97 protein-coding genes and 2 pseudogenes (1 of these 99 only partly in view) are annotated in these 113,726 nt (G+C 70.6%); 36 read left to right on the top strand and 63 right to left on the bottom strand.

The genetic code is table 11. From position 1 onward, the window contains the following. Nucleotides 1-25 precede the first annotated feature (25 nt). Nucleotides 26-613, top strand: a complete 588-nt coding sequence (locus tag Pmi06nite_RS11750; RefSeq protein ID WP_203952952.1) for a hypothetical protein — start codon at nt 26-28, stop codon at nt 611-613. A gap of 355 nt (nt 614-968) precedes the next feature. Here the strand turns inward: Pmi06nite_RS11750 and Pmi06nite_RS11755 are convergent, their stop codons facing one another. The 3 genes from Pmi06nite_RS11755 to Pmi06nite_RS11765 form a co-directional block, all read right to left on the bottom strand. Next, on the bottom strand, nt 969-4,301 hold the full coding sequence (locus Pmi06nite_RS11755; protein WP_203952953.1) for an ATP-binding protein: 3,333 nt from the start codon (nt 4,299-4,301) through the stop codon (nt 969-971). A gap of 178 nt (nt 4,302-4,479) precedes the next feature. Then, nucleotides 4,480-5,553 carry a lysylphosphatidylglycerol synthase transmembrane domain-containing protein gene (locus Pmi06nite_RS11760; RefSeq protein ID WP_203952954.1) on the bottom strand — a complete coding sequence of 358 codons (1,074 nt, stop codon included), beginning with the start codon at nt 5,551-5,553 and terminating at the stop codon, nt 4,480-4,482. 85 nt (nt 5,554-5,638) lie between these two features. After that, nucleotides 5,639-6,436, bottom strand: a complete 798-nt coding sequence (locus Pmi06nite_RS11765) for a PIG-L deacetylase family protein (protein ID WP_239113839.1) — start codon at nt 6,434-6,436, stop codon at nt 5,639-5,641. A gap of 150 nt (nt 6,437-6,586) precedes the next feature. On the opposite strand from Pmi06nite_RS11765, the gene Pmi06nite_RS11770 reads away from it, so the two are divergent. After that, nucleotides 6,587-7,720, top strand: a complete 1,134-nt coding sequence (locus Pmi06nite_RS11770) for a glycosyltransferase family 4 protein (protein ID WP_203952955.1) — start codon at nt 6,587-6,589, stop codon at nt 7,718-7,720. Nucleotides 7,721-7,964: 244 nt separating this feature from the next. Here Pmi06nite_RS11770 and Pmi06nite_RS11775 read toward each other — a convergent pair whose 3' ends face one another. The 8 genes from Pmi06nite_RS11775 to cysS form a co-directional block, all read right to left on the bottom strand. Further along, a complete protein-coding gene (locus Pmi06nite_RS11775; protein ID WP_203952956.1) occupies nt 7,965-8,801 on the bottom strand; it encodes a transglutaminase family protein in 837 nt (278 codons plus the stop codon). Further along, on the bottom strand, nt 8,786-9,760 hold the full coding sequence (locus Pmi06nite_RS11780) for an alpha-E domain-containing protein (protein WP_239113840.1): 975 nt from the start codon (nt 9,758-9,760) through the stop codon (nt 8,786-8,788). The genes Pmi06nite_RS11775 and Pmi06nite_RS11780 overlap by 16 nt, the downstream gene beginning before the upstream one ends. A 13-nt stretch (nt 9,761-9,773) precedes the next feature. Next, complete coding sequence (locus Pmi06nite_RS11785) at nt 9,774-11,291, bottom strand: circularly permuted type 2 ATP-grasp protein (RefSeq protein ID WP_239113841.1); 1,518 nt, start codon at nt 11,289-11,291, stop codon at nt 9,774-9,776. Between the two features lie 104 nt (nt 11,292-11,395). Then, nucleotides 11,396-11,968: a hypothetical protein gene (locus Pmi06nite_RS11790; RefSeq protein ID WP_203952957.1), complete on the bottom strand. Its 573-nt coding sequence runs from the start codon at nt 11,966-11,968 to the stop codon at nt 11,396-11,398. 152 nt (nt 11,969-12,120) lie between these two features. Further along, nucleotides 12,121-12,681, bottom strand: coding sequence for a hypothetical protein (locus tag Pmi06nite_RS11795; RefSeq protein ID WP_203952958.1), 561 nt, complete (start codon nt 12,679-12,681; stop codon nt 12,121-12,123). A gap of 10 nt (nt 12,682-12,691) precedes the next feature. Then, entirely contained in the window at nt 12,692-14,236 is a 1,545-nt protein-coding gene (locus Pmi06nite_RS11800; RefSeq protein WP_203952959.1) for a hypothetical protein, read from the bottom strand. Nucleotides 14,237-14,509: 273 nt separating this feature from the next. After that, complete coding sequence (locus Pmi06nite_RS11805) at nt 14,510-15,436, bottom strand: nucleoside hydrolase (RefSeq protein WP_203952960.1); 927 nt, start codon at nt 15,434-15,436, stop codon at nt 14,510-14,512. Nucleotides 15,437-15,479: 43 nt separating this feature from the next. Beyond that, nucleotides 15,480-16,832, bottom strand: a complete 1,353-nt coding sequence (gene cysS, locus Pmi06nite_RS11810) for a cysteine--tRNA ligase (RefSeq protein ID WP_275409564.1) — start codon at nt 16,830-16,832, stop codon at nt 15,480-15,482. A gap of 135 nt (nt 16,833-16,967) precedes the next feature. Here cysS and Pmi06nite_RS11815 point away from each other — a divergent pair, with 135 nt between their 5' ends. Further along, on the top strand, nt 16,968-17,684 hold the full coding sequence (locus Pmi06nite_RS11815) for a DUF427 domain-containing protein (RefSeq protein WP_203952962.1): 717 nt from the start codon (nt 16,968-16,970) through the stop codon (nt 17,682-17,684). Nucleotides 17,685-17,716: 32 nt separating this feature from the next. On the opposite strand, the gene Pmi06nite_RS11820 is transcribed toward Pmi06nite_RS11815, so the two are convergent. Further along, nucleotides 17,717-18,001: a hypothetical protein gene (locus tag Pmi06nite_RS11820; protein WP_203952963.1), complete on the bottom strand. Its 285-nt coding sequence runs from the start codon at nt 17,999-18,001 to the stop codon at nt 17,717-17,719. Between the two features lie 240 nt (nt 18,002-18,241). Here Pmi06nite_RS11820 and Pmi06nite_RS11825 point away from each other — a divergent pair, with 240 nt between their 5' ends. The 5 genes and pseudogenes from Pmi06nite_RS11825 to Pmi06nite_RS42965 all read left to right on the top strand — a co-directional run. Continuing rightward, the gene (locus tag Pmi06nite_RS11825) at nt 18,242-19,684 is read left to right on the top strand and encodes an NsdA family TPR-like regulatory protein (RefSeq protein WP_203952964.1); all 1,443 of its coding nucleotides are present in this window, start codon (nt 18,242-18,244) and stop codon (nt 19,682-19,684) included. 7 nt (nt 19,685-19,691) lie between these two features. Next, nucleotides 19,692-20,600: a phosphotransferase enzyme family protein gene (locus Pmi06nite_RS11830; protein ID WP_203952965.1), complete on the top strand. Its 909-nt coding sequence runs from the start codon at nt 19,692-19,694 to the stop codon at nt 20,598-20,600. Between the two features lie 220 nt (nt 20,601-20,820). Continuing rightward, nucleotides 20,821-21,024, top strand: coding sequence for a cold-shock protein (locus Pmi06nite_RS11835; protein ID WP_203881548.1), 204 nt, complete (start codon nt 20,821-20,823; stop codon nt 21,022-21,024). 130 nt (nt 21,025-21,154) lie between these two features. Then, entirely contained in the window at nt 21,155-22,843 is a 1,689-nt protein-coding gene (locus tag Pmi06nite_RS11840; protein ID WP_203952966.1) for an alpha-amylase family protein, read from the top strand. Between the two features lie 242 nt (nt 22,844-23,085). Continuing rightward, nucleotides 23,086-23,481, top strand: a pseudogene (locus Pmi06nite_RS42965) (DUF998 domain-containing protein); the annotation flags it as partial. Between the two features lie 99 nt (nt 23,482-23,580). Here Pmi06nite_RS42965 and Pmi06nite_RS11850 read toward each other — a convergent pair. After that, nucleotides 23,581-24,558 carry a malate dehydrogenase gene (locus tag Pmi06nite_RS11850; RefSeq protein WP_203952967.1) on the bottom strand — a complete coding sequence of 326 codons (978 nt, stop codon included), beginning with the start codon at nt 24,556-24,558 and terminating at the stop codon, nt 23,581-23,583. A gap of 158 nt (nt 24,559-24,716) precedes the next feature. Between Pmi06nite_RS11850 and Pmi06nite_RS11855 the strand changes: the two genes are divergently transcribed. After that, nucleotides 24,717-25,106 (top strand): hypothetical protein, encoded by a 390-nt coding sequence (locus tag Pmi06nite_RS11855; RefSeq protein WP_203952968.1) that lies wholly within the window; start codon nt 24,717-24,719, stop codon nt 25,104-25,106. Nucleotides 25,107-25,348: 242 nt separating this feature from the next. Beyond that, the gene (locus tag Pmi06nite_RS11860; protein WP_203952969.1) at nt 25,349-27,154 is read left to right on the top strand and encodes a glycoside hydrolase family 6 protein; all 1,806 of its coding nucleotides are present in this window, start codon (nt 25,349-25,351) and stop codon (nt 27,152-27,154) included. Nucleotides 27,155-27,237: 83 nt separating this feature from the next. Here the strand turns inward: Pmi06nite_RS11860 and Pmi06nite_RS11865 are convergent, their stop codons facing one another. The 4 genes from Pmi06nite_RS11865 to dapD form a co-directional block, all read right to left on the bottom strand. Beyond that, a complete protein-coding gene (locus Pmi06nite_RS11865) occupies nt 27,238-28,323 on the bottom strand; it encodes a cation diffusion facilitator family transporter (protein WP_203952970.1) in 1,086 nt (361 codons plus the stop codon). After that, complete coding sequence (locus Pmi06nite_RS11870; protein ID WP_203952971.1) at nt 28,316-28,687, bottom strand: ArsR/SmtB family transcription factor; 372 nt, start codon at nt 28,685-28,687, stop codon at nt 28,316-28,318. The genes Pmi06nite_RS11865 and Pmi06nite_RS11870 overlap by 8 nt, the downstream gene beginning before the upstream one ends. 110 nt (nt 28,688-28,797) lie before the next feature. Next, nucleotides 28,798-28,977 (bottom strand): hypothetical protein, encoded by a 180-nt coding sequence (locus Pmi06nite_RS11875; RefSeq protein ID WP_203952972.1) that lies wholly within the window; start codon nt 28,975-28,977, stop codon nt 28,798-28,800. Between the two features lie 81 nt (nt 28,978-29,058). Further along, a complete protein-coding gene (dapD, locus tag Pmi06nite_RS11880; protein ID WP_203952973.1) occupies nt 29,059-30,027 on the bottom strand; it encodes a 2,3,4,5-tetrahydropyridine-2,6-dicarboxylate N-succinyltransferase in 969 nt (322 codons plus the stop codon). 203 nt (nt 30,028-30,230) lie between these two features. Here dapD and Pmi06nite_RS11885 point away from each other — a divergent pair, with 203 nt between their 5' ends. The 4 genes from Pmi06nite_RS11885 to egtD are packed head-to-tail and all read left to right on the top strand — an operon-like array spanning nt 30,231 to nt 34,335. After that, nucleotides 30,231-31,355, top strand: coding sequence for a glutamate-cysteine ligase family protein (locus Pmi06nite_RS11885; protein WP_203952974.1), 1,125 nt, complete (start codon nt 30,231-30,233; stop codon nt 31,353-31,355). Further along, a complete protein-coding gene (gene egtB / locus Pmi06nite_RS11890; RefSeq protein WP_239113843.1) occupies nt 31,352-32,656 on the top strand; it encodes an ergothioneine biosynthesis protein EgtB in 1,305 nt (434 codons plus the stop codon). The genes Pmi06nite_RS11885 and egtB overlap by 4 nt, the downstream gene beginning before the upstream one ends. Then, on the top strand, nt 32,657-33,364 hold the full coding sequence (gene egtC, locus Pmi06nite_RS11895) for an ergothioneine biosynthesis protein EgtC (RefSeq protein WP_203952975.1): 708 nt from the start codon (nt 32,657-32,659) through the stop codon (nt 33,362-33,364). 11 nt (nt 33,365-33,375) lie between these two features. After that, nucleotides 33,376-34,335, top strand: coding sequence for an L-histidine N(alpha)-methyltransferase (gene egtD, locus Pmi06nite_RS11900; protein WP_203952976.1), 960 nt, complete (start codon nt 33,376-33,378; stop codon nt 34,333-34,335). Here egtD and Pmi06nite_RS11905 read toward each other — a convergent pair. The 4 genes from Pmi06nite_RS11905 to Pmi06nite_RS11920 form a co-directional block, all read right to left on the bottom strand. Further along, the gene (locus Pmi06nite_RS11905) at nt 34,316-35,356 is read right to left on the bottom strand and encodes a helix-turn-helix domain-containing protein (RefSeq protein ID WP_203952977.1); all 1,041 of its coding nucleotides are present in this window, start codon (nt 35,354-35,356) and stop codon (nt 34,316-34,318) included. The genes egtD and Pmi06nite_RS11905 overlap by 20 nt on opposite strands. A 71-nt stretch (nt 35,357-35,427) precedes the next feature. Beyond that, a complete protein-coding gene (locus tag Pmi06nite_RS11910; protein WP_203952978.1) occupies nt 35,428-36,426 on the bottom strand; it encodes an alpha/beta hydrolase in 999 nt (332 codons plus the stop codon). Between the two features lie 183 nt (nt 36,427-36,609). Further along, complete coding sequence (locus Pmi06nite_RS11915; RefSeq protein WP_203952979.1) at nt 36,610-37,173, bottom strand: ClpX C4-type zinc finger protein; 564 nt, start codon at nt 37,171-37,173, stop codon at nt 36,610-36,612. Nucleotides 37,174-37,273: 100 nt separating this feature from the next. Next, complete coding sequence (locus tag Pmi06nite_RS11920) at nt 37,274-37,798, bottom strand: DUF6789 family protein (RefSeq protein WP_203952980.1); 525 nt, start codon at nt 37,796-37,798, stop codon at nt 37,274-37,276. A 166-nt stretch (nt 37,799-37,964) separates the two neighbouring features. Here Pmi06nite_RS11920 and Pmi06nite_RS11925 point away from each other — a divergent pair, with 166 nt between their 5' ends. After that, entirely contained in the window at nt 37,965-39,314 is a 1,350-nt protein-coding gene (locus Pmi06nite_RS11925) for a cytochrome ubiquinol oxidase subunit I (protein ID WP_203952981.1), read from the top strand. Then, a complete protein-coding gene (locus Pmi06nite_RS11930) occupies nt 39,314-40,324 on the top strand; it encodes a cytochrome d ubiquinol oxidase subunit II (RefSeq protein ID WP_203952982.1) in 1,011 nt (336 codons plus the stop codon). Before Pmi06nite_RS11925 ends, Pmi06nite_RS11930 begins: the two co-directional genes overlap by 1 nt. 14 nt (nt 40,325-40,338) lie before the next feature. Here the strand turns inward: Pmi06nite_RS11930 and Pmi06nite_RS11935 are convergent, their stop codons facing one another. After that, a complete protein-coding gene (locus Pmi06nite_RS11935; RefSeq protein ID WP_203952983.1) occupies nt 40,339-41,058 on the bottom strand; it encodes a Mut7-C RNAse domain-containing protein in 720 nt (239 codons plus the stop codon). Nucleotides 41,059-41,172: 114 nt separating this feature from the next. Here Pmi06nite_RS11935 and Pmi06nite_RS11940 point away from each other — a divergent pair, with 114 nt between their 5' ends. Both Pmi06nite_RS11940 and Pmi06nite_RS11945 read left to right on the top strand, forming a co-directional pair. Then, nucleotides 41,173-41,526, top strand: coding sequence for an ArsR/SmtB family transcription factor (locus tag Pmi06nite_RS11940; protein WP_239113844.1), 354 nt, complete (start codon nt 41,173-41,175; stop codon nt 41,524-41,526). Continuing rightward, complete coding sequence (locus Pmi06nite_RS11945; protein ID WP_203952984.1) at nt 41,516-41,947, top strand: SRPBCC family protein; 432 nt, start codon at nt 41,516-41,518, stop codon at nt 41,945-41,947. The genes Pmi06nite_RS11940 and Pmi06nite_RS11945 overlap by 11 nt, the downstream gene beginning before the upstream one ends. Here the strand turns inward: Pmi06nite_RS11945 and Pmi06nite_RS11950 are convergent. The 8 genes from Pmi06nite_RS11950 to betA all read right to left on the bottom strand — a co-directional run bounded on the left by Pmi06nite_RS11950 (nt 41,934) and on the right by betA (nt 54,198). After that, on the bottom strand, nt 41,934-42,506 hold the full coding sequence (locus tag Pmi06nite_RS11950; protein ID WP_203952985.1) for a sarcosine oxidase subunit gamma: 573 nt from the start codon (nt 42,504-42,506) through the stop codon (nt 41,934-41,936). The two genes, Pmi06nite_RS11945 and Pmi06nite_RS11950, sit on opposite strands and share 14 nt — an antisense overlap. After that, nucleotides 42,499-45,270 (bottom strand): 2Fe-2S iron-sulfur cluster-binding protein, encoded by a 2,772-nt coding sequence (locus tag Pmi06nite_RS11955; RefSeq protein ID WP_505881261.1) that lies wholly within the window; start codon nt 45,268-45,270, stop codon nt 42,499-42,501. The genes Pmi06nite_RS11950 and Pmi06nite_RS11955 overlap by 8 nt, the downstream gene beginning before the upstream one ends. Beyond that, the gene (locus tag Pmi06nite_RS11960) at nt 45,267-45,524 is read right to left on the bottom strand and encodes a sarcosine oxidase subunit delta (RefSeq protein WP_203952986.1); all 258 of its coding nucleotides are present in this window, start codon (nt 45,522-45,524) and stop codon (nt 45,267-45,269) included. Before Pmi06nite_RS11960 ends, Pmi06nite_RS11955 begins: the two co-directional genes overlap by 4 nt. Nucleotides 45,525-45,538: 14 nt before the next feature. Beyond that, a complete protein-coding gene (locus Pmi06nite_RS11965; protein ID WP_203952987.1) occupies nt 45,539-46,753 on the bottom strand; it encodes a sarcosine oxidase subunit beta family protein in 1,215 nt (404 codons plus the stop codon). Further along, nucleotides 46,753-48,051, bottom strand: coding sequence for a serine hydroxymethyltransferase (gene glyA / locus Pmi06nite_RS11970; RefSeq protein ID WP_203952988.1), 1,299 nt, complete (start codon nt 48,049-48,051; stop codon nt 46,753-46,755). The genes Pmi06nite_RS11965 and glyA overlap by 1 nt, the downstream gene beginning before the upstream one ends. Before the next feature lie 39 nt (nt 48,052-48,090). After that, complete coding sequence (locus Pmi06nite_RS11975; protein ID WP_203952989.1) at nt 48,091-50,508, bottom strand: GcvT family protein; 2,418 nt, start codon at nt 50,506-50,508, stop codon at nt 48,091-48,093. Between the two features lie 592 nt (nt 50,509-51,100). Next, nucleotides 51,101-52,567 (bottom strand): aldehyde dehydrogenase family protein, encoded by a 1,467-nt coding sequence (locus Pmi06nite_RS11980; protein WP_444544146.1) that lies wholly within the window; start codon nt 52,565-52,567, stop codon nt 51,101-51,103. Next, nucleotides 52,564-54,198, bottom strand: coding sequence for a choline dehydrogenase (gene betA / locus Pmi06nite_RS11985; RefSeq protein WP_203952990.1), 1,635 nt, complete (start codon nt 54,196-54,198; stop codon nt 52,564-52,566). Before betA ends, Pmi06nite_RS11980 begins: the two co-directional genes overlap by 4 nt. A 107-nt stretch (nt 54,199-54,305) precedes the next feature. Between betA and Pmi06nite_RS11990 the strand changes: the two genes are divergently transcribed. Further along, nucleotides 54,306-55,094: an IclR family transcriptional regulator gene (locus tag Pmi06nite_RS11990; protein ID WP_203952991.1), complete on the top strand. Its 789-nt coding sequence runs from the start codon at nt 54,306-54,308 to the stop codon at nt 55,092-55,094. Between the two features lie 34 nt (nt 55,095-55,128). On the opposite strand, the gene Pmi06nite_RS11995 is transcribed toward Pmi06nite_RS11990, so the two are convergent. From Pmi06nite_RS11995 to Pmi06nite_RS12005, 3 genes are all read right to left on the bottom strand, one after another. Further along, nucleotides 55,129-56,259, bottom strand: coding sequence for an aromatic ring-hydroxylating oxygenase subunit alpha (locus Pmi06nite_RS11995; protein WP_203952992.1), 1,131 nt, complete (start codon nt 56,257-56,259; stop codon nt 55,129-55,131). Nucleotides 56,260-56,331: 72 nt separating this feature from the next. Continuing rightward, nucleotides 56,332-57,501, bottom strand: a complete 1,170-nt coding sequence (locus Pmi06nite_RS12000; RefSeq protein WP_203952993.1) for an NAD(P)/FAD-dependent oxidoreductase — start codon at nt 57,499-57,501, stop codon at nt 56,332-56,334. Nucleotides 57,502-57,508: 7 nt separating this feature from the next. After that, nucleotides 57,509-57,859 carry a bifunctional 3-phenylpropionate/cinnamic acid dioxygenase ferredoxin subunit gene (locus tag Pmi06nite_RS12005; RefSeq protein ID WP_203952994.1) on the bottom strand — a complete coding sequence of 117 codons (351 nt, stop codon included), beginning with the start codon at nt 57,857-57,859 and terminating at the stop codon, nt 57,509-57,511. A gap of 318 nt (nt 57,860-58,177) precedes the next feature. Between Pmi06nite_RS12005 and Pmi06nite_RS12010 the strand changes: the two genes are divergently transcribed. Both Pmi06nite_RS12010 and Pmi06nite_RS12015 read left to right on the top strand, forming a co-directional pair. Continuing rightward, entirely contained in the window at nt 58,178-59,572 is a 1,395-nt protein-coding gene (locus tag Pmi06nite_RS12010; protein WP_203952995.1) for a sensor histidine kinase, read from the top strand. Then, nucleotides 59,569-59,997, top strand: a complete 429-nt coding sequence (locus Pmi06nite_RS12015; protein ID WP_203952996.1) for an ester cyclase — start codon at nt 59,569-59,571, stop codon at nt 59,995-59,997. The genes Pmi06nite_RS12010 and Pmi06nite_RS12015 overlap by 4 nt, the downstream gene beginning before the upstream one ends. Nucleotides 59,998-60,145: 148 nt before the next feature. Here Pmi06nite_RS12015 and Pmi06nite_RS12020 read toward each other — a convergent pair whose 3' ends face one another. Together Pmi06nite_RS12020 and Pmi06nite_RS12025 are read right to left on the bottom strand one after the other, a co-directional pair. Next, on the bottom strand, nt 60,146-60,493 hold the full coding sequence (locus Pmi06nite_RS12020) for an SPW repeat protein (protein ID WP_203952997.1): 348 nt from the start codon (nt 60,491-60,493) through the stop codon (nt 60,146-60,148). A gap of 142 nt (nt 60,494-60,635) precedes the next feature. Then, on the bottom strand, nt 60,636-62,156 hold the full coding sequence (locus tag Pmi06nite_RS12025) for a sensor histidine kinase (RefSeq protein ID WP_203952998.1): 1,521 nt from the start codon (nt 62,154-62,156) through the stop codon (nt 60,636-60,638). A gap of 188 nt (nt 62,157-62,344) precedes the next feature. Here Pmi06nite_RS12025 and Pmi06nite_RS12030 point away from each other — a divergent pair, with 188 nt between their 5' ends. Further along, a complete protein-coding gene (locus Pmi06nite_RS12030; RefSeq protein ID WP_203952999.1) occupies nt 62,345-65,230 on the top strand; it encodes a helix-turn-helix transcriptional regulator in 2,886 nt (961 codons plus the stop codon). Nucleotides 65,231-65,312: 82 nt separating this feature from the next. Here the strand turns inward: Pmi06nite_RS12030 and Pmi06nite_RS12035 are convergent, their stop codons facing one another. After that, nucleotides 65,313-65,975 carry an SDR family oxidoreductase gene (locus Pmi06nite_RS12035; protein WP_203953000.1) on the bottom strand — a complete coding sequence of 221 codons (663 nt, stop codon included), beginning with the start codon at nt 65,973-65,975 and terminating at the stop codon, nt 65,313-65,315. Nucleotides 65,976-66,284: 309 nt separating this feature from the next. Here Pmi06nite_RS12035 and Pmi06nite_RS12040 point away from each other — a divergent pair, with 309 nt between their 5' ends. Beyond that, nucleotides 66,285-67,043, top strand: a complete 759-nt coding sequence (locus Pmi06nite_RS12040) for a bestrophin-like domain (RefSeq protein ID WP_203953001.1) — start codon at nt 66,285-66,287, stop codon at nt 67,041-67,043. 3 nt (nt 67,044-67,046) lie between these two features. Continuing rightward, entirely contained in the window at nt 67,047-67,625 is a 579-nt protein-coding gene (locus Pmi06nite_RS12045; RefSeq protein ID WP_203953002.1) for a hypothetical protein, read from the top strand. A gap of 42 nt (nt 67,626-67,667) precedes the next feature. Here the strand turns inward: Pmi06nite_RS12045 and Pmi06nite_RS12050 are convergent, their stop codons facing one another. Beyond that, nucleotides 67,668-70,223 (bottom strand): glycosyl hydrolase family 18 protein, encoded by a 2,556-nt coding sequence (locus tag Pmi06nite_RS12050; protein ID WP_203953003.1) that lies wholly within the window; start codon nt 70,221-70,223, stop codon nt 67,668-67,670. Between the two features lie 132 nt (nt 70,224-70,355). Beyond that, nucleotides 70,356-70,778, bottom strand: a complete 423-nt coding sequence (locus Pmi06nite_RS12055) for a spore germination protein GerW family protein (protein WP_203953004.1) — start codon at nt 70,776-70,778, stop codon at nt 70,356-70,358. 202 nt (nt 70,779-70,980) lie between these two features. Between Pmi06nite_RS12055 and Pmi06nite_RS12060 the strand changes: the two genes are divergently transcribed. Further along, the gene (locus tag Pmi06nite_RS12060) at nt 70,981-71,385 is read left to right on the top strand and encodes a hypothetical protein (protein WP_203953005.1); all 405 of its coding nucleotides are present in this window, start codon (nt 70,981-70,983) and stop codon (nt 71,383-71,385) included. Nucleotides 71,386-71,410: 25 nt separating this feature from the next. On the opposite strand, the gene Pmi06nite_RS12065 is transcribed toward Pmi06nite_RS12060, so the two are convergent. From Pmi06nite_RS12065 to Pmi06nite_RS12075, 3 genes are read right to left on the bottom strand one after another with little or no spacing between them, the layout of a single operon-like run. Then, nucleotides 71,411-72,373: an aldo/keto reductase gene (locus Pmi06nite_RS12065; RefSeq protein ID WP_239113845.1), complete on the bottom strand. Its 963-nt coding sequence runs from the start codon at nt 72,371-72,373 to the stop codon at nt 71,411-71,413. 2 nt (nt 72,374-72,375) lie between these two features. Beyond that, entirely contained in the window at nt 72,376-73,887 is a 1,512-nt protein-coding gene (gene glpK, locus Pmi06nite_RS12070) for a glycerol kinase GlpK (protein ID WP_203953007.1), read from the bottom strand. A 57-nt stretch (nt 73,888-73,944) separates the two neighbouring features. Next, nucleotides 73,945-74,712: an IclR family transcriptional regulator gene (locus Pmi06nite_RS12075; RefSeq protein WP_203953008.1), complete on the bottom strand. Its 768-nt coding sequence runs from the start codon at nt 74,710-74,712 to the stop codon at nt 73,945-73,947. Between the two features lie 308 nt (nt 74,713-75,020). On the opposite strand from Pmi06nite_RS12075, the gene Pmi06nite_RS12080 reads away from it, so the two are divergent. From Pmi06nite_RS12080 to Pmi06nite_RS12090, 3 genes are all read left to right on the top strand, one after another. Then, complete coding sequence (locus Pmi06nite_RS12080) at nt 75,021-75,860, top strand: MIP/aquaporin family protein (RefSeq protein ID WP_203953009.1); 840 nt, start codon at nt 75,021-75,023, stop codon at nt 75,858-75,860. Nucleotides 75,861-75,915: 55 nt separating this feature from the next. After that, a complete protein-coding gene (gene glpK / locus Pmi06nite_RS12085; protein ID WP_203953010.1) occupies nt 75,916-77,424 on the top strand; it encodes a glycerol kinase GlpK in 1,509 nt (502 codons plus the stop codon). Nucleotides 77,425-77,574: 150 nt separating this feature from the next. Continuing rightward, nucleotides 77,575-79,284 (top strand): glycerol-3-phosphate dehydrogenase/oxidase, encoded by a 1,710-nt coding sequence (locus Pmi06nite_RS12090; protein WP_373317295.1) that lies wholly within the window; start codon nt 77,575-77,577, stop codon nt 79,282-79,284. Between the two features lie 178 nt (nt 79,285-79,462). On the opposite strand, the gene Pmi06nite_RS12095 is transcribed toward Pmi06nite_RS12090, so the two are convergent. The 3 genes from Pmi06nite_RS12095 to Pmi06nite_RS12105 form a co-directional block, all read right to left on the bottom strand. Further along, on the bottom strand, nt 79,463-80,323 hold the full coding sequence (locus Pmi06nite_RS12095; RefSeq protein ID WP_203953012.1) for an aldo/keto reductase: 861 nt from the start codon (nt 80,321-80,323) through the stop codon (nt 79,463-79,465). A 134-nt stretch (nt 80,324-80,457) separates the two neighbouring features. Beyond that, nucleotides 80,458-81,807 carry a 2-oxo acid dehydrogenase subunit E2 gene (locus Pmi06nite_RS12100; protein WP_203953013.1) on the bottom strand — a complete coding sequence of 450 codons (1,350 nt, stop codon included), beginning with the start codon at nt 81,805-81,807 and terminating at the stop codon, nt 80,458-80,460. A gap of 11 nt (nt 81,808-81,818) precedes the next feature. Then, the gene (locus tag Pmi06nite_RS12105; protein WP_203953014.1) at nt 81,819-83,999 is read right to left on the bottom strand and encodes an alpha-ketoacid dehydrogenase subunit alpha/beta; all 2,181 of its coding nucleotides are present in this window, start codon (nt 83,997-83,999) and stop codon (nt 81,819-81,821) included. Nucleotides 84,000-84,142: 143 nt separating this feature from the next. Between Pmi06nite_RS12105 and Pmi06nite_RS12110 the strand changes: the two genes are divergently transcribed. Genes Pmi06nite_RS12110 through Pmi06nite_RS12125 form a run of 4 tightly spaced genes read left to right on the top strand, consistent with a single transcriptional unit; the run spans nt 84,143 to nt 88,017 of the window. Beyond that, nucleotides 84,143-84,673, top strand: coding sequence for a VOC family protein (locus tag Pmi06nite_RS12110; RefSeq protein ID WP_203953015.1), 531 nt, complete (start codon nt 84,143-84,145; stop codon nt 84,671-84,673). 34 nt (nt 84,674-84,707) lie between these two features. Then, nucleotides 84,708-85,397, top strand: a complete 690-nt coding sequence (locus tag Pmi06nite_RS12115) for a GntR family transcriptional regulator (protein ID WP_203953016.1) — start codon at nt 84,708-84,710, stop codon at nt 85,395-85,397. Then, complete coding sequence (locus Pmi06nite_RS12120) at nt 85,394-85,888, top strand: (2Fe-2S)-binding protein (RefSeq protein ID WP_203953017.1); 495 nt, start codon at nt 85,394-85,396, stop codon at nt 85,886-85,888. Before Pmi06nite_RS12115 ends, Pmi06nite_RS12120 begins: the two co-directional genes overlap by 4 nt. Beyond that, a complete protein-coding gene (locus Pmi06nite_RS12125) occupies nt 85,885-88,017 on the top strand; it encodes a xanthine dehydrogenase family protein molybdopterin-binding subunit (RefSeq protein ID WP_203953018.1) in 2,133 nt (710 codons plus the stop codon). The genes Pmi06nite_RS12120 and Pmi06nite_RS12125 overlap by 4 nt, the downstream gene beginning before the upstream one ends. On the opposite strand, the gene Pmi06nite_RS12130 is transcribed toward Pmi06nite_RS12125, so the two are convergent. Further along, complete coding sequence (locus Pmi06nite_RS12130) at nt 88,014-88,985, bottom strand: LysR family transcriptional regulator (protein ID WP_203953019.1); 972 nt, start codon at nt 88,983-88,985, stop codon at nt 88,014-88,016. The genes Pmi06nite_RS12125 and Pmi06nite_RS12130 overlap by 4 nt on opposite strands. Nucleotides 88,986-89,107: 122 nt before the next feature. On the opposite strand from Pmi06nite_RS12130, the gene Pmi06nite_RS12135 reads away from it, so the two are divergent. Continuing rightward, complete coding sequence (locus Pmi06nite_RS12135) at nt 89,108-90,355, top strand: MFS transporter (RefSeq protein WP_239113847.1); 1,248 nt, start codon at nt 89,108-89,110, stop codon at nt 90,353-90,355. 15 nt (nt 90,356-90,370) lie between these two features. Here Pmi06nite_RS12135 and Pmi06nite_RS12140 read toward each other — a convergent pair whose 3' ends face one another. Beyond that, complete coding sequence (locus Pmi06nite_RS12140; protein ID WP_203953020.1) at nt 90,371-91,645, bottom strand: MFS transporter; 1,275 nt, start codon at nt 91,643-91,645, stop codon at nt 90,371-90,373. After that, the gene (locus Pmi06nite_RS12145) at nt 91,642-92,205 is read right to left on the bottom strand and encodes a winged helix-turn-helix domain-containing protein (protein WP_203953021.1); all 564 of its coding nucleotides are present in this window, start codon (nt 92,203-92,205) and stop codon (nt 91,642-91,644) included. Before Pmi06nite_RS12145 ends, Pmi06nite_RS12140 begins: the two co-directional genes overlap by 4 nt. Before the next feature lie 101 nt (nt 92,206-92,306). Here Pmi06nite_RS12145 and Pmi06nite_RS12150 point away from each other — a divergent pair, with 101 nt between their 5' ends. Both Pmi06nite_RS12150 and Pmi06nite_RS12155 read left to right on the top strand, forming a co-directional pair. Further along, complete coding sequence (locus tag Pmi06nite_RS12150; protein ID WP_203953022.1) at nt 92,307-95,381, top strand: AfsR/SARP family transcriptional regulator; 3,075 nt, start codon at nt 92,307-92,309, stop codon at nt 95,379-95,381. A 52-nt stretch (nt 95,382-95,433) separates the two neighbouring features. Beyond that, nucleotides 95,434-96,597, top strand: a complete 1,164-nt coding sequence (locus tag Pmi06nite_RS12155; protein ID WP_203953023.1) for an FAD-dependent monooxygenase — start codon at nt 95,434-95,436, stop codon at nt 96,595-96,597. 162 nt (nt 96,598-96,759) lie between these two features. On the opposite strand, the gene Pmi06nite_RS12160 is transcribed toward Pmi06nite_RS12155, so the two are convergent. The 12 genes and pseudogenes from Pmi06nite_RS12160 to Pmi06nite_RS12210 form a co-directional block, all read right to left on the bottom strand. Next, nucleotides 96,760-97,506 (bottom strand): DUF2812 domain-containing protein, encoded by a 747-nt coding sequence (locus tag Pmi06nite_RS12160; RefSeq protein ID WP_203953024.1) that lies wholly within the window; start codon nt 97,504-97,506, stop codon nt 96,760-96,762. After that, complete coding sequence (locus Pmi06nite_RS12165) at nt 97,503-97,871, bottom strand: PadR family transcriptional regulator (RefSeq protein WP_203953025.1); 369 nt, start codon at nt 97,869-97,871, stop codon at nt 97,503-97,505. The genes Pmi06nite_RS12160 and Pmi06nite_RS12165 overlap by 4 nt, the downstream gene beginning before the upstream one ends. Before the next feature lie 14 nt (nt 97,872-97,885). After that, a complete protein-coding gene (locus tag Pmi06nite_RS12170; RefSeq protein WP_203953026.1) occupies nt 97,886-98,608 on the bottom strand; it encodes a CPBP family intramembrane glutamic endopeptidase in 723 nt (240 codons plus the stop codon). 137 nt (nt 98,609-98,745) lie between these two features. Further along, a complete protein-coding gene (locus tag Pmi06nite_RS12175) occupies nt 98,746-99,915 on the bottom strand; it encodes a metallophosphoesterase (RefSeq protein ID WP_203953027.1) in 1,170 nt (389 codons plus the stop codon). A gap of 115 nt (nt 99,916-100,030) precedes the next feature. Next, complete coding sequence (locus tag Pmi06nite_RS43215; RefSeq protein WP_505881342.1) at nt 100,031-100,381, bottom strand: DUF4143 domain-containing protein; 351 nt, start codon at nt 100,379-100,381, stop codon at nt 100,031-100,033. A 27-nt stretch (nt 100,382-100,408) separates the two neighbouring features. After that, nucleotides 100,409-101,254: pseudogene (locus tag Pmi06nite_RS12180) on the bottom strand (ATP-binding protein); the annotation flags it as partial. A gap of 280 nt (nt 101,255-101,534) precedes the next feature. Beyond that, nucleotides 101,535-102,170, bottom strand: a complete 636-nt coding sequence (locus Pmi06nite_RS12185) for a hypothetical protein (protein WP_203953029.1) — start codon at nt 102,168-102,170, stop codon at nt 101,535-101,537. Next, nucleotides 102,170-102,724 carry a SigE family RNA polymerase sigma factor gene (locus Pmi06nite_RS12190; RefSeq protein WP_239113848.1) on the bottom strand — a complete coding sequence of 185 codons (555 nt, stop codon included), beginning with the start codon at nt 102,722-102,724 and terminating at the stop codon, nt 102,170-102,172. The genes Pmi06nite_RS12185 and Pmi06nite_RS12190 overlap by 1 nt, the downstream gene beginning before the upstream one ends. Nucleotides 102,725-102,929: 205 nt before the next feature. Next, nucleotides 102,930-104,390 carry an NAD-dependent succinate-semialdehyde dehydrogenase gene (locus tag Pmi06nite_RS12195; RefSeq protein ID WP_203953030.1) on the bottom strand — a complete coding sequence of 487 codons (1,461 nt, stop codon included), beginning with the start codon at nt 104,388-104,390 and terminating at the stop codon, nt 102,930-102,932. Nucleotides 104,391-104,416: 26 nt separating this feature from the next. Next, entirely contained in the window at nt 104,417-105,661 is a 1,245-nt protein-coding gene (locus Pmi06nite_RS12200) for a M24 family metallopeptidase (RefSeq protein ID WP_203953031.1), read from the bottom strand. After that, nucleotides 105,658-106,623 (bottom strand): NAD(P)-dependent oxidoreductase, encoded by a 966-nt coding sequence (locus tag Pmi06nite_RS12205; RefSeq protein ID WP_203953032.1) that lies wholly within the window; start codon nt 106,621-106,623, stop codon nt 105,658-105,660. Before Pmi06nite_RS12205 ends, Pmi06nite_RS12200 begins: the two co-directional genes overlap by 4 nt. A 122-nt stretch (nt 106,624-106,745) precedes the next feature. Further along, nucleotides 106,746-107,804: an alpha/beta hydrolase family protein gene (locus tag Pmi06nite_RS12210; protein ID WP_203953033.1), complete on the bottom strand. Its 1,059-nt coding sequence runs from the start codon at nt 107,802-107,804 to the stop codon at nt 106,746-106,748. A gap of 108 nt (nt 107,805-107,912) precedes the next feature. Here Pmi06nite_RS12210 and Pmi06nite_RS12215 point away from each other — a divergent pair, with 108 nt between their 5' ends. After that, on the top strand, nt 107,913-109,490 hold the full coding sequence (locus Pmi06nite_RS12215) for a phytoene desaturase family protein (protein ID WP_203953034.1): 1,578 nt from the start codon (nt 107,913-107,915) through the stop codon (nt 109,488-109,490). A gap of 33 nt (nt 109,491-109,523) precedes the next feature. Here Pmi06nite_RS12215 and Pmi06nite_RS12220 read toward each other — a convergent pair whose 3' ends face one another. The 4 genes in view from Pmi06nite_RS12220 to Pmi06nite_RS12235 are tightly spaced (at most 22 nt apart) and all read right to left on the bottom strand, a layout consistent with a single transcriptional unit that may run on beyond the window. Further along, on the bottom strand, nt 109,524-110,294 hold the full coding sequence (locus Pmi06nite_RS12220; protein WP_203953035.1) for an ABC transporter ATP-binding protein: 771 nt from the start codon (nt 110,292-110,294) through the stop codon (nt 109,524-109,526). A 1-nt stretch (nt 110,295) separates the two neighbouring features. Then, nucleotides 110,296-112,188 carry a branched-chain amino acid ABC transporter ATP-binding protein/permease gene (locus tag Pmi06nite_RS12225; RefSeq protein ID WP_203953036.1) on the bottom strand — a complete coding sequence of 631 codons (1,893 nt, stop codon included), beginning with the start codon at nt 112,186-112,188 and terminating at the stop codon, nt 110,296-110,298. Continuing rightward, the gene (locus Pmi06nite_RS12230) at nt 112,185-113,063 is read right to left on the bottom strand and encodes a branched-chain amino acid ABC transporter permease (protein WP_203953037.1); all 879 of its coding nucleotides are present in this window, start codon (nt 113,061-113,063) and stop codon (nt 112,185-112,187) included. The genes Pmi06nite_RS12225 and Pmi06nite_RS12230 overlap by 4 nt, the downstream gene beginning before the upstream one ends. 22 nt (nt 113,064-113,085) lie before the next feature. Further along, nucleotides 113,086-113,726 carry the 3' portion of an amino acid ABC transporter substrate-binding protein gene (locus Pmi06nite_RS12235; RefSeq protein ID WP_203953038.1) on the bottom strand. It continues 562 nt past the right edge of the window, so 641 of the gene's 1,203 nt are visible here — the last part of the coding sequence; its start codon lies beyond the right edge, outside the window — the gene reads right to left on this strand; its stop codon occupies nt 113,086-113,088.

The raw sequence follows: 113,726 nt of genomic DNA on the forward strand, positions 1-113,726 counted from the left end.
TGGGGGTGGAAGAAAGGGGAGGCCGATGAGTCCGCGAAGCAGTGTGATGCCGATCGTGGCGAGCGGCACCGTGAACATGGCGAAGCTGCTGATCGCCACCATGGCGGTGGCCGGCGCGTACGTGGGGGCACAGGCGACCCAGTCCGAGCCCGGCGGTGTCCCGGTGATCTCGTCCGCGGTGCCCACGGCGCCCGCGAAGTCCACCGGGTCCACGGCCGCGGCGTCGGCGGCGTCCACGACAGGGGCCTTCGCGGACCGGCCCACCCGAGTGATGACCCTGACCACTCCTGCCGATGAGACGGACGCGGTCCCCAGGCCCGGCACGGTGGAGGTGACCATGACGTCCGGAGGCACGGGATGCGAGCGGACCTACCGGGTGCGGACGGTGATCGGCTCCGCCGGCTCCGACACCTCGTACGGCTGGCAGATCCAGCGCTGGAACTCCGCGACAGGTGAGTGGCAGCCCTACTTCGCCAGCAGGAGCGGTTTCACGGGCGGCCCGCGGGCCGTCGAGTGGCGTCCGAGGATCGGCGGCAACCCCGGTCGCTACCGCGTGCGACTCGACGTCGCCTCACGCTCCTACGAGAGTGCGACGTTCCAGATCACCTGCTGACCGTGTGATCACGCCCCACCCTCCCGCCATGATCACGCCCAAACCCCCGCCGTGATCATGCACACATTCGGCGAAAGGGTCCTTGACCTGCGGATCCCGATTTCGTGATCATGCGCAGATTCGGGGAATCACCCCACCACCAGGGCACATTCACCGCGTGATCATGCAATGAGCCCGGCCGCTGCATGATCACGGTCGTCATCGGCCGAGGTCGACGGCCCGATCTCCGAAAGCGTGCATGATCACGCCCACGTTTGGCCAGGTCACTCGGCAAGAGCCCGAATCTGTGCATGATCACGTTCAGGGTTTGGGCACGTCGACAGGCCCTTCGCCGAACCTGTGCATGATCACGGCCTCAGGTGCTCAGCGACCGTCGTGCTTCGTCGATCCAGCGGGGCACGCCGACCCGCTCCGCCACCCCGAGCGCCGTCTCGTAGTGCTCACGGGCGGGCAGGCCGAGCCGTACGGCGAGATCGCCGAGAGTCCTGGCCACCGGCCACAGGGCGACCACGCCGGTTCCCGCCCCGGCGATGCGGTCGCGGAACGGCACGAGCCTCTCGTAGGCCTCCTTCATCCGGTCGGCGTCGTCGAGCAGCATCCCGGCGAGCGCCCGCCAGATGAGCGCGAGCTCGTACAGGAAGTCGGTGCGCACCGGCTCCCGTCCGGCCGCGATGACCTGGGCGTCCTTCAGGTGGCCCGCGGACGCGAGCGCCACGGCGTAGGCGTCGAGCGTCCACTTGGCTCCGCGGTGATGCGCCTCGGCGAGCGGCTCGGCCATCTCCGCGGCGCGTCCGTCGACGAGGTGCAGGCAGAAGGTCGCGATCAGCGGCAGGTCCTGGCGGCCCTCCAGCATGCCCGCCCGGGCCGTCAGCCTGGCCGCGTTGCGGTAGGCCCGCTCGGCTTCCGCGTAGTCGCCGGTGATCATCAGGCGCTGCCCGGCGTACCAGGCGCCGACGGCGGCCGGGGCCGGCAGGTCGTACTGGCGTCCGAGTGACTCGGCCTCCGCCAGGTGTCCGTCGGCCTCGGCGAAGTCGCCGCGCGCCGCCGCGCATTCGAGCAGCACGAGGTGGGCCAGCGCCCGGACGGCGATCTGTCCTGATTCCGCGCCGACCCTGAGCAGTTCGCGGCCGATGGTCTCCCGCTCGTCGACCTGCGTCATCGTGTAGGACTGGCGCAGCCTGCCGCTGAGCGCCACCGCCAGCAGGGCCGGGTCGCCGCTCGAGCGGGCCAGCTCCTCCGCCTCCAGCGACGCCTGGTATCCCCGCTGGGTGGCGGAGCCCTCCAGTTCGAGCGCCAGCGTGGCCAGCAGGCTCGCCCGCAGCGACTGCTCGCCCGGAGGCAACTCGACCAGGGCCTTCTCGGTGACGTCGACGATCTCCCAGGCGGTCCTGGTGAAGTCGCGGGCGATCCCCTTGTGCGGGACCGCGAGGGCCGCCGCGATCCGCGCCGTCAACTCCATGTCGCCGAGCGGAAGGGCGACGTTCATGGCCTCTCGCCGCAGGCCGCGCGCGGCGGTCATGTCACCGCCCAGGGCCAGCGCCCTGATGTGCCTGAGCTGAAGCTCCAGCCGCTCCCTGACGGGCCCGTGCCCCCCGTGGGCGCGGTCGAGGGCGGTGACGGCCTGCTGCCACAACGACGCCGCCTCGCGGTGCGCGAAACGACGCTCGGCCTGTTCGGCGGCGAGACCGGCGTACCAGCCGGCCTTCGCCGCGCTGTCCGCGGTGCCCGCGGCGTCGTAGTGGTGGGCCATCGCCGCCACGTCGCCCGGATTGCGCCGCTCGATCACGGACGCCACGGCCGCGTGCAGCCGGGACCGGCGCAACCGCGAGGCGTCGGAGTACAGGGTGTCCCTGACCAGGTCGTGGTCGAAGCGGAGCAGGCCGGTGCCCGGCTCGGTGACGAGCCCGGCGAGCAGCGCGGCCTCGACGGCGTCCACCACCGCGTCCTCGTCGCCCGAGACGTCGACCAGCACGTCGACGTCGACGTCGCGCCCGATCACCGCCGCCTGGAGCAGCACCTGCTGCGCCCGCTCGGGCAGCCGCGCGATCCTCCTGCGCAGGACGTCGCGGACCCCGGACGGCACCTCGGAGATGTCGGCCTCGGCCTCGAACAGGCGGACCGTCTCCTTGACGAAGAAGGGGTTGCCGCCGGCCCGCTCGACGATCGTGGTGACGACCTCGTCGTCCACGTCGTGCACACAGGTCGCCCTGACCAGCTCGGCCACCGACGCGTCGTCGAGCCCGTCGAGGCCCACCCGCACGGGACCGAGCCTGGCCAGCGCCGCGAGCACGTCCTGCTGCTGGTCGTTCAGCTCGCCGTCACGGCAGGTCACGACCATTAGCACCCGGCTGGCGGCCAGCAGGCTGGGCAGCGCGCGCAGCAGCGCGAGCGTCTGGTCGTCGGCCCAGTGCAGGTCCTCCAGGACGATCAGCAGCGGGGCCTCGCGCGCGACCGCCGACAGGTAGCCGCCGACCGCCCGGTGCAGGCGGAATCCGCCCGACGCCTCGTCGTCTCCCGTGTCCGGCGCCGCGTCGTCGAGCAGGGGCGCCAGTAGGGCGGCGTACTCGCCCGCACCGCGCCGTGCGACCAGGGCCCGCAGCACCTCGACCCACGCCCAGCCGGGAGGCGTCGCGCTGCTGTCCGGGCAGCCGCCGCCGGCCGCGATCCAGCCGCCGTCTTCCAGCAGGCCGGACAACTGGCGCACCAGCGTCGTCTTGCCCGCGCCCGGGTCTCCGTTGACGACGGCGACCGTGAACCGGCCCGCCCCGGCCCGCGGCGCCGCGGCCCGCAACATGTCCAGTTCGCCGTCACGGCCCACGAAGGGCTCGGGCTCCAACGGAGGCAGATCCACCGCCTCGAACGACCGGGGCGGCCAGGTCGCGCCGATCTCCACGGTCCGGCGGGCCGCCGGGGCGGCGAGGTCGAGTGCGGGGTCCTGCGACAGGATGCCGGACTCCAGCTTCCGCAACGCCGGGCCCGGGTCGATGCCGAGCTCGTCGGACAGGATCGTGCGGGCCTTGCGGATCGCGGCGAGCGCGTCTCCCTGTCGTCCGCACCGGTAGAGCCCGAGCGCGAGCAGCCGCCAGCCCTCCTCGCGCAGGGCGTGCTCGGTGGTCATCGCCTCGAGGTCGGGCACGGTCTCGGCGTGCAGGCCCATCCGCAGCCCGGCGTCGGCGTGCCGTTCGCGGGCCACGAGCCGGAGCTCGCTCAGCCTGGCCACCTCCGCCTCGGCCCACGACTGGTCGGCGAAGCCGGAATACGGCGTGCCCTGCCACAGCCCGAGGGCGGACCCGAGCCTGGCCCTGGCCGAGGCGGGGTCGTCCTCGAGCCACTCCCCGGCCGAGCGGACGGTCGCCTCGAAGCGCAGCGCGTCGACCTGTTCGGCCGCGGTGCGCAGGGCGTAGCCGGAGGCCACCGTCACCAGCAGGCGGTTCGGCCCGCCGCGCGGGCGGTTCGGCTCGAGCACGCGGCGCAGCCGCGAGATGTAGACCTGCAGCCCCGACTGCGCTCCCTTGGCGGCGTCGTCGTCCCACAGGTCGAACAGCAGCGTGTCCACGGGGACGACCTGCCCCCGTGCGACGAGCAGGCGGGCGAGGACGGCACGCTGCCGAAGGCCGCCGAGGTCGATGAGGCCGGCGTCGCCGTCGGCCTCCACCGGGCCGAGGACCCGGAACGTGATCGGGCTCATCGGGTGGTCGTCCCGCGCCCGGCCGTACGGATGGTCAGGGGTGCCCGCCCGGGCGATCGCCGTGCGTCGTACGCGTCCGCTGCCACTTGCCCACACATGTCAGCCGTAACGGTATGCGCGCTCGCGAAGGGGGCACAAGGTCTTTCCGGATCCGGGCATCATCGCTCTCGCGGCACGGTCACGTCGTCTGCGCGCGCGCCGGCGTCCGCCGGTCCTCCATCGACCGGCTGTCGCGCCTGCGGAGCAGCGACCACGCGCCGAGCGCCAGCGCGCCCCACGGGATCTCGATGGTGTAGGTCCAGAAGCCGAACAGGATGGCGGCCGCGGTCGCTCCGCTCGCGGGCTGCCCGAAGGCGCCGATCAGCAGGGCGGCCACGCCGCCCTCCATGATCCCCGCGCCGCTCGGCGTGATGACGGCAGAGGTCAGCACGCGGCTCAGCGCGAACACGGCGACCGTCTCCGCGGGGCCGGGATAGGAGTCCGTCGCCACGAGGCAGCAGGCCATGATCGCGCACTGGAGGGCGAGGAAGGCGATCATGCCCAGCGAAAGTCCCGCCCACTTCCGGTGGATGATCTCCGTGGTGTCCCGGCGGAGCCGGTCGATCGCCGCGGAGGCGGCGTGCTCGGCGGGCCGGAACCGGCGGGGGGCGAGCCGGAGTAGCCCGTCGAGCGCCCGGCTGAGGACCGCCGCGGCACGGTCCCAGTAGAGGGCCGCCGCCACGACGGCGACCAGGCCGACGATGGACGCGGCCCCGGCCCACCCGGCGTTCGCGACGGTCGAGTTGGCGGCCTTGCCGGCGATCAGCAGGCCGGCGATGCCGACGGCCGGCAGCAGGAACCTGAACAGAGTGTTCCAGATACCCGTGACCAGCGTGTAGACCACGATGGGCCGGTTGGCGAACCCCCAGCCGCGGGTCATCCCGAAGGTGAGGGCGACCCCCGCCGCGCCGCCGAACGGGAGCAGGTTGCTGACCGCGCTCCCCGCCCCGTTGAGGGTCAGGGCCTGGAGGTGGCTGAGACCGGGCAGCGCCGAGGTCATCACGAAGGTGTACGCCCAGAGACTCGCCAGCCACAACACGGTCATCAGCAGGACCGTGTGCCAGCTCAGCCTGCCGAACTCGCGCCCGATCTCGTGCCAGCTGACCTTGGCGCCGGTCAGCGTGTGCACGATCCAGGGCAGGTAGACGACGAGCGCGACGGCCAGCGCAAGGGACAGCGCGGACAGCGCGACACGCAGCCACTTGTTGTTCACTCGAGATGCCCCCAGTCGTCCTTGGTCGCCTCAAGTGTGCCGGGAGATCGGTTACGCGGACTCCTCCTGACGGAGGATCGGCCCCCTAGGGGTTGCCGAAGGGATGCCTGAGGCGGGTGCCAGGGGGCAGCCCCCGCTGGACGAACCACTCGGTCCCGAACACGTACCGGTAGATCGGCGCCGGGATCCTGAGCATGGCGCCGAGCGTCCGGTCCCCGTTTCCGCCGCTGGCCTGGGTGGCGTGCGCGGCCATGGCGGTCCGCTTGGCCCTGGTGTGCCTGCGGACGTTCACCCGGTGGGTGATGGTCTCCCCGGCGGAGTAGGCCCTCTCGAAGCTCCTGACGTCGAGCGCCGGATAGAAACGGGCCGCGAGCCGCACTCCCTTGACGAGCCAGTCCCGGTTCACCGTCGCCTCCAGCACGATCGGCGTTCCGGCGATCTCGGCCGCCCGGCTGCCGACCCGGTACACCTGGACGTGGTCCGGGTGCCCGTAGCCGCCGGAGGGGTCGTAGATCGTCACCAGGTCGGCCGTCTCCTCCTTGAGGATCGCGGCGAGTCGCTGTGCGGCCTCCTCGATGTCGACGTCGATGAACGCGTTGTCCGCCCGGTCGTCCGCCACCCCGCCGTCGATCGCCAGGCCCGAATCGCCGTATCCCAGCTGCACGACCCGGGCGCAGCCGAGCGCCGCCGCCGAGCTGCGCAGCTCGTCCATCCTCGCCTTGCCGAGCTCCTCGCCGTGGGGGAGCTCCGCGAGGCCGCGCTCTCCCGCGGTCGCGACGACGAGCACGACCCGATGCCCCTCGTCCGCCAGCATCGCCATGGTCCCCGCGGTCAGCAGGGCCTCGTCATCCGGATGGGCGTGGAAGAACACCGCTGTTTTCATCCCGTTACGCCGAACGTTGTCATGGTGCTCCACGAAATGTTGTCCCGGTCCCTGCCCCATGATCCCACGTGGCGGTTCACGCTCACGGTCCACCCTCCCGGGGCACACCGGCGGTTTGATGGGCGCCGCGCGCTCTGTCACGCTGGCCCGGTGAGGATCCTTCACGTCAGTGACTGCTACCTCCCACGGCTCGGGGGAATCGAGGTGCAGGTCGCCGACCTCGTCAGAGTGCAGCGGGAGGCAGGCCACAACGTCGAGGTGGCCACGGCGACGACGGGGGAGAGCCTGCCCGGCGTGCACCGCGTGGTGGCCTCCCTGCCCTTCGACCTGCCCGTGCACCCCCGCGGCACCACGCACCTGCTCCGGATGATGACCGCGCGGCGGCCCGACGTCGTCCATGTCCACGCGGGGGCGGCCTCGCCGTTCGCCTGGATGGGCGTGCGCGCCGCCGTGCGCGCGGGCCTGCCGGTGGTGGTGACCGTCCACAGCATGTGGGATCCCGTGACGCGGGGCGGTTACCGGGCGTTGCAGAGCGTGTTCCGGTGGCGCCGCTGGGGTCTGGTCGCCACCGCCGTGAGTGAGGCCGCGGCCCGTCCGATCAGGGCGGTGGCCGGGCCGCACGTGCCCGTCGTCGTCGTGTCGAACGGGCTCGACGTCTCGGCCTGGCGCCCCACCGGTGAGCCGGCGCACGAGGAGACGGTCCACGTGGTGGCGGTGGGGCGGCTGGCCCCGCGCAAGCAGCCGGTGCGGCTGCTCAAGCTGCTGGAGGCGGCGCGTGGCCGCGTGCCGGATGAGATCGCGATGCGGGCGACCATCGTGGGCGACGGGCCCGCACGGGGACGCATGGAGCGGTACCTGCGGGCCCGGGGGATGGACTGGGTGTCGCTTCCCGGGCGGTTCAGCAGGGAGCAGATCAAGGTGCTGCTCGCCTCGGCCGACGTCTTCGTCGCCCCGGCGCCACGGGAGTCGTTCGGGCTGGCGGCCCTGGAGGCGCGCTCGGCGGGGATCCCCGTGGTGGCCCGGATGCAGAGCGGTGTGGCCGACTTCGTCCGTCCCGGCAAGGAGGGCCTGCTGGGGCGCACCTTCGACGAGCTGGTCACCTCGGTGGCGACACTGGCGCGAGACAGCGAGCTGCGCCATGCCATCGCCGGTCACAACCGGGAGACCGAACCGGTCAAGTCCTCCTGGCCCGCGGTTCTGGAGGGTTTCGGCCGCTGCTACGAACTCGCGGCTGAGACCTCCTCAGCGAGCCGGGGCCTCCCCGGTACGTCCGGACCCTTTTGAGAAGCCGGGGCCTCTCAAAAAGGGAGGACCTTGCCCGAAGGGGTGCGCAGGTCGACGGGCTCGGGGTGCTTCGGTGGCCGGGGCCGGGGAATGATCTGCAACTTCTTCATCGGGGGCTGCCCTCCTCTCAAAACTCTTGGTGTCATGATTCCCACGAAATCATCGGGATTATCCTCGCCAGGCCATTTCCGCTTCACTTCTTGTTCTTGTACTGTGCGGGCGCCCGCAAACCCCTCGCGGGGCCTCATGCCAGCCGGGTCACCTCGACCGTCACCTCCTGGTTCTCGGCGGGCGGCCCCTGGTAGACGCCCTTGAGGGGTGGTACGTCCGAATAGTCCCTGCCGCGGGCGACGACGACGTGTCCCTCTCCGACCTCCGTCCTGTTGGTGGGGTCGAGGGCGGACCACTCGCCGGTCCAGTACTCGACCCAGGCGTGGCTCTGACCGACGACGCGGCGGCCGATCTCGGCCTCCCGCTGCGGATGGAGATATCCCGAGACGTATCGGGCCGGGATGCCCGCCGCGCGCATCAGGGCGACGGTGAGGTGGGACATGTCCTGGCAGACGCCCACGGCCTGGTCCCAGACCTCCTGGGCGCTGGTGAGCACGCCGGTGGCCCCGGGTGTGTACGCCACCCGGTCGTTCACGCTCCACGCGATCGCCTCGGCCGTCTCGTGCGGGTCGTGTCCCTCGGCGTGCTCCCGGACCGTGGCCGCGAGCTCCGGGGAGATCGAGCTCTGTGCGGTGGGGCGGAGCATCTCCGCCACCGGCCCGTCGACCGTGCGGAGCTCGCCCCAGCTCAGCGGCTTCCCGCGGGGACGGGAGGCGGACGTCTCCACCCTGCTGACCGACTCGATCGTCAGCGACGTGTGGGCCTTCGGCAGGTCGAAGACGCTGACGAGCGTGCCCCAGTGGTCGACGTAGGTCCAGATCGGGGTGGCGGGCCGGACGATCAGCCGCCTCTCCAGGGTGTTCTGCCTGCCGTCGTCCAGTGGCGTCATCCTGACCTCGTTGTAGGACGCCGAGGCCGTTCCGTCGTACTCGAAGCCGGTGACGTGCCTGATCTTCACACGCCAGCCCATGAGGAGCCTCCTCTCACCCAGCTCGTCGGGGCGGTCTGCTGGAAGAAGCGGTCCGTGATCGCCAGGGCGGCGGCCGTCCCCGCCTCCTGCAGCGCGATGAGCAGTTGCGGAAGCTGGTCCTGCAGCGATGTCACGTCGGCGTACTCCAGCCCCATGCGGACCCGGCCGATCGCGGCCCGCGCCGAGTCGGTCATGCCCGCACGGTCGTGGTGGGGGGCCAGTTCGGCGAGGCACTGCTCGGCCGTCGCCAGGGCGTGCATGACCGACCGGGGGAACAGCCGGTCCAGCAGGAGGAACTCCAGGACCCTGGCCCTGTCGCCCCGATGGGTCCGGGTGAACGACTCGTCCGCTCCGCAGGCCTCGAGCAGCAGCCGCCACGTCGCGGGCTCGGAGGTCGCCGTGGGCGAGCCGGAGACCGCGGAGTGGTGGACGGCGAGCAGGCGGGAGGTCATGTCGGCCCGTTCGAGGCTGCGCCCGAGCACGATGAACCGCCACCCGTCGTCCCTGCTCATGGTCGCGTCCGCCAGGCCGAAGAACAGCGCCGACCGTTCGCGGACGTACCTGAGGTAACTGTGCGGTCCGAGCCGTTCGGCCGCGCCGCGCATGGCGGGCAGCCGGTTCCAGGTGACGTTGAGGCACTCCCACGTCTCGCTGGAGATGATCTCCCGGACTCCCCGGGCGTTCTCTCTGGCCGCCCGCACGCACCCGGCGATGGAACTCGGGTCGGCCGAGTCGTAGGCCAGCCGCCTGACCAGGGTCTCGGTCGTCGGCGGCCCGGCTCCGTCGTGCCGGCCGTCGGCGTGGCCGAGGATCGCGAAGACGGCGGTGCCGTCCTCCTCGCCGGCGAGGGCCCGGTGGAGCGAGACGTCGAGGATCCGGGCGATGTCGTCGGCGCGCTCGACGTACCGCCCGATCCAGTACAGCGTCTCGGCGATCCGGCTGAGCAGCTCTCTGGTCATCCCGTGTCCCCCGTCATTGTTGTTCGGCGTCCCAGGCGGCGCTGCGGCTCGGCTCCCACTGCACCGGCGGGGCGGCGCCGGCCGTGGCGGGAGCCGTACGGGCCGGCTCGCCGGGCAGCACCCAGGTGTCCTTGGAGCCGCCGCCCTGGCTGGAGTTGACCACCAGTTCCCCTTCCGGGAGGGCGACCCGGGTGAGGCCCCCGGGCAGCAGCCAGACGTCGTCCCCGTCGTTCACCGCGAAGGGACGCAGGTCGATGTGGCGCGGGCGCGGGCGGTCGCCGATCAGGCTGGGCGCGGTCGACAGGGCCACCGGCCGTTGCGCCACCCACCCCCGCGGATCCGCTCGTACGGCTGTCGCGAGCGTGTCCAGGGCCGCCTCGGACGCCCTCGGGCCGATGACGATGCCCTTGCCTCCGGCGCCGTCCACCGGCTTGAGCACGAGGGCGGAGAGGTTGCCGAGCGCCCACTCCAGCGTGTCGGGATCCTCCAGGCGGTAGGACTCCACGTTGGCGATCAGCGGTTCCTCGTTCAGGTAGTACTTCATGAGGTCGGGGACGTAGGTGTAGATCAGCTTGTCGTCGGCCACGCCGTTGCCCACGGCGTTGGCGATCGTCACGTTCCGGGAACGCGCCGCGTTGACCAGTCCCGGACAGCCGAGGGTGGAGTCCCAGCGGAAGTGGAGCGGGTCCAGATACTCGTCGTCCACCCGCCGGTAGATCACGTGGACGGGTCGCTTGCCGTGCGTGGTCACCATGTAGACGCGGTTGTTCTCGCAGACCAGGTCGCGGCCTTCGACGAGTTCCACGCCCATCAGGCGGGCGAGGAGCGCGTGCTCGAAGTAGGCCGCGTTGTAGACGCCGGGCGTGAGGACCACCACGGTCGGATCGGCCACGTGCTCGGGGGCGGCCTTGCGGAGCGCGGCGAGCAGGCGGCCCGGATACTCGTCGACCTGCCGCACCCGCTGCTCCGCGAAGAGGGCGGGCAGCGTGCGGCTCATGGCCAGCCGGTTCTCCAGGACGTAGCTGACCCCGCTCGGCGTGCGGACGTTGTCCTCGAGGACCCGGAAGTCGCCGTACTCGTCGCGGATGATGTCGATCCCGGCGACGTGCACGCGGACGCGGGCAGGGATCCCGTCGGCCGCCCGGTGAAAGTGCGGGGAGGAGTGCAACAGCCGCCAGGGCACCACTCCGTAGTGGAACACCTGGCGGCTGCCGTACACGTCGTCGAGGAACGCCTCCAGCGTGCGGACGCGTTGCCGTACGGCCCGGGCGATCAGATCCCACTCGGCCGCGTCGAGGACCCGCGGGATCAGGTCGAGCGGGAAGGGGCGTTCCTCTCCGGCATAGTCGAAGGTCACGCCCCGATCGGTGAACACCCGGGCGAGCTGGTCGGCCCGGAAGCGGAGCTCGTCCGCCCCCAGCGGTTGCAGGGCCGCGAACAGCGCCTGGTACGGCGGGCGGGGGACGCCCGGCCGCTCGAACATCTCGTCCCATGCATTGGCCAGGGCATATGAGTCGAATATGTCCGCCATGTCCGGAGCGTAGGAAAGCTATGTTTCGGACAATGTGGGGGAATGTTTCAAGTCATGTCCCGGTGGCGGATTCGTCCTCGCTCACAGGCCCTCGGCCGCAGGGGTCAGGCCACCGACGCGACGATCTTGTCGAAGACCGGGGTCAGCTTGGTGGCCGTCGCCTTGTCGGCGTTGACCAAGTAGACGTTCACCAGGCGGTTGTCGTCCCCGACCAGCCCCTCTACGACGACCTTGTTCCTCTCGCACACGACGCCCTTGCCGGAGTCGCGCAGCTTCCCGCCGAATCCGGAGCACGAGTCGCTGAAGGCCTGGCGGACCCTGGCCACGTCGGCTCCGAGCACGACGTCGGCGCGCAGGGCCAGCGGGTCCGAGCCCTCCTGGGGCGCCTCCGCGCTGGTGAACAGGCAGACGGTCGCCTTGATGGACTCGGCGGTCTCCAGGGGGTGGTCGTACAGCTGCTCCTTCAACTCCCAGCCGAGCGAGGTCGCCTGGCCGAGCGACTCCACGCTGAGCGGGCAGCCCACCTTCTTCCCCTGGCCGGTCCCGGTGCCGCCGGCCGCTCCGGCCGCAGTGGCCTTGGTGGAGGCGCCGGAAGCGCCGGTCTCGCCGGGCGTGGCCGTCGAGCCGCATCCGGCCAGGAACGCGCCGGCGATCACGAGGGTGACTACCTTGCTCACAGAATGCCGCATGCCTGCGACACCATCCTTTTCGTCTGATGAAGGCGCCCGAGAGCGCGGTGGGGGGTCCACACGGCGAGGTCGCCGTGCTCGATCCGCCGCTCGACGTGGCCGGGAGACGGGGCCTTGCCCGGCACTCGTCCCCGGAGCCGTCAGAGTCGGCCGGCGGCCGTGGCGGCGAGTTCCTCCATCGGTTTCCTGTTCGCCGCCGGGTCGTTGAGGAGAACGAGCCGGATCCCCACCCAGGTGCCCGATTTCAGGAAGAAGACCATGTTGTCTTCGTAGTGTGCCTCGTCGCCGACGCCGGGCACCTCGGTGAACTTGTGCTTCAGGCTGCGGTCGATGTCGAGGATCTTCTTCGCTCCGTCACCCGCGTACACCTCGACCTGGGCCGTCGGGCCGGTGGGCGGCCCGGTGTATCTGCAGGAGCTGGGGTCGCCTGCGACGCCGTCGCCCAGCGGAGTCCCGGCCAGTTTCTCCGCCTCCTCGTGCGTCACGAGCTCGCAGGCGACGACGGCTCCCGCGGGAGCGGCGGCCGCGTCCGGTGTCGAGGGGGCGGCGGCCGGCTCCTCGGTCACGGTGACCGTCACCGTGGCGGTGGGCGCGGGGCTCGCCGCGGACGCGCCGCAGGCCGCGGTGGCCAGGGCACCGGTGGTGAGGGACAGCGCGGTGGCCCACCGGAACAGGCGGGCACGCACTGATCGGCTGTTCATGAAGTCGACCTCAGCTCTTGCAGAGTGGAACGTCGGGTTGGGTGACGGTCCGGTTGACGATGTCCTTCTTCTTGATGTCCTTCTCCGTCGGGACCTTGACCTTCAGGGCCTTCTCGATCGCCTTGGAGAGCGGGGCGGAGAGGTTGATGCCCGCCCCTCCGCGCACCGTGAGCACGAGCGTCGTCCCCTTGCACTTCACGGCGGGCCCGGCGAGAGGCAGGCCGACGCGGCCGGCCGCCGACCCGTTCGTCAGCCCGAGGGAGGCCACGACGCCCACGTACGGCCCGGCCCCGGCGACGGGAAGGCCGACCATGAGGCCGAAGCGGAACTCCGCGGCCACGACGATGCCCTCGACGCCGATGGAGACGCCGCGCAGGGAGTCCATGATGCTCTTGCGCACCGAGAACGTGGGCGTCAGGACGGTCCCGCCGTCGAGGCCGAGCGGGCCGCTGAGCCCCCACTCCCCGCCCGCGGAGATCGTGGCGTTCTTCGCGGAGAACGCCGTCTCCACGAGGAGCTTGAACGTCTGCTTGAGCGTCGCGGGGAACCCGCCGATGAGGATCGGCTGTTTGAGCTCGACGGGCAGCTCGATGCGCGCCTTCTTGTTGTCGGTGTATCCGCCGCCCGCCCCCGCGTGCACGGAGATGGCGAGGCCCGTGATCCCGAGCAACCGCAGCTGGGGCTTGACGATGGTGCCGTTGGCGACGGTCATGCTGGACCTGATCCGCAGGTCGTCGAACTTCAGGGTGACGTCCAGGCCGACCTTCAGGCCCTTCTTGGCGGTCGCGGCGTGGTCGGCGTGGAGGGTGAGCTGGGTCGGGCTCTTGGCCGCCTGGAGCTCCCAGGGGCCCACCTTGGCCGGCTGCTTCTGCGGTCCCGGGCTCGGGGCGCGCCGGTCGCGGGCGACCAGTTGGAGGGCGGGAGCGGCCACGGCCACCGTGCCGGTCGAGGCCGCCGGCGCGAGGGCGGACACCACGCGGGGGCCGCTCGCGGGCCGCCCCGGCACGGGGACGGGGGGCGCGGCGATCCCTCCGGACGAGGGGCCGCTCTCCGGGACGGAGACCGAGTCGGGGCCGGCCGCGTCGGGATCGACCTCCCCCAGGAGGTCGGGCAGGGTCTGGAAACTCTGTGCCTCGACGTCGAGCGGCTGGTCGATCGAGAACGTGCCGTTGCGGACGATGTCGGTCAGCTCGACAGGGGCGAGCGTCACCGCGAGGTCGTCGTTCGAACGTTCCACCCGGATGACGCGGCCGGCGGCCTCGCCCGTGACGAACATGACCTTGCCCGGCCGTAGGTCGCCGGTCCCGTCGGCGTCCCCGTCGATCGTGTAGGTGAGACCGTCCTTGCTGACCGAGCGGATGATGGAGCCGCCGCCCTTCACGATCACGACGTCCGGCTGGTACTCGACCGAGGAGTCCGGGCGCGGGGCGTACCCGTATTCGAGGTTGTCCGCCGCGGGGGTGTCCGAGCCTGCGCCGCAGGCGGCGACCAGCACGAGGCACAGGACGGACAGGACGCCGCACGTGCCGCGGCGGATGAGCCCGAGTGATCTCATGTGCGGTTCTGCGGTGTGCGGGGGCGGACCTCGATGCCGTCGAGGTCGTTGACGTGACAGAGGCCGCTGAACACGGCCATCGGGCACCTCCGTCAGGGGGCAGCGTGGCAACCGATGATGTTGAGAGTGAGACTTTAAAGGAGTGCCTTAAACAAACGGCCGGGGTCAAGGGGCGGCGGTCCGAACAGACGAAGAACAGGATCGTCGAGGCGGCGCATTCTGTTCATCGTGCATGGTCACGCCCAGGTCGCTCCGTACGGGTCGCTCGCCGGCTCAGGCGATCGTCGCGGCGACCTGCGCGTAGGTGCCGAGCATGAGATCCCAGAAGCGCCCGGTGTCGATCGAGGTGCCGACGAGCGCGTTGGGAGCCCGGTCACCCAGGTGGAAGTCCACCACGGTCATCCCCGAGGTGAAGCGCCCCATGGTCTCGACCTGGACCACGGCCTGCTGGATCTCGATCAGCGTCGGGTCGATGAGGTAGGCGATCGCGCACGCGTCGTGGATGGCGGGCCCGTCGCTGGCCGTGACCATCCCGTAGAACTCGGCGCAGGGGACGAGCAGGTCCGAGCCCAGCCGTCCCATCTCCCGCATCCGGTCCACGACGGCCATCGTCGCGAGTGCGGTGCGGCTGACGTCGAGGCCGATCATGGTGACCGTCCATCCCGCGGAGAACACGATGGCCGCGGCCTCGGGGTCGGCGGCGATGTTGAACTCGGCAGCCGGGCTGAAGTTGCCCCGGGTGTAGGAGCCGCCGAGGATGACGAACTCGCGCGCCCACTCCACCAGGCGGGGCTCCTTGCGCACGGCCAGTGCGATGTTGGTCAGCGGGCCGATGGCGACGAGCGAGATCTCCCCGGGGGCGGACGCCAGTGTGTCGATGATGAAGTCGACCGCATGGCCGTCCGCGGGGGGAAGGGTCGGCGGCGGCAGTCGCGTCTCACCGAGCCCCGAGTCTCCGTGCACCTCCGCCGCGTCGATCGTGGGACGCAGCAGGGCGCCCGGGCTCCCCGGCACGACGGGAACCTCGGGGAAGCCGAGGAACTCGCGGAGCCGCAGGGCGTTGGCCGTCGTCTTCGGCAGCGAGACGTTGCCCCCGACCGTGGTGATTCCGAGGATCTCCAGTTCGGCGCTGCCGTGGGCGAGGGTGATGGCCAGCGCGTCGTCGATGCCCGGGTCGCAGTCGATGAGGATCTTCTTCACCCCGGCAGCGTAGTCCTGAGGGCCTCGGCGCCCGGTCACTGAGCTATCTGATAAGCGCGGAGTGCTTGATTTGGCGGCGCTTTCTCACGGCGATCTCTATCTGGCGTTCCATGATCCGGGCCCGCTCGTGATCTCCCTGGCGGGCACTCGACGCGGCGAGATTCGCCACGACCGCCAGAACGGCTTCCGCGACATCCTGGAGACGCGTTTCCGACGCCCAGATCTCGCTCATCGGGTCGAGTCCGAGGACATTCAGCATCGCCCGGACGGAACGGCATTTCGCGGCCGCTCCTTCGTGGTCTCCCGCGTCCAGCGCCGCGTTGCCCGCGCCGACCGCCGCATGGACGACGGCCAGGGCCTGGGACACGTTCAGGTCGCTGTCCATGGCCTCGCTGAACTGCGGGGGAAGCGAGCCGAGAGACGAGCCGACCCGGAGCACGAACCGTTCGATCCTCCGGTAGGCCGTGGCCGCCTCCTCGACCGCCTCGACCGAGAATTCGACCGGCGAGCGATAGTGGGCGGCGGCCAGGTAATAGCGGAGCTCCACCGGCCGAATCCGATCGAGTACGGCCCGGACGGCGAGCGGGTTGCGCACGTGTTTACGGATTTTCTCCCCGCGATGGGTGACCGGTCCGTTGTGCAGCCAGAAACGTGCGAACGCGTCTCCCGTCGCCTGTGACTGAGCCATTTCGTTCTCATGATGGGGAAATATGAGATTGGCTCCGCCGCCGTGGATGTCGAATTCTCCGCCGAGATATCTCCGGGCCATCGCCGAACATTCCAGGTGCCATCCGGGCCGTCCTTCTCCCCAGGGGGCGGACCAGACCGGCTCGCCCGGCTTGGCGCGTTTCCACAGGGCGAAATCACGGGGGTCGCGTTTTCCCCGCTCGTTCTCCTCGGCGCCGTGCATATGCTTCGCCTGCCGTCGTGAGAGCGACCCGTAATTGGGATAGGAATCGACCGCGAAATAGACGTCCCCGTCCGCCTCGTAGGCGTGGCCGGCGGCGACGAGTTCCTCGATCATCTCGATCATCTCGGGGATGTGGCCGGTCGCCCGGGGCTCCACGCTGGCAGGAAGGCACCCGAGCGTCGCGTAGGCGCGGGCGAAGGACCGGTAGACGGGGCCGGTGATCCGCCACCACGGCGTCCCCTCGGAAAGGGACCTGCTGATTATCTTGTCTTCGATGTCCGTGACGTTCCGACATAACAGGACTTTGTGGCCGGTGCTTCTCAGCCAGCGGTGAAGAATGTCGAAACTCACCTGCGACCTGATCTGCCCGACATGGGGAGGAACGACGACGGTGGGACCGCACAGATAAATCGATACCCTGCCGGGAATTCGAGGGGTGAAATCGCGGACCATGCGACGACGCGTATCGTAAAGGCGAAGACCCACCTATCCGAGGGTAAGCGACTAATCCGCTCGCTGTCGATAGCGGTGCGCGGGCCCATGAGCGCACAACGCGGAATGCGGATTGTGAGACGTGCGGAAGGGGGAATAAGCGGACGGCGTCCCGTGGTTCGCGCTGACATGGAGACGACGAACCGGGGCCGCGTCCGCGTCGAGACGACGGCCAAGCGCGTGCGGGCCTTCGTGGACGGGCGTCCGGTGGCCGACACCACCCACGCCCTCCTGGTCTGGGAGAGCCCGCACTTTCCGACCTACTACTTCCCCGCCGGCGACGTCGACACCGACTCGCTCAAGGCGACCGGCGGGACCAGGCACTCCCCGAGCAGGGGTGACGGACTCCTGCACGACCTGGGGGAGCGGAGGGACGCGGCCCTCCTCTACGGGGACGACGCCCCGCTCAAGGAGATCCGCGGGCACGTCCGACTCGAGTGGGACTCCGTCGACAACTGGTTCGAGGAGGACGAGGAGGTCTTCTTCCACGCGCGTGATCCGTACACGAGGGTGGACATCCTCCCGAGTTCCCGACACATCCGGGTGGAGGTCGGCGGGGTCACGGTCGCCGATTCGAAGCACACGCGGATCCTGTTCGAGACCGGACTGCGGCCGCGTTACTACCTGCCGAAGACCGACGTCAGGCTCGACCTGCTGACGCGTTCCGACGCCGTGACCCACTGCCCGTACAAGGGCACGGCCGAGTACTGGTCGATCGGGGAGGGCAAGGACCTCGTCTGGTCGTACCCGACACCCCTGCCCGAGAGCCAGAAGATCGCCGGCCTCGTCTCGTTCTACAACGAGAAGGTGGACATCTACGTGGACGGCGTCCTCGAGCAGCGGTGACCGGATCTCCCGGGCCGAGCGGATCGATGCGGCTAGCGGCGGATGACGTGCAGGACGCTCGCGATGCGCTCGGCGGCGGTGACGACGTCGGAGGCGTGCCCGATGCGACCGGCCCACGACAGCCAGTACCACCACTCGCCGTCGTTGGCGTTCGACGCGAGGACGTCCTCGGCCATGGCGGGGGCCATGGGGTTGATCACGCGCAGGCGGGGATACAGCCCCGCCGGCGCCGTCAGTCGGACCTGGAACGAATGGGCCTCCAACTGGGCGGCGAGCCGCTCCAGATGGTCCATCGCCTCGCTGCGATCTGGCGTCATGGTCGGCCTCCGGGGGATGTCGGTACCTTTCAATCGGAAGCCTGAACCCGACCCGACCGCCGGGCAATCGGGGCCGATCCGCGAAACCGTGCAATAACCAGGGAATTCATCGATATTCCGTGGAACATCCTCGGGTCCCCGGCCACGAACACGTAACGGTGCGAGACGTCGGGTGCACCCCGTTTTACATTTGGGAAACATTTCGTACAGGGCGACACTCCAACTGCGGAGGGCACGCACATGGCCCGTGGAGAGCACTCACCGGCATGCGCCCGGCGCTGGCGTGAGCAGGCCGAAGGCCGCCAGTGGACGCTCTGGCAGACCGTCCAGGCGATCCACGGATGTTGTGGTGTGAGCCTGCTCAAGGCCCACCGTCTCGGCCGCGGCTGGTCGGCAAGGCAGGCGATAGAGGAGCTGGAGTTCCTCTGCGAGCAGCAGTCCCTCGGGCTGCCGCGCGCCAGCATCGACCTGCTGAACGCCTGGGAGAACAACCGGGCGAGGCCCCGCCCGCAGACGATCGACCTGCTGGCCCGGCTCTACCGGGCCAATGCCGTACGGCTCGGCCTCGCCGCCGACTACTGCGAGGACCAGGGCGGGCAGAAGGTCGTGGTCGTCGGCCCCGGCCAGCCCGACGAGACCGTCCATCTGGAGGACACCGGCGACGACACCGAGCGGCGGGCGCTGTTCCACCAGGCCATGCTCCTCGGCACGCCCAACGGCCGGTTCTTCGCCGAGGTCGAGGGCACCCGGCACGACATCGACAGGACCCTGGCCGCCGGATCCGTGACCGAGGACCAGCTCGACCGGCTGGACGAGCAGGTGCTGCGTTACCGCCGCGAGTACATGACCACGCCGCCGATGCCGATGTTGTGCCGCGTCATGCTGGAGATCTCGGACGTGCGGAGGCTGAGCGCGGCCCGCCAGCCGTCCTCGGTGCAGCGCCGCCTGCTGACCGCGACGACGATGCTGGCCCTGCTCTCGGCGGACGCGCTGATGAAGCTGGGCGACACCCGCCAGGCCCACTCCTGGTACGGCACGGCCCGCGCCTCCTCCGACGACGTGGGGGACCTGAGGTTGCGTGCCCTCGTGCGGGCGCAGCAGACGATGTTGCTCTACTACTACGGCGACCTCAACGAGACCGTACGGCTGGCCAGGGAGGCCCGGATGCTCGCGGGATCGGCCCCGAGCTCTCCCGCGGCGCTCGCGGCGGCGGCCGAGGCCCGGGCGCTCGCCCGGATGGGGGACGGCAAGGCGGCCAGGCTGGCCCTGGCCGAGGCCGAGCAGATCTTCGCCAGGATGCGCGGCATGAGCCAGGACGACCTGGCCTTCGTCTTCACCGAGAAACGCATGAAGTTCTACCGGACCGGGACGCTGATCGAGCTGGGCGACGCCGACGACTTCGACGGCCTCGACGGCTTCTCCTCCGGCTTCCACACGATCGACCCGGCCCTCATCCAGCTCGACCAGGCCAGCCATCTGGCCAGGCACGGGGATCACGAGGAGGCGTGCAGGATCGCGGCCGACGCGCTGGGACAGGTGCCGGCCGAGCACCGCACCTCGATCGTCGTCACCCGCGCGAAGGCCCTGCTCGCCGACGTCGACCCGGGGCTGCCGGCCGTACGGCACCTGCGGCAGGTGCTCTCGGAGTCCTCTTCGCGGCTCGCCCTGGACAGCCGGCTGTGAGGCGGCGATGAGAGCCGGGGGGCGGCCTCCGCTCGCCGAGGAGGCGTTCGGCCTTCTGCGTGAAGTGTGCGGCCAGCTGGGCGTGGATTCCCGGGGCGCCCAGCTCATGCGGTTGCGCAGCAACGCGGTCTTCAAGCTCCGCGGCGACATGGTCGTGCGGATCGCCACCGCCCCCGACGCCCTGACCCGGCTGCCCGTGGTGCTGGCGGTCGCGCGCTGGCTCGCCGACCGGGGCTTCCCGACCGTGCGCCCGGTGGACGAGATCCCGGGCCAGCCGATCGTCTACGGCGGCAGGGCGGTGACCTTCTGGCGGTACGTGCGGTCCAGGGGCCGTCCCACGACCCGGGAACTCGGCCGGATCCTGCGGAACCTGCACCGCGAGCCCGTGCCCCCCATGCCGCTGCGCCGGCTCACCGACCCCCTCTCGGAGGTGCGCCATGCCGTCGAGCACCGGGCGGAGGTGCTGACCGCCGGGCAGCGGGCCTGGCTCGGCGACCGGATCGAGGAGCTCACCGGGCGCTGGGGCGACCTGGAGACCGGGCCTCCCGTCCTCCTGCACGGCGACGCGTGGATCGACAACCTCCTGCGCTGCCAGGACGGCCACGTCGTGCTGCTGGACTGGGACGGCGTCGCGGTCGGCCCCCGGGAGTGGGATCTCGTGCACACCTACCACGGGCAGCGCCGTTTCGGCCTGTCCGCGGCCGATGTCGAGGAGTTCGCCCACGCGTACGGCGCCGACCTGCGGCTGTGGCCCGGCTACGGCACTCTGATGGAAGTCAGGGACATGTACGCGGTCGGCATCCACATCCGCAACGCCCTGGGAGACCCGTTCTCACGGCAGGAACTTCCCCGCAGGCTCGACTCGTTGACCCGTGGTGACGGCCACGCGAGGTGGTACATGGCATCGCCCGCATAGGTATTCGGCGATCCGGGTACTCTCCGGATAGGCTGTTGTTGTTGCAGCGGTGATTTCCTAGAACGTGTTTTAGCCAAAGGCACGCTCTCGGGGAATCTCCCGGCGGCGGGCGTGCTTGCTTGCTTTTCCAGCGTGATACGCGGATGCAGGGTAAGGTCCGCTGAGCAGCCCCGTGTCTCCGACCTGGTGACATGGTGAGGCTCCCGTAAAGGAGAAGCAGTTGTCTGAAGGCACCGTCAAGTGGTTCAACGCCGAAAAGGGCTTCGGGTTCATCGCTCCTGACGACGGTACACCTGACGTGTTCGTTCACTACTCGGCGATCACCTCGAGTGGTTACCGAAGCCTGGACGAGAACCAGCGCGTCAGTTTTGTGACCGTACAGGGCGCCAAGGGTCCGCAGGCCGAGCAGGTCACGCCCCTCTAGGCTCAAGAGAAGTTCGAAGATTCGGGCTCGCGCTCACGAGCCCGACATATCGAAATCCGGACCCGCGTCGCACCGGCGGCGCGGGTTTCCGGATGTTTTGCCGACTTTTTACCGGGCAGCCATCAGCCTTATGAGGCTGAGCGTCACGTCCGATCTGTGGTGGAAGAACGCGGTCGTTTACTGTCTTGATGTCGAGACATATGCCGACGGGAACGGCGACGGAGTCGGGGATTTCCGGGGCGCCATCCAGCGGATCGACCACCTCGACCGGATGGGTGTGACGTGCATCTGGCTGATGCCGTTCTTCCCCAGCCCGGATCGTGACGACGGCTACGACATCACCGACTTCTACAACGTGGATCCTCGGCTGGGCACGCTCGGCGACTTCGTGGAGTTCATGCGGGTGGCCAGGGACCGGGGCATCCGGGTCATCGCCGACCTCGTCGTGAACCACACCTCCGATCAGCACCCGTGGTTCCTGGACGCCCGATCGGGTAAGGACTCGCGATATCGCGACTGGTACATCTGGTCCGACGAACCACAGCCCGACGACCCCAAGGGAGTGGTGTTCCCCGACAAGGAGAACAGCCTGTGGGAGTTCGACGAGAAGACCGGCCAGTATTACTTCCACCGGTTCTACCGGTTCCAGCCCGACCTCAACACCAACAATGCCGAGGTGCGCGACGAGATCGCGCGGATCCTCGGCTTCTGGATGGAACTCGGCCTTTCCGGATTCCGTGTCGACGCGGTGCCGTTCCTGGTGGAGCAGGTCACCGATCCCGGTGACGAGAAGCTTCCCGATCCGCACGAGTTCTTCGCCGACCTGCGCGCCTTCATGAATCGCAGGGACGGCTCCGCCGCGCTGCTCGGCGAGGTGAACCTGCCCTACGACGACCTCGTGAAGTATTTCGGCGACTCGCTCGGCAACCAGATCACGATGTGCTTCGACTTCATCGGCATGCAGAACATGTATCTCTCGCTGGCCCGGGGCGACGCGGGGCCGCTCGCCGCGGCGCTCAGGGAGCGGCCCCGGCCGCCCAGGGACGCCCATTGGGCGACCTTCGTCCGCAACCACGACGAGCTCACCTTGGACAAGCTCAGCGACTCCGAGCGCCAGGAGGTCTTCGCGGCCTTCGGCCCCGATGAGGACATGCAACTGTACGGCCGCGGCCTGCGCCGGCGCCTGCCCACGATGCTCGGGGGCGACCTGGAGCGGATCAAGATGGTCTACAGCCTGCTGTTCTCCCTCCCCGGCACCCCCGTCCTGTTCTACGGGGAGGAGATCGGCATGGGGGAGAACCTGGACCTGGAGGGCCGGCAGGCCGTCCGTACGCCGATGCAGTGGACCCCCAACCGCAACGGCGGTTTCAGCACCGCCGACCCCGCGAAGATCCACAACGCCATGCCCTCCGGGGACTACGGCCCCGAGCATGTGAACGTCAGCGCGCAGCAGCGCGACCCCGGCTCCCTGCTGCTCTGGATCACCCGGCTCGTCCGGCACTACCGGGAGTGTCCCGAGCTCGCCTGGGGCGACTACACCGTCCTCGACTGCGGGGCCGACGCCGTGCTGGCCCATCGGGCGGACGCGGAGGGGGAGACCGTCGTCGCCGTGCACAACTTCGGCGAGGAGGAGACCGAGGCCGAGGTCGTCCTCGAAGGCCTCGACTCGTCCAAGGTGCTGACCGATCTCATGGTGGACGGGACGGTGGAGATCTCCGACGCCGGACGCGCGCGATTCGGCCTCGGAAGGTACGGATGCCGCTGGTTCCGCGTCTCCACCCCCGAGACCGCCCCTGCCGATTCGGGGGACCCGTCCTAGGGGAACCTCAGGGGTCGGTCGGGTAGATCTCCGATGGGCCGGCGTCCTCCCCACGGCCACAGTGATGAGCCATGGGGATGTTCTTTACCTTTGCCGGAAACCCGTATGACGTCGCACTACGCCGAGGGAGTTTCGCGCCCACCTGGTGGGGGCCCGATCTCGCCCGGGTCGCGGGGCACGCGCTGGTCGCCGCCGGCTGCCTCGGCATGGTGCTCCTGCACCTCGTGTCAGGGCTCGACCCTATGCGCGACGTGATCAGCCAGTTCGTCTTCGCACCGTACGGCTGGCTGTTGCCCGTCTCGCTGGTGTCGCTCGCGTGCGGCTCGGCTCTGGCCGCCCTTCGGCTGGCGCGTCTGGACCGCAGGGTCGCGTTGCTGGCCGGATTGTGGAGCGGCTGTCTGCTTCTGGTGGCCGGATTCCCTACGGACCGGCCGGGGTTGCCCCTGTCGATGTCCGGGGGGATTCACCGATACGCGGCGGCCGTCGCCTTCGTCAGCCTGCCGGTCGCGGGACTGATCCTTGCCCGGATCGTGGGCTCACGCCTCGTCAGCGTGCTCAGCGTGGTCACGCTGGCCCTGGTCGTCCTGGTGCTTCTGCCGTACCTCGCCAAGACGCTGGGCCATGACCTCGGGGCGATCCCCGCCGGCCTGACCCAGCGCCTGACCGTGATGTCGGACGTGGCCGATCTGGTCGCGATGACGTCGCTCACCGCCCGTGGGGCGGTGGCGCGGCGCCGGTCAGATCAGACCGAGTTCCTTGACGGCGTCGCGCTCCTCGATCAGCTCACCGACGGAGGCGTCGATGCGGCCACGGGAGAACGCGTCGATCTCCAGACCCTGAACGATCTCCCAGCGGCCGTTCTTCGACACGACGGGGAACGAGGAGATGATGCCCTCGGCCACGCCGTACGAGCCGTCGGAGGGGATGGCGGCCGAGGTCCAGTCGCCCTCGGGCGTGCCGTTCACCCAGTCGTGGACGTGGTCGACGGCGGCGTTGGCCGCCGACGCGGCGGAGGAGGCGCCGCGGGCCTCGATGATCGCCGCACCGCGCTTGGCCACCGTCGGGATGAAGGTGTCGCGCAGCCACTCCTCCTCGACCTGCTCAGCGGCGATCTTGCCGCCGACCTCGGCGTGGAAGAGGTCGGGGTACTGCGTCGCGGAGTGGTTGCCCCAGATCGTCATCTTCTTGATCTCGGAGACCGGGACGCGGAGCTTGGCGGACAGCTGCGACAGCGCGCGGTTGTGGTCGAGGCGGGTCATCGCGGTGAACCGCTCGGCGGGGACGTCGGGCGCAGCCGACCGGGCGATGAGGGCGTTGGTGTTGGCGGGGTTGCCGACGACCAGAACGCGGATGTCGTCGGCCGCGTGGTCGTTGATCGCCTTGCCCTGGGGCCCGAAGATGCCGCCGTTGGCCTGGAGGAGGTCGCCCCGCTCCATGCCCGCCGTGCGAGGCCGGGCTCCGACGAGCAGCGCGACGTTGGCGCCGTCGAACGCCTTGGCCGGGTCGTCGGAGATCTCGATGCCCCGCAGCAGCGGGAACGCGCAGTCGTCGAGCTCCATCGCGGTGCCCTCTGCGGCCTTGACCGCCTGCGGGATCTCCAGCAGGCTCAGCGTCACCGGGGTGTCGGCACCCAGGAGCTGGCCTGAGGCGATGCGGAAGAGCAGCGCGTAACCGATCTGGCCGGCCGCGCCGGTGACGGTCACTTTGACGGTCATGACGATCCCCATTCGCGATAAGTATGACTCACGGATGCTACTCGCCCGGGGGCCCGCAGGCGGTGCTGAGGTGTCCGTAGCGCGCCACGCCTTCGCCGGGCCGGAACTCCCCGCGAGGCCGATGAAGCCCGTCTCACGCACCCTGACATGATCTCAGGGTGAAAGGTCTCTCCCCCGGTGGTGAGGCGCCCGATCCCCGGCTCGGCGCCACTCTGCGGTTCGCGACGGAACTGGTGGCGTGGGTGGCGACACCGTGGGCGCTGTGGAGCCACTCCGTGGTGCTGGCGCTCGTCTCGGTCCTGGTGCTGATCGGCCTGCCGACGTTGTTTTCCACACCTGGGGACAAGGCCTCGGTCATCGTCCCCGTCCCGGGGTGGGTGGTGATCCTCCTCGTCCTGCTGCAGTTCGCCGCCGCGGCGGTGGCCTCGTGGTTCGCCTGGCCTCCGGTGGTCGCCGTGCTCGTCTGGATCCTCGTCGTGGCAGCGGCCGTCACGCAGGGGCCGCGCTGGCGATGGCTCGCCCTCAACCCGGGAGCGCCCAGGAGCTGAGTCCGTGCCGGGCCGTGCACGCCCGGCGCGGACGTCGAATCTGAAACTTTCACGGGGCCCGGAGGGGGCTCCTGCCGTGGCGCGGCACGGATGTCCTGCTCGGAGGCCGGGTGGTCGCCGTCGGCGAGACTCGTCCCATGGTCCCCGCGGACCGGTCCCTGTACGGCGGGGAGGGTCGTGCCTACGTTCTTTGGGAGCGCTCCCAAAGCGTACTGACGAACCTCGCCAGGAGGACCCACGCAATGAGATCCACCCCCCGCCCCGGAGCCGCGCGCTCCCCGGTGCGCCGCGGCATGATCGCGGCGGCCGCGCTCGCGCTCGGCGCCACGATGGCCGTGGCCGTCGCCACCTCGGCGAGCGCCGCGGTCGCGTGCGGCGTCACCTACGCCTCGAACGAATGGACCTCCAGCCCCGGCCAGGGCGGTTTCACCGCCAACCTCACGATCAGGAACGTGGGTGACCCGGTCAACGGGTGGACGCTTACGTTCGCCTTCCCCAACGCCGGCCAGAAGGTCACCCAGGGCTGGTCCGCGAACTGGACCCAGTCCGGCGCGAACGTGACGGCCACAGGGCTCGACTGGAACAGGAACCTCGCCGCCGGCGCCTCGCTGGGAGTCGGCTTCAACGGCACATGGAGCGGCAGCGACCCCGCGCCCACGTCGTTCAAGATCAACGGAGTGGCCTGCAACGGCTCCACTCCGACTCCGACGCCCACGGTGACTCCCACGCCGACCCCGACCCCGACTCCCACGCCGACCCCGACGCCCACCCCGACTCCGACCGGTCCTTCCGGGCCGCACGTGGACAACCCGTACGCCGGGGCCACGGGCTATGTGAACCCGGAGTGGTCGGCCAAGGCGGCGGCGGAGCCCGGCGGCGGCGCGGTCTCCAGGACCTCGACCGGCGTCTGGCTGGACCGCATCGCGGCCATCGCGGGCTCCTCGTCCTCCATGGGCCTGCGGGCGCACCTGGACGAGGCGGTCAGGCAGGACGCCGCCAACGGAAGCGCGCCGCTGACGGTCCAGTTCGTCGTCTACAACCTGCCGAACCGCGACTGCTCGGCGCTCGCCTCCAACGGTGAGCTGCTCATCGCTCAGAACGGTCTGAACCGCTACAAGACCGAGTACATCGACCCGATCGCCGCGATCATGGCGGACCCGAAGTACGCGCAACTCCGGATCGCCACCGTCATCGAGATCGACTCGCTGCCCAACCTGATCACCAACCTCAACGTGGCGAAGTGCCAGGAGGCGCAGTCGAGCGGGGCCTACGTCCAGGGCATCCAGTACGCCCTGAACAAGCTGCACGCGATCACCAACGTCTACACCTACCTCGACGCCGCCCACCACGGCTGGATCGGCTGGGACACGAACTTCGGCCCCACCGCCGACCTGATGGCCTCCACCGCGAGGGGCACGACGGCCGGCTACGCCAGCGTCGACGGCTTCATCACCAACACCGCCAACTACTCCGCCCTGACCGAGCCGTACTTCACCGTCAACTCCACGGTGGGCGGCCAGTCGGTGCGGCAGTCGAAGTGGGTCGACTGGAACTTCTACGTCGACGAGCTCTCCTTCGCCCAGGCGTTCAGGGCCAGGCTCGTGCAGGCCGGCTTCCCCTCCGGGATCGGCATGCTGATCGACACCTCCCGCAACGGCTGGGGCGGCGCAGCACGCCCGACGGGACCGAGCACCTCGACCGACGTGAACACCTTCGTCAACCAGTCGCGCATCGACCGCAGGATCCACGCGGGCAACTGGTGCAACCAGAGTGGCGCCGGTCTCGGTGAGCGCCCGCGTTCCAGCCCCGCCGCGGGTCTCGACGCCTACGTCTGGATCAAGCCGCCGGGCGAGTCCGACGGCTCCAGCTCGGCGATCCCGAACGACGAGGGCAAGGGCTTCGACCGCATGTGCGACCCGACCTACACGGGCAACGAGCGCAACGGGAACAGCATGACCGGTTCCCTGCCGAACGCCCCGGTCTCGGGACACTGGTTCTCCGCGCAGTTCCAGGAACTGCTGCGGAACGCCTACCCGCCCGTCTCCTGACCCTCACCCGCTGTTCCAGCGGGCCGACGACGGCGGGCCCTGCCGGATCACCGGCAGGGCCCGCCCCCTTGCGATCAGGTGGATCAGGTGGCGCCGGGGTGGGAGGGGCCGTGCGGGTCCCGGCAGTGCGGGCCCTCCTCGCCGATGATCAGCAGCTTGGGGGAGGCGTGGTCCACCTGGAGCGTCGTGTGCTCGATGCCGTAGGTGTCGTGCAGCATGGCCTCGGTGGCCTGCCGTACGGCATGGCAGTCGGAACCGGGGGCGACGAGCACGTGGGCGGAGAGCGCGGCGTAACCCGAGGTGACCGTCCAGATGTGCAGGTCGTGCACCTCGACGACGTGCTCCGTCGCCGCCATCCGGGCGCCGATCTCGTCGGGCGCCATCCCCGTGGGCGCCGCCTCGAGGAAGACGCGTCCGGAGTCGCGGACCAGGCCCCAGCCCGCCTTGGCCATCAGGGCGGCCACCACCAGGGCGGCGATGGCGTCCGCCCGGGCCCACCCGGTCAGCCAGACCACGAGACCGGCCGCCGCCGTCGCGATGAACGCGTAGAGGTCGCTGAGGATGTGCTGGAAGGCCCCTTCGACGTTGAGGCTCGACCGGTTGGCCTTGCTGATGAGCCAGGCCGCGATCACGTTGACGACGATGCCGACGAGGCCGGTCACGGTCACGAGCGCACCCTCGACCACGGGCGGGGACACCAGCCGGTGCACGCCTTCGGCGACGAAGAACACCGTGAGCAGCAGCAGGGTGATGCCGTTGATCTGCGCGCTGATGATCTCCACGCGCTTGAGCCCGTAGGTGAAGCCGCCCTTGGCCGGACGTGCGGCGATCCGCATGGCGACGAGCGCCAGCCCGATCGCGGCGGCGTCGGTCAGCATGTGGCCGGCGTCCGACAGCAGCGCCAGGGAGCCGGCCAGCAGACCGGTCACGACCTCGGCCGCCATGAAGCCGAGGATCAGGAGCAGCGCTCCCACGAGTGGGCGCCGGTCGGCGTCCGAGCGCACGGCGTGCCCGTGGCCGTGCCCGTGTGCCGTGTCGAGGTCGTGTGCGGTGTCGTGGTCGTGGTCGTGGGCCGTGTCGTGGTCGTGCCCGTCTCCGGGCCCGTGTCCCCGCTCGGCTCCGGGTCCCGGGGCGTGCCCCCGGCCGCGGGCGGCCCGTTGATCAGTCATGCGAGCCGGCCTCGTCGTGGGTCACGTGGGTGAGGCCGAGATCGAAGAGCATCCGTACGTGCGAGTCGGCCAGCCGGTAGTACGCCATCCGGCCGGACCGCCGCACCTTCACCACACGGTTGAGCCGGAGCAGCCGCAGCGCGTGGGAGACGGCCGACTCGCTCTGGCCGCACGCCGCCGCGAGATCGCAGACGCACATCTCGCCACCCTCGAGGAGCGCGGCCATCAGCCGGAGCCGCCCGGGATCGGACAGAAGCCCGAAGACCTGGGCCAGGCCCTCGATCGCCGTCTCAGGGGGGAGCGACGCCATGACGGCGCTCACCCGGTCGGCGTCGACCACCCGTGCGTGTGAAGAGGTGCTCATATGAGCGATGGTATGCGCCGAATGAGCGGTTGGCCCGGCGGCTCCCATGATGCCGCGTGGACGGGCCCCGGCCGGCCGCGGCGCCCACGGCCGGCCGCCGGGATGAGTGGTCAGGCGTAGTGATCGCGGCTTCCGCCGGAGCGGGTCAGCTTGACGACGACGGACACGATCAGTGCGACGGCACCGATGATCAGCACCCACTTCAGCGCGCCGAAGATGAGAGAGATGACCGAACCGAGCACGAAGAAGCCGACGATGACCGCCGCTGCGATGAGGAGAATGCGTCCCATGTCTTCACCGTAAGCTCCGCCCGCCCCACGATCACAGGGCGGGCGGCCAAGTTCAGGGCTGCCTCAGGGACATCTCAGGGGTCAGTCGTTGGCGTGGAGCGCGGAGTTCAGCTCGATGCCCGTGCCTGCCCGGTGGACCGCCTCGACCGCGCCGGTCGTGGAGTTGCGGCGCAGCAGGAGCCCGCTCTTGCCGGACAGCTCCCTGCCCTTCACGACCTCGCCGCCCGGCAGCGTGACCTTGGTGCCCGCCGTGACGTACAGGCCCGCCTCGACCACGCAGTCGTCGCCGAGGGAGATGCCGATCCCGGAGTTGGCCCCCAGAAGGCACCGCTCTCCGACGGAGATGATCTCCTTGCCGCCGCCCGACAGGGTGCCCATGATGGAGGCCCCGCCGCCGACGTCCGAGCCGTCGCCCACGACGACCCCGGCCGAGATCCTGCCCTCCACCATCGAGGCGCCGAGGGTTCCGGCGTTGAAGTTGACGAAGCCCTCGTGCATGACGGTGGTGCCGCTCGCGAGGTGCGCGCCGAGCCGTACGCGATCGGCGTCGGCGACGCGGACCCCGGTGGGCAGCACGTAGTCGACCATCCGGGGGAACTTGTCCACGCCGTAGACGGTCACGGGCCCCCGGGCGCGCAGGCGGAGCCGTACGGACTCGAAGCCCTCCACCACGCACGGGCCGTGGTTGGTCCACACGACGTTGGCCAGCAGGCCGAAGAGCCCGTCCAGGTTGAGGCCGTGGGGGCGTACGAGGCGGGAGGACAGCAGATGGAGCCGCAGGTACGCGTCGTGTGCGTCGGCGGGCGGCGCGGACAGGTCGGCGATCCCGGTGCGCACCGCCACGACCTCGACGCCGCGGGCGGGGTCGGGCCCCAGGAGCGCGGCCAGGTCCTCGTCGAGACCGGCCACCGCGAGCGGTTCTGTTCCGATGACGGGCGGCTCGCCCAGAGCGGGGGAGGGGTACCACGTGTCGAGGACGGTGCCGTCCGTCGCGATCGTCGCCAGGCCGATTCCGTGGGCGCCCGAGGTTGTGGGGTCCATAGCTGTCATGGCACCCAACGCTACCGGCATCGCCAGGTGAGAGCCTTGCGTGGAGGGACGGCCGGGCGAAGTGCTCTTTTTTCCCGCTAAATCCCCTGGTTTTATGGCAATTCAGGTTAGTTCGTGAAGCTTCCGGGGAGAACTCGTTCCCCGGAACGTTCTGCGCCATTCGCGGAGTCTGGCGATCCGCGTGGACGCCGATGGAGGGGCGAATGACCGACGTGCAGGCGTACGCGCGGAAGTGTTTTCGTGGCGCCACCACCGACCGGGTCGGCGTCGAGCTGGAGTTCCTCGTCTTCGACGCGGAGGTCCCCGCGAAGCACGTCCCCATCGCCCGGACCACGGCGGCCCTTCCGTCGTTGCCGGGCGGCAGCCGGATCACCTTCGAACCGGGCGGGCAGCTCGAGCTCTCAGCTCCGCCGGGGCCGCTCCCGCGGGCCGTCGCCGATCTCGTCGCCGACGTCGACGTCGTGCGGCGCGCGCTGGCCGGGGCCGGGCTGACCCTGGGGGCGGCGGGCCTCGACCGGTTGCGGCCGCCGAAACGCCAGCTCCGGGAGCCGCGCTACGACGCCATGGCGGCCTACCTCGGCGTGCCGTACGGGCTCACGATGATGTGCTCGACGGCCTCGATCCAGGTCAACGTGGATTTAGGCTCCGACCCCGCGGAGCGGTGGGCACGTGCCCACGTGCTCGGGCCGGTCCTCGTCGCGGCCTTCGCCAACTCGCCCGCCGACGGCTGGATGTCCGGCCGCCAGGCGGTGTGGTTCAACCTGGACCCGTCCAGGACCGCCTCCGCGGCGGCGGGCGGCGACCCGGCCGGCGACTGGGCCCGGTACCTGCTGGACGCCGGGCTCATGATGATCCGGGACGGCGACGGCATCCGCGCCGTGCCGGCAGGATCGGCGTTCCGCGACTTCGAGGCCGTGGCCGGGCGGCCGCCGGAGGAGGACGACGTGGCCTACCACGCGACGACCCTCTTCCCGCCCGTACGGCCACGCGGCTGGCTCGAGATCCGCTATCTCGACGCCCAGGGAGCCGGCGACTGGCCGGTCTGCGCCGCCGTCGTGAGCGCCCTTCTCATGGACGACCGCGCGGCCGCCGTCGCGCTCGACGCCGCCGCGCCGGTGCGCGACAGCTGGGTGCCGGCGGCCCGCCTCGGCCTGGCCGACCCCGCGCTGCGCGAGGCGGCCGGGGCGTGTTTCCTGGCGGCGGCCGAGGCGCTTCCCCGGCTGGGGGCCGAACCCTGGCTGGTGGCCCGTGTCTGCGCCTTCGCCGCCAAGCACATCGAGTCCGGCCGCTCGCCGGCCGTCGATCTGATGGAGGAGATGTACGCGTGACCGATTCCATCAAGGTCCCTGATGTGACCGCCCTCAAGGAGAAGATCGCCGCCGAGTTGGCCGCCGTGCGCGACCGCTCCCTGGCCTACACCGACGTCGACGACGACCTGCTCGTCCGCCAGCACTCGCCTCTGATGTCCCCGCTCGTCTGGGACCTCGCCCATGTCGGGAACTACGAGGAGCTCTGGGTGCTGCGCGAGGTCGGGGGGATCACCCCGCTGCGGCCGGAGATCGACGATCTCTACGACGCCTTCACCCACACGCGGGACGCCCGGCCGAGCCTGCCGCTGCTCGGGCCCGACGAGGCCAGACGGTACATCTCGGGGGTGCGCGGGAGGGTGCTCGACGTCCTGGACAAGGTCGATCTCGACGACCCGGACCCGCTGCGGGCGGGAGGCTTCGTCTTCGGGCTGGTCGTGCAGCACGAGCATCAGCACGACGAGACCATGCTTGCCACCCTGCAGCTGTCCAGGGAGCCCGGCCTGGTCCGCGAGGGCGACCTGCCGCCCGGCCGCTCCCCGAACCTCGGTGCGTCCCGGGAGGTCCACATCCCCGGGGGGATCTTCACGATGGGCGCCGGCGTCACGCCCTGGGCGTACGACAACGAGCGGCCCGCCCACCGGATGTACCTCCCGGGCTACTGGATCGACCGGTTCCCCGTGAGCAACGGCGCGTACATGGAGTTCGTCGCCTCGGGCGGCTACGAGGATCCCCGCTGGTGGACGGCCGAGGGATGGCAGTGGGTGGAGGTGAAGGGCGTCCGCGCCCCCCTCTTCTGGACGAGGGACGGCGACACCTGGTGGCGCACCCGGTTCGGCCGGCCGGAGCCCGTGCCCGCGGACGAGCCGGTGCAGCACGTGTCCTGGTACGAGGCCGACGCCTACGCCCGCTGGGCCGGCAGGCGGCTGCCGACCGAGGCCGAGTGGGAGAAGGCCTGCGGCGGGCGAACCTATCCGTGGGGTGACGCCGATCCCACGCTCGACCAGGCGAACCTCGGCCACCTGGCGGCTCGTCCCGCGCCGATCGGGGCGTTCCCCCAGGGGGCGAGCCCGTACGGGGTGGAGCAGCTCATCGGCGACGTCTGGGAGTGGACCGACTCGTGGTTCCTGCCCTACCCGGGCTACCGGAGCTTCCCCTACAAGGAGTACAGCGAGGTCTTCTTCGGCCAGGATCACCGGGTGCTCCGCGGCGGCTCCTGGGCCACCCATCCCTCCGCCGTCAGGACCACGTTCCGCAACTGGGACTATCCGGTTCGCAGGCAGATCTTCTCCGGGTTCCGGTGCGCCCGCTCGGAGGATTAGATGTGCCGCCACGCGGCCTGGCTGGGGCCGTCGCGGAGCCTGTCCTCGCTGATCTTCGAGCCTGATCAGGGGCTGCTCCGGCAGGCGTACGCCCCGCGCATGCAACGGTTCGGAAGCGTCAACGCCGACGGGTTCGGGCTGGGATGGTACGACCCCTCCCTCCCCGAGCCGGTCCGCTACCGCAGGTCGATCCCGATCTGGGCCGACGCCAACCTGCCCGGCATCGCCGGTGTCGCGCGCTCCTCCTGCCTGATGGCCGCCGTCAGGTCGGCGACCGTGGGCATGCCCATCGAGGAGTCCGCCACCGCACCGTTCGCGGCCGGCATCTGGCTGCTCAGCCACAACGGCCGAGTCCGGACAGAGGCCGTCCGGCCACTGGCGCCCGGCGCGGAGAGCGCGTGCGACTCGGCCTGGCTCGCCTCCGCCGTGTTCGCGCGGCTCCGCGAGGGGATCCCGCTCGCCCGGGCGCTTCCCCTCGTCGTCAGGGGTGCCGCGGAGGCCGACCCGGCCGCCCGGCTCAACCTGCTCGTCTGCGGCGGGATGGAGCTCGCCGCGACGGCATGGGGCGACACCCTTTACGCCCATCTCGGAGAGGGCGTGCTCGTGGCGAGCGAGCCGCTCGACGACCGCCCCGGATGGCAGGCCGTGCCCGACCGCAACCTCCTGCTCGCGTCCCCCGACGGCGTGCTCGTGACACCCATCGACTGAGGAGTGACCACATGACGCTGATCGACCATCTCCACGGTGACTACCTGCGGCAGGCGCTGGAACACGACGTGCGCACCGGGCTGACCTCCACGCCCAAGTGGCTGCCCCCGAAGTGGTTCTACGACGCGACCGGCAGCGACCTGTTCTCGCGGATCACGCGGCTCGACCAGTACTACCCGACCCGCAGGGAGCTCGCCATCCTGCGCAGGAACGCGGCCGACATCGCCGCACGCAGCGGGGCGGACACGCTCGTCGAGCTCGGCTCGGGCACCAGTGAGAAGACCGTCCTGTTGCTCGACGCGCTGTCCGGCTCGGGCACGTTGCGGACCTACATGCCCGTGGACGTCGACGCGGTCACCCTTGAGGCCGCCGCCGGGCGGCTCGCCGCCCGCTATCCCCGCCTGGCCGTACGGCCGGTCCGCGCCGACTTCGAGCACCACCTCTCGCTGCTGCCGAGGACGGGACGGCGGATGGTCGCCTTCCTCGGTGGGACCATCGGGAACCTCCCTCCGGCGGCCCGCGAGGTGTTCCTCAAAGAGCTGCGCTCCACTCTCAGGCCGGGTGACACCCTGCTGCTCGGGACCGACCTGGTGAAGGACGTCCGGCGGCTGATCGCGGCCTACGACGACGACCACGGGGTCACGGCCGCGTTCAACCGCAACGTGCTCCACGTGATCAACCGGGAGCTGGACGGCGACTTCGAGCCGGACGCCTTCGAGCACGTCGCCCGGTACGACGAGGACAACGACTGGATCGAGATGCGCCTCAGGGCGACCAGGGCCATGCCCGTACGGCTGGGCGGCCTCGGCCTGTCCCTCGCCTTCGAACCCGGTGAGGAGATGCGGACCGAGATCAGCGCCAAGTTCCGCGAGGAGGGCGTTCGGGGCGAACTGGCCGCCGCGGGATTCGACGTCGTCCGCTTCTACACCGACCCCGCGGGCGACTTCGGTCTCACCCTGGCCGGTCGCTGACGGCGGCTGCCGCAGGCGCGTGGTGGTGCAGGCGCCGTAGCGCGAGGGCGAGTTGCAGTCGCAACCGTCCCTGCGGCCCGTGGACGGACCAGCCGAGCACCTGCTCGGCGTGGGCCAGCCGATCCTGCAGCGTGGAGTGGTGCATGTGCAGTGCCGTCGCCGCGGTGCGCAGGCTGGACTGGGAGGCGACCGCGTCGAGTGTGGCCAGCATCCACGGGGCCGCCGCGGCGGCGCGATCCAGGGCGTGCACGTCCGGGATGGGATCGCTTCCCGGGCCGATCGCCGCGGCGAGGACGGCGAGTCCGCCCATCTGGTCGGCGTGCACGACCCGCGGTCCGGGGTCCTGCTCGGTCCCTTCGGCGGTCAGCCGGAGGGCGACGAGCGCGGCCGACCAGGACGCCGGGAGGCCGAGGAGGGGCACCGCCGGGCCGACGCCCGCGCGCGGGTCACCCGGCGGCGGAGCGGCGCCGGAGGGAGGCACGGACTGGATCAGGGCCTGACCGCCCGCGAGTGCCACGGCCCTGGCCGGGACGCCGGGGCGGAGGCCGAGACGCCGGGCCGCGTGCAGACGCGCGGTCTCCGAGGCGGACGCGTCCAGCAGGACCTCGGCTAAGGCCTGGTCGCCCGCGGCGTCCGCCGGGGCGCTGCCGCGCGTGCGGTCGAGCACGGCGCGGATCGAGGCCGCGGCCCGTTCCAGCACCATCGCGTCGACCACGCCGGCAGGTCCCTCGCGTTCCAGCCACAACGCGGGCGGGCCGTCGGGCGTCAGCGGCGCGGACAACCACGCGGGGTCGGCGGGCCCTTCGTCGTCGGCCCGCCGGCCGTCGGCGTCCACCTTGATGTGGACGCCGCGCTTCTCGTCGGCCAGCCGGGCCGGGCAGCCGGCCAGCACCGCCGCCCCGCGCACCAGCGCCTCCAGGCCCGCGCGGGTCTCGAGGAGCCGATCGAAGTAGGCGATCACCCGGACCGCCGCGCCGGCGTCGGGGTCGAGTGCCGTGAGCCGGCCGGCAAGCTCCTTCACAGGCCCAATCCTGCATCGTGCGGTGAACCGGTGCCAGGGTCGCCGCTCCGCGAAGGCGCGCCGACTCGGCGTCAGCGTGCCAGCAGGCGGCGCAGCCAGTCGGTCCTGGCGGCCCGGGCCGCCTGGGAGATCGCGGCCTGGGGCACCATGATGTCGAACCCGTGGAACCCGCCCGGCCACACGTGCAACTCCGCCTGGCCGCCCGCCTGCCAGATGCGGGTGGCGTAGGCCACGTCCTCATCGCGGAACGTCTCGGCGGAACCCACGTCGACGAAGGCGGGCGGCAGCCCGGAAAGGTCCTCCGCGCGGGCCGGGGCGGCGTACGGGGAGACGTCGGGGCCGCCCCGCCGTTCGCCGAGCAACGCCGTCCATCCGGTGTCGTTCGACGTCCTGTCCCATACGCCCAGTCCGGCCATCTGCAGGCTCGACACGGTGTCGTTGCGGTCGTCGAGCATCGGGCAGGCCAGCAGTTGCCCGGCCAGAGCCGGGCCGCCGCGGTCACGGGCGAGCAGCGCGACGGCCGCGGACAGGCCGCCTCCCGCGCTGCTGCCGCCGACGATGATCCTTTCCCGATCGACGCCGATCTCCTCCGCGTGCTCCGCCGTCCAGACCAGGCCGGCGTAACAGTCCTCGACCGGGGCGGGATGCGGGTGTTCCGGCGCCAGGCGGTATTCCACCGACACCACGGCGAGCCCCAACTCCTGAGCCGTCTCCAGGGTGGCCTCGATCCCGGTCCGGTTGTCGCCCATGACCATGCCGCCGCCGTGGATGTTGTAGAGGGCGGGGATCGGACCGGTCACCCCGGCGGGCCTGCAGATGAGCAGCGAGATGTCGGGGGCGCCCTCCGGTCCGGGCACGGTGCGCTCCTCGATCTCGAAGGCGCCCCCTCGGCGGAGATCGTCGTCCGACGGCCGCATCAGGACGGCGCCGCTCTGCAGGCCCGGGATCATCTCCGGCAGCAGCGAGGAGGGGATGTTCTCCGCCACGATCGCCAGAGCGGCGGCCAGTTCGGAGTCGAACGGCGGAGGGCTCAGGCGGTCGTGGTGCGGCGGGGAAGACGGGGTGGTCATCGGCCCTCCAGGTTGCGTGTCAGCGTGGTAGACCCATGCTGCAACGGGCCGGGAGTCCAGGACAGCGCCATGTGGCGGGGACGGCCCGCCACATGGCGGGCGTCGCCGGTGGTCGGCCGATCGTTCATACGGGAGACGGCACCGGTGATCGGACGGCGGTGCCGGCGTGGTGAGCGACCGGCGTCATAGCGACCGCGCTGCGATGATCTCGTCGCAGAACCGCGCGCAGCCCTCGCAGATGCGGACTCCTCCGCCGGTCACGAGTGCCGAGACCTCCGTGGCGGACTTGTCGCAGAAGGAACACGACAGCGCGCTGGGGAGTGCCACGAGTTCCAGATGGGCGTGTGACGCGTCCGGCCGCCCGGCTTCCTCGACGACCCGGCAGGCGATCGAGACGCAGCCGTCGCAGATGAACACGCCGGGCCCGGCGACGAGCCGGGTGACCTCGGTCTTGCCCGCCCCGCAGAAGCCGCACGCGGGGTCGGCGGGTTTCCTGCGGGACCTCCAGCCGGCCGTGCCGCCGGTGAGTTCGATGATCTGGTGAACCCGCTGGTGGCTGATGTCGAGGGCCTCGGCGATCTCGCGCAGCGACGCTCCTCCCAGGTGCAGGCGCCGGACGGCCTGGTGGTAGGCGGCCTTGGCCTGCACGGCGTGGTCCTGCGCCTCGGCCCACCGAGTGCCCGCCTGACGCGCCCGGAGCAGCAGTTCCTCGTCGAGAGCCATGGCGACCGGGTTGTCTGGGTCCATCGGGGGTGCCTCCTGAAAGAGGGGTGTCTATGGGTAGTAGACAAGGAGTCTGCCGTCTAGCATCCCTTGACGCAAGCGAGCCCACGTGACCGGAGGGTTCTCAGGACACCGGTTGCGGCGGGGTCAGGAACTTCGACTGCTCGTATTCGGAGCGCTCGCTCGGCAGGATCCGCGCACCCGGGGTCCTGTCGGTCCTGAGCCGGTTCATCGAGATCGCGAGAGACGTTCCGTACACCACGTGGCCCAGTGCCAGGAGGGCCTGGCGCCCCGGGCTGTCACGGGAGATCGGCGGATAGGCGCCCAGCCGGGGCGCCACGTGCTGGAAACTGGCGTACCAGACCGCCAGGCCGTAGGCCGCTCCGACCGGGAGAGGGATCCGCTGGCCGCGGAACAGCAGGCCGAGCACGGCTCCCGCGCCGCTGCCGTACGCGAAGTGGGCGATCGTCGCGAGCACCCCCTCACCCGGCTTGCGGCGGTGCCTGCTGCCGGGGAGCGTGATCCGCATGATCTTCTTGGGTGGCGGCTGGTCCAGCAGCCCGGCCCGGTCTCCCGCCATCAGCACGGCGCTGTAGACGGCGGTCGCGAGCGCACCGCCGACGGCGCCGTTCACCAGGTTGCGCGTCATGATGGGGCCTATTCCCCTGGCTCGCGGGCGCGTTCCCCGCAACCGGCCCGCTTCGGGTAAATACCTCACCCGGCATCATCCGCGACTCGCCCTGCCGATCACCCTTGATCACTTCCATACCCGCCGCGCGGTTTGTGCGGCGGCGGTGCCGGGGCACGGACCAGCCATGACACCGCTCGCCGTCCTGGCAGGCCCGGCGAGCCCAGCTGATCTGGTGGCGGCGCGGACCCAGATGGCGCTCTCCCTGGGCTGGCACATCGTCTTCGCCTGTCTCGGCGTGGGCATGCCCGCGCTGCTGCTGTTCACCGAATGGCGAGCCCATCGGACCGGCGACGCGGACTACATGCGTCTCGCCCGGCGGTGGGCCACGGCGGTCGGCGTGCTCTTCGCGGTGGGGGCGGTCTCCGGCACCATCCTCAGCTTCGAGATGGGTCTGCTGTGGCCTGGCCTGATGGGCGTCTACGGCGAGGTGATCGGCCTTCCGTTCGCGCTGGAGGGCATCGCCTTCTTCATCGAGGCGATCTTCCTCGGCATCTACCTCTACGCCTGGGACCGGCTTTCTCCCCGGGCGCATCTGCTCAGCGGGGTGCCCGTGCTCGTGGCGGGCGTGGCGTCGGCCCTGTTCGTCGTGTCCGCCAACGCGTGGATGAACCAGCCGCGCGGCTTCGACCTCGAAGGCGGGCGGGTCACCGGGGTCGCCCCGTGGGCCGCCATGTTCAACCCGGCCACGGCCCCGCAGAGCGTCCACATGATCATCGCGGCCTTCATGGTGTCCGGATTCGGCACCGCCGGGGTCTACGCGGTGGCGCTGCTGCGCGGCCGCCGGGACCGTTACCACCGCCTCGGCTTCCTGGTCCCGTTCACGCTCGCGGCGGCGCTCTCGCCGGTCCAGATCCTCGCGGGCGACTTCGCCGCGAGGTTCCTCGCCGGTTACCAGCCCACCAAGCTCGCCGCCGCCGAGGCGTTGTTCCGCACCGGCCCGAACGCGCCGCTGCATCTCGGCGGGCTGGTGGTCGACGGTCGGATCCGGTACGCGGTCGAGATCCCCAGCGGGCTGTCGATGCTGGTGGGCTTCACGCCCGGGACGGTCGTCCAGGGGCTGGACCGGGCCGCGCCCGCGGACCGGCCGCCGATCGCGCCCGTCCACCTCGCGTTCGACACGATGGTGGGCATCGGGACGTTGTTGCTGCTCCTGTCCGCCTGGCTGGCCCTGACCTGGTGGCGGCGCCGCGACCTGCCCGCCTCGCCGTGGTTCCTGCGGCTCGCCTCGGTCGCGGGCGTGCTCGCCGTCGTCGCGGTCGAGACGGGCTGGGTCGTGACCGAGGTGGGCAGGCAGCCGTGGATCGTGTACGGCAGGATGCGGACCTTGGAGGCGGTGAACCCCGCGCCCGGCCTGTGGGCCGGGTTCGCCGTGGTGGCCGTCGTCTACGCGGTCCTCACGGTCGCCGTCGTCTACGTCCTGCGCCACGTGGCCCGCACCGGGCACGTCGCCCCCCAGGAAACCGCGGAAATGTGATGGAACCGGCGCAGATCCTCCTGGCCGTCATGTGGGTGGGGCTCACCCTCTACGCGCTGCTGGGCGGGGCCGACTTCGGCGCCGGCGTCCTGGACCTGCTCGCCGGGCGCAGCCGGGCCGGGATGCCGCAGCGGCGGCTCATCGAGCACTCGATCGGGCCGGTCTGGGAGGCCAACCACGTCTGGCTGATCTTCGTGCTCGTGGTGTTGTGGACGGGCTTCCCGCTGGTCTTCGCCTCGGTGATGTCCACCCTCTACATCCCGCTCACGCTGGCCGCGCTCGGGATCATCGCGAGGGGCGCCGCCTTCGCCTTCCGCAAGGCCAGCACGGAGTTGTGGCAGCAACGCCTCTTCGGCGGGGCCTTCGCCCTGTCGTCCGTCCTCACTCCGTTCTTCCTCGGAACGGTCGCCGGGGCGATCGCGTCCGCCAGGGTCAAGCCGGGCCTCGCGGCCGGTGACCTGGTGAGGAGCTGGCTGAACCCGACCTCGCTGCTGGGAGGCGCGCTCGCGGTCCTGGTCTGCGCCTACCTGGCGGCGGTCTACCTGTGCGACGACGCCGCGCGCTCAGGAACGCCGGAACTGGCGGACGGGTTCCGCCGCCGTGCCCTCGTGGCCGCCGCCGCGACCGGCGCCGTCGCGCTCGCCGGCATCGCGGTGCTCCATCAGGACGCGCCCCGCCTGTACTCCGGCCTCACCCACCGGGCGCTGCCCCTGGTCGTGGCCAGCGCCGTCCTCGGGATCGCGTCGATCGTCCTGCTCTGGCGGCGGCGCTACCTGCTCGTGCGGGTGGCGGGCGTGCTCGCCGTCGTGGCCGTCATGTGGGGCTGGCCGGTCGCCCAGTATCCCGCCGTGTTGCCGCCGGGGCTCACCTACCGGGACGCCGCCGCGGCGCCGGTGGTGATCAGCACCGTCCTCGTGGTGGCCGGAGTGGGCGCGCTGCTGGTGCTGCCCTCCATCCTCTGGCTGTTCCTCCTCCAGCGCCGCATGCCGTACGACTCGCATCAGACGTGACCGAAGCGGCGTGGTCAGCCGGTCCCCGCGACGCGTGACGCACTCTCCACGATCGCTTCCAGTCGGTTCCCGTGCGCTCCGCGCCAGTAGACGTGGCCGCAGTCGAGGCATCGGGCGAACGTGTCGTAACTGCGCCTGGTCCCCGGCGGCAGGACCTCTTCGATCTCGGCCTTGGCGACCGGGGACAGGAGGCCGTTGCACGCCGTGCACCGGGTCCAGGGCGCGAGTGGCGGCGCGAAACGATCGAGCGCGTCCCGGAGCTGATCGTCCGCGCGGGCGCCGCGGACGTAGGCGCCGAGCCACAGGCTCCGGCGGAACAGAAGCCGGCGATCCTTGGTGAGCAGCACTCTCCGCTCCGCGTTCGCCTGCGCGATCAGCGCGTCGTCGTCGAGGTCGTTCCGGTAGGCGACGTCGACGCCGACGAGGCGCAGCCGCCTGGCGAGTGTGCCGAGGTGGACGTCGAGGACGAACCGGGGAGCGGGAACCCGCTGCGGCCTCGGCACCCCGAGCACGTGGACGACGTCGGCCGTGCTCGGACGGTACGACGGCGTGATCGGCCGCCCGCCGACCAGAAGTGAGCCGATCTCCGTGAGCGGGACGCCTGCCGACTCGACCACATGCCCGAGCGACGACGTGCCGTCGTAGGGGAGGCGCAGATCGGCGTGCCGCCGGCGGGGCGGAAGGAACAGCCACAACTCCGCCGCGACGCGGAGGTCGAGTTCCGCGCGGACCATGCCTCCATCATGCCGGGATGGTCGGGACGGGTGCTCGACCGCGGTGGCCGGCACTGACATGTAGGAGATTTCCTACGGTTGACATGTAGGAGATCTCCTACCTATTGTGTCCCCATGACAGGAAGCGAGCGCATGACGGCGGGAAACGCGGACGTCTTCGCCGCTCTCGCCAGTCCCGTGCGGCGTGAGCTGACGGCGCTGCTGCTGAGCGGGCCGCGGTCGGTGAACGACCTGGCCTCGCACTTCGAGATGAGCCGTCCGAGCGTCTCGGAGCATCTCCGGGTGCTGCGCGACGCCGGGCTGGTCAGCGAGGAGCGCAGCGGACGGCTGCGGCTCTACCGACTGGAGGCGGAGCCGCTCATGGAAGTGTCGCGGTGGCTGTCGCCGTACGAGCGGTTCTGGCGGGACAGGCTCGCCGGGCTGCGTGAACTGCTGGATGAGGAGAACGGAGACGACCATGAGCGCTGACCGGACGTCGATCGAGGTCGACGAGTTCCTGCCGCACCCGCCGGCCAAGGTGTGGCGTGCCCTGACCGATCCCGCTCTGCAGGAGCGGTGGCTGATGGCGGGTGACATGAAACCCGTGGTGGGGCACCGCTTCACCTTCACCACCCGGCCGATACCGCAGGTCGAGTTCGACGGGGTGATCTCGTGCGAGGTGCTCGACGTCGACGAGGAACGCCTGCTGCGCATCAGCTGGCGAGGCGGAGCGCTGGACACCACGGTCACCTGGAGGCTGGTCGCCGAGGGACAGGGCACCCGGTTGCTCGTCGAACACGCGGGCTTCGACCTCGACGACCCGGCTCAGGCCTTCGCGTTCAGGAACATGGGCAGCGGCTGGCGTTCCGAGGTGATGCAGTCGCTCCAAAAGACGCTCAGCGCGATGTGACCGTCCCCTCCGGCAGGTATTCGGCGGCGGCGTCGAGGAGCCAGTCCGCGAGGTAGCCCGCGAACGAGGACCGCACGAACACGCGGAACCCGTCGTCCTCCCGGGCGGCGAGGACGACCTGCGCGCGGGCGAGCATCGTCTGCGCGCAGCGCCCCGGGCCGAACACCCGGGGGTGCAGGTCGAGCGCGCAGCCGTGTGCGAGCAGGTCACGGGACCTCGGGCCGTCCACGGCGACGACCGTGCGCTGGGCCGACACGTCAGTGATCCCCACGTGGGCCGTCCCCGCCGCCGTCCGGATCGTCTCCTCGAGACCGTCCCCGACCGGGCCGACCACCAGCCACTCGTCGGGCCCCATCCAGAGCACGTCGGCGCCCGCGCTCGTGCAGGTGCCCGGCTCGGTCGGGAGCGGCGCACCCAGGGCGAGCCCGATGTCGGCGGCCGCCCGGCTCTTCGGGTCCACCCGCAGGTTGATCTGCGTGAGGAAGGGGATCTCCGCGATCCGCAGATCGTCGGCCGACACCGGCGTGAACCGGGCCAGCGGGCTCAGTCGCTCAGCCATCGCGGCGGGCTCCCTCGGGGTCGTAGAGGATGTGGGACGTGACGGTGACGGGGACCTGCTCGTCGCCGAGCGGGACGTACAACACCTCGCCCATCCGATCGCGCCCGCCGCTGACCAGGGCGAGTGCGAAGGTGCTGTCGAGCACCGCGCTCCGGTAGCTCGACGTCACGTGGCCGAGGGTCGGGACGGGCGGCTCGGGCAGCGTGCTCGTCTCCACCAGGTGGGCGCCTTCGGGGAGCAGGCGGCCGGGATCGGCGGGCAGCAGGCCGACCAGGTGCTTGCGGTCCGGCCGGCTCGTGTCGGCTCTGGCGAACGACCGCTTCCCGATGAAGTCGGGCTTCTTCTTCGACACGACCCAGTCCATGCCGAGGTCGGCGGGGGTGACCGTGCCGTCGGTGTCCTGGCCGACGATCGGGTAGCCCTTCTCCGCGCGCAGCACGTGCATGGTCTCGGTGCCGTAGGGCGTGACCACCCCCGTCTCCATGACCGCCTCCCACAGGGCGAGGCCGTCCCACGCGTTGACGTTGATCTCGTAGGCGAGTTCGCCGGAGAAGCTGATCCGGCACACCCGCGCGGCCAGCCCGGCCACCTCGGTGTCCCGCCAGGTCATGAAGGGGAAGCTCGCCGCGTCCACGGCCAGGCCCGGGGCCAGCCCGGCCAGCACGTCACGGGAGCCGGGGCCGGCGAGGGCCACCGTCGCCCAGTGCTCGGTGACCGACGTGCAGTAGACCCGCAGCCCCGGCCACTCGGTCTGGAGCCATTCCTCCATCCAGTCGAGCACGGCCGCCGCGTTGCCCGTGGTCGTCGTCACCAGGAACCGGTCGTCCGCCAGGCGGATGACGGTGCCGTCGTCGAAGACCATTCCGTCGGGCCTGCACATGACGCCGTAGCGGATCGCACCCACCTTGAGGGTGCTCATCATGTTCGTGTAGATCCGGTCGAGGAACTCCGCCGCGTCCGGGCCCTGCACGTCGATCTTGCCGAGTGTGGAGGCGTCCATCGCGCCCACGGACTTCCGTACGGCACCGCACTCGCGCAGGACCGCGGTCTCCATGTCCTCTCCCGCACGCGGGTAGTACCAGGGGCGCTTCCACTGGCCGACGTTCTCGAACGGCGCGCCGTAGGCCACGTGCCATTCGTGCAGCGACGTGGTCCGCACCGGATCGTGCAGCGCGCCCCTGTGCCGTCCCGCGAGCGTCGCGAAGCCGACGGGCACGTACGGCGCGCGGAACGTGGTGGTGCCGAGATCGCCGAGCGGCAGGCCGAGGGCGTGGCCGACCACCGCGCTGGTGAGGACACCCGACAGCTTGCCCTGGTCGTGTGCCGTGCCCGCCGTGGTGTAGCGCTTGACGTGCTCGACCGAGCGCAGGCCCGCTCCGGTCGCCCGCATGACGTCGGCGACGGTGACGTCTCGCTGGAGGTCCACGAAGTGCGTGCTGTAGTCCGCCGCGGGGACGAGCCACAGGTGCCCGGGCGGTGTGCCTGGGTCCTCGTCCGGCGTGCGCGGGATTTCGAACGTGCCCTCCACGCGGAACCCGGCGGCCTCGGCGGCCCGCGCTCCGGTGGCGGCGCCGTCCTCCAGGCATCCGGCGAGGGTGAAGACTCCGCGAGCGGCGCCCGCGACCTCGACGGCCTGCCGCGCGGACGCGGGCACGAACGAGCCGATCCCGTCATCGAAGCGCAGGTCGCCGCCCGACTGGCTGAACAGGTGGACCAGAGGGCTCCAGCCACCGGAGACGAGCAGCAGGTCGGCCTCGATCTCCCGGCCGGCCCCGCCGTCAGAGGGGGCGACCGCGACCGACGAGACGCCGTCGTCTCCGCCGACCGCGGTGACCACGTGGCCGGCGAGGACCTCCACGCCGTCGGTGCCGCCGCCGGTCGTGTCCCGTGTGTCGACGATGGCGGCGATCTCCACGCCGGCCGCCGCGAGGTCCCGGGCGGCGGCGTAGGCGCTGTCGTTCGTGGTGAACACGACCGCGCGGTCGCCGGGGAGGACGCCGTGGCGGTTGGCGTACGCGCGCGCCGACCCGGCCAGCATGACGCCCGGCCGGTCGTTGCCCGCGAAGGCGATCGGCCGTTCGTGCGCTCCCGTGGCCAGCACGACGCGGCGGGCCCGGATGCGCCACACGCGCTCGCGCGAGTGGGCGTGCTCTCCGCGGCGCTCGACGGCGACGAGGTAGTTGTCGTCGTAGTAGCCGAACACGCTGGTGCGGCGCAGCACCCGGATGTCGGGACGGCCGTCGAGCGCGTCCAGCGTGGCGGCCGCCCACTCGGCTCCCGGCACGCCGCCGACCGTCTCCGCCGTGTCCGGCAGGCTGCCGCCCGCGATCGGCCGGTCGTCCGCGATGATCACCCGGGCGCCGGTCTCCGCCGCCACCGTCGCGGCCGCCAGCCCGGCCGGGCCCGCGCCCACGACGAGGACGTCGCAGTGCGCGTGGACGGCGTCGTAGCGTGCCGTGTCCGTCTCGTCGGTCAGCCGGCCTCTTCCCGAGAGGCCGTGCGCGGCGAGTCCGTCGCGCAATTCGACGGTCGTGGCCTGCAACATCGGCTCCGCGGCGACCTGGACGAGGGCGTTGGGCTCCTCCGTCCAGGCGGCGTAGATCCCTCGAGGGCGGCCGAGCGCCGGACTGGCGGCCACCGCGCGCACGCCGTTGGCGAGCAGGGCGGAGGCCAGCGTGTCGCCTCGGACCCCCTCGTAGTCGCGGCCGTCGAAACGGAACCGCACCGTCTCGCCCTGCCACCCGGTCATCCGACGGGATGTCACGCGGTCACCTCGCCGGCCTCGATCTCGTTGGTGGCGGTGTTCCGTACGGCGTTGAACCAGCGGCGGCAGCCCGCCGTGTGGTTCCACCGTTCGGCGAACCGCCCCTTCGGGTTGTCACGGAAGAAGAGATAGCGGGCCCACTCCTCGTCGGAGAGCGCCGCGGGGTTCTCGGGGTAGGCGACGTGCGCCTGCCCGCCGTAGTGGAACTCGGCCTCGTCTCGCGGCCCGCACCACGGACAGGGGATCAGCAGCATCGGGTGGATCTCCTTCAGTGGGCCACGGCCGCCGCGCCGTGCTCGTCCACGAGCGCGCCGGTGGTGAACCGTTCGAGCGAGAAGGGGGCGTTGAGCGGATGCGGCTCGCCGTGGGCGATCGTGTGCGCGTAGCACCAGCCCACGCCCGGCGTCGCCTTGAAGCCGCCGGTCCCCCAGCCGCAGTTGACGAGCAGGCCGTCCACGGGCGTCTTGCCGACCACGGGGGAGGCGTCCGGGGTGACGTCGACGATCCCCGCCCAGGTACGCAGGACGTGGGCCCGCGCGAAGATCGGGAAGAGCTCCAGCGCCGCCGACATCTGCTGCTCGATGATGTGGAACGCGCCGCGCTGGCGGTAGGAGTTGTACGGGTCGATGCCCGCCCCCATGACCAGTTCGCCCTTGTGGGCCTGGCTGACGTAGACATGCACGGCGTTGGACATGACCACCGTGGGGTGCACCGGCTCCAGCAGTTCCGACACCAGCGCCTGGAGCGGATGGGTCTGCACCGGCAACTCGACCCCGGCGGTCGCCGCGACGACGGAGGAGTGCCCCGCGGCGGCCAGGGCCACCGTGCCCGCCGCGATCCTGCCCTTCGTCGTCTGGACGGCCTGGACCCTGCCGTCGGCCACCTCGACGCCGGTGACCTCGCAGTTCTCGATCAGGTGCACGCCCATCGCCGCGGCGGCCCTGGCGAAGCCCCAGGCCACGTAGTCGTGCTTGGCGATGCCCGCGCGCGGCTGGTAGGTCGCGCCCAGCACCGGATAGCGCACGTCGGGCGAGACGTTGACGATCGGGCAGATCTCCTTGACCTCGTCCGGCCCCAGCCATTCCGCGTCGACGCCGTTGAGGCGGTTGGCGTGGACCCGGCGGACGCTGTCCCTGACGTCCTGCAGACTGTGCGCCAGGTTGAGCACGCCGCGCTGGCTGAACAGGATCGGGTACCCGAGGTCGTCCTCGAGCCCCTCCCACAGTTTGAGGGCGTGCTCGTAGATTCCGGCGCTCTCGTCCCACAGGTAGTTGGACCGGATGATCGTGGTGTTGCGGGCCATGTTGCCGCCCGCCAGCCAGCCGCGCTCCAGCACCGCCACGTCGGTGATCCCGTGGTTCTTGGCCAGGTAGTAGGCCGTCGCCAGCCCGTGGCCGCCCCCGCCGACGATCACCACGTCGTACGAGCGCTTCGGCTCGGGGCTGCTCCACAACCAGTCGGGATGCTCCGGGACGTCCCGCATCACGAACCATCTCCGGCGTTCTCGTCGGTGTAGAGCGGATGCTTGGCGGCCAGGGCCTCGACGCGTCCGCGCAGGTGGGCGATGGAGGGCTCGCCGCCGTCGCCGATCAGGGCCGCCGCGATGACGTCGGAGACCTCCTGGAAGTCGGCGGCCTGGAACCCGCGCGTCGCGAGCGCGGGGGTGCCGATCCTGAGTCCGGAGGTGACCATCGGAGGGCGGGGGTCGAACGGCACGGCGTTGCGGTTGACGGTGATCCCGGCCGCGTGCAGCCGGTCCTCCGCCTGCCTGCCGTCCAGTTCGGACTCGCGCAGGTCGACCAGCACCAGATGGACGTCCGTACCGCCGGAGATGACCCGCACGCCCGCCGCGGCGGCGTCGGGCTCGAGGAGGCGGTCGGCGAGGATGCGCGCCCCTTCGAGCGTGCGCCGCTGTCGGTCGGCGAACCAGTCGCTTGCCGCGATCTTGAAGGAGACCGCCTTGGCCGCGATGACGTGTTCGAGCGGGCCGCCCTGCTGACCGGGGAACACCGCCGAGTTGATCTTCTTGGCCAGCTCCTCCGTGGAGAGGATGACGCCGCCCCGCGGGCCGCCGAGGGTCTTGTGGGTGGTCGTCGTGACGACGTGGGCGTGCGGCACGGGGGAGGGGTGCAACCCCGCGGCCACCAGGCCGGCGAAGTGGGCCATGTCGACCATGAGGTACGCCCCGACCTCGTCGGCGATCCGCCGGAAGGCCGCGAAGTCGAGGTGGCGGGGGTACGCCGACCAGCCCGCGATGATCAGCTTGGGCCGGTGCTCTCTGGCCAGCCGCTCCACCTCGTCCATGTCCACGAGGTTGTCGCTCTCGCGCACGTGGTAGGCGACCACGTTGTAGAGGCGGCCGGAGAAGTTGATCCGCATGCCGTGCGTGAGGTGGCCGCCGTGCGCGAGATCCAGCCCGAGGATCGTGTCGCCGGGCTCGAGCAGGGCCGCCATGACCGCCGCGTTGGCCTGGGCGCCCGAGTGCGGCTGCACGTTGGCGGCCTCCGCGCCGAACAGCGCCTTCACCCGGTCGATCGCCAGTTGCTCGATGACGTCGACGTGCTCGCAGCCGCCGTAGTAGCGCCTGCCCGGGTAGCCCTCGGCGTACTTGTTGGTCAGGACGGACCCCTGCGCCCGCATGACCGACACCGGGGCGAAGTTCTCCGAGGCGATCATCTCGAGCGTGGACTGCTGGCGGTGCAGTTCGGCGCCGATCGCCGCCGCCACCTCGGGGTCGGCCTCGGCGAGCGGTATGTCGACCAGCGATTCGGGTGAGTTCAAGGCGGGTCCTCCAGAGGTGGTGCTCGTGCGGCGACCGCGTCAGCCGCGGAGGCGTTCCATGGCGGGGTCGAACAGTGGCTCCTCGGCGACGACCGCGGCGATCCGCCGGTCGAAGTACCCGATGTGCACCACCTGACCGGGGGTGGACAGCTCGGCGGGAAGCCAGGCGTAGGCGATGCCCTTGCCGATCGTGTAGCCGTAGGCCGCGCTCGTGACGTAGCCGACGCAGCGGTCGCCGTCGTACACCGGCTCCTTGCCCATGACCACGGCCTCAGGGCCGTCGATGGTCAGGCAGGTCAGGCGCCGCCGTACGTCCTGGCGGCGTTCGAGCAGGGCCTCGCGGCCGATGAAGTCGCCCTTGTCGGGCTTGACGGCGAAGGCGAGGCCCGCCTCGTAGGGATCGTGCTCGTAGGTCATGTCCGTGCCGAACGACCGGTAGCCCTTCTCCAGCCGGAGGCTGTTGAAGGCCCCGCGGCCGCCCGCGATGATCCCGTGCTCCCGGCCGGCCTCCCACAGGGTGTCCCAGAGCTTGGCGCCCATGTCGGCGGTCGTGTAGAGCTCCCAGCCGAGCTCCCCGATGTAGGACAGCCGTAGCGCCGTGACGGGAACCGCTCCGACGTAGGCCTTCTTGCCCCGGAAGTAGCGGAAGCCGTCCTTGGAGAAGTCGCGTCCGGCCAGTGGCGCGACGACCTCACGGGCGCGGGGACCCCAGATGCCGATACAGCATGTCCCGGCCGTGATGTCGCGGACGACGACCGTGCCGTCGGCGTGCCGGTGGAACCAGTCCAGGTCGAGGTTGCCGTTGGCGCCCACCTGGTAGTGGTCGCGGCCCAGCCTCGCGATGGTGACGTCGCTGCGGATGCCGCCGTCCTCGTCGAGCAGCAGGCAGTACGTCACCGAGCCGACGGACTTGTCGACGTCGCCGGTCGACAGGCGCTGGAGGAAGGCCGTGGCCCCGGGCCCGCTGACCTCGATGCGCTTGAGCGCCGACATGTCGTACACGGCCACGGACTCGCGGGACGCCTGGGCCTCCGCGCCGACGATGGGCGACCAGTGGCGGGACGCCCAATCACCGGGGTGGGGGATGTCCCTGCCGTCGACCAGGCCGGCGTTGGCGCCGTACCACTGGGGCCGCTCCCAGCCGGTCGCCTCCAGGAAGTACGCGCCGAGCTCGCGCTCGCGGGTGTGGAAGGGGCTGGTCCGCAGCGGCCGGAGGTTCGCCGGGGGCTCCAGCGGATGGATGATGTCGTAGACCTCGACGTAGTTCTGGCAGTCGCGGGCCAGGACGTAGTCGGGGGCGAGCTGGTGTTGCTCGAACCGGTTCACGTCGCACTCGTGCAGATCGAACGACGAGCAGTGGCCGTCGGCCAGCCACTCGGCCATGGCCCTGCCCACGCCGGCCGAGTGCGTCACCCACACGGCCTCGGCCACCCAGAAGCCCTTGACCTCGGGGGACTCGCCGAGCAGCGGCATGTTGTCGGTCGTGAAGGAGAACAGCCCGTTGATGCCCTCCTCGACCTTGGCGTCGCGGGTGTCCGGCAGCAGCGACTGGGTCTCGGCCCAGGCGGGTGCGAAGTCGTCCTCGGTGAAGGTCAGCACCGAGGGCATGACCTCTGCCTCGCCGAAGGGCAGGATCTCGTCGGAGGTGATCGGCAGGGGGCGGTGGCCGTAGTAGCCGATGCCCAGCCGGTCGAACCGCTCGCGGTAGTACAGGTCGGCGTCCTGGTGACGCAGGATCGGGCGGACGGCCTCGTCGGTCTGGCCTTCGAGAGCGGCGACGGGGCCGGTCCAGGCGAGCTGGTGCGCGAGCGGTGTGAGGGGGAGCGTCATCCCCGCCATGCGGGCGACCTTGGGCCCCCAGATTCCGGCGCAGCAGACCACGATGTCCGCGGGAATCTCGCCCTGGTCGGTCACAACGCCGGTCACTTGACCGTCCTCGCTGCGGATGTCGAGGACCTCGTGCCGGTCGAGGACGCGGACGCCGCGCTCACGCGCCTTCTCGAGCTGCACCTCGACCGCGCGTACGGCCTTCGCGAGGCCGTCGGTGGGGACGAACAGCCCGCCGAGCACCCGGTCCGTCGACAGGAGCGAGTGGCGTTCCACGCACTCCTCGGGGGTGAGCAGGCGCGCGTCGAGGCCCCAGGCGGTGGCCCAGCCGTGACGGCGGCGCAGTTCGGTGAGCCGCTCGGGCGTGGTGGCGACCTCGAGCCCGCCCACCTGGAGGAAGCAGCCGAGCGCGCTCAGCTTCTCGACCGTGTACCTCGCCATCTCGGTCATGGTCTTGGACGAGTTCGTCTGGAAGACCAGGCCGGGGGCGTGGGACGAGGAGCCGCCCGTGGCCGGTACGGGGCCCTGGTCGACGACCGTGATCTCGGTCCAGCCCTTGGCGGAGAGCTCTTCGGCGAGGGCGGCCCCGACGACTCCGGCTCCGATGATGACGACGCGCGGGCCAGCCATGTACACCTCCGTCGTTGCGCATGTCGAAACGTCATGCGCGTCCCGCAACAGCGTCCTATTCACCCCATATGCCTGTCAAGAACATCCTTCTCCCCTAAATCCCCCCGCCCTTTCCCGCGTGATCATGCACAGGTTCGGCGGGACCCCGCCCAGTCAGCCCAAACCCCCGGCGTGATCATGCACAGGTTCGCGAATGTATCCGGTGACCTGCACAGACTCCCCGCGTGATCATGCACGGGTTCGGTGGAACGGCCGATGGCCTGCGGGAATCTCGGTCGTGATCATGCGCAAGTTCGGGATCATGCCCGTCTATCGGCGGAGATTCATTTCGTGATCATGCGCGAGAGGGCTGCATGATCACGCTGGCCATCGGCGCTGGTCGGACCGTACATTCGCGAATCTGTGCATGATCACGTCGTGGATTCGGGCAGCTCAAGCCGCCTGCAGTCGAACCTGTGCATGATCACGACAGAGGTTCGCGCAGGTCGGCAGGCGTACCGCCGAAGGTGTGCATGATCACGCCGAGGGTTTGGGCAGGCAGAAGGGCGTGATCACGAATGTGTGCATGATCACGCCCGAGGGGGTTGGGGGGTTAGGGGGTGAACCAGTTTTGGGGGGTGGGGGAGATGTTCTGCCAGATGTGCTTGGGTTCGCGGTATTCGTTGAGGCCGGTCGGGCCGAGCTCCCGCCCGACGCCGGACTGCTTGAATCCGCCCCACTCCGCCTGTGGCACATAGGGGTGGTAGTCGTTGATCCACACGGTTCCGTGGCGCAGGCGCCGGGCCACCCGTGCGGCCTTGCCCGCGTCCTGGGTCCACACCGCGCCCGCCAGGCCGTAGTCGGTGTCGTTGCCGAGCCTGACCGCCTCGTCCTCGTCGCGGAAACGCTCGACCGTCAGCACGGGGCCGAACGACTCCTCCCGGACCACGCGCATCTCGCGGTGGCACTCGTCGAGCACGGTCGGCGGGTAGAAGTTGCCCTTCCCCGGCAGCCGCTGCCCGCCACAGCGCAGCACGGAGCCCTCGGCCACGCCGGCCGCCACGTAGGCCTCGACCTTGGCCAGGTGCGCCGCCGAGATCAGCGGTCCCGTCTCCGCCTCGGAGTCGAACGGCCCGCCCAGCCTGATCCGCGAGGCCCGCCGTACGACCTCGTCGACGAAAGCGTCGTGCAGCGAGTCCTCGACGAGCAGGCGCGCGCCCGCCGAGCAGACCTGTCCCGAGTGGAGGAAGACCGCGGTGAGCGCGAAGTCGACGGCGGCCTCGAAGTCGGCGTCGGCGAAGACGATGTTGGGGTTCTTGCCGCCGAGTTCCAGGGCGACCTTCTTCACCGTCGCGGCCGCGGAGGCCATGATGACCCGCCCGGTGGCGAGTCCGCCGGTGAAGGACACCATGTCGACGTCCGGGTGGTCCGCGAGCGGGGCGCCCACCGAGGCTCCCGCGCCGAGCACGAGGTTGGCCACGCCCTCGGGCAGCCCGGCCTCCTCCAGCAGCCGCATGAGCATGATGGCCGTGGACGGCGTGAGCTCACTCGGCTTCAGGACGAAGGTGTTGCCGGTGACGAGCGCGGGGGCGACCTTCCACGACGTCTGCAGCAGCGGGTAGTTCCAGGGCGTGATGAGCCCGCACACGCCGACGGGCTCGTACACGACCCGGCTGATCGCGTCGTCACGACCGGTGTCGATCACGCGCCCGGCGTCGGTCCCGGCGAGGCCGCCGAAGTAGCGGAAGCACTTCACCACGTCGTCGACGTCGTACTCGCTCTCCACCAGCCGCTTGCCGGTGTCGAGCGACTCGGCCGTGGCGATCTCCTTGCGGTCGCGCTCCAGGAGGTCGGCCACGCGCAGCAGCAGCGCTCCGCGCTCCCGCTCGGGCGTCCCCGGCCACGGTCCCTCGTCGAACGCGGTCCGCGCCGCGGCGATGGCCAGCTCGGTGTCGGCCCGGGTCGCCTCGGCGACCGTCGTCACGAGCCCGCCGTCGGCCGGCGAAAGAATCTCGCGGCTGCCGCCTTCGACCGGCTCCCGCCAGGTACCGCCGATGTAGAGATCTTTCAACGTGCTCACTTCACCTTCTGGTGACGGTAGAACTCGACCGGCTCGGCGGGCAGGGGGGTGTTGCCGAGGATCAGGTCGGCGGACTTCTCCGCCAGCATCATCACCGGGGCGTAGATGTTCCCGTTGGTCACGTACGGCATGGCCGAGGCGTCCACCACCCGCAGTCCCTCCAGGCCGTGCACCCGCATGGTCAGCGGGTCGATGACGGAGAGCTCGTCGACGCCCATCCGCGCCGTGCACGAGGGGTGCAGCGCGGTCTCGCCGTCCTTGGCCACCCAGTCGAGGATCTCCTGGTCGGTCGAGACGGAGGGTCCGGGCGACAACTCTCCCGCGTTGTACCGGCCCATCGCGGGCTGGTTGAGGATGTCACGGGCCACCCGCACGGCCTCGACCCACTCGCGCCGGTCCTGGTCGGTGGACAGGTAGTTGAACCGGAGCGCGGGGTGCTCCCGGGGGTCGGTGCTCTTGATCTTCACGGAGCCGCGGGCGTCGGAGTACATGGGCCCGATGTGCACCTGATAGCCGTGACCGCCCGCGGGAGAGCTGCCGTCGTAGCGGACGGCGACGGGCAGGAAGTGGAACATCAGGTTCGGGTACTCGACGTCCTCGTTGCTCCGGGTGAACCCGCCGGCCTCGAAGTGGTTGCTCGCCCCGGGGCCCTTGCGCAGGAACAGCCACTGCGCCCCGATCCACGGCCGCTTGTACAGCTTCATGGCGGGCTGCAGCGAGACGGGTTCCTTGCAGCCGTACTGGATGTAGACCTCCAGATGGTCCTGCAGGTTCTCCCCGACGCCCGGCAGGTCGTGGACGACGTCGACGCCGAGCGCCTTCAGTTCGGCGGCGTTGCCGACGCCGGAGAGCTGGAGCAGCTGGGGCGAGTTGATCGCGCCGCCACAGAGGATCACCTCGCCGGCCCGGACGGTCTTGCCGTTGTACTCGACGCCGACCGCCCGCTTCCCCTCGAAGAGGATCTTCGTGACGAACGCCCGGGTCTTGATCTCCAGATTGGGACGGTTCTTCACGGGGTGGAGGTAGGCGCGGGCGGCCGACAGGCGGCGCCCTCGCCGGACGTTGCGGTCGAAGCGGGCGAAGCCCTCCTGCCGGTACCCGTTCACGTCGTCCGTCAGCGGGTAGCCCGCCTCCTGGACGGCCTCGAAGAACGCCGAGAACAGCGGATTGCGCACCGGCCCGCGCTCGAGCACCAGCGGGCCGTCGTGCCCGCGCATGGGGTCGTCCGCGTCGGCCGCGAGGCAGGTCTCCATGCGCTTGAAGTACGGCAGGCAGTGGGCGAAGTCCCAGGTCTCCATGCCGGGGTCGGCTCCCCAGCGCTCGTAGTCCAGGGGGTTGCCGCGCTGGAAGATCATCCCGTTGATGCTGCTGGAGCCGCCCAGCACCTTGCCCCTGGCGTGGTAGATCCGGCGGCCGTTCATGTGCGGCTCGGGCTCGGACTCGTACTTCCAGTCGTAGAAGCGGCTGCCGATCGGAAAGGTCAGCGCCGCGGGCATGTGGATGAACACGTCCCACGGATAGTCCGGTCTGCCGGCCTCCAGCACGAGTACCCGGTTCGACGGGTCGGCCGACAACCGGTTCGCTAAAGCGCTTCCGGCCGATCCACCGCCGACTATGACAAAGTCGTACATGTCTGCCTCCCGGGCAGGATGATATTGGGCTGCGCAATAGGGTGCGTAATTCGCAACACGGGCTTGAGATGGACCGTGCCGTCCAACCCGCGCGCTACAGTCCGGCTATGACCGAAGATTCCTCCAGCACCCGGTCCGAAGGCGGTGGCGTCCAGTCCGTCGATCGCGCCATCAGCATCCTGGAGATCCTTTCGCGCCGCCGTGAGGCCGGCGTGAGCGAGATCGCTTTGGAGATCGCGGTGCACAAGTCGACGGCGTTTCGCCTGCTCGGCGCGCTGGAGGCCCGGGGTCTGGTGGAGCAGGCCGAGGACCGGGGCAAGTACCGCCTCAGCTTCGGGCTCGTCCGCCTCGCCGGAGGCGTCGCGGCCAGGCTCGACCTCACACAGCAGAGCCGTCCGGTGTGCCGCCGTCTCGCCGACGAGATCGGCGAGACGGTGAACCTGGCCGTCGCCCGGTCCCACTACGCGGTCAACCTCGACCAGGTACGCGGCCCGTCCGCGGTCACCGCCCACAACTGGGTCGGGCAGCTCACCCCGCTGCACGCCACGTCGAGCGGCAAGGTGCTGCTCGCCCACCTGGACGAACAGCAGCGCGACGAGCTGCTCGGCGTCTCGGGACTCGAGCGGTACACCCCCGGCACGATCACCTCGGCCGAGCAGCTGAGATCGGAGCTCGACGAGGCCAGGCGGCGGGGATACGCGGTGACCGTGGAGGAGTTCGAGATCGGGCTGAACGCCATCGCGGCCCCCATCCGATCCCACGACGGCGAGGTGGTCGCCGCCGTCAGCGCCTCGGGCCCGGCCTACCGCTTCAGCGAGAAGCGGATGCACGAACTCGCGCCGACCCTCATCGCCGGTGCGGATGACATCAGCCGCCGCATGGGATACGGCGGCTGAGCCGTCCGGCGATCCTGAGGAGATCACTCGCCGGCTAGGCGAGCGTCGTGCCCAGGCGGTCGAGCACCCACTCGTGGAAGCCGCCGATGTGGTGCTCACTCGGCACGAGCACCCCGCCCCTGGCGTACGCGCGGGAGCCCATCCCGAGCTGGGTCCGCTCGCAGGCCTCGAAGTCCTGCACGTTGACCCGGTGGAACAGCTCGATGGACGAGTCGAGATCGCGGCCGCTGTCGACCACGTCCTTGCGGAACAGCCAGTCGCACTCGACCACCGTGCGGTCCACCGCGAGCGGGAACATCCGGTGCAGGATCACGTGGTCGGGCACGAGGTTGATGAACACCAGCGGCCTGACCGTGAGCCCGTAGTAGCGGCGGTTCTGGTCCTCGCTGACTCCGTCGATCCGGTCGGCTCCGGCCGAGCCGTCCACCGTGAAGCCCTCGATGTCTTCGCCGAACTCGGCCCCGTGACCCACGGACAGCTGCGTGGCGAGCCCCTCGGCGAACTCCGGGATCACCTCGGTGAGCTCCGGGTGGATCGTCGCGCAGTGGTAGCACTCCATGAAGTTCTCGACGATGAGCTTCCAGTTCGACTTCACGTCGTAGACGGTCCGCCGGGCCAGCCCGAGGTTCGCGACGTCGTAGTTGTGGATGGAGTCGAGGTCGCCGAGCCGTTCCACGACCTGGCCCTGCACCTCCTCCTCGAACGGCGTGGGGTCGTCGGCGAGGTTCACCCACACGTACCCGAGCCACTCCCGGACGTGGACGTTGATCAGGCCGTACTCGACCCGGTCGATGTCGGGCATCTTGGTGAGGTTGGGCGCGGCGATGAGCTTGCCCTCGAGGTCGTACGTCCACGCGTGGTAGGGGCACTGGAAGGCCCGCTTGACCTCGCCGCACTCCTCGGCCTTGATCCGTGCGCCGCGGTGGCGGCAGACGTTGAGGAACGCCCGGATGGAGTTGTCCCGCGCCCGCGTGACGAGCACGCTCTCCCGGCCCACCTGCACCGTCTTGAACGCGCCCGGCTTGGCCAGATCGGCGGCGCGGACGACGCAGACCCACATCGACTCGAAGACGCGGGCCTGCTCGAGGGCGAAGATGTTCTCGTCGGTGTAGTGACCGCCGGGCAGGGTGGCGATCACGCTCGGGGGCAGGCTGCTCGTGGTCACGCCGCCTCCTTCGCGGGCCGCGCTCCGGTGGACGCTCCGGCCGTTGGCTGGTTCACATGCACTCCCTATCCCTCAACCCGTGCTGACGGTGCCTAGCCTGCGGCGCCACCGGGTGAACTGGCGGACCTGGTCCACCCCGAGCACCGCGACGGGCCGGTCCTCCCGCCGGTAGACGGCGAGAAAGCTGCGGGCCGCCACGTCGCCCTCCTCGACGGTGACCGAGTCACCGGGGCGCGTGTGACCGGCGAACTGGATGCGCATGCCGTACTGGTCGGACCAGAGGTACGGCGGGGCCTGCGGAGGAGCGGGTGCGGTCCCGCCGGACAGGAGCGTCGCGGCGGCGACGGTGGGCCGCTGCACCGCACCGGTCCAGTGCTCGACCCGGTGGTGGTGCCCGAGTCCCGGATCGAACCAGGACGCGCAGTCGCCGACCGCGACGACGCCGGGCACGCTCGTGCCGCCTCCGGAGTCGCAGAGCACCCCGTCGCCGAGGTCGACCCCGCTGCCCTCCAGCCAGCCGGTCTCGGGCCGCGCGCCGATGCCGACGAGCACGACGTCCGCGTCCAGCCGGCGCCCGTCGGCGAGCAGGACCCCGTCCACGCGGTCGTCTCCGGTCAGGGCCTGTACGGCGACGCCGCAGATCAGGCGGACTCCGCGGTCTTCGTGGAGGGCGCCGAGCGCGGTGCCCATCTCCCCGCCGAGCGCCCTGGCGAGCGGCGCGGGAGCCGTCTCCACGATGGTCACGCCGAGGCCCAGATCGCGAGCCGTCGAGGCGACCTCGGCCCCGATGAAACCGGCGCCGATGACGACCAGACGGCGGCCGGTCACGAGGTCCGCGCGCAGCGCCAGAGCGTCGTCGAGCGAGCGGAGCGTGTGGACTCCGCGCAGTGAGGGGGAGTCGCCGGGGAGGGAGCGGGCGGTGGCGCCGGTGGCCACCACGACGCCGTCGGCGGCGATCGACGTTCCGTCGGCGAGCAGGACACGGCGATCGTGGCGGTCCAGGCCCGAGGCCCGGACGCCCAGACGCCACTCCGCGCCGAGATCCTCGTCCTCGGTCTCGAGCGCGAGGTCGGCCTCGGTGATCCGGCCGGCGAGGAACTCCTTGGACAGAGGAGGCCGGTCGTAGGGGCGATGACGTTCGGACCCGATGATCGTGAGCGTGCCGTCGAACCCCTGGTCACGCAGTGCCCGGGCGGTGTACAGGCCCGCCAGCGACGCTCCGACGATGGCGACGGACCTCATGCCGGCCTCACACGGTCCTCGCGCGGGCCCCTGGCGGCAGGTTGGGCGGCAGGTCCGACGGGACCACGTAGACGGTGCCGTCCTCGACCACCACGCCGTGCGTCCTGACCGGCAGCTTGGCCGGAGGACCGTCGGCGTGACCGGTCCGCAGGTCGAAGCGGGAGGCGTGCAGCGGGCACTCCACCTCGCAGCCCTCCAGCCAGCCGTCGGCGAGTGAGGCGTCCTGGTGGGTACACGTGTCGTCGACCGCGTACAACTCGCCGTCGTCGGTGTGGAAGACCGCGATCGGCGGTTCGACGGTGTCGAGCCGGAATGCCTCGCCCCGGGGGAGGGCCGCGAGGGCGCACGCAGGGATCATGCGGCAAACCCCAGTTTCGTCTGACGGAACAAGCAGCACTATGCGCAACAGCGTGACCGCGCACGAGTCTGATGTCAAGAGGCGACATATCGGGCTAAATCGTGGTACTTGAATGGCGCGACGGTCCTCGCGCGAGGTCCGCCCGGAGCGGCCGTCCGGGCTTCGCGTCCCCGGGAGAACGAGGTTCCGGCACAGGTAATGTGCCGGTCTACTTTTGCCCTTATATGGGCCTTTCATGGATTTCTTACGGTTACCTTCAAGAGGGGATCTGACCTGGACATTTCCGCCAAAGAGTGAGCCGCGTTGGGAGGCGGACGGTTGCTTCTTCCGGACTCGGTCCGCGCACGTACCACGATCGCCGTCGCGGGATTCGCTCTGCTCTTTCTCACCGCCATCGGCACGAGCATCGACTTCCTGGTCGTCGGCGGGATCCGGGCCCAGATCTTCCAGGAGGCGCAGAGGGCCGCCGCCAACTACCTGGGCACCGTGCAGCCCGGATACACGCCGCGGCCGGCTCCGAAGACGCGCATCGACCTCGTCCAACTCGTCGACTCCCGCGGCCGGGTGCTGACGGCCAGTCCCGCGGCGGCGGGCAGACCGGCCCTGAGCACGGCGCGCCCTCCTGTCGACGACCGGATGCAGGATCACACCGTGTGCGACGCACGGGGGGAGTGCGTCATGCTCGCCGCCGTGAGGGTGGCGCCACTGGAGACCCGCGTCATCTGGCACGGTGAGCCGCACTACCTCTACGCGGGAACCACTCTGCCGCCCCTGCTGGCGACGCACCGGCTCGAGTTCCTCACCGCTGCCGTGATCACGCTGGCCACCGCCCTCATCGCCTGGGGGAACTGGTGGGTGGCGGGCCGCAGCCTCCGCCGGGTGGCGGCGATCCGCGCGACCATGGCGGAGATCACCGCGAGCGACCTGAGCCTGCGGGTGCCCGAGCCACCCGGTCACAATGAGTACGCGCTGCTCGCCCGCACCGCCAACCGGACCCTGGCCCGGCTGGAGGAGGCGGTGAGGCAACAGCGCCGGTTCGCCTCAACCACCTCCCACGAACTCAGGACGCCGCTCACGGGTCTCCGCGCCCGTCTGGAGGAGGCGTTGCTCTACCCCCACGAGGTCGACCCCCACGAGACCATCCGGGAGGCCGTGTCCGTCACCGATCGACTGGAGACGATCGTCGACGACCTGCTGGTGCTGGCCCGGCTGCGCGCCGGCGACCCGGCCGCACACGAGCCGGTCGACATCGGTGCGCTGGTGATAGAGGAGGCGACCGCCCAGGTGGGCGGAGTGCCGGTCCACGTCCGCGCGCGCCGCGATGTGTACGTCCTGGGCAATCGGATCCAGCTGATCCGTGTCATCGACAACCTCCTGGCCAACGCCCGGCGGCACGCCTCCACGAGGGTCGAGGTCACCGGTCGGCGCATCGGCGACCAGGCCGTGATCACGGTGTGCGACGACGGCGACGGCATCGCGCCACAGGATCGTGAGCGTGTCTTCGAGCGCTTCGTCCGCCTGGCCGACGGACAGCGCCGCGAGCCCGGGGGCAGCGGGCTCGGCCTGGCCATCTCCCGTGACATCGCCCATGCCCACAACGGAACGCTGCTGATCGAGGACTCGCCGGAAGGCGCCCGATTCGTCCTGCGGCTGCCCCTGAAGCCGGCCGTGCAGGCGACCACGCCGGGTGTCCCCATCGAGGAGTTCTCATGACGATCGGCGACCAAGAGGTCACAGACGAGTTGATAGCCGCGTTCAACGCGCATGATGTCGGGAAGGCGGCGAGCTTGTTCAGCCCGCGTGCCACCTACGTGTGCCCGGGCGGCATCGCCGAGGGACGGGAGGAGATCGCGTCCTACTTGGCGCTCTACCTGGAGGGGTTCCCCGACATCACGCTGACGCCCCACGGCAAGGCCGAGACGGGGGATCTCGTGGTGCTGGAGTGGACGGTCACGAGCACCCATGCCGGGCCGTTCCTGCTGCCCACCGGAGAGATCGTCCCGCCCACCGGCAGGCACGTCGTCGTCCGCGGCTGCGATCTCCGCACCATGGACGACGGACTGATCGCCAGTCAGCGCGTCTATTACGACCAGTTGGAGATGATCACCCAGATCGGTGCCGACCGCCCCCTCGGATGACCCCCGGCGAGCGTACGGCCCCGCTCGCCTCTCGCCGACAGCGAGGGGGCGGGCGGGGCCGCCGGTTCACGAGACGCCGGGGGGTTCCGGTCGAGCGGCTTCTACGGGGTGCTTCGGACGGGCGGGGATTCGGACGGGTGGGATCCGTTCAGGCGCGGGCGGGGGCCGCGCTGCGGGCTTGGAGGGTGGTCAGCAGGCCGACGACGACGGTCACGGCCCCGGCGATCCACGCGGTCCACGCAGCGGCCGAGGTGCCGTCGAAGCCGAAGGCCCAGGGGGACACGAACAGCAGTGCCCCGAACGCGGCGGTGACCCAGGAACTCGCGCCGCCGGCGCCCAGGATCGCCCACAAGGCGGACACGATCAGGAGTGTCCCGAGGATGAGCAGTGGCTGGCCCGCGGCGCCGGCGTTGTCGGCCCAGAAGAACGGCGCGAGCGCCGCGACCAGACCGGCCAGCAGGGCGACGACGTCGGACAACGATCTCGTGAGATCCATCCGTGCCTCCGAAACATGGGAGAGATGACCCTTTGATCCGACCATGTTCCTGATTGACCGACCGGTCAATGTTCCAATTCGTCAGGATTTCCTCACCATCCGTAATCCCTGGCGGTGAGATGGGGCGGCCGTTCCCGGCGGCTCAGCCCGCGGGGTCGGTCCTGCCGGTCAGGGTCATCGGGGCGATCGGAGTCCGCGCCGGCATCGGGGCGAAGGCCCGCTCCGTCTTACGGCCGCTGCCGCTGAGGACCGTCCTGACGGTGACAGACCCGGTCTCTTCCTGGCGCGGCGCCGCGAGAGGCAGCCTGAGCACGAAGCGCGCTCCGCCGAGATCGGATTTCTCCACGTGCAGGGTGCCGTGGTGGGCCACCGTGATGTCGCGGGCGATCGACAGGCCGAGACCTGTTCCGCCGCGGTTGCGGCACCGGGCGGTGTCGAGGCGGGTGAACCGGTCGAAGATCTGGTCCCTGTCCGCCTCGGGGATGCCGGCGCCGTCGTCGCTGACGCTCAGTTCGGCCATGTCGCGGTCGCGGCGCACCTCGACCCGCACGCGGCGTACGGCGTGGCGCCGGGCGTTGTCGAGGAGGTTGACCAGGACCCGGTCGAGCTGTGCGGGAACGCCCTCGACGATGATCCGGGGGGTGAGCCGCAACTCGACGGCGGGTCCGCCCCCACAAGGGGGGACACCCGTACGTACCAGGCAGTCGAGGTCCACCTGCTGCCGCTCGACCGGCTCGTTGGCGCCGACCCGGGCCAGCAGGAGCAGGTCGGTCATGATCAGCTCGAGCCTGTCCACGTCGCGCAGCGTGTTCTGGAGCAACTCGGGGATGCCGTCCGCGTCGGGATGGAGCAGGGCCTCCTCCAACTGCGCGCGAACGCCCGCGATGGGAGTGCGCAGTTCGTGGGAGGCGTCCGAGGTGAACCGTCTCTGCTGTTCGAGCGCTCGTTCCGTGCGCTCCTGCGAGCGTTCCAGCCGCCGCAGGGTGTTGTTGACGGTCTGCGCGAGCCGGGTGATCTCGTCGTCCCCGGAGGGCTCGGGCACGCGGCTGCTCAGACTGTTGGCGTTGATCCCCGCGAGTTCGGCCCGGATCCCCTCGACGGGCCGCAGCGTCCGGCCGGTGACCTTCCACGTGGCCAGGGACGCGAGCGCCAGCAGGCCGAGGGCCTGGGCTCCGAACAGCAGGTCCAGCACTCCGGTCGATAGTCCGTGCGGCGTGGACCGGCCCGCGTACACCACGGGGGAGTCGGCGGAAGGCCCGACCCGCACGGCGGCGAGCCGCACGCAGCCGACACGCGGATGGCCGCAGGTCTCCAGGTCCTTCAGGGAACCGACGGTCGGCTGGACGGTCGCCAGCGGGCCCAGGCCGCGTGCCGCGTCCGAGGACGCGGTGATCTGATGTGCCGGTGACACGACCTGGATGAGATCGATGCCGGGGACCTGCGGCGTGATCCCGCCGATCGCCCGCCCGGCACGGATCTCGGCGGCGGTGAGGGTGGCCTGGCTTCTCGCGTCCAGCCAGGCGGCCCTGGCGAAGGCCTGGCGGGCCACCACCGCGCCGACCACGGCGGCGGGCACCAGCAGGAACGCGGCGACAACGGTGACGAGCAGCGTGACACGGCCGCGAATCGTTCGCGGCCCGGGGAGACGTGCGGATAGCGGCATGACCCGTCGTCCCCCTGTCGTCGTGCGCCCGGGCCCGCCGAAGGCCTCCGGCGGGTCGTATTCATGGTGGCCCGAGAACCCTTTGCTCCACATCGCACGTCCGCGTAGCTTGCGCCCCAAGGCGCCGCGGAGCCGCTGCCATGGCCCCCACTTGCAGGCGCCGGCGGGAGAAGTGGTGTCATGACTTCATGGGAGGCTCGTCCTCGCACGACTCGGGGTCCGCGGCCGACTTCAAGTCGTCGTCGAGGCCAGGCTGGCGTGGCCGGGAGCGGGAATGGGCCGCGGTGGCCCGGGCCCTGCGGGCCGCGGCGGAGGGCCGGGGTGGCGTCCTGCTCGTCGAAGGCCAGATGGGCATGGGGAAGAGCCGGCTCCTGCACGAGGCGGCCGAGGTGGCGGAACACACCGGCTTCGCCGTCCTGCGGGGCACGGCCGATGAGCTGAGCCAGATGATGCCCCTGATGCCGCTGATATCGGCCCTGGGGGAGTCGCCGCACGCGCTGCTCACGGGGATGGCCGTCTCCGACGTCCTCGATCTCCGCCTGCTGATGACCGAGCAACTTCGATCACGGCTGGAGGGCCGGGCGGCCCAGGGCCCCGTGCTGGTCACCCTCGACGACCTCCACTGGGCGGACTCCACGACCATGCTGGCCCTCAGGACGCTGGCGGCGGATCTCGCGAGCTATCCGCTGGTGTGGATGCTCGCCCTCGCCAGGGGGTCGGGCGACGACCCTCCTCGCCTGGACCGGCTGTTCGAGGCGCTGGAACGCGACGGCGCCACGCCGGTCCGGCTGGGCCCGCTCACGGACGACGCCGTTGCGCAGATCGTCGAGGATGTCCTGCAGGCGTCCCCGGGACCGGACGTCCTCGCGCTATCCGGCGCGACGGGCGGCAATCCGTTCCTGCTGGTCGAGCTGCTCGGAAAGATCAACGAGGAGGGCGCGGTCCAGATCGACGGGGGCCACGCGCGGCTGGCGTGGGCGGAGTTGCCCTGGGTCCGGGCGATCACGCGCAAGCGCCTGGACGGGCTGTCGGCGACCACCCGCCACATGCTCCAGGTCGCGGCGATCCTCGGCCGCTCGTTCGCCGTCCATGATCTGGCCGAGATGCTCGGTGAGCCGGCGAGCCGCCTGCTGCCCGCACTCGAGGAGGCGACGGCCGCGGGCGTCCTGGTGCCGTCGGGTGATCTGCTGGCGTTCCGCCACGACCTCCTGCGCCAGGCCGTGACGGACGCCGTCCTCCCTCCGGTGCGCCTGGCGTTGCGCCGGCAGGCGGGCGAGATGCTGCTCAACAGGGGAGGAAGCACCGTCCCGGCAGCCGCCCACCTCGTGCACAGCGCCCGCCCCGGCGACACCCGGGCGCTCGACGGTCTCGACAGGGCGGCTCGCGAGGTGCTCTGCGCCTCCCCGCAGACCGCGGCCGACCTCGCCCTCCGGGCGCTGGAGCTCACTCCTGACGACGATTCCCACCGGTTGGCGCGCACGGCGGCGGCCGTCGACGCCCTCACCGTCACCGGACGGCTCGCCGAGGCGGCCGATCTCGTTCGCGAGGCCCTGGCCACGCTGCCCGACGCGAAGTCCGTGGAACTGCGGTGCAAGCTCGCGATCATCATGCTGCTCGGCGGCCAGCCGGGCGAGTCCCTGGCGGAGGCGGAGATCGCCCTCGCCCAGCCCGACCTCCCCCCGGACCTGTCCGGCGTCGTCGAGCTCTCCTGGTTCAAGGCACTGATCGCGCTGAACGAGTTCAAGCGCGGCGAGGAGCGGGCAGTGGCCGTCCTCGCCGACCCCGTCAGGTCTTCTGACGCCAGGGTCGGCGCGCTCCTGCTGCTGGGGCACCTCAACTTCCTCGACGGGCACGTCGAGGCGGGGCTCGACCAGCTCCGGGAGGCCGTCGTCATCGCGAGTGAGGGATCGATCTCGGCTCGCCTGACCCATCCCCGGCTGCTGCTGGCCCGGATCCTCACGTGCATGCAGCGGGTGGAGGAGGCCGAGACGAACATCCAGGCCGCGGAGGAGGAGGTCCGCGGGGAGGGCCACACTCCCTACGCCGCGAACCCGGCGTTCTTCCGTGCCCGCCTGCGGCTCGTCGCCGGCCGGATGGACGACGCCTCCGTCGAGGCGCAGACCGGCCTCTCCCTCGCCGAAGAGTTCGGCACGCACGCGTTCGAGTTGTTCGGCTATGCCGTGCTCGCCATCGTCGCCGTGCGCACCGGTGACATCGCGGCGGCGACCCGCCACATCGAGAGTTACCGCTCCGAGCAGGCCGCGCTCGGCCTGAGGTTCGGTTCCCTGTGGGGACTGTGGGCCCTGGCCCTGTTCGCCGAGGCCACGGGGGGGCCGGGGGCGGCGAAGGAGATGCTCGAGAGCGCCGACCGCACAAGGCGCATGTGGCTGCTCGTCGTGGAGCCCCCCTCCGCGGCCTGGATGACCCGGATCGCGCTGATGACCGGCGACCGCGAGACCGCGGAAGAGGTCGTCGAAGCCGCCGAGCGCCTCAAGCGCGACAACCCGGGTTTCCCGGTTCTCGCCGCGGCGGCGGACCACGCACGAGGGCTCCTCGACGGGGACTCCGCCAGGCTCTCCCGGGCCGCGGCCTCCTACCGGGATCCATGGAGCCGGGCCTCCGCGTCGGAGGACCTCGGCGCCCTGCTGGGGAGCACGGCGGGCGCGCCCGACACCGACGCCGCCGTCCTCTGCCTGGAGCAGTCGCTGGAGGGCTACGAGCGGGTCGGCGCCCTCCGTGACGTCGCCCGCGTGCGAGCCCGGCTCCGCCAGCTGGGGGTGCGGCGGAGGCACTGGACCTACAGCGAGCGGCCGTCGACCGGTTGGGGCAGTCTCACCGAGACGGAGGGCACGGTCGCCTCCCTCGTGGCCCACGGGCTGACCAACCGTCAGGTCGCCACCCGGATGTTCCTGTCACCGCACACCGTGTCGTTCCACCTACGGCAGGTCTTCCGCAAGCTCGGCATCGGCTCGCGGGTCGAGCTGGCGAGACTCGCCGCCGAGCTCGCACCGGAGGAGAACGAGGTCCCGACGCCGTCGTCCCCCGACCGCGCCCGCCGTCCGCGTCCCCGCTGACCGGCCGGCTGTCGCGGGCCGGCGAAGGACGTCCACGTCCCCCGCTGACGAGCCGGTGGACGGCGGGCCGGTGCCAGACGGATCAGCGGAAGACCAGCAGGCGGATGGCCTGGTCGATGGGAACGCCTCCGCCGATGAGCTCCAGCGTGCGGTGCCGGGTCTCCGGTCGGTCGAGCAGCGCCGCGATCACCGATGCCACGTCGTCGCGTGACACCTCGCCGTAGGGGAGCGGCGGGTCCGCCAGCGTGACGAGCCCGGATCCCGGCTCGTCGGTCAGGCGCCCGGGACGCAGGATGGTCCAGCTGAGCTCACGGGACCTGAGGTCCTCCTCGGCCGCGGCCTTCGCCGTGATGTACGCGCTCCACGACTCACCCGACCCGCGCGTGCGTGGAGAACCGCCGCCCATCGTGGAGATCTGGATGAACCGCGGCACCCCCGCGTGTTCGGCGGCGTCAGCCAGGAGGACCGAAGCGTCCCTGTCGACCGTCTGCTTGCGCGCGGCCCCGCTGCCGGGACCCGCGCCCGCCGCGAACACCACGGCGCCGGCGCCCAGGACGATCTCCGCGACCTCGCCGACCCCGGCCCGTTCCAGGTCGCAGAGCACGGGTTCGGCGCCGGCCGACCTGAGGTCGTCGGCCTGGGCCGGGTCGCGGATCAGGCCGACGGGGGCGTCGTCGCGCTCGGCGAGCAGCCGTTCCAGCCGCAGAGCGATCTTGCCGTGCCCGCCCGCGATCACCACGCGCATGTGGATCACCTCCGTCGACGCACTGATGGATGTACCCGGCGGGGAACGTGGTGGCGGTGCCGCCGCCGGGAAATCAGACGGCCGCCGAGACCAGGAGGGCGCGAGGCGGGAGCGCAGACACCACCTCGGTCTCATTTCCATAGAGGGTGGCGACCATCTCCTCAAATATCACCCCGAACCACCCCGAACCGCGCGTCCGATCTTTGCGGTAAGGCGAGCCTCAACGTCACTTCATGTGGTAGTCATGTAACGCAAAGTGATCGGGAAAGCCTCCGGCCTGCCGGCTGAACTCGTCTATGGGGATGGTCAATGCTCGTCTGCGCATTCGCCGTGGTGGCGGCGGTCGGCCTCGTGGCCGGGTCCGCCTTCCTGTTCCGGAAGCTGGCCCGGGGGAAGACGGGGGACGAGACCTCCTCGGGGCACGCGGGGGCGATGCTCTCCTCCCTGTTCCTGCTCGTGTTCGCCATCGCGATCGTCGTGCCGTGGACGACCGTCGACTCCGCCAGGCAGAACACCTATACCGAGTCCCAGGCGGCGGTGGAGGCCTACTGGTCCGCGGCCGCGCTGCCGGCCCCGGGCGGCGCCGAGGTGCAGGCGGGGCTGCGTGACTACGTCGGCTTCGTGCTCGACCGTGAGTGGCCGCTCATGGCGTCGGGCCGGCTCAGCCCCGAGGGCTCGTGGCGTCTGGACTCCCTGCGCACCCAGGTGGCGGCGCTCAACGTGACCGACGACGACGCGCGGGGGGCCAAGGGCGCGGCCCTCGACCGGTTGGCGGACCTGTCGGCCGCCCGCCGCCAGAGGGCGGCCGACGCCAAGGCCACACCTCCCGCCGGGGTGATGCTGCTGACGATCGTGACGGGCGTCGTGGTCGTGGTCTTCCCGTTCCTGGCGGGCGCGCGGCCTCGCGGACTCGCCCTCGTGCCGATGCTGGCCATGGCGGTGATGCTGGGAGTCGGCATCTACCTGGCCTGGGACATCTCACGCGTGTTCACCGGTGGGCTGGCGGTCACGCCGGACGCCTTCGCGAGCGCGCTGCAGGAGTTCCAGCGAATCCCCGAGAGTCGGTGACCCATGGGCTTCACACGGATGCTCGCGGTGGCGGGCGGCACCGTCGCGGGCTTCACGCTCGTGGCCGCCGGGGTGGCCCTGCCGGCCGTGGCCGAACCTCCACCGGCCCCTCTGGTGCGGGCCGACGTCAAGGTGAAGGTGGGGCCGCAGCCTCCGGACAACGGCGGTCTGGGCATCGGCGTCTGCGTCGATCTCCACACACTGGTCCGGCTGAAGGCCGAGGTCGGCATCCTGGCGCAGCCCCCGTGCGCCCGCTCGGAGCCTCAGCCGTCGCCGGACCCCCCGCCCCCGCGGCCCTCCCCTTCCCCCTCACCGACACGGCGGGTGTCCGCCCCCGCCCCCGCACTCGCCAGGCCCGCGCCCCCGCCGCCGCTGCCTGCCGTGCGGCAGCGAACGCCGACGCCCAAGCCGCCGTCCCCCCGGCCGGAGCCTTCGACGGTCACCTCCGCCTACCCCGTGCGCACGCCGCTGGCCGCCCCCGCACGGCGGCACCGCAACCCGCTCGGCACGATCATGGTTCTCGTCATCTTCTCCACGGTGATCGCCACCGCGGCGGGAGTGGCGTTCGCGGCCTTCCGCTGAGCCGGGGCCGCCTTCGAGCGAGGAGCCGGCCCCGGTGTGGCGCTATTTCAGGCCGGCGTCGAGAGCGGTGGTCAGGGATCCGGTGTCTCCGGACATCTCCCAGATCATCGCGCCGAGCAGCCCCTTGCTCTTCAGCCACGCGGTCTTGCGGCCGATCGACCAGGCGTCGTCGAAACTCCACCACTGGCCGCCGTTTCCGGTGAAGCAGTAAGTGGCGACCGCCTGCTCGTCATGCCGTACGGTGCAGCCGGGCACGCCGGACACCAGGTTCGAGTACCCGCGGGTACCGGCCTCCTCGGCGAACTGTCCGGGAGCCGCTCCGCCCGCCGCCTGCCACTCGCCGGACCTTCCGCCGTCGGCGACGCCCTGCCAGCCCCGCCCGTAGTAGGCGAGGCCGATGGTGAGTTTGCGTGGGTTCACTCCGGCCTGGAGGTAGGAGTTCACCGCGTTCTCCACACTGAAATGGAACGAGTACGGATCGTCGGCGTCGGCGTAGAGGTTGCCCTGGTGCCCCGTCCTGCCGGGCTCCCACGAATTGTCGCTTCCGGCGCCGTGGAAGTCGTAGCCCTGGATGTTGAAGATGTCCAGGGACTTGGCGACCTGTGGCAGGTCCCATCCCGCCGCGATCTTCGCCGGGTCGGCCGGGGTGAAGGCGGTGAGCTGGTAGCGCTTGCCCGTCTCCGTGGTCAGGGCGTCGAGTTGCCTGCGGAACTCGGCGATCAGAAGGGTGTTGTTCGCCTTGTCGTTCGGGCTGACGTGGTTGCCCGGATGGCCGTCCGAGCCTGGCCACTCCCAGTCGAGGTCGATGCCGTCGAAGATCCCGGCCGCGCTGCCCGGCCCGCCCGCGCTGTTGTACACCGGCAGGTTGCCCTTGATGTACATGTCGATGCACGAGCTGACGAACTTCCTGCGGGACGCGTCGGTGGCCGCCACATCGGAGAAGTACTTGGAGTAGGTCCACCCGCCGATCGAGATGAGCACCTTCAGGTTCGGGTACTTGGCCTTGAGCTTGCGCAGCTGGTTGAAGTTGCCGCGCAGCGCCTCCCAGCCGGTGTCGCCGACCCCGTCGACGGACTGCGCCGCGCTCATCGGCCTGCCGTAGTCGGCGTCGGCGTCGCCCGAGCCGTCACCCTGGTTGGGATCCTGCGGGTTGGCCGTGGTGCCCTTGGTGACACCGTTCAGGCAGGTCAGGTTGACCGGGTCGATGTTGGCGAAGGCGTAGTTGAGGTGGGTCAGCTTCGCCGCCGCGCCCGTGGTGTCGAGGTTGCGGACGAAGTACTGCCTGCCGTAGATGCCCCACTGCACGAAGTAGCCCACCCGGGCGTACCCGCTGCCGATGATGTCGCCGGTGGAGGCCGTCACGGTGTTGCTCGGCGCCGAGGTGTTGTCGTACAGGTCGCGGGCGCGGACCTGGAAGGTGTACTGGGTGGACGGCGACAGCCCGGACACCGTGGTGGTGGTGCCGGCCACGGTCGTGGTGAGCGTGCCGCCCACGTAGACGTCGTAGCCCGCGACGCCCTTGTCGTCGGTCGAGGCGTTCCACGCGAGCGCGACCGTCGACGACGTCGTCCCGGTGCTGCGCAGGTTCGCCGGAGCCGTCGGCGGCTGGGTGTCGTCGGCCGGGTTGTTCGTCCGGACGGCCAGTGCGGCGCTCGCGGCGGACAGACCGCCCTTGCGGTCCCTCGCCTTGACGGTGAAGGAGTAGGCCGTGTTCGGGGACAGTCCCGTGACCGTGGTGGAGGTCCCGGCCACCGTCATGGCGAGGGCCGCGCCGTTGTAGACCTCGTAGCCGGTGATCGGCAGGCTCCCCGGGGTCGCGGCGTCCCAGGCCAGGGAGACGGTCCTGGTGGTCTTGACGGGTGAGCGCATGTTCGCCGGCGCCCCGGGCGGCGAGTCCGCCGAACCGTCGCACTTCGCGTCGTTGACCCGGCAATTCGTGGCCTGCGCCGCGGAACTGAGCGTGAACGCCGGGCTGTACGGCTCGGTCGAACCGTGGGCCGCCACCGTGGTGTTGTAGAAGGCGGGGTTCAGCGTCACCTGACGGCCTGTCTGGCTCAGCGTGCCGTTCTGCGCCGCGCTCGCGGTGACGCCCGCGGGCAGTTCGAAGGTGATCGACCAGCCGTTGAGGGCGGCGCCGGAGTTGTTCTTCACCACGAACTTCGCCTGAGTGCCGTTGGCCGAGTACGTCGCCGTGAGCGGGGCCGGCGGGGGAGCGGGATCGCCGGTGCCGTCACAGCGGGCGCCGTCGATGGTGCAGCCGGCCGGCTGGGCCGCCGCGCTGAGGGTGAACGTGGGGCTGTACGGCTCGGTGTTCCCGTTCGCCCGGACGGTGTCGATGTAGAAGGCGGGGGTCAACGTGACATGGGTCCCGGCCTGCGAGGTCGTCGCGTTCTGGGCGTTGCTCACGGTCACCCCGGCCGGCAGGTCGAACTCGATCGACCAGCTGCTGATCGCGGAGGCGCCCGGGTTGCTCACCACGAACTTCCCCTGGGTGCCGTTCAGGGTGAAGGTGGCGATCAGGCGGTCGGCGGCGGAGGCGGGGGAGGCCAGGGCGATCGCCAGGACGATTACCGACAACACGGCGGCTAATCGGCGCATGTGGAAGCACTTCCTTACAGGAAAGTTTCCTAACAATTGCGCGGATCGTAATCCCGGCTCCTTCTCCAGGCAAGGCCCAAAACAGAGCGCCGCCTCCGCCTGTACGGCGGGAGGCGGCGCCGGCCGGCGAGATCAGCGACCGCGACGCGTCACACCGTGGGTGCCCGCGCGTGCCCTGGCCCTGCCGCGGACGATCGCCCACAGAGTGAGCAGGGCCACGACCGCGACGATCTGCCCCCCGACCACGAGGCGGTTGACGTCGAGAGCCGGCTCCCAGCGGACCTTGCCCTCCTTGATGACGTAGACGCCCGCCGGGGTCGCGGCCAGGCCGAAGCCCGCCCCCGCCCCCTCGGCGTGCCGATCGCCCGCATGCTCCCCGTCCGTGACGGGATCGCCGGGAAGCGCGCTCGGGCCGGCGCCCCCGCCTCCTCCGCCACCTGCGGCGATCCTGGCGACCGGGATGACCGTCACGCCGTCCACGGTGATCGGCTCCCCGAAGACCCGTTGAACCGTCACGTTGTCGTGGATCCGCGAGATCAGTTTCATGACCTCCATGGCTTGACTCCCTTCGTAGGACCCGCGCCCCCATGGTCGTCGGTGGCGCGTTCCCGCGGAAGAGCGCCCTTCTCCGGCACCGCCGGGGGCGTGCGGATCACCCCGGGAATGTTTGACCGGACGTTGATCGACTGGTCGTAGATCATGCGGTCTGTGGTGCTTACTGTCGATCTCGTACTGTTATTAGCGTTGGGGGAAGATCATGCCTTTCTGTGCCGTCATCGTGGCCGGCGTCCTGCTTGCCACGGGTTCTGGAACATCCGCCGACCCGGCCCCGGCCGTGGACGCGCAGGGCGTCGTCTCCGCGCCGGAGGCCGCGTCCGGTCCCGTCCGGGGTGTGTTGTCGCAGCTCGCCTGGATCGACGACCCCATGCCGACCTTCCCCGACGCGGCCGCGCTCCACGCGCCCACGCCACAGGACGTCGTGGTCGTGTGGCCGCCGGCCGACGGCACTGTGCCCGGAAGCCAGACGCTCATCCTAGACATCAAAGGCCACCAGCACGCGTCGTCGTGGTCCTCCGACGATTCCGACGGGTCCAGTTCGTCCGATGACTTCGGCTTCGACGGATCGGGAACGGATGACGCCGGCACGGGCTACGCGCACTGAGGCCCGCGGCATCGTCCGAACCGTTTCAGCTCCAGGCCAGCGAGCCGCGCCGGGCCCAGTAGAGGTCCGGATCCTCGGTCATCGCGGCCAGTCGCCCTTCCAGCCCGTCGTCCCACGGGACCGTGACGGACGCCAGGTTGTCCCGCAGTTGGGCCGTGGACGCCGCGCCGCTCAGCACGGTCGTGACCCACGGCCGCGCGAGCACGGCGGCGAGCGCCAGCGCGTCCGCCGGGACGCCCTGTTCCCGGGCGGCCGCCGCGAGTGCCGCGGGCGCCGCGCGGGGCGTCAGCCGGCCGTTCGCCACGCCCTCCTTGACGATCACGCCGAGCCCGGCCGCGTGCGCCCGGGACAGGGCGGGTCCCGCTGAGCGCTCCAGCAGATTCCAGGTCGACTGCACCGTGTCGAAGACCCCGGTGTCCACCGCCCGGTCGATGGTCTCCGCCTGCCGCGGGCCCGTGGTCGACAGCCCGACCGCGACGCCCTCCGCCCGCAGGGTGCTCAACGAGCCGAGGACGTCATCGTCGTCGAGCACTCCACTCTCCACGGTCGCAGAATGGATCTGGTAGAGCGACAGGTGCTCGCCGAGCAGTTCGAGTGTCTCGTCGAGCTGGCGGTGCAGCCGTTCGGCGGACAGGTCCTTGACCTCGTGGCGCTCCGCGTCCACCCGCCAGTCGCCGACGTATTCGTATCCCCACTTCGACCCGATCGTCGCGGCGCCCGGGGCGATCCCCCTGTCGTGCAGCCAGCCGGCGAGGAACTCCTCCGCCCTGCCGTACGAGCGGGCGGCGTCGAAGTAGCGCACTCCCGCGGCCCATGCGGCGTCGAGCACGGCCCAGCTCCGCGCGCGCATCGCGGCCACGCTCCGGTCCTCGCCGAGGTCCTCGTCGCGGCCGAGCGTGATGTAGGCCGGGCGGCCGACCGCGGCCAGGCCGAAGCCGACCGAGGTGACCCCCAGTCTCGTACGGCCGAGCGGATGTTCAGCGAGCATGGTCATTCCTCGTGCGGTTTGATCCAGTCGAAGGTGCGCTCGACCGCGCGCTGCCAGCTGTCGTACTCGCGGGCGCGGAGCGCCGGATCCATGGCCGGCAGCCACTGGGCGGCGCGGTGCCAGTTGCGGCGCAGACCTTCGAGGTCGGGCCAGTAGCCGACGGCGAGCCCGGCGGCGTAGGCGGCGCCGAGGGACACCGTCTCGGCGACCATGGGCCGGACCACCGGCACGTTCAGCACGTCGGCGATGAACTGCATGAGCAGGTTGTTCGCGGTCATGCCGCCGTCGACGTTGAGGGTCCGCAGGTTCAGTCCGGAGTCGGCGTTCATCGCGTCGACGACCTCGCGGGTCTGCCACCCCGTCGCCTCCAGGACGGCCCGGGCCAGATGCCCCTTGGTGATGTAGGAGGTGAGGCCGACGATGATGCCGCGCGCCTCGCTGCGCCAGTGGGGGGCGAACAACCCGGAGAAGGCGGGCACGATGTAGCAGCCGCCGTTGTCGTCGACGGTCCTGGCCATCGTCTCGATCTCGGGGGCGGTGCCGATGAGTCCCAGCCCGTCCCGGAACCACTGGACGAGTGCCCCGGTGATCGCGATGGACCCCTCCAGCGCGTAGACGGCGGGCTCGTCGCCGATCTGGTAGCCGACGGTGGTCAGCAGGCCGTGGGTGGAGCGGATGGGCTCATGGCCGGTGTTGAGCAGCAGGAAGCTGCCCGTGCCGTACGTGCACTTGGCCTCGCCGACGGCGAAGCAGGTCTGCCCGAACAGCGCCGCCTGCTGGTCGCCGAGGGCGGCCGCGATGCGCACGCCGGGCATGACGCGCGTGGCCGCGCCGTACGTCTGGGCCGACGGCCGGATCTCCGGCAACATGGCGCGGGGCACACCGAAGAAGTCCAGGAGCGTGTCGTCCCAGCTCAGAGTGTTTATGTTCATCAGGAGCGTGCGGCTCGCGTTGGTCACGTCGGTGACGTGCACGCCCCCGTCGGGGCCGCCGGTGAGCTTCCAGATGAGCCAGCTCTCCATCGTGCCGAACAGGACGTCGCCCCGCTCGGCACGCTCCCGCAGGCCGGGGGTGTGGTCGAGCAGCCAGCGGATGGTCGGGGCCGAGAAGTAGGTGGCGACGTGGAGGCCGCAGAGTTCCTCGACGATGTACGCGTCGGGGCGGCGGGACAGCTCCTCCACCAGCATGTCGGTGCGGGTGTCCTGCCAGACGACGGCCCGGGTGACGGGGATCCCTGTGTGGCGGTCCCATAACACCGTCGTCTCCCGCTGGTTCGCGATGCCGACGGCGGCCACCTCCCCGGAGCCGATCCCGGCCTGCGCGAGCGCCTTCGGACCGATCTGCTCCAGGTTGCGCCAGATCTCGGTGGCGTCGTGCTCCACCCAGCCCGGACGCGGGAAGTGCTGCTTGTGCTCGCGCTGCGTCACCGACACCAGGCGGCCGCCGTGGTCGAAGAGGATGCAGCGGGTCGAGGTCGTTCCCTGGTCGATGGACATCACATAACGCTCAGCCACGGTGTCCTCCCTCCGTGTCAGGCGGGCAGCGGATTTCACCGGGTTCTCCGAGCGAGATCACCAGCGAGGGGCTCCGAGATCGCGCGACACCGCCCGCGCGGCGTCGCGTACGAAGGTCACGAGATCGGGCCGAGGGCGGTTGTGCGGATCGCACAGCCGCTCGATAGGCCCGGAGATCCCCATGGCGCCGACGACCAGGCCGCCGTATCCGCGGATCGGGGCGGCCACGCTCGCCTCTCCCACGGTCGTCTCCTCGACGTCGGCGGCCCAGCCGACCTCGCGGATGCCGGACAGGGCGCGGGTGAGCTCCTTGGCCGTACGGATCGTGCGGCGGCTGAACGGCTCGAGGTCGCCGTCGGGTACGGCCGCGGCGGCGTTGGCGTCGTAGGCGAGCAGAACCTTGCCCATGGCCGTCGCGTGCATGGGCAGCAGCACGCCGACGTCCAGCGTCTGGAGGGTGTCGTCGGGCCGGAAGACGTGGTGCACCACGAGGAGCTTGCCCTGCAGATGGGTGCCGATCCGCACGGCCTCGCCGCTGCGGGCCGCGAGCGCGTCGGCCCAGTTGATCGCGCGGGACCGCAGCTCGTTGACGTCAAGGTAGCTGGTGCCGAGGTGCAGCAACGCGGCGCCGAGCTGGTACTTGCCGGTCGCCTCGTCCTGCTCCACGAAGCCGACCATCTGGAGCGTGCGCAGGATGCCGTGCGCCGTGCCTCGGGCGAGGCCCAGCGAGTTGGCGATCTCGCTGAGGCCGAGCCGCCCTGACCCCTGGGCGAGCAGGCGCAGGATGGCGGCTGCTCGCTCGATGGACTGAACTGGACCGGGCATGGAGCGGATCGTATCTCCGGCGAAAAGCGTTCGACAATGCCGACGCAAGATCTTGGCGTGAGGCTTTACCTCACCGGGTTTACTTCGATGAACGACCGGCCGGGACGTTATAGACGGAAATGAAGTGGCCTGCGTCACGCAACGAGCCTAATACGGACCACTGAGCCTGACCAGTGTTCGACAATGCCGACACTCATTCGTTGACGTACTTCACAGCGAAGCTTAACGTCCCGTTGCATCCCCTGTGGGGGTCCCAATACCACCGCCCGTCCGCGTCATTGGAGGCGGACATGGTCTTAGGAGGAGACATGGCGGAACGGTTCGCAAACCGAGGGCTGCTGGGCGAGCTGGCGGCCGAGTTCGCGGGGACGCTGATCCTGATCCTCTTCGGCACGGGCGTCGTCGCCCAGGTCGTCGGCGGCGGGATCGGCGACCACGACAGCATCGCATGGGCGTGGGGACTCGCGGTCGTCCTCGGTGTCTACACGGCGTCCCGCGTCAGCGGCGCCCATCTCAACCCCGCGGTGACCGTGGCCCTGGCCGTCTTCAAAGGGTTCTCCTGGCGCAAGGTCCTTCCGTACGCCCTGGCGCAGACCCTCGGCGCGTTCCTCGCGGCGCTGATCGTGCGATGGAACTACAGCGAGGTCCTGGCCAAGGTCGACCCCGGGCACACCGTCAAGACGCAGGGGGTCTTCTCGACCCTGCCGGGCAACGGCACGCTGCCGGTCCACATGTGGGGCGGCTTCCGCGACCAGATCATCGGCACCGCCATCCTCCTGTTCCTGATCCTCGCCGTCACCGACGTCCGCAACTCCGCCCCGCTCGCCAACCTGGCGCCGTTCATCGTCGGCCTGATCGTGGTGGCGATCGGCATGGCCTGGGGGACGAACGCCGGTTACGCGATCAACCCCGCCCGTGACTTCGGCCCCCGCCTCGCCTCGTTCCTGACGGGGTATGGAACCGCCTGGCGCGACCAGTACGGTGACCTCTATTTCTGGGTGCCGATCGTCGCGCCCCTCATCGGCGGCGTCATCGGCGCAGGCCTCTACCAACTTCTGGTCGACCGCTTCCTGCCGCGTGAGGGAGCGCCTGAGCCGGGCCGCACCCCGCCGCCGGCCGACTACGAGGCCGCGACGGCCGCCCGCTGATTCCCGACCCGGTATTAGATCGGTGTGACCCCACGACACGAGAGGCAGACGAACGATGGCCGACTTCGTCGGAGCGATCGACCAGGGCACGACGAGCACCCGTTTCATGATCTTCGATCACGGCGGCAACGAGGTGGCCCGCCACCAACTGGAGCACGAGCAGATCCTTCCCCAGGCGGGCTGGGTCGAGCACAACCCCACCGAGATCTGGGAGCGGACCCGCGCCGTCGCCGACACCGCGATGCGCGTGGCCAATCTGCACACCTCCGACCTCGCCGCGCTCGGCATCACCAACCAGCGGGAGACGGCGGTCGTGTGGGACCGCCGCACCGGCCGGCCGTACTACAACGCGATCGTCTGGCAAGACACCCGGACCGACCGCATCGCCGCGGCACTGGAGCGCGAGGGCAAGGGAGACGTCATCCGGCGTAAGGCGGGCCTGCCCCCGGCCACGTACTTCTCGGCCGGCAAGATCCAGTGGATCCTCGAGAACGTCGACGGCGTCCGCGAGGCGGCCGAGCGCGGTGACGCGATCTTCGGCAACACCGACACGTGGCTGCTGTGGAACCTCACGGGCGGCGTCGACGGCGGTGTGCACGTCACCGACCCCACCAACGCCAGCCGCACGATGCTGATGAACCTGGAAACGCTCGACTGGGACGACGAGCTGCTCTCCTTCTTCGACATCCCCCGCCAGATGCTTCCGGAGATCAAGCCGTCGTCCAACCCCGACCTGTACGGCACCACCCGCCTGCTGGGCGGGGAGCTGGCGCTGTCCGGCGACCTCGGCGACCAGCAGGCGGCGACGGTCGGGCAGGTCTGCTTCGAGCCCGGCACCGCCAAGAACACCTACGGCACCGGCAACTTCCTGCTGCTGAACACCGGCACCGAGCCGGTGCGCTCGCAGAACGGCCTGCTGACCACGGTCTGCTACCAGTTCGGCGACGCCAAGCCGGTCTACGCGCTGGAGGGGTCGATCGCGGTCACGGGCTCGGCCGTGCAGTGGCTGCGCGACCAGCTCGGGATCATCTCGGGCGCCGCGCAGAGTGAGGCGCTGGCCCGGCAGGTCGAGGACAACGGCGGCGTGTACTTCGTGCCCGCCTTCTCGGGCCTGTTCGCCCCCTACTGGCGGTCGGACGCCCGCGGCGCGATCGTCGGGCTGTCGCGGTTCAACACCAACGCCCACCTGGCGCGGGCGACCCTGGAGTCGATCTGCTACCAGACCCGCGACGTCGTCGAGGCCATGCAGCAGGACTCCGGAGTCGTCCTCGACGTGCTGCGCGTCGACGGCGGCGTGACCGCGAACGAGCTGTGCATGCAGATGCAGGCCGACATCCTCGGCGTGCCGGTGTCGAGGCCGGTCGTGGCCGAGACCACCGCGCTCGGCGCGGCCTACGCCGCCGGGCTCGCCGTCGGTTTCTGGCAGTCCACCGACGACCTCAAGCAGAACTGGAACGAGGCCCGCCGCTGGGAGAGCCAGTGGAACGACGAGCAGCGCGAGCGCGGCTACGCCGGCTGGAAGAAGGCCGTCACCCGCACCCTCGACTGGGTCGACGTCCAGTGAAACGTCGCCGGGCCGCCTGCCTGTCAGACAGGCGGCCGCCCGGCACCTCCCCTCGATCAATGAGGAGCTCGAAACACGATGTCTGAATATTCGGGGCCGACTTCCGTGCCATCCCTGGAGCCCACTCCAGGACCGTCTCGCGGGCCGGTGCTGGGACCCCGGTACCGGGCGGCGGCGCTGCGCACCCTCGGCGAGCACGAGTTCGACGTGCTCGTCGTGGGTGGCGGCGTCGTGGGGGCGGGAGCCGCGCTCGACGCGGTCTCCCGCGGCCTGTCCGTCGCCCTTGTGGAGGCCCGCGATCTGGCGGCGGGCACGTCCAGCCGGTCGAGCAAGCTGATCCACGGTGGCCTGCGCTACCTGGAACAGCTCGACTTCCGGCTGGTGCGCGAGGCGCTCAAGGAGCGAGGCCTGCTGGTGACCCGGCTGGCGCCGCACCTCGTCCGGCCGGTCTCCTTCCTCTACCCGCTGACCCACCGGGTCTGGGAACGGTTCTACGTCGGCGCCGGGATCACCCTGTACGACACGCTCGCCGGGTCCTGGGGACTGCGGCGTCACCGCCAGCTCAGCCTGCGGCGGACGCTGGAGAAGGCCCCCGCGCTGCGCAAGGACGCGCTCGTCGGATCCATCCAGTACTACGACGCGCAGGTCGACGACGCCCGGTTCACCATGATGGTCGCCAGGACCGCCGCCCAGTACGGGGCCTGCGTCACCACGAGGACACCGGTGATCGGCTTCCTCCGCGAGGGCGCCCGGGTGACCGGGGCGCGCGTGCGCGACCTGGAGAGCGGTGCCGAGATCGAGGTCAGGGCCCGGGAGGTGATCAACGCCACCGGCGTCTGGACCGACGAACTGCAGCGGCTGGCCGGCGTGGAGGGCACCGCGACGGCGAGGCCCACCGAGGGAGTGTCCGTACGCGCGTCCAAGGGCGTGCACGTAGTGGTGCCGCGCGACCGGATCAGGCTCGACACGGGGCTCATCCTGAAGACCGAGAAGAGCGTGCTCTTCGTCATCCCGTGGGGGGCGCACTGGATCGTCGGGACCACCGACACCGCGTGGGACCTGGACAAGGCCGAGCCGTCCGCGACCAACGCGGACATCGACTACATCCTCGACCACGTCAACGCCGTGCTGAAGACCCCGCTGACGACCGATGACATCGAGGGCGTCTACGTGGGCCTGCGCCCGCTCATCGGGCAGTCGGGCGCGAACACCGTCAAGCTCTCCCGCGAGCACGCCGTGACCAGGCCGCTCCCCGGTCTGACGGTCGTCGCAGGCGGAAAGTACACCACCTACCGGATCATGGCCAAGGACGCCGTCGACGCCGCGGTCAGGCACCTGGGCGAGGCCGTACCCGCGTCGATCACCCAGCGGGTCCCGATCATCGGCGCGGCCGGGTTCGAGGCCGTGCGCAACAACAAGAGGCGGCTCGCGGAGCGGGCCGGGCTCCCGGTCGGGCGCGTGGAGCACCTCCTGCACCGGTACGGCTCTCGCACGGAGGAACTCCTCGAGATCATCGGGATGGCGCCCGGTCTCGGCGACCCGATTCCGGGCGCGGAGGCCTACCTCAAGGTCGAGGCGGTGTACGCGGCCTCGCACGAGGGCGCGCTGCACCTGGAGGACGTCCTGGTCCGCCGCACTCGCATCTTCATCGAGGAACGCGACCACGGGCTGGAGGCCGCGGGGGAGATCGCGGAACTCCTGGCGCCGATCCTCGGCTGGGACGTCGACCGGACGAAGAGGGAGATCGACGATTATCGGCAGTATGTCCAGGCCGACACCGCGTCCCGGCGGGAGCCGGACGACGCCGCCGCGAACGCCGTACGGCTGCGCGGTCTGACGCCGTCGGAGGCGATGAGCTGATCATGGGCTGACCCGCCGGGGTCGCCGTCCCGGCGGTGGCGGCGGGCGGGCCCGGCCGGCATCACGAAGGGACCGTGATGCGGGCCCGGCAGGAATCACAAAGGGGCCGGCGATCGACACGTGCGATCGCCGGCCCCTTTCGTGTGCCCGGTCCTATACGGTCACCGGTTTCACCTGCTCAGTTGGCGTCCAGCCGGGCGAGCTCGTCCGCCGACAGCTTGAGGTCGACGGCCTCGGCCGAGTCGCGGGCCGTCTCCGGACGCGAGGAACCGGGGATGGGGATCACGACCGGGGCCTTGGCCAGCAGCCACGCCAGGCAGACCTGCTGCGGGCTGACGCCGTGCTCCTGTGCCACCTCGGCGAAGGGGGCGAAGCGGGAGCCCAGCTCGCCCGCGCGCGAGATGCCGCCGAGCGGGGCCCACGGCAGGAAGGCGATGCCCATCTCCGCGCACAGGTCCAGCTCGGGCTCGCTCGAGCGGAAGGCGGGGGAGAACTGGTTCTGCACGCTCACCAGCCGGCCGCCGAGGATCTCGTTCGCCGTGCGGATCTGCTCGGGGTTCGCGTTCGAGATGCCGGCCATGCGGATCTTCCCCGCGTCCAGCAGGTCGCGGACCGCGCCGACGGAGTCCTCGTACGGAACGGTCGGGTCGGGACGGTGGAACTGGTAGAGCCCGATCACGTCCACGCCCAGCCGCTTCAGCGAGGCGTCCGCGGCCTGCCTGATGTGCTCGGGCGATCCGTCGACCGTCCAGGAGCCGTCGCCCGGGCGGAGGTGGCCGCCCTTGGTGGCGACCAGCACCTCGGAGGTGTCGCCGCCGTAGCTCGCCAGCGCCCGCGCGATCAGGGACTCGTTGTGGCCGACCTCATCCGCGTGGATGTGGTAGGCGTCTGCGGTGTCGATCAGAGTCACGCCTGCGTCGAGCGCCGCGTGGATGGCCGCGATCGAGCGCGACTCGTCCGGGCGTCCTTCGATCGACATGGGCATGCCGCCGAGGCCGATCGCGCCGACCTGGACGTCGCCGATGTTGCGGGTCTGCATCTGAATCCCCCAAAAACGACACGTACTCTTCTGCTCCTCCGCGGGCCGGAGTGACTCCGGCCCGCGGAGGACGGGTCTCGCTCGACTCTAGTGATTGAAATCCGGAGTATCGCGCCGGGGCCCCGGCATCCGAATCAGGCGAGGATCCGCACGGGGTTCTCGACCAGGGAGAGGAAGGCCCGCATCCACTCGGCGGCGACCACGCCGTCGACGGGGCGATGGTCCACCGAGAGCGTCACCCGCATGACCGTGCCGACCTCGAGCGCGCCGTCCTGGACGACCGGCTCCTGACGAGCCGCGCCGACGGCGAGGATCGCGGCCTGCGGCGGGTTGATGATGGCGGCGAAGTCCTCGGTGCCGTACATGCCGAGGTTCGTCACGCTGATCGCGCCGCCCTCCAACTCGTCCTGCCGGAGCCGCCCGGTCCTGGCCCGCTCGGCGAAGTCCCTGACGGCCGTGGCCACGGACGAGACGGTCATCCGCTCCACGGACCTGAGCACCGGCGTCACCAGGCCGCGCTCGGTCGCGATCGCCACCGACACGTCGACCGAGGAGAACGACCGGACCGCGTCCGGCGTCCAGATGACGTTCATCGCCGGGACCAGCAGGTGGGCTCCGGCGACGGCCTTGATCACCAGGTCGTTGACGGAGACGCGGACGGGGGCGCCGTCGTTCAGCTCCTCCCGCAGGCGCAGCAACCTGTCGACCCGTGCGGTCCCGCGCAGGTAGAAGTGGGGGGTCGTCTGCTTGCTCTCGGTCAGCCGTGAGGCGACGGCCCTGCGGATCCGCGAGTGGGGGATCTCGGTGAAGGCCGGGGTGCCCGTCACCGGGCCCGTCACGGGGGCCGTCGGCGTGCCCACCGCCGTCGCGGGGGACGCCGCCGGGCTCGTCAGGGCCGCGGCCGGGGGCGCCGCGATGACCGGCGCGGCCCGGTCCCGGCTCGCGATCGCCGCCTCCACGTCCCTGCGGATGATCCGCCCGTTCGGGCCCGTGCCGGTGATCTGCTCGTACGGCAGGCCCGCCTCCTTGGCCATCCGGCGGGCGAGAGGGCTGGAGAAGACCCTCCCCTTCCTCGTCCCGTTGGCCGTACCGGCCGCCGGTGCCTGAGCGGGGGCCGCGCCGGCGAGGGAGGAGGGCGCCGGCGCGGAGTCGTTGGCGGCGGGGGAGCCCGATGCGGTGGCGCTCGCCCCGGGTGAGGTCACGCCGAGCTCGGCGAGCAGGGCGTCGACGTCGGCTGCCTTCTCGCCGGGTCCGCCGATGACCGCGATGGGGGAGCCGACCTCGACCCCCGCCCCCTCGGGGACCAGGGTCTTCAGGATGACGCCGTCGGTGTCGGCCTCGACGTCCGCCACGGCCTTCTCGGTCTCGACGGTGGCGATCACATCGCCCTTGGCGTACGGAGTGCCCTCCGGGAGCGGCCATCCCTGGAGGACGGCCTCGACCGCGTTGGCGGCCAGTTCTGGCATGCGCAGGAGCTTGGCCATGTCGGGACCCCTCAGTACCGCGTGATCTCGGTGAGCTTGGCGGCCACTTCTTCGGTCCTCGCGATGGCCGCACGCTCGAGGACCTTGCTGATGCTGGGTGACGCCTCGCTGCCGGTCACCCGCTCGACCGGCTGGTCGAGCCAGTCGAAGAAGCGGCGCTGTATCTCGTCGGCGAGCCAGCCGCCGTACGACGTGCCGACCGCTCCCTGCTCCGCGATGAGCACGCGGTTGGTCTTCCGGATGCTCTCGCCGATGGTGTCCCAGTCGATGCTCGCGCGGTCGAGCCAGCGCAGGTCGATCACCTCGGCGTCGACGTCGCCGAGGGACTCGACGGCCTCCAGGACGTAGTTGGTCATCGCGAGGTAGGAGATGACGGTGAGCTGCGATCCGGACCGGCGGACCGCGGCCTTGCCGACGGGGATGCAGTAGTCGAGGTCGTCGACCGGGCCGTCGCCCGACGACGCGTAGAGGTCGACGTGCTCCAGGACGACCACGGGATCCTTGCACCGCAGCGCGCTGTTCATCAGGCCCACGTAGTCGAAGGGGGTCGAGGGGGCGACGATGCGCCAGCCCGCCGCGGTCGCGAAGATCCCGGCGGGGTCCATCGAGTGTTGCGAGCCATAGCCGGTGCCCATCGCGACCTTGCTGCGGAGCACGAAGGGGACCTCGCCGTCGCCCCCGAACATGTGCCTGGCCTTGCCGATCTGGTTGAAGAGCTGGTCGGCGGCGACCCACATGAAGTCCGCGTACATGAACTCGACCACGGGCTTGTAACGACCGTCGAGCGCGACCCCGCCGCCGAGGCCGGCGAAGGCGTTCTCGCTGATCGGAGTGCCGAGGACCCGGTCGGGATAGGCCTGCTTGAGCCCGCGGGTGGCGCCGTTGGTGCCGCCGCCCAGCCGGTGCACGTCCTCGCCCATGACGACGACGGTCTCGTCGGTCTCCATCCGGCGCCCCATCACCCGTGCGACGGCGTCGATGAACTTCTGATCGGCGACCTCGCCCGTGAACGACTCGCGGTCGGCCATCCTGGCTCCGGCGAACTCGCCGAGGTCACCGCGGATCCCCACGTCCGCGAAGGCCGGGTCGGGCCACTCGTCCGGCTTGATCCGCCGCTGGCCGTCCTTCCCGCCGGGAAGGGGTTCCAGGAGCACGTCGCCGAGGTCGGCCATCAGCGCCTTGGCCCGTTCGGTGACGGCGTCGATCTCGGCGTCGCCGAGGATGCCGCGCCGTACCAGGTGGCCGGAGAGCTGCCTGATCGGATCCCGGTCGCGCCAGGCCTTCTCCTCTTCCTTGGTCCGGTAGCCGAACGCGCTGCCGGGGAAGGGGCCGTTCTGGTGGAAGTAGCGGTAGACGTCGGCCTCGATCACCGTCGGGCCCCTGCCGTCCCGCATGTGGGCGAGCGCCTCCCGCATGGCGAGGTGGACCGCGAGTGGATCCATTCCGTCGACCTTCCAGCTGGGGATCCCGAAGCCGGGCCCGCGTGCCGACAGCCGGGGCTCACCGGTGGCCTCCTCGACGTTGGTCGAGACGGCGTAGCGGTTGTTCTCGATGAAGAAGCACAGAGGCAGGTGCCACGCCGAGGCCAGGTTGAGCGTCTCGAGCGTGGAGCCGATGTTGGCGGCGCCGTCGCCGAAGTAGGTCACCGCCACCGCGTCGGTACCCGCCTGCCGGTGCGCCCAGGCGGATCCGGCCGCGAGCGGGACGCCGCCGCCGACGATGGCGTTCGTGCCGATGGCGCCGGCCTCCTTCCACTGCAGGTGCATGGAGCCGCCGCGGCCGTGACTGAAGCCGCGGTCGAGGCCGCAGATCTCGGCGAGGCTCTTGAGCAGCACCGCGCGCACGTCGGCGGAGAACTCCTTGGTGGGGTCGATCCCCTTCGGCTCGACGTGGGCGAGCACCTTGGCGAGGAACTGGTGGTGACCCCGATGGGAGCCGTTGACGGTGTCGGCGCTGGTGAGGGGGAGGATCGAGCCGACGGCGCCGCCCTCCTGGCCGATGCTCGAGTGCGCGGGACCGTGGACCAGGCCCTCCCGGGCGAGGTCGAGGACGTACTCCTCGAAGGTCCTGATCAGCACGAGTTGGCTGAGCATCGACGTGAGCAGAGCCGGTTCGGCCGCGTCCCAGTCGGCTTCTGTGGCGACGATCTCGACCCACGGCGCGGCGGGTTCGAGCCGGTTGTGCTCGGTCATGACTCTCCCATGCAATCGTTCGCAGGGCGTCAAGCGTGACACAAAGTGGATCCAATATCTAGCCACATGATGGTTGTGGACGCCGGTTTACCGGGCGGTCTATGCTAATTTGGATCCAATGTTCCCTCGTGGAGAGTTTCAGGATGAACGTGGGACTTCCGGGGCTGAGCGGCGTGGACCACATCGGTTTCACGGTGCCGGACCTCGAAGAGGCGAGCAGGTTCCTCGTCGATGTGCTCGGGTGCGAGTACATGTACACGCTGGGCCCTTACCGCCATGACGACAGCGACTGGATGTCCGAGCACCTCAACGTCCACCCGCGAGCGGTGATGCGGCAGTTGCACTTCTTCCGGTGCGGCGGGCAGGCGATCTTCGAGGTGTTCGAGTACTCCGCGCCGGAGCAGAACGCGACGATGCCGAGGAACAGCGACATCGGCGGCCACCACGTGGCGCTCTACGTCGACGACCTGGATGTCGCGGTCACCTACCTCAAGGACAAGGGGGTCACGATGCTCGGCGACCCTACGGCCAGCAAGGGGCCGAGCGAGGGCCAGCGCTGGGTGTACTTCCTCAGTCCCTGGGGGATGCAGTTCGAGCTCGTCTCCTATCCCGGGGGCAAGGCCTTCGACCACCGGGCGCAGGACACCGCGACCCGGAGTCACGCGGCCCCATAGGCGTACCGACCGGACGGAACCAAGAGGACGACCCGTGACGACAGAGGCCGAGCAGACGGCGAACGGCAGCCGGAACCACGCGGCGAGTCACCGCGTGGCCGACTACCTGCGCGCCGCGATCCTCAGCGGGGAGATCGGGCCCGGTGAGCGCATCCGCCAGGAGGACGTCGCCGAGCGGTTCGGCGCCAGCAGACTGCCGGTGCGGGAGGCGCTGCGGATCCTCGAGGCGGAAGGGCTCACGGAGCACGAGCCGCACAAGGGCGCCAGGGTGCCGTCGCTCTCGATGCGCGACCTGAGCGTCATCTACCAGATCCGCGAGCGGCTCGAACCTCTCGCGCTCACGGAGAGCATCCCGAACCTCTCAGAGAACGACCTCCGTGAGCTCGATCGGCTGCAGCAGAGGATCGAGGCCGACACCGGCATCGACGAGTTCCTCGCGCTCGACCGCGAGTTCCATCTGATGACCTACACCGGCTGCCGGGTCGACCAGCTCTCGATGATGGTCGTCCGGCTCTGGAACTCCACCCAGCACTACCGCCGGGCGTTCATGAAGGTGAGCGGATCGGGACGGCGATGGGTGATCAACGCCGAACACCGGCTGCTGCTCGACGCCATGGAGCGGCGAGACTCCGTCGACGCCGAACGGCATCTCGCCGGCCACATCCGCCGCACGCGCACCGAACTCTCCCGGCACCCCGAGGTTTTCGGAGGACCGACGCCATGACGCAGGCATTCGAGCTCACCGTCAACGGCAGGCAGGTCCGGATCGAGACGCATCCGGACACGTCGCTGCTCCACGCCCTGCGCAACGAACTGGGGCTCAAGGGCCCCCGCTTCGGCTGCGGGCTCGGCCTGTGCGGCGCGTGCTTCGTGCGGATGGACGGCCAGGTCGTGGCATCCTGCGACACCCCCATGTGGTCGGCGGAGGGCCGGACCGTGGTGACGGTCGAGGGGCTTGAGCCCGGAGAGGGCCTCCACCGTGTGCAGCAGGCGCTGCTCGACGAGCAGGCGGCCCAGTGCGGCTTCTGCATCACCGGGATCGCCGTGAACGCGGCGACCCTCCTCGAGACGAACCCCGACGCCGACGAGGAAGCCATCGTGGAGGCGCTCGACCGGAACCTGTGCCGCTGCGGCGTCCAGCGCCGTGTGGTGCGGGCCGTGCTGAAGGCGCGTTCCGAGAGCGCCTGCCACGTGACACCGGAGGACGCCGTATGACCGTCGAGCGCGAGATCGTCAGGACGCCCATCCTCCCGCAGGATCTGGCGGCCAACCCCGTCCTGTCGCGCTGGGTGACGGTACACCCCGGCGGGACGATCGACGTGCGCGTCGGGAAGGTCGAGCTCGGCCAGGGCATCCTCACCGCGCTCGCGCAGATCGCCGCCGAAGAGCTGGGTGTGGACCTGGAGCAGGTCCGGATGCAGCCGGCGAACACCGCCCGCGGCCCCAACGAGGGTGGGACCTCCGGGAGCATGTCGATCATCCACTCCGGGTCGGCCGTACGGGCCGCCTGCGCCCAGGTACGGGCGAAGTTCGCGGCCGAGGCGGCTCTGCGCTGGGGCGTCGGCCCCGACCGGGTGACCGTGCGGCAGGGCGTGATCCGGTGTGACGAGCGCACCACGTCGTACGGCGAACTGGCCGGCGTGGTCGACCTCGATGTGCCCGCCGACCCCTGCGGGCCGCTCGGCGGCGGCGACCGCCCGGCGCTCGTCGGCAAGAGCGCCGCCCGGCTGGACCTGCCCGACAAGATCGCCGGGCGTCCCCGCTACATCCACGACCTCGACCTGCCGGGCCAGCTGTCCGGGCGGGTTCTGCGGCCGCCGTCGCCGGGGGCGACGCTGCTGCACGTCGACGAGGGCCGGCTGGCGGATCTGGACGTCCAGCTCGTCAGGGACGGCTCGTTCGTCGGAGTCGTGGGAGCGGACGAGGCCGAGGTGATGCGTGCCGTGAAGGTCCTCCGGGACGCCACGACCTGGGAGGAGTCCGATTCGCTCCCCGATGAGGACGACCTGTCCACGTTCCTGCGGTCCGGGCCGCACGAGACCATAGAGGTGCTGATCCCCGAGGGCCCGCCCCCGGGAGGACACACGATTCAGGCGACGTACAGCAGGCCGTTCCTCGCCCACGGGTCGATGGCGCCGAGCTGCGGAATCGCCCGGTGGAACGACGACGGGACCCTGTCCGTCTGGAGCCACAGCCAGGGCATCCATGGTCTCGGCGCCGCGATCGCGCGGGCGCTGGACATCGACGTGGAGCGGATCGAGGTCGAGCACGCGGAGAACGCCGGCTGCTACGGCCACAACGGCGCCGACGACGCGGCCTTCGACGCCGTGCTGCTGGCCCGCGACGTGCCCGGGCGGCCGGTGCAGGTGCTGTGGAGCAGGCAGGACGAGCTCGCGTGGTCGCCGTTGGCGTCCGCCATGTCGGCCGATGTCCGGGCGGTCGTCGACGACTCGGGGTCGGTCCTGTCCTGGCGGTACGACGTCTGGAGCCAGGGGCACACCAGCAGGCCCGGCTATCTCGGCGTGCCGGGTCTGCTCGCGGGCGCCTACCTCGAACGGCCGTTGCGCTATCCCGCGCCGGCCGACCCTCCGGCGGCCAGCGGCGCGGGCACGGTGCGCAACGGCGTGCCGATCTACGACTTCCCTGACCGGGGCGTCACCGGTCACCGGCTGCTCGAGACGCCCATCCGCACGTCGGCGATGCGCGCCCTCGGCGCGTACATGAACGTGTTCGCGATCGAGTCGTTCATGGACGAGCTCGCCCTGTCCGCCGGGGCCGACCCGCTGGAGTACCGGCTCAGGCACCTCGGCGACGCCCGTGGCCGGACCGTCCTCGAAACCGCCGCGCGGGCGGCCGGCTGGGGGACGCCGGTCGAGGAGGGCGTCGGGCTCGGCATCGGCTTCGCCCGCTACAAGGACAAGGGCGCCTACTGCGCGGTGGTCGCGGAGGTGGAGGCCGAGAGCGACATCCGGCTTCGGCGGCTGACCATCGCCGTCGACGTCGGCATGGTCGTCAATCCGGACGGCGTGCGCAACCAGATCGAAGGCGGAGCCACCCAGGCGGCCAGTTGGACGCTGAAGGAGCGTGTGCGCTTCGACCGGCGCCGGATCACCAGCGACGACTGGGAGAGTTACCCGATCCTCCGGTTCAGCGAGGCGCCGGAGGTCTCCGTGGAGATCGTGGAGGCGCCGGGCGTCCCGTCGGTGGGGGCCGGTGAGGCTGCCCAGGGGCCGACCGCGGCGGCCATCGCGAACGCGGTCGCCGCGGCCGTCGGCGTGCGCGTCCGCGACCTCCCGCTCACGACCGACGCGGTCGTCGCCGCCATCGAGGCCTCCGGCGACTAGGTGTCGCCTGCCGCGACGTCGTCGACGGTGGGAACTCGTGGAGTCGCCGCCCAGGATGGGAGCCATGTCGTCTCGGGGAGGGGGGCCAGGCTTCCGAAGTGGTTGATGATCGCCCGTAGTCCTGGGTGCGGATTCGTTCTGGGCAGGATGAGCGAGATCGGATAGGCGATCGTCGGGTTCACGATCGGGATGCGGCGTATGTCGTAGCTCGTCGGCCAGACGTACCGGTCGCGCGCGCCGACGAGTGTGGCCACGTCTGCGGAGTCCGCGAGGGTGTCGAGGAGCACCTCGTTGCCGAAGTTCGGGCCGGCGGCGTCGACGCGGAGATCGAATTCGGTGGTGAGCTGGTCGTAGAACTCGGCCCATTCGCTTCGCGGCGCGATGCCCGGCACCCAGATCCGGTGCCGGCGCAGTTGGGCCGGCGTCAGTGCCCGTGCGGAGGCGAGTGGATGGCGGGGGCCGACGAGGAGTTCCAGCGGAGAGTCGAACGCGCGGATCATCTGCAGGTCGCGCGGCAGCGCGGCGGGGTCGGTGATCGTGCGGAACGTGGCGTCGACGTCGCCTGCCTGGACGGCTGCGACCGCCGCGCGCGGGTCGTTGACCCTGAGGGTCACCACGTCGAGCTCGGTCTCGGGATGCGACCGCCAATAGTCGTGCAGGATCACGGCCTGTGCGGATCGGAGGCCGAGGACGTCGATCCGAAGTGCCCGCGAGCCCGGTCTGATCGCGGTGACGGCGCGATCGACACCCACGATGATGTTCCGGGCGTGCGGGAGGAACGCCTGGCCGTCGAGCGTGGGCTCGACCCCTCGGGCGGTGCGGGTGAACAGGCGGACGCCGAGTTCGCGCTCGAGGGCGGCGATCCGCTTGGAGACGGCCTGCTGCGTCACGCCGAGCTCGTCCGCCGCATGTTGCAGCTGTCCGAGCTCGGCGGCGCGGACGAACGATCGCACCGCCTCGGTATCCACTGATCCAGTCTATGGGAGCACAACTGTTGGTTGTGGAGCACGGGCAGCAGGTTGTTTGATCCCGCTCCGGGGCGGCTGGTGTGATTCACCGATCCGAACATCGGTTGTCGCGGAGGAGTCGCATGCGCGTGCGGTTGGGACGCAGTTTCGGTTGGCTGTGGTCGGCCTACGCGGTGAGCACTTACGGCACGTGGATCGCTTTCGGAGCGTTCCCGCTGATCGCGGTGCGCGTGCTGCACTCGTCGGCATTCGCCGTATCGCTCCTGGAGGCCGCCGGCCTGGCCGTCGCGGCGGTCGTCGCGGTCCCGCTCGGTCCGTGGATCGAGCACCGGGCCAAGCGCCCCGTGATGATCGGGATGGACCTGATCCGCTTCCTGGCCATGGCGAGCGTTCCGATGGCGTACCTCCTCGGGCTGCTGTCCTACGGACAACTCCTCGTTGTCGCGGTCATCTCGGGAACCGCGAGCATCGCGTTCACCGCCGCCTCCGGCGCGTACCTGAAGCACCTCGTCCGCGGCGATCATCTCCTTACCGCGAACGGGAGATTCGAGGGCACGACCTGGGTGGCCACCGCGGCAGGACCACCGCTCGGCGGCGCGCTCGTCGGGCTGCTCGGCCCGGTCGTCACCGTTGCGGCGGACGCCCTCAGCTACCTGCTCTCCGCGCTCGGGGTCCTCCAGATCCGCGGAGCCGACGTCGCGGTTTTCCGCGACCCCGCGACCAGGTTGCGCTCCGCCGACTTCCTGGCCGGTTGGCGGTTCATCTTCCACGACCGGGTGATGCGGCGCCTGTTCCTCAACCAAATGACCGTCAACGGCCTGATCATGGCCACCGGCCCGCTCCTGGCCGTCCTCCTTCTCGGCCAGTACCACTTCCCGGCCTGGCAATACGGTCTCGCCTTCGGCATCCCGGCACTCGGAGGCTTCGCCGGCGCCCGCCTGTCGGCGCGCCTCGTCGCCCGCTACGGGCGGCACCGCGTCATGATCGTCACCGGCTGGCTGCGCTCGATCTTCCCGCTCGGCCTCGTCTTCACCCGTCCCGGCGTTCCCGGCCTCCTCACCGTGATCGTCGTGGAGGGCCTGCTGATCGTCTGCATGGGCGTTTTCAACCCCATCAGCGCGACAGAACGCCTGCGACGCGCTCCCGCCGATCACGTCGCCCAAGTCCTCAGCGCATGGAGCATCAGCAGCAAACTCGCCCAGGCCGCTCTCATGGTGATCTGGGGCGTGATCGCGACACTCACCGGCCCGCTTGCCGCGATCACCGTCTCCGGCGTCCTCCTGCTCGGCACACCCCTTCTGCTGCCCAGGCAGGCGCACGTACCCGACCCGGTGGCGGCACCGGCGTCCGAAGGCGTCCGATCCGCATGACCGGATCGACTCGCCCTACGCCGGGACGCCTGACCGGCGCGGGGGCGGGAAGTCGCGGAGGGGACGGATCGGGCCGAACAGCAGAACGGTGACCGAGAGGACCTGCGCGGCCGCCATCAGCCACAGGGTCTCGCGCACACCGATCGTCTCGCCCAGCACGCCGCCGAGCAGCCCGCCGAGGGGGATCGCACCGTAGTTCAGCGCCGAGGTGCTCGCCGTGATCCGCCCGAACAGTTCGGCCGGGCAGTACTGCTGCCGGAAGGTGCCGGTCAGGACGTTCGAGGCGACGAAACCCACGCCGGTGCCGAAGCCCGCGGCGGTGAACAGGGCCAGCCCGGTGGCACCACCGCCGATCGGCCCGAGCAGCGTCATCGGCGCGGCAAACATCTCGCAGAGCAGGAATCCCCGCGCCGTCCCGAATCGGGAGGCGACGCGGCCGGCGAGCGTCGCGCCGAACAGCCCACCCGCCCCGGCCAGCGCCAGCACCATGCCGATCTGCCCCGGCCCGGCGCCGAGATGCCGGGCGAGATACACGACCTGGATCGACTTGAAGCCCATCAGCGCGATGTTCGACATCGCGCTGAACGTGGTGAGGGTGCGCAGGTACGGGTCGTGCACCACGAACCGCAGCCCGTCGCGGATCTCCGCGAGCAGTCGCCGCTCCGCGGTGTCGACCCGCGGCGTCTCCCCGGCTCGCACGGAGCGCAGGCACAGCACGGCGACCCCGAAGCTGACCACGTCCGCCAGTACGCCGCTGACCGCGCCGAACGCCTGCGCGAGCAGCCCGGCGAGCCCGGGACCGGCGATCTGCGCGGCCGATTCGCTGCCCTGGAGCCGGGTGTTGGCTTCCAGCAGGCGCTCGCCCCCGACCAGAATCGGCAGGTACGCCCGGTAGGCGAGGGTGAAGAACACCTTCGCGACCCCGCCTACGGTGGCCGCCACGAGGAGATGGGTCATCGTGAGCACGCCCAGCCAGGCCGCGATCGGCACGCTCGCGAACACCGCCATCGAGACGGTGTTGCACACCTGCATCATCGGCCGTTTCCGCGACCGGTCCACCCAGGCGCCTGCGGGCAACCCGGCCAGCAGCCAGGGAAGCCAGGCGGCCGCGGTGAGCAGGCCGACGGTGAACGTGCTCGCGTGCAGTGTCACCACCGCGACGAGCGGCAACGCCACACTGGCGACCGAACTGCCGAGCATGCTGGTGGTCTCGCCGGCCCACAGCAGCCGGAAGTCCCGCATCCGCAGCAGTTCACCTCGCAGGGCCGGCGCGGGCGGCGCCGCGGTCACGGCCGGCCCGGGACGGCCCGCACGGTCAGGAAGACCGTCTTGCGCTCCTGCCCGTCGTCGGGGATCTCCCGGTCGGCCAGGGAGGCGAGCAGGGTGACGATCCGCTCCTCCAACTCGGCGAGCTCGGCGACCGACAGCCGCGCCCAGTGGTCGGTGCTGAACGCCGCCCGCCGCCACGGTTCGGGGTAGCCGTCGCGGTCGGCGAACCACTGCCGCGCCATGGCGGTCTGCCGGTCCAGGACCAGCGACTCGGCGGCCTCGGCGACGGGATCGTCGGGGAAGTCCGACGGCGACCAGTTGAGACGGCCGGAGACCATGCGCCACCAGCGTTCCCGGCGGTCACGCGCGAGTTCGGGAGCCTCTTCGACGAGTTCGCTCGCCGCGAGGACCTTCAGGTGATGGCTGATGTTCCCGACGGCCTGCCCGGTCTTGTCGGCGAGCACCGACGCCGTCGACGGGCCGTCCACTCGCAGGACGTCGAGCAGCCGCCGCCGCAGTGGATGCGACATCGCGGCGAGGACCTTCGAATCGTGGATTTCCCGCGTCGGGCGCTCAGACATGCGCTCACTCTAATTACACAACACTTCTTGTGCAACAACTCTTGTGCATGTGCGCTCGTCCGATCACCTCAACGCACTGCGCATGGGCCAGAATCGGTCTCGTGCAGTTCGGCATCCTGGGGCCGCTTGAGGTTCGGACGGCCGAAGGGGAATCGATCTCCGTCGGCGGGCCGCGGCCGCGCGCGCTCCTCGCGCTGCTCCTGCTCGACGCCGGTCGGCTCGTCGGCGTGGAGCGACTGGTCGACGGTCAGTACGGCGACGATCCACCGGCCGGGGCGGCCAACGCGATCCAGGCCCACGTGTCGCGGCTCCGCCGCAACCTGCCCGCCGATCTGATCGAGTTCCACGGCGCCGGGTATCGGCTCGCGGTCGACCCCGACGACGTGGACGTTCACCGCTTCGAGCGCCTCGCGCGTGAGGGGCGGAGGCTCCTGGCCGCGGGTCATCACGAGCGCGCCGCGAGATCGCTCAAGGACGCACTCGGGTTGTGGAGAGGCCCCGCGCTGGCGGACGTGGCCGACGCGCCCTTCGCGCCGTCACAGGTGACCCGCCTGGACGAGGTACGGCTGGCGGCGCGGGAAGACCTCATCGAGGCCGAGCTCGCCCTGCCCGAGGGCACGTCGGCGGCCGAGCTGCGGCAACTGGTGGCGGCCCACCCGCTGCGCGAACGGCTGCGTGGCCAGCTCATGCAGGCGCTGCACGCCGCCGGACAGCAGGCCGCCGCGCTGGCCGTGTTCGACGAGGGGAGGCGGCTGCTCGCGGACGAGCTCGGCGCCGATCCCTCACTCGAACTCGCGGCGCTGCACGTGGCGATCCTGCGTGGCGACGAGGCGCGCGAGCGGGCCGCCGGCCCCCGCCTCCCCGCACGGCTCACCAGCTTCGTCGGCCGCGCGACGGAGCTGGATCGGATCGACTCGCTGCGCGACTCGCGATTGGTGACCCTGACAGGGCCCGGCGGCGCAGGTAAGACCAGGCTGGCGGTCGAGGCCGCCCGCCGCCGAAGGCAGGACGTCTGTTTCGTGGACCTGTCCCCGCTCGACGACGGCGGCCAGATTCCGCAGGCCGTACTGGGCGCGCTCGGCCTGCGTGAGATGGGATTGCGGTCACTGGGCCCGGGCCAGAGCGACATCGCGGACCGGATCACCGCCGCCCTGGCGGATCGAGAGCTCCTCCTCGTCCTGGACAACTGCGAACACGTGATCACGTCGGCCGCCGTCCTCGTCCGCCGGTTGCTCGACGCCTGTCCCGGACTGGCCGTCCTGGCGACCAGTCGCGAGCCGCTCGGAATCACCGGTGAGACGCTCGTCCCCCTGTCGCCGCTGGCCGTGCCGCCGCCGGGCACGCCGCTCGGCGAGGCGGTCGAATACCCCGCCGTACGGCTGTTCGCGGATCGGGCCGCCGCCGCACGGCCGGGCTTCGCGATGCGGCCCGAAGTCGTCGAGATCTGCGCGACGCTGGAGGGATCGCCGCTGGCCATCGAGCTGGCAGCAGCGAGAGTGCGGTCGTTCACCGTGGAGGAGATCGTCTCCCGCCTGAAGGAGCACGGCAGGTTCGCGCTGTTGTCGCGCGGCGACCGCACCGCTGCGGCGCGCCACCAGACCCTGTACGCGGTGGTCGAGTGGAGTTGGAGCCTGCTCAGCCCGGAAGAGCAGATGATGGCCAGGCGCTTCTCGGTCTTCTCCGGTGGCGCGTCGATCGAGGCGGTCGAACAGATCTGCGGACCCGCCGACGTGCTGGCCGACCTGGTGGACAAGTCCCTCATCGAGGCGGGCGACGGACGCTACCGGATGTTCGACACGATCCGCCTGTTCTGCGCCGAACGCCTGTCGGAGACGGGGGAGGAGGAGCGGCTGCGCGACGCGCACGCCGCCTGCTTCCTCGACCTGGCGCGACGCGCAGACCCGTGGTTACGGCGGGCCGAGCAGCTCGACTGGCTGGCCCGGCTCTCCGCGGATCACAGCAACCTCGAGGCCGCGTTGCGCCATGCCGTACAGGCGGATCCGGAGACGGCCCTGCGGCTGGTCGCCGCCCTGTCGTCGTACTGGTGGCTGAGTGGACGGCGTGGCCAGGCGGCCTCGTCGGCGATCGGCCTGCTCGGGCGTCTCGGCGCCGACGCACCCGAACCGCCCGCGGGGCTGGAGGAGGAGTACGTCCTGTGTGTGCTGCAGGCCGTACCGGATGCCCTCCCCGCGCAGTGGGCGCGGGCCGAGCAGATCATGCGATCGCTGGACCGGGAGCTGCGGCACCCGTTCGCGGCGGTCATGTGGGGAATGGTCGCGGGGCCGCCGGAGCCCGGCTCGGCCAGGACGCGGCAGTTCGGCTCCGATCCGTGGAGCCGGGCCATGGCGTTGCTGGGGAAGGGCACGGTGAACCTGCTCGACGGCAGGGTGGCCGAGGCCGAGCGGGATCTGGAGGCGACTCTGGAGAGCTTCGGTTCCGTGGGCGAGCGCTGGGGGACGGCACAGGGGTTCGAGTGGCTGGGGACGATCTCCAGCTGGCGGGGCGACTGGGCGCGGGCCAGGCGCCTGTGGGGGCAGGCCCTGGACCTGCACGAGCAACTCGGCGCGCTGGACGAGATGGTGGACGTGCTCTGTCACCGGGCGAGCGGGCTGCTGCGCGAAGGCGACTTCGACGCGGCGGACGCCGACCTGCGGCGCGCCGCCGAGTTGGAGCGCAGGACGGGCAGATCGCACCGGCAGGCACTGGTCGCGCTGGGCCGGGGCGACATGGCCCGCCTCCAAGGCGATCACGCCGAAGCGCGCACCTGTTACATGGAGGCTTTGAACGACGCCCGCCCCGGCACCTACGTCGGCGACAGCATCAGGATGTCGGCGCTGTCCGCTCTGGGACGGCTGGCCCAGGCCGAGGGCGACCTCACGGAGGCCAGGCTCCGTCACGGTGAGGTTCGCGCGCTGGCGCACACGATGCCGGCGATGGACCTCGCCGGCGTCGCCGAAGGGCAGGCGGGGCTGGCCCTGCTCGAAGGTCTGGCGGAGCGGGCGGCGTTCCTTCTCGGGGTGGCGGTGGCGCTGCGCGGCATGGCCGTCACCGGTGACCGTGACGTCGCCGGGATCGCCGCGGGCGCCACGGAGGTCATCGGCGCCGAGGCGTTCGCGTCGGCCTTCGCCAGGGGCGCCGCGCTGGACCGGGACGAGGCGCTGACAGCCCTCTCCTGACCGTCAGCCGGTTGTCTCCGGACTGTCAGCGCTCCGCGCGAGGCTCTGGGACATGAAGAACACCAGCATTCTGATCTCAGGCGCCAGCGTCGGCGGCCCCGCACTCGCCTTCTGGCTCGACCGCTACGGCTACAACGTGACCGTCGTCGAGAAGGCCCCCGCCCTGCGTCTCGGGGGCCAGGCCGTCGACTTCAAGGGCGAGGTGCACCTCACGGTGCTGGAACGCATGGGCATCCTGGAGGACGTACGGCGCCTGCAGACCGGTGGGACCGACCAGGAGATCGTCGACGCCGAGGGCCGGACGCTGGCGGTCATGCCCGGCGAGTTCACCGGCGGCGAGCTGGAGATCCCACGCGGCGAGCTGTCCCGGCTGCTGTATGAAAGGACGCTCGCCGCCGGATGCGAGTACGTCTTCGGCGACTCCATCACCTCGCTCACCGAGACCCCGGACGGCGTGCACGTCACGTTCGAGCGCGGCGCTCCGCGCACCTTCGACCTGGTGGTGGGTGCGGACGGCATCCATTCCAACGTCCGCCGTCTGGCCTTCGGCCCGGAAAGCGACTATGTCCGCTTCCTCGGCTACTACTACGCGCTGGCCGACGTCCGGCAGGACTTCGGGAAGGCCGCGATGATGTACAACGAGCCCGGCAGGCTGGTCTCCACCGGGGGGCCCGCGGCCGGCGCCTTCTTCGCCTTCTCCTCGCCGCAGCTGGACTACGACCGTTATGACATCGAGGAGATGAAGCGGATCGTGATCGACGCGTACGCCGGGATGGGCTGGCGGACTCCCGCCATCATCGAGGCGGTGCGCGAAACGGACGACCTCTATCTCGACTCGATCAGCCAGGTCCGGATCGACCGCTACGCCAAGGGCCGCATGGTGCTGCTCGGCGACTCCGCGTACGGCAACACCCTGGGCGGCTTCGGCACCGGGCTGGCCATGGTGGCCGCGTACGTGCTGGCCGGCGAGCTCGCCGCGGCCGACGGGGATCACCGGGTCGCCTTCCGGCGTTACGAGGAGGAGTTCCGCGACTATGCCAAGATCGCCAAGAACGGCAACGCGGGCGGCTTCCTCGCTCCGAGGACGCGCGGCCGGATCCGGATGCGCAACTGGATCTTCAAGGCCGGCTTCCTGTTCAAGCTCATGATGAAGATGACCGACAAGTTCGCCACGGACATCACGCTCAAGGACTATTCGTCCCTGGTCCGCCGCTGACCGTCGGGCTCATTCCTGAATCAGGTCGCCCAGTGCGGCGCGCATGGTCGGATATCTGTCCTCGACTTCGGGTCCCGTCCCGGGCTGAGGTTCGGTCTCGTCCGATCCGTCCTGGACGTGCCGGCCTGACGCCGTTCGGCGCCGCTTTGAGGTGCGCCGAGATCAGCGGTCTTTGTCGCGCCGCCGGGCGGCCAGCCACAACACGATCATCGAGACCAGTGCGCCCGCTGCGACCCCGCAGATCAGTCCCACGACGGTGTCCAAGCCGCCGTCCAGCTCGTCGGCCCCCAGCACCAAGGTCGTCGCCGCCAGTGCGAGGACGACGGCGACCAGAGCGTAGAACGTGGGACTGAGGAAGAGGCTGCGCCGGGGAGCCTGCGGAGGGGCGGTCAGCTCCGCGGCGGGACCCAGACTGGCGGCTCTGGGCCGTTTGAAGTATTCGAAGCGCACCCATGTGCCGCAGGGTTCCCAGCCGTCGGGGGCGAGCCGGTCGACAACGCTCCCGCGACGGGCGGGTGGGATCAGCTCTCTTCGGTACTCCCACTGCTGCGGGTGCTCGGGGTCGCGCGTGCAGACGAACAGGCCCTTCGCGTCGACGGTGTCGACCTCCCAGCCCTGCGCGCCGTGCTCGTTGAGCAGCTTGACGTCGTGGAACAGGTCCGCGGTCCAGCGCCAGCTGTGGGCGTTAGCGCCGGGCTCGGCGGGCGGTGCCGAGGTGGCGGTCAACTCCTCGGCCAGCTCGGCCGCCTGACCGAACTCCTCCTCGGGGTCGCCGCCGCTTTCGGCGAGGTAGGCGGCGAGCTCGTCCAGGGTCGCGCCGACCCGGTCGGCCGGCATGCCCGCCTCGGCCAGAAGGCCGGCGAGTTCGCCGAAGTAGGCGCCGGCCGCCTGTGTGGAGTAGCCGTTCATCGAAGCTCCCCTTCGCGTGGGGTCGCGGGCTCGACTCCGCCCTTGAGCAGCGCGGCGCGCACCGACTCGCCGAAGCTCAGCCAGAGCCCGCCCTGCTCGGCGAGTGTCTGCCTGCCGCGGTCGGTGAGCTGGTAGTAGCGCCGGCCGGGTCCGCGCTCGGTCACCCGGAACTCCGCGGCGACCAGTCCCGCCTCCTCCAGACGGTTGAGCACCGGGTAGAGGGTGCCGCCCTTGATCTGGCCGAGGCCCGACTCGGCGAGGTCTTTGACGATCTCGTAGCCGTAGTTCTCGCCGGCCGTCAGGCTGGCGAGCACCATCAGGTCGAGCACGCCTTTCAGCCAGCTCGCGCGTCGGTCGCTCGTCATGGTAGCGATCCTATCTAGCCTGCCTGCCCGACTAGCTCACGCCGAGGTCGCGGGGAGAGCAGCAGGCCGCGGAGGTCGATCAGGGCGTGGAGCAGGATCGGCAGGAGCAGGCTGCCCGTCCTCAGATAGAGCATGGTCAAGCCGAAGCCGATCAGGGTGACCATGAGCATGCCGCGCCACCCCTGATAGAGGTGGCCCGCGACGAACACCACCAGGGCGGCCGAGGCGGCCGTCTCCCGGCTCAGGCCGAGAGCGCCCGTGCCGACCGCGATGAGCAGTCCCCGGTAGACGATCTCCTCGGTGATGCCGGCGGTCACCGACAGGCCCGCCGCATACCAGCGCTCGACCGCGGTGCGCGGCAACAGGTGTGCGAAGGCCTGCTGGCCGGGGATGGGCTTGCCCTTGGCCGCCAGTCGCCAGAAGACGAACATGCCGACCGCGGAGGCGCTCAGGAAGCCGACGACCGTTCCGAGGGTGTCACTCGGCGGCTCCTTGATCACCAGGCCGATGTCCGCGGCGTCGAGACTCGGCTCCACCGCGACGATGAGAAGCGCCACGGCGGCCATCGCAAACAACTCGGCGCACCAGAGCGTGTTCATCCGGCGATAGACCAAGGGGTCCTGGTCGCGGGTGCGGGCCAGCCTGTCGTAGGCGCGCTTGCCGAGCAGGGGGCTGGCGACGGCCAGATAGCAGACGAGGACGGCCGACAGGGCGAGCGTCAACGGCGTGAACGACATGGGGGGACTCCTTAGGTGCTGTGCTACCTAGAAGGTAGAGCAAGCTAGTTAGATATACAACCTAGCTTGCGGCACGGGCTACCCGCGGAAATGCGAAGACGGCGGCCGAAGGCGGCCGCCGTCTTCGTGGGCGTTTGCTAGCCGTCAGACCGCTTGCGGTGCAGGGTGAACTGCTCGAAGACCGAGAGGTCGCCGTGCGGCTTGTTGACGTTGTAGTAGGTCACCTTCATGGTCGTGGTGCCGCCGCGGCGGTTCCCCGGGTCGACTTCGAACGCCGCGAAGCCGTACGGGTGATCGAGGTCGCGGACGCCTACCCAGACGGCCTGCTCGTGGACGTAGGTCGAGGTGCGCTTGCCGTTGCTGCCAGCCGTCGCGGAGACCGCGGTGATCACCTTGGCGGTGCCGTCCTTGAAGAAGGACTGGTTGGTGGTGCCCGACACGCCGCCACCACCGAGCACCATGTGCACGGTGCCGTGCGAGGTGTCGATGGAGTCGGTACGGCTGGACACCGGGTTGGGGGTGAGCGTCTCGCTGCCGCTCACCACGCCGCGCACGGCCAGCGACCGCTCGTAGTTGTGCTCGTGACCACAGACGACGAGGTCGACGCCGTACTTGTGGAACAGCGGGCCGTACGCCTGGCGCAGGCCCAGGTCGGCGCCGTTGGCGTCGGAGGAGCTGATCATCACCTGGTGCATGGCGACGACGATCCAGTCGATGTCGCGGGAGGCGCGCGCCTTGCTCAGTTCCTTCTCCAGGAACTTCATCTGGCGGCCGCCGGAGTAGCCGTGGACGTAGATGTCGCCGCCGTCCTGCAGCGCGACCTCGTCGTTCTGCAGCACGATCACCCGCACCGAGCCGGCGGTGAAGGCGTACCAGAGGTTCTTGAGTTCGGCGTCCGTCTCGGTGGACGGCAGGTCGAAGTACGTCTGGAAGGCGCCCAGGCCGATCGGGCCGTTGCCGGACTCGATCTCGTGGTTGCCGGCCGCGGGCATCCACGGGCGGAACCGCGCCGAACGCGTGTTGTTGGTGAAGAAGTTGTTCCACGTGCGCACCCGGTCGACGTCCAGGTTCGCGTAGCACAGGTCGCCGTTGAGCAGGTGGAACAGCGGCGCCACCTGCTCGATGCCGGTGACGATGTCCTTGGTGGCGGGGGTGGAGTTGGCGTCCAGCGTCACCGAGCCGTCGGCCGCCCAGGTCACCTGCGGCGCCGACTGGTCGCCGAAGCTGGTGAAGGTCAGCGGGGCCCGGCCGCGCGGCGCGGTCTTGAAGATGGCGCTGTCCGGCGCGGCACCGTCGTGGGACACCATGTACACGTACTCGGTGCCCGGCTTGAGCCGGTTCAGCTGCGCATGGTGGACGTAGACGGTGCGGCCCGACTTGCCGTCGACGTCTACTTGCCTCGTACGGCATGCCTAAGCGGGGTCAGGCGTCCGCGGTCGCGTCCCACAAGGCTGATAGCGGGAGTGCGCGCATCCGGTCCCCGAAAGGGAGCGTCTCCTGGCCTGTGTAGAGGACGTATCCAGCGATCAGGCGGTCACCGAGTTTGCGAGCCAGGTGCTGGAGCCCCCTGAAGTCGTCGGCGCGTACGGTCTCCGCCGACTTGACTTCGATGCCGACGACTTCGCCGGAGGCCCGTTCGAGAATGCCGTCCACCTCGACGTTGTCACGGTCGCGATAGTGGTAGAGGCGTGCGGGTTCCTCCGACCACGTGAGCTGGCGGGCCAACTCGCCGAGGGCGAAGTTCTCCAATAGCGGCCCAACGGGTGTGGTCATGTCGGTGGTCCGAGCGGGTGTGAGGCCCGCGAGGTGTGCTCCCAGCCCGGAGTCGACCACGAGAAGCTTCGGCGTCGCGATGGCGCGCGTGGTCGCATTGGACGACCATGCCGGAATTCGCTTGATGACGTAGACGAGGTCGAGCAGGTCGACGTACCGCTTCACGGTGTTGCGAGGGAGTCCGAGGTCGCGGCTGATGTTGTCGATGACCGCCAGACCCGCCATCCGGCCGCAAAGGACGTTGAGGAGACGTCGCATGTCGGTGGGGCGCTCGATGTCGGACATCAGTTTCACGTCCCGATTGATCAAGTCGGAGATGTAGGACTCGAAGAAGCGTGATCTCCTCCTGTGGGTGGGGCGATGGACCGCCTCGGGATAGCCGCCTCTCAGAGCCCGATTCAGATAGTCGGCTCGCCGCAATCCGGATCTCGGAACCTTGAGGTCAGGGCCGTTCAGGAAGGCCGCGTCGACGAACCCGTCCGCGCTCCGCTCGATCTCCCCCTGAGACAGCGGCCACAGTTCGATCGTCTCGGATCGGCCGGGAAGCGCGTCCGGAAGGTCTCGGAGTCCTAGCAGCCGGGCGGAGCCCGTCAGAAGGAAGCGTCCAGGCCGTGGATCGGCATCCACTTCGCGCTTGATCGAGAGAAGCAGTTCGGGTACGCGCTGGATCTCATCGATGAGAAGAAGCCCGTCATGATGCACACTCCCGTCGGGATCTTGCCGCGCGGCGGCGCGTACGGCCGCTTGATCCAGGTATATCTCGCGTGATCCCGGTGTCCTGCGCGCAATCCTCTGAGCCAGAGTGCTCTTGCCGACCTGCCGGGCACCGTTGATCACCACAACCCGGGTGTCGGCGAGCGCCTCCGCGGCCATGCCTTCCGCCCGCCGAGGGAAGACCGTCAGCTCATCGATGTCCACGAGGCCAGAATAGAGGGGTCAGGCCTTAGGCGTGGCAGATCTGCCGCTACCTTCGTGGCAGATCTGCCGCATAGAGTGTGGCAGATCTGCCGCATAGGTGTACCGAGCCGGTAAGGCCTCTAGTCCGGCCCGGTGACGCGCGGGGTCTGCGACGTCACGGCTGGACCGGCATCGCCGGGTGGCCGGACCGCATCGCCGCCGCAGGTCGCGAGGCCTGATGCGACTCGGCGGGCGATCAGTCCTGCCGGCTGTAGCGCAGATTCATGGTGTCGGTGTGCCCCGACCACCTCAGGGTGAGATGCCAGCAGCCGATGCGGGGAAGGTCGATGCCCGAAGGGCCGGGGCCACCGAGAACGGTGCGCTCGACCACCGTTCCCGAGCCGTCGAGCCGAGCTTCGATGCGGAGCGGGTCACCGGGGTGGAGAGGAACCCGCGAGACCCAGAGGATCTTGTTGCTGCGATCGGGCAGCGGCGGCGCCGTCAACGGGTAGCCGAAGATGATCGCGGCGATGTCGCCGCGATCGCCCAGCACGTACGGCATGCGGGGCTCCGGATCGCTGAAGCCGGTCCGGGCCCACTGCGGGAGCACCCGGTTGGGCACGTCGGCGGCGCAGGCCGCGATGGGTGACGCGGTCACCGGAGCCGGACGGGGAGCCGCCGGCCGGGTCCGGTCGGAACCGAGGTCGACGGTGATCAGGGCGACGCCTGCCACCACGACCAGGACGGCCGTCGCGGCCGTGAGCGGAGCGAAACGGCTCCACCTGGCCCGGCGCCCGGCGGCCGTCGTCCAGTCCGGCTGCTCGGGGTCCGGCACGCCTGCCGTACGAGCCTGAAACGCGTTCCGAACCCGCTCCTGGAGATCTTCTTTCATCACTGGACACCTTCCAGACGCGCACCGAGCGCGGCGAGGGCACGAGAGATCGTGGATGACACGGTGCTGCGGCTCACCCCGAGGGTGACGGCGATCTCCGGATCCCCGAGATCGAGGTAGAAGCGGAGCACCAAGACCTCCCGCTGCCGTCGCGACAGGTCCCTCATCGCGGTGAAGACCGCGGCGTGCTCCTCCTGGAGCAGGACCACGGCCTCCGCCGAGGTCTCCTGGATCCGGTGCTCGATCCCGGCCAGCGAGGCGAGCTTGCGACGGCGGAGCGCCGACCGGCATCCGTTGACGACCGAGGTGCGCAGGTACGCCGGTGGGCTGTCCGGCGGTCCTTGGCGCTGCCAGCGGCGGTGCAGTCCCATGAAGGCGTCCTGCACCACTTCCTCGGCCAGCCCCTCGTCTCCGGTCAGCAGCACCGCGACCCGTACGAGTGGTCCGGCATGGGCTCGGAACAACAATGTGAGCTGCTCCGTAAGGACCGGTGGTGGTCCGGCGTTCGCCGGCCGGTCGCCGTACGGCGAAGGCAGGTGGTCCGTTGTCGGCACGCCCTGAGCCGCCTTCCTGGAATGTCCCGAGGTTTTACCCAATAAGACGTCCGAAGGCCCGATCTGCTGAATCGCGCCGAGAAATCTCGCCGAGTTTCCGGGTGGATCGCTGGACCTGGAGCCCATCCTGGTGGGCATGCCACGGCCCGGCCGGGTCACGCCCGGCCGGGCCGTCACTGCCTTCATCGGGTACGGCTGAGCCGGGTCACCACTCGACGGCGATGTACTTGGCCTCCACGTAGTCGAGCATGCCCTCGTGGCCGCCCTCCCTGCCGATGCCGCTCTGCTTCACGCCGCCGAACGGCGCCGCCGGGTCGCTGACCAGGCCGCGGTTGAGTCCGACCATGCCGGACTCGATCCGCTCCGTCACCCGCAGCCCCCGGGCCAGGTCGCCGGTGTAGACGTAGGCGACCAGCCCGAACTCCGTGTCGTTGGCCAGCCGGATCGCCTCGTCCTCGTCGTCGAAGGTGACGATCGGGGCCACCGGCCCGAAGATCTCCTCCTTCAGGATCGGCGCGTCCGGGTGCACGTTGACCAGCACGGTCGGGTCGTAGTAGAAGCCGGGCCGGTCGGGCCTGCCGCCGCCGACGACCGCCTTCGCGCCCCCGTCGACGGCGCCCCGGACGAGGCTGTCGACCTTGTCGACCGCGTCCTGGTTGACGAGCGGGCCGACCTGGGTGCCCTCGGCGGTGCCGGGGCCGACCGTGAGGGCGGACATCCGCTCCGCCAGCCGCCGCCCGAACTCGTCGGCGATCGACGACTCGACGTAGAACCGGTTGGCCGCGGTGCACGCCTCACCGGCGTTGCGCATCTTGGCGATCATCGCGCCCTCGATCGCCGCGTCGAGGTCGGCGTCGGCGAAGACGACGAACGGCGCGTTGCCGCCGAGTTCCATCGACGTGTTGATCACCTGGTCGGCCGCCTCCTTGAGCAGGACGCGCCCCACCTCGGTCGAGCCCGTGAAGGAGAGCTTGCGGACCCGGGGGTCGTGCAACATGGCCGACACGACGGCACCCGACCTGCGCGCGGGGAGCACGTTGACGACGCCGGCGGGCACGCCCGCCTCCTCCAGGACCCGCGCCATGGCCAGTGCGGTCAGCGGGGTGTCGCTGGCCGGCTTGAGGATCACCGTGCACCCGGCCGCCAAGGCCGGGCCGATCTTCCGCGTGGCCATCGCGGCGGGGAAGTTCCACGGTGTGACGAGCACGCAGATGCCGACCGGCTGGTGCACCACGAGGATGCGGTTCGCCCCCGAGGGCGCCGTGGTGACCGCGCCGATGTCCCTGACGGCCTCCTCGGCGTACCACCGGAAGAACTCCGCGGCGTAGGCGACCTCACCCCGCGCGTCCGGCAGCGCCTTGCCGTTCTCGAGAGAGATCAGCCGGGCGAGGTCCTCGCTCCGCGCGGTCATCAGCTCGAAGGCCTTGCGCAGGATCTCGGCGCGCGCGCGTGGAGGTGTCGCGGCCCACGCGGCCGCCGCCTTGTCAGCCGCGTCGACCGCGGCGATCGCGTCGTCCACGGTGCCGTCGGCCACCGAGGCGACGACCTCTCCCGTGGCGGGGTCGAGCACGTCGAAACGGCCGCCGTCGCCGGCGGGGACGGCCTTACCCCCGATGTAGAGCTCGGTGAGCAGGTCGCCCACGAGTGTCTGGCTGTTGTCTCCCATCGGAAACGCCTTTCGCATGGCAGGACTCAGTACGGGTTGGCGACGACCAGGTCCTGGGCCGGGAACAGGGTGAGGATGCGCCCACCATCGGGTGTGACGACGACCTCCTCCTCGATCCTCGCAGCCGAGAAGCCGTCGCTGGCGGGGCAGTAGGTCTCCAGGGCGAACACCATGCCGACCTGGAGCTCGACCGGCTCCCGCATGCTGTTGAGCCGCGAGATGATCGGCCGCTCGTGCAGACCCAGCCCCAGGCCGTGGCCGAACTGGAGGCCGAAGGCGGCCATCTCGTTCTCGAAGCCGAACTCGGTCGCCGCGGGCCACACGGCGGCCACCTGGTCGGTGCCCACCCCTGGCTTGATCATGCGGATCGACGCGTCCATCCACTCACGCGCCTTGGTGTAGGCGTCCCGCTGGCTCGGGGTCGCGCTGCCGACGCTGAACGTCCGGTAGTAGCAGGTCCGGTAGCCGTTGAAGGAGTGGATGATGTCGAAGAACGCCTGGTCGCCCGGGCGGATCAGCCGGTCGGAGAAGTTGTGCGGGTGCGGGTTGCACCGCTCGCCGCTCACCGCGTTGACCGCCTCGACCTGGTCCGAGCCCATCTCGTAGAGGCGCTTGTTGGCCAGGGCCACGATCTCGTTCTCACGGATGCCGGGTTTGAGGGCCTCGACGATGTCCTGGTAGACGCCGTCGACCATGGCGGCGGCCTGGGTGAGCAGCATGATCTCGTCGGAGGACTTGATCTGCCGGGCGTCGAGCATCAGTTGCTGCGCGTCGACCACCTTCAGGCCCTGGCGCTGCATCTCGAACAGGAACGCCGGCTCGACGATGTCCACCCCGACGGGGGCGTCCGCGAGACCCGCGTCCTCGAGCAGGCCCTTGATCTGGCGGACCGCGTCCTCCATCAGCCCCGCCGTCGGCGCGATGGCGCCGCGGAGCCCGAGCATGCCCGCGTGGCAGTTGGCCGGGTCGAGCCACGGGCTGTACAGCCGGTGGTGACGGGCCGCCGACCCGAAGTCCCACAACATGGGCTCGCCGCCCCGCGTGAGCAGCGCGTACCTGGTCATCTTGTCGCCGAGGGCGCCGCCGATCCAGGTCTGGGTGACGTACCGGATGTTGTAGAAGTCGAAGAGCAGGAAGGCGCCGCACTCGCTGGCGTCGAGCGACGCCCTGGCCCGGCTCAGCCGGTAGTCCCTGAGCCGGCCGAAGTCGACCCGCTGCTCGTAGTCGACCCCCATGTGCCCGGGTGCGGGCATCGGAATCGCCGATGTCATGACCGACCGTCCTCACGCGGGGTGCCGAGGCCGTCGTCGACGTGGACGCTCTCGGGCTTGAGTTCGATTCCGGAAGCGGCGGCCTGCAGGTCGAGCAGGATCGAGAAGTCCTCGTCCACCCGGCCGCTGCCGACGCTGGCCTGCACCATCTGGGCGGTGACCGCCGTGACGGGCATCGGCACGTCGAGACTCCGGGCCGCGGCGAGGCCGAGGTCGAAGTCCTTGCGCAGCAGGATCGGCGTGAACGTCGGGGTGTAGTCGAGGTTCACGAAGGCGGGGGACTTGTAGCGGGTGAACGCCGAGCCCATGACGCTGTTGTTCAGGAACTCGAGGAAGGCGTGCCGCGAGACGCCGCCCTTCTCGACGAGGACGGTGATCTCGGCCAATGACTGGGTGACCACGCCGAGCATCAGGTTGTGCGCGATCTTCACCAGGCGGGCGAGGTCGCCCTCTCCCACATAGGTGACCGACTTGCCGATGTGCCTCAGCAGGTGGGCCACCTTGTCGTAGGTCGCCTCCGGGCCGGACACGACCAGGCTCAGGGTCCCGGACCTGACGACCTTGCCGTTCCCGCTGACCGGGGCGGCGAGGAAGTCGACGCCCCGCTCCGCGCATATCGCGCGCACCGCGGCCGACGCCTCGGTGGAGATCGTGGAGCAGTCGACGACCGCGCCCGGCACCTGGTCGCCGGTGAGCAGGCCGCCCTCGCCGAGGAGCACCTTCTCGAGGTCGGCCGACGTGGAGACCATCGTGAACACGACGTCCCTGTCCCTGAGGTCGGCGACCGCCTCGCACACCGCGGCGCCGTGCTCCTTGAGCGGTTCCGCCTTTGCGAGGGTGCGGTTCCAGGCGGTGAGGTCTACGCCGGCCTTGGCGAGCCGCTCCGCCATCGCGACACCCATGCGGCCGGTTCCGATCCAGCCGACCCGGGGGCCGGAAGCGTCCGTAGTCGAATCAGTCATCTGGTCCGCCTCTGCAATCGTTTGCTGTTCAAAGTAGGAGCTGATCATATCCCTGTCAATATGACGCCGCTCACGGTCGGGCCGATGGTCAGACGACGATCGGCCCCCCGTGTGGACGGCGCTCAGCGAAGCCGGTCGGCCACCCAGTCGGCGGTGTACGGGCGGTGCCACGGGGCGACGTTGGCGCAGCCGTGATTGCCGTCCTCGAGCATGAGCAACTCGGTGTCACTGCCCGAGGCGGCCCTGAGCCGCTCCGCGTGCTGCCAGGGGATGAGGCGGTCCTTGCGCCCGAAGACGATGAGCAGCGGCGCGGTGATGGCCTCCGCCGATCCGTCCAGGTTCAGGGTGGAGGCGATGGCGTGGGCCTCCTCCTGCGACCCGGCGCCCGACCTGACCTGGAACGTCTGCCGGGTGAGCAGCGGGAGCCCGTCCCAGCAGTCCCCGAAGTTGTACGGCCCCGCCAGGGCGACGCAGGCCTTGACCCGGTCTCCGGCCGCGGCGGCGACCCTGGGCGCGTAGTAGCCGCCCAGGCTGACGCCCCACACCGCGATCCGGTTCTCGTCGATGTCCGGCTCGGCGGCCAGGGCGTCCAGGATGGCCTTGCCGGGCAGGGACCAGTCACCCCTGATGGGCAGGTCGTACTCGGCCTCGCCCTGGCCGGGGCCGTCCACGCTGAAGGTGGCGAGCCCGCGCTCGAGGAAGGTCTCCTCGGTCGACCGCAGTTCCTCCTTGGTCGAGTCCAGGCCCGACAACATCAGCACCACGGCGTGCGGCCCGGGACCGGCGGGAAGCCGGAGCACGCCGGCCAGCGTGGTCCCCTCGAAGTCGATCTCGATCCGCCGGCCGGCGGGAGACAGGTGCGGCAGGGCGTCGGTGAGGCAGGCGACCGCGTGGCCGTGCGCCTCCCGCATCTGGTCCAGGTCCTCGACGAAGACGAACTTCGCGAAGTGGTAGTAGACGGCGGCGCGGGTGAGGTGCTGCCCCGCGGACAGGAACCGGTCGCGCGCGAGGGCGTCACGCCCGAGTTCCTCGTGCTCGGCGGCGACCTTCGACCAGGCGGAACACCAGTCGGCCCAGTTTTCGAGCCCCCGGGTGACGCGTTGGAAGTCGGAGACCGTCACACCGTTCGTGGTGAACCGGGGGCCCCAGTTGGCTATGGCTGAGGCGACTCGATCGTCCATGTCGACCTGCTTTCTGGCGTCTTGCAAACGAGTGCAATCTCGCTCATTGTGGGTGAACTGTCAAGGAATCAACCGTTTGATACCTGTGAGGAACCTGGTGAGGCATAGATGGGCGTGACCAACGGAGGAAGGGCCGCCGACCTGCCGGATTCGGTGGATGTGATCGTCGTCGGAGCCGGGCACAACGGCCTGGTGTGCGCCGGATACCTGGCGGCCGCCGGTCTGGAGGTGCTCGTCCTCGAGGCGAGGGACGTGCCCGGCGGCGACACCGTCACCGAGGAGCTGACGCTGCCGGGCTTCGCGCACGACTCGTGCTCGAGCGCGCACGTGCTGATCCAGTCGAACCCGCTGATCAGAGACGACGAGCTCGGCCTGCTCGGCGCGTACGGGCTCGAGTACACGATGACCGACCCCGCGGTCGTGCTGCCCCAGGCCGACGGCGACGCGCTGGTCATGCACCGTGATCTCGGCGCGACCGCCGACGAGATCGCCCGCTGGTCCCGCGCCGACGCGGAGGCCTTCAGGCGGCTGGTGGGGGAGTGGTCGGACGGCCTGGCCGCGGAGCACGCCAGATGGAGCTCTAACCTGCCTCCGGGTGACGGCGACGCGGCCGGGCGGTACCAGGCCCTGCGCCGCCGGTCCGCCTGGGACGTCGTCCACGAGCGGTTCGAGAACCCGGTCGTCCGCTCCTTCATGGTGTGGCTGGCGCTGGCGACCATCCAGGACCCGTGCAGGCCGGGCACCGGCGTCCTGCCCGCCTCCATCACGGCGGGCCGCCTCAACTTCGGCTGGACCACCCCGATCGGCGGGTCGAGCGCCCTTCCCGCCGCGTTGATCCGGCAGATCGAGGCCCACGGAGGGCGGGTCGCCTGCTCGGCGCCCGTCTCCTCGATCGACGTCGAGGGCGGCCGGGCCGTCGCGGTCCACACGGCCGACGGCCGCGAGGTGCGGGCGCGGCAGGCGGTGGTGTCGAGCGCGCACCTGGCCCGCCTCGCCGGCATGGTCTCCGGTGCGGACGTACCCGCCGACCTGGCGCAGGCGAGGGACACCTGGAGGCCGGGACTCAGCGTCTTCGCCGTCCACGCCGCGCTGCGCCACGACATCGCCGTGAACGGGAAGGGCGGGCCGGTCGCGAGCGCCGCGGCGGGGTTCGGCACCGCCGAGGGCGTCGCCCGCCAGATGGCGGCCTTCCACCGCGGAGAGCCCGACGCGAGCGACCCCTGGCTGCTCGTGGTCGACCAGACCGTGGTCGATCCCGGCCGTGCGCCCGACGGCGGCGCCACCTTCAAGATCCTCACGATCGCGCCGTACGAACGCGCGGACGGGCGCTCGTGGGAGGAGAGCAAGCACGAGCACGCCGAGGCGCTGATCGGCCTGGTCCGCTCGCGGACCACCGGGCTCGAGCCGGAGAACGTCCTCGCGATGCGGGCGGAGTCGCCGGTCGACGTGGCCGCCCACAACATGCACAACCTCGGTGGCTCCTGCCACGGTGGTGAGTTCCTGACGCCGTCCGGAGAGGTGATCCCCGGCTGGCTCTCGTACCGATCTTCCATTCCCCGCCTGTTCCTCACGGGCGCCACGACCCACCCCGGGGGATCGGTCTCCGGCAGGCCCGGGCGCAACGCCGCCCGGACCGTGCTGACCGACCTCGGGATCGATCCTGCGAAGGTGATGGGCCCGATCTGAGGCCGGCGGCGTCCGACCGGGCCCACCGCCCGGTCAGACGCCGGCCGCCTCCGTCTTCGGCCCCGCGGACGACGGGCCGCCCGGAGCGGACCCGCTCGCGCCGCCGAGGTACAGCGACGCGATCTCCGGGTCGTCCTTGACCGCGGACGCCGTGCCGGTGAGCCGCACCTTGCCGCCCTCCATGACCACGCCGTGGGTGGCCAGGCCGAGCCCGAGCCGCACGTTCTGCTCGACCAGCAGCACCGTCGTGCCGGCCTGGTTGAGCTCGTTGATCAGACCGGCCACTCCCGCCAGGCTGCGCGGGTCGAGGCCCAGTGACGGCTCGTCGAGCAGGATCAGCTTCGGGTCGAGCATGAGGCACCGTGCGATCTCCACCATCCGCCGCTGGCCGCCGCTGAGGTTCCCCGCGTTGTCGCCCGCCCGGGTCGCCACGATGGGGACCCGCTCGAGCACCATGTCGAGCCGCTCCCGCAGGAGTGCGCGGTTCTTGCGGATCAGGTAGCCGCCCATCAGGACGTTCTCCCGCACCGACATGGCCGGGAACAGCGCGTGCGACTGCGGCACCTGGGTGATCCCCTTGCGGAGGATCTCATCGGGGGACCGGTCGCCGATCGTCTCGCCGTTCATGGAGATCTCGCCGCTGCTCGGCTTGAGCAGCCCGCTGATGACGCGGAGCACGGTCGACTTGCCCGCGCCGTTGGGGCCGACGATGCACGTGATCGTCTGCGGGGCGCACTCCAGGTCGACGCCCTGCAGCACGCTCCCTCCGCCGTACCCCGCGACGACTCCCTTCAGGGACAGCACGTCACTGCACCGCCTCTCGTGTCGCCGTCTCGGCCCGGTCGCTCTCTCCGGCGCCCTCGTCCGCGGTGCCGTCCTCAGCCGGCCGCCAGTCGTCGCCGAGATAGGCGTCGAGGACCAGCGGGTCGGTCCGGATCCGCTCGGGCGGCCCCTCCGCGATCGGCGCGCCGTGCGAGAACACGACGACCGGGTCGCACAGGTCGAGGACGAGGGGGATGTTGTGCTCGACGATGAGGAACGTCACCCCGCTCCGGTTCAGCTCGCGGATGACCTCGGTGAGCTGCCCGAGCAGGCTGGGGTTCACGCCGCCTGCCGGCTCGTCGAGCAGGATCAGCTTGGGCTCGAGCATCAGCACCTGCGCGAGCTCGACGAGTTTCTGCTGGCCGTACGACAGCGCGCCCGCTGGCTGGTTCGCGAACCGGCCGAGGCCGACGATGTCGAGCAGTTCCCTGGCCCGCGCCGCCTCGTGACCGCCGACCGCGTCGGAGAACATCGTCCGCCAGCGCGAGTCCGGCAGCGGGGCGACCACGTTCTCCTGGACCGTCATCTCCTTGAACAGCCGGGTGACCTGGTATGTGCGCCCCAGTCCCAGGTGGCCGCGCCGCCAGGGCCGCATCCCGTCGATCCGCCTGCCGTCGAACCAGATCTCGCCCGAGTCCGCGGCCATGCCGCCGCTGATGAGGTTGAACAGCGTCGTCTTTCCTGACCCGTTCGGCCCGATCAGCGCCGTGATCGTTCCCTTGCGTACGGTCAGACCGGCGTTGTCGACCGCCGTCAGGCCGCCGAACCGCTTCGACACGCCGCGCACGTCGAGCAGGATCTCGCCCGGCGCTATCGCGTCCTCGGCGTTCACGGCGGCGAGTTCGGCGCGTACCCGCTCGGTCGTCGTGGCGGGAGCCCGGTTGAGGGCGCCGGCCTGGTCGGTGTACTCCACCTTTTCCGGATGCCGCCTGCGCCACCACGCCTCGATCGTCGGCAGCAGGCCCTTGGGCAGGAACAGCACCACGACCATGAGGGCCAGACCGAACAGCAGCACACGCGACTGGCTGCCGCCGCCGTACACCGTGGCCGCCTCGCTGACGACCTGGACGATGAAGGCGCCGATGACCGGCCCGTAGAGGGTGCCCCTGCCGCCGGTGAGGGTGGCGAGCACGATGGTCACGCTGCCGAGGATCGCGAACGACCCGACTGGGTTGATGAAGGTCAGGTAGTAGGCGTAGACGCCGCCCGCCATGCCGATGAAGAACGAGCTCGCGGCGTAGGCCACGATCTTGAAGCGGGTGGTGTTGACGCCGATCGAGGCGGCCTTGCCCTCGTCCTCCCGGATCGCCACCAGGCCCGTGCCGAACTTCGTGCGCCTGATCCACGCGCTGAACAGGACCGTCAGCACCAGCAGGATCAGATACACGTAGTAGAACGGGATGTTCTGGAAGTCCCGGTCCCAGAAGGGCAGCTCGAGGGTGATCCCGTCCGACCCCTGGGTGATGCCCTTCAGATTGACCGCGAAGATCTGTGCGGCGAGCAACATCGCGATCGTGATGATGACGAACGCGTGTCCCCGGGTGCGCAGCACGACCGAGCCGATCAGCACCGCGATGATCACCGCGGTGACCCCGCCCAGCGGCGCGACCCACAGCGGGTTCACGCCGAACCGCACGGCGAGCACGCCGACGGTGTAGGAGCCGAGGCCGAGGAACATGCTGTGGCCGAGGGAGATGTATCCGGCGTAGCCGGAGACGATGTTCCAGCTCGACGCCTGGATGGCGAGCAGGAACGCCAGCAGCATGACCCCCTGGGGGTACGGCTGCCACGGGTTGACGACCGGGTAGAGCAGGAGCGCGACCAGACAGAGCCCGGCGATCAGGTGTGCGCGGGGAAGGGCTCGCAACCTGCTCATACCGTGTCCTCGCGCAGCTTGGCGCCGAACAGCCCCTGCGGGCGGATCAGCAGAACGACCATGATCACGATGTAGAAGACCAGAGTGGACCAGTTCAGCGACCCGTAGGTCGCGGTCAGCGTCTCGGCCAGCCCCAGGATGCCCGCGCCGACGAGGGCGCCCGGCAGGCTGCCCATCCCGCCGAGGACCACGATCCCGAGCAACCGGGAGATCCAGTCGTAGTGGGACGCGGGGAAGAAGGGATACAGCACGGACAGGATGGACCCGCCCACCCCCGTCGTGGCGCTGCCGATCGCGAACGCGAGGGCGGCCGTGCCGGTGGCGCCGACCCCGACGAGCGCGGCGCCCGACGGGTTCTGCGTCGCGGCGCGGATCGCCCGCCCGGTCCATGTCCTGGTCAGCACGAAATACAGGGCGGCCAGCACGGCCATGGCCGCGAGGAAGCCGAAGACCTGCGCCTTGGGCAGCGAGATGGCCCCCACGCGGAAGGACTCCTCGAAGTACGACGGCGTGGCCGACTTGAACTTGTTGCCCGCGGTGATGTTCAGGACGCCCTCGATGACCAGCGCGAAGCCGAAGGTCAGCAGAACCGACATGGAGGCCGAGGAGCCCCGGATCCGCGACAGCAGGAGGCGGTAGGCCACCCAGCCGAAGCCGAACATGAGCGGCGTCGTGACCACCGACAAGAGGATCGGATCGATCCCGGTCTCGTGCCACAACCACCACGTGAGCATCGCCACCAGGATGAGGAAGGCGCCTTGTGCGATGTTGATGATCCGCATGACCCCGAAGATCAGGGTGAGTCCGGACGCCATGAGCGCGTAGACCCCCCCGATCAACAGGCCCAGTGCGATCGCCTGGACTAGATGAGTCATCTGGGGAACTCCTCGGCCGCCGTCACTTCCAGGCGGGCTTGGGGTTGACGACGGTGGTGGATGTCGCCACGTCGGACGGAGCTACGACCTCGACCTTTCCTGACTGCCACTGGGCGAGCAGGAACTGGCCCTTCGGCTCGCCGGTCGCCTCCCAGGACAGGGGGCCAAGGATGGTGTCGACGGTGTTGCCGTGCAGCCAGTCGCGGATCTTGTTCTGGTCGATGGAGCCGACCTTCTCCGTCGCGGTCTGCAGGACCTGGGCGGCGGCGAACGCGTCGGCCGCGTCCTCGGCGGGGTCCGCGTTGTAGGCCTTCTTGTACGCGGCGACGAAGTCGGTGTTCAGCGGCGTCGTGGCCTTCTCGTTCCAGCTGACCGTGTAGAAGACGCCCTCGGTGTTGGCCAGGCCGACACCGTCGCTGTACTGGCCGGCGTTGCTCGGGGCGGAGGTCTGGAAGAGCATCTTCGGCGAGAAGTTGAGCTGCTTGAGGCCGCGGACCAGGCCGACGCCGTCCTCGAACACCGCGCCCTGCGCGACCAGGTCGGGCTTCTTGCTGGCCAGGTTGCTGGCGATGGTCTGGAAGTTCGTCGTGTCCGCCGGGTAGACCTCGCTGTACACCGTCTGCACGCCGAGGCCCTCGAGTTGCTTCTGCATCGACTCGATCA

The organism is Planotetraspora mira, assembly GCF_016863275.1.
GTDB classification, from domain to species: domain Bacteria; phylum Actinomycetota; class Actinomycetes; order Streptosporangiales; family Streptosporangiaceae; genus Planotetraspora; species Planotetraspora mira.

Excerpts from the sequence above, each read along its gene's own strand:
- Pmi06nite_RS11750 (WP_203952952.1), top strand. The coding sequence starts at position 26 with ATGAGTCCGCGAAGCAGTGTGATGCCGATCGTGGCGAGCGGCACCGTG.
- Pmi06nite_RS11755 (WP_203952953.1), bottom strand. The coding sequence starts at position 4,301 with ATGAGCCCGATCACGTTCCGGGTCCTCGGCCCGGTGGAGGCCGACGGC.
- Pmi06nite_RS11765 (WP_239113839.1), bottom strand. The coding sequence starts at position 6,436 with ATGAAAACAGCGGTGTTCTTCCACGCCCATCCGGATGACGAGGCCCTG.
- Pmi06nite_RS11775 (WP_203952956.1), bottom strand. The coding sequence starts at position 8,801 with ATGGGCTGGCGTGTGAAGATCAGGCACGTCACCGGCTTCGAGTACGAC.
- Pmi06nite_RS11780 (WP_239113840.1), bottom strand. The coding sequence starts at position 9,760 with ATGACCAGAGAGCTGCTCAGCCGGATCGCCGAGACGCTGTACTGGATC.
- Pmi06nite_RS11785 (WP_239113841.1), bottom strand. The coding sequence starts at position 11,291 with ATGGCGGACATATTCGACTCATATGCCCTGGCCAATGCATGGGACGAG.
- Pmi06nite_RS11795 (WP_203952958.1), bottom strand. The coding sequence starts at position 12,681 with ATGAACAGCCGATCAGTGCGTGCCCGCCTGTTCCGGTGGGCCACCGCG.
- Pmi06nite_RS11800 (WP_203952959.1), bottom strand. The coding sequence starts at position 14,236 with ATGAGATCACTCGGGCTCATCCGCCGCGGCACGTGCGGCGTCCTGTCC.
- Pmi06nite_RS11815 (WP_203952962.1), top strand. The coding sequence starts at position 16,968 with ATGGAGACGACGAACCGGGGCCGCGTCCGCGTCGAGACGACGGCCAAG.
- Pmi06nite_RS11820 (WP_203952963.1), bottom strand. The coding sequence starts at position 18,001 with ATGACGCCAGATCGCAGCGAGGCGATGGACCATCTGGAGCGGCTCGCC.
- Pmi06nite_RS11825 (WP_203952964.1), top strand. The coding sequence starts at position 18,242 with ATGGCCCGTGGAGAGCACTCACCGGCATGCGCCCGGCGCTGGCGTGAG.
- Pmi06nite_RS11830 (WP_203952965.1), top strand. The coding sequence starts at position 19,692 with ATGAGAGCCGGGGGGCGGCCTCCGCTCGCCGAGGAGGCGTTCGGCCTT.
- Pmi06nite_RS11840 (WP_203952966.1), top strand. The coding sequence starts at position 21,155 with ATGAGGCTGAGCGTCACGTCCGATCTGTGGTGGAAGAACGCGGTCGTT.
- Pmi06nite_RS11850 (WP_203952967.1), bottom strand. The coding sequence starts at position 24,558 with ATGACCGTCAAAGTGACCGTCACCGGCGCGGCCGGCCAGATCGGTTAC.
- Pmi06nite_RS11860 (WP_203952969.1), top strand. The coding sequence starts at position 25,349 with ATGAGATCCACCCCCCGCCCCGGAGCCGCGCGCTCCCCGGTGCGCCGC.
- Pmi06nite_RS11865 (WP_203952970.1), bottom strand. The coding sequence starts at position 28,323 with ATGACTGATCAACGGGCCGCCCGCGGCCGGGGGCACGCCCCGGGACCC.
- Pmi06nite_RS11870 (WP_203952971.1), bottom strand. The coding sequence starts at position 28,687 with ATGAGCACCTCTTCACACGCACGGGTGGTCGACGCCGACCGGGTGAGC.
- Pmi06nite_RS11875 (WP_203952972.1), bottom strand. The coding sequence starts at position 28,977 with ATGGGACGCATTCTCCTCATCGCAGCGGCGGTCATCGTCGGCTTCTTC.
- dapD (WP_203952973.1), bottom strand. The coding sequence starts at position 30,027 with ATGACAGCTATGGACCCCACAACCTCGGGCGCCCACGGAATCGGCCTG.
- Pmi06nite_RS11885 (WP_203952974.1), top strand. The coding sequence starts at position 30,231 with ATGACCGACGTGCAGGCGTACGCGCGGAAGTGTTTTCGTGGCGCCACC.
- egtC (WP_203952975.1), top strand. The coding sequence starts at position 32,657 with ATGTGCCGCCACGCGGCCTGGCTGGGGCCGTCGCGGAGCCTGTCCTCG.
- egtD (WP_203952976.1), top strand. The coding sequence starts at position 33,376 with ATGACGCTGATCGACCATCTCCACGGTGACTACCTGCGGCAGGCGCTG.
- Pmi06nite_RS11910 (WP_203952978.1), bottom strand. The coding sequence starts at position 36,426 with ATGACCACCCCGTCTTCCCCGCCGCACCACGACCGCCTGAGCCCTCCG.
- Pmi06nite_RS11915 (WP_203952979.1), bottom strand. The coding sequence starts at position 37,173 with ATGGACCCAGACAACCCGGTCGCCATGGCTCTCGACGAGGAACTGCTG.
- Pmi06nite_RS11920 (WP_203952980.1), bottom strand. The coding sequence starts at position 37,798 with ATGACGCGCAACCTGGTGAACGGCGCCGTCGGCGGTGCGCTCGCGACC.
- Pmi06nite_RS11925 (WP_203952981.1), top strand. The coding sequence starts at position 37,965 with ATGACACCGCTCGCCGTCCTGGCAGGCCCGGCGAGCCCAGCTGATCTG.
- Pmi06nite_RS11930 (WP_203952982.1), top strand. The coding sequence starts at position 39,314 with ATGGAACCGGCGCAGATCCTCCTGGCCGTCATGTGGGTGGGGCTCACC.
- Pmi06nite_RS11935 (WP_203952983.1), bottom strand. The coding sequence starts at position 41,058 with ATGGTCCGCGCGGAACTCGACCTCCGCGTCGCGGCGGAGTTGTGGCTG.
- Pmi06nite_RS11940 (WP_239113844.1), top strand. The coding sequence starts at position 41,173 with ATGACAGGAAGCGAGCGCATGACGGCGGGAAACGCGGACGTCTTCGCC.
- Pmi06nite_RS11945 (WP_203952984.1), top strand. The coding sequence starts at position 41,516 with ATGAGCGCTGACCGGACGTCGATCGAGGTCGACGAGTTCCTGCCGCAC.
- Pmi06nite_RS11950 (WP_203952985.1), bottom strand. The coding sequence starts at position 42,506 with ATGGCTGAGCGACTGAGCCCGCTGGCCCGGTTCACGCCGGTGTCGGCC.
- Pmi06nite_RS11960 (WP_203952986.1), bottom strand. The coding sequence starts at position 45,524 with ATGCTGCTGATCCCCTGTCCGTGGTGCGGGCCGCGAGACGAGGCCGAG.
- Pmi06nite_RS11965 (WP_203952987.1), bottom strand. The coding sequence starts at position 46,753 with ATGCGGGACGTCCCGGAGCATCCCGACTGGTTGTGGAGCAGCCCCGAG.
- Pmi06nite_RS11975 (WP_203952989.1), bottom strand. The coding sequence starts at position 50,508 with ATGGCTGGCCCGCGCGTCGTCATCATCGGAGCCGGAGTCGTCGGGGCC.
- betA (WP_203952990.1), bottom strand. The coding sequence starts at position 54,198 with ATGTACGACTTTGTCATAGTCGGCGGTGGATCGGCCGGAAGCGCTTTA.
- Pmi06nite_RS11990 (WP_203952991.1), top strand. The coding sequence starts at position 54,306 with ATGACCGAAGATTCCTCCAGCACCCGGTCCGAAGGCGGTGGCGTCCAG.
- Pmi06nite_RS12000 (WP_203952993.1), bottom strand. The coding sequence starts at position 57,501 with ATGAGGTCCGTCGCCATCGTCGGAGCGTCGCTGGCGGGCCTGTACACC.
- Pmi06nite_RS12005 (WP_203952994.1), bottom strand. The coding sequence starts at position 57,859 with ATGATCCCTGCGTGCGCCCTCGCGGCCCTCCCCCGGGGCGAGGCATTC.
- Pmi06nite_RS12015 (WP_203952996.1), top strand. The coding sequence starts at position 59,569 with ATGACGATCGGCGACCAAGAGGTCACAGACGAGTTGATAGCCGCGTTC.
- Pmi06nite_RS12020 (WP_203952997.1), bottom strand. The coding sequence starts at position 60,493 with ATGGATCTCACGAGATCGTTGTCCGACGTCGTCGCCCTGCTGGCCGGT.
- Pmi06nite_RS12025 (WP_203952998.1), bottom strand. The coding sequence starts at position 62,156 with ATGCCGCTATCCGCACGTCTCCCCGGGCCGCGAACGATTCGCGGCCGT.
- Pmi06nite_RS12030 (WP_203952999.1), top strand. The coding sequence starts at position 62,345 with ATGGGAGGCTCGTCCTCGCACGACTCGGGGTCCGCGGCCGACTTCAAG.
- Pmi06nite_RS12035 (WP_203953000.1), bottom strand. The coding sequence starts at position 65,975 with ATGCGCGTGGTGATCGCGGGCGGGCACGGCAAGATCGCTCTGCGGCTG.
- Pmi06nite_RS12040 (WP_203953001.1), top strand. The coding sequence starts at position 66,285 with ATGCTCGTCTGCGCATTCGCCGTGGTGGCGGCGGTCGGCCTCGTGGCC.
- Pmi06nite_RS12045 (WP_203953002.1), top strand. The coding sequence starts at position 67,047 with ATGGGCTTCACACGGATGCTCGCGGTGGCGGGCGGCACCGTCGCGGGC.
- Pmi06nite_RS12050 (WP_203953003.1), bottom strand. The coding sequence starts at position 70,223 with ATGCGCCGATTAGCCGCCGTGTTGTCGGTAATCGTCCTGGCGATCGCC.
- Pmi06nite_RS12055 (WP_203953004.1), bottom strand. The coding sequence starts at position 70,778 with ATGGAGGTCATGAAACTGATCTCGCGGATCCACGACAACGTGACGGTT.
- Pmi06nite_RS12060 (WP_203953005.1), top strand. The coding sequence starts at position 70,981 with ATGCCTTTCTGTGCCGTCATCGTGGCCGGCGTCCTGCTTGCCACGGGT.
- Pmi06nite_RS12065 (WP_239113845.1), bottom strand. The coding sequence starts at position 72,373 with ATGCTCGCTGAACATCCGCTCGGCCGTACGAGACTGGGGGTCACCTCG.
- Pmi06nite_RS12075 (WP_203953008.1), bottom strand. The coding sequence starts at position 74,712 with ATGCCCGGTCCAGTTCAGTCCATCGAGCGAGCAGCCGCCATCCTGCGC.
- Pmi06nite_RS12080 (WP_203953009.1), top strand. The coding sequence starts at position 75,021 with ATGGCGGAACGGTTCGCAAACCGAGGGCTGCTGGGCGAGCTGGCGGCC.
- glpK (WP_203953010.1), top strand. The coding sequence starts at position 75,916 with ATGGCCGACTTCGTCGGAGCGATCGACCAGGGCACGACGAGCACCCGT.
- Pmi06nite_RS12095 (WP_203953012.1), bottom strand. The coding sequence starts at position 80,323 with ATGCAGACCCGCAACATCGGCGACGTCCAGGTCGGCGCGATCGGCCTC.
- Pmi06nite_RS12100 (WP_203953013.1), bottom strand. The coding sequence starts at position 81,807 with ATGGCCAAGCTCCTGCGCATGCCAGAACTGGCCGCCAACGCGGTCGAG.
- Pmi06nite_RS12105 (WP_203953014.1), bottom strand. The coding sequence starts at position 83,999 with ATGACCGAGCACAACCGGCTCGAACCCGCCGCGCCGTGGGTCGAGATC.
- Pmi06nite_RS12110 (WP_203953015.1), top strand. The coding sequence starts at position 84,143 with ATGAACGTGGGACTTCCGGGGCTGAGCGGCGTGGACCACATCGGTTTC.
- Pmi06nite_RS12120 (WP_203953017.1), top strand. The coding sequence starts at position 85,394 with ATGACGCAGGCATTCGAGCTCACCGTCAACGGCAGGCAGGTCCGGATC.
- Pmi06nite_RS12125 (WP_203953018.1), top strand. The coding sequence starts at position 85,885 with ATGACCGTCGAGCGCGAGATCGTCAGGACGCCCATCCTCCCGCAGGAT.
- Pmi06nite_RS12135 (WP_239113847.1), top strand. The coding sequence starts at position 89,108 with ATGCGCGTGCGGTTGGGACGCAGTTTCGGTTGGCTGTGGTCGGCCTAC.
- Pmi06nite_RS12145 (WP_203953021.1), bottom strand. The coding sequence starts at position 92,205 with ATGTCTGAGCGCCCGACGCGGGAAATCCACGATTCGAAGGTCCTCGCC.
- Pmi06nite_RS12155 (WP_203953023.1), top strand. The coding sequence starts at position 95,434 with ATGAAGAACACCAGCATTCTGATCTCAGGCGCCAGCGTCGGCGGCCCC.
- Pmi06nite_RS12160 (WP_203953024.1), bottom strand. The coding sequence starts at position 97,506 with ATGAACGGCTACTCCACACAGGCGGCCGGCGCCTACTTCGGCGAACTC.
- Pmi06nite_RS12165 (WP_203953025.1), bottom strand. The coding sequence starts at position 97,871 with ATGACGAGCGACCGACGCGCGAGCTGGCTGAAAGGCGTGCTCGACCTG.
- Pmi06nite_RS12170 (WP_203953026.1), bottom strand. The coding sequence starts at position 98,608 with ATGTCGTTCACGCCGTTGACGCTCGCCCTGTCGGCCGTCCTCGTCTGC.
- Pmi06nite_RS12175 (WP_203953027.1), bottom strand. The coding sequence starts at position 99,915 with ATGGTGTCCCACGACGGTGCCGCGCCGGACAGCGCCATCTTCAAGACC.
- Pmi06nite_RS43215 (WP_505881342.1), bottom strand. The coding sequence starts at position 100,381 with ATGACCACACCCGTTGGGCCGCTATTGGAGAACTTCGCCCTCGGCGAG.
- Pmi06nite_RS12185 (WP_203953029.1), bottom strand. The coding sequence starts at position 102,170 with ATGAAAGAAGATCTCCAGGAGCGGGTTCGGAACGCGTTTCAGGCTCGT.
- Pmi06nite_RS12195 (WP_203953030.1), bottom strand. The coding sequence starts at position 104,390 with ATGGGAGACAACAGCCAGACACTCGTGGGCGACCTGCTCACCGAGCTC.
- Pmi06nite_RS12200 (WP_203953031.1), bottom strand. The coding sequence starts at position 105,661 with ATGACATCGGCGATTCCGATGCCCGCACCCGGGCACATGGGGGTCGAC.
- Pmi06nite_RS12205 (WP_203953032.1), bottom strand. The coding sequence starts at position 106,623 with ATGACTGATTCGACTACGGACGCTTCCGGCCCCCGGGTCGGCTGGATC.
- Pmi06nite_RS12210 (WP_203953033.1), bottom strand. The coding sequence starts at position 107,804 with ATGGACGATCGAGTCGCCTCAGCCATAGCCAACTGGGGCCCCCGGTTC.
- Pmi06nite_RS12215 (WP_203953034.1), top strand. The coding sequence starts at position 107,913 with ATGGGCGTGACCAACGGAGGAAGGGCCGCCGACCTGCCGGATTCGGTG.
- Pmi06nite_RS12225 (WP_203953036.1), bottom strand. The coding sequence starts at position 112,188 with ATGAGCAGGTTGCGAGCCCTTCCCCGCGCACACCTGATCGCCGGGCTC.
- Pmi06nite_RS12230 (WP_203953037.1), bottom strand. The coding sequence starts at position 113,063 with ATGACTCATCTAGTCCAGGCGATCGCACTGGGCCTGTTGATCGGGGGG.